The sequence below is a fragment of the Paenibacillus sp. FSL E2-0190 genome (genome assembly GCF_037992965.1).
Lineage (GTDB): Bacteria > Bacillota > Bacilli > Paenibacillales > Paenibacillaceae > Paenibacillus_AQ > Paenibacillus_AQ odorifer.
The window spans coordinates 5,247,610-5,362,952 of record NZ_CP150306.1 but is presented as its reverse complement, the minus strand read 5'-3'; the positions used below and the strand labels follow the sequence as shown (position 1 = coordinate 5,362,952).

Here is a 115,343-nt window from a genome sequence, read left to right as displayed (position 1 = left end):
CGGCGCAAAACATTGATGGCGGCGTACGTTATTTATCTTATCAACTGAAACGCTTTGGCGGAGAGGAAAAGATGGCACTTGCAGCGTACAACGCAGGGCCGGGACGGGTAACAGATCTGGGAGTAACCAATGATCAGGAATTATTGGAGAAACTTAGCCTGCTTCCAAAAGAGACACAATCTTATATCTTTAAAATAGAACGCGCTCGCGCTCAATACGCGGTATAATAAAAAGGATCAAACGGGAAACACCGTTTGATCCTTTTTCGATAATAAGTTCACTCAACGAAGTAAAGGAGACATTTGACATATGCTTTACTGGGATTATGCCGCCGCTACACCGCCCTATGTAGAAGTGGTGCAGACGATGGAACAAATTATGAAGCTGCATTATGCGAACCCTTCCTCTTTGCACCGTGCGGGCAGTGAAGCGGGTAAGCTGATCAGACGGTCGCGTGAAGTATGCGCTGCTGCTTTATCTGTACAACCGCAGGAGATTCTATTTACTTCTGGTGCAACGGAAAGCAATAATTTGGCGATAAAAGGCGCTGCTCTGCAATATCAGACTAGAGGCCGTCATTTGGTAACTACAGAAATAGAGCATCCCTCTGTATATGAGAGTTTCCTGCAATTGCAGCGAATGGGCTGGGAGGTTACTTTTGTAGCACCCGATAGCACTGGCGTTGTTGATCCTGAGCGCGTAGCTGCTGCTGTCCGGCGCGACACAGTGCTTGTTAGTGTGATGCATGTCAATAACGAGATTGGAACGATACAACCGCTTAAAGAGATGGGGAAGCTGATTAAAGCTGTGAATCCGCGAACCTTATTTCATGTAGATGGTGTTCAGGGATATGGTAAACTTGCAGTTGACTTAAAGGAATGGCAGGTGGATCTTTATAGCCTGTCTCCTCATAAGCTTCGAGGCCCACGTGGAGTGGGATTACTGTATATCAAAGAGGGAATTAAGCTATTCCCATTGCTTACAGGGGGCTCTCATGAAGAAGGACAACGCGCTGGAACTGAAAATGTACCTGCGATTGTCGCATCCTCCAAAGCTATCCGCATGAGTGGTGAGCAGCGCGAAACCTTCGTTGCCCAGTTGGTTCCACTCCGAGATCGATTATTACGCTTCTTGCGCACCGTTCCTGAATTTGTTATAAACAGCAGAGAGGATGGAGCTCCCCATATTGTGAATTTCTCTTACCCTGGCATGAAGGGAGAGGTATTCGCCCGCAAGCTAGAGGAACTGGGGATGGCTGTCTCCACCCGTTCGGCCTGCTCCTCACGACTGGCTGAGCCTAGTCGTGTATTATTGTCTATGGGTAAAGATGTCTCCAGTGCTTCAGGTGGGATTCGTATTAGCCTTGGCGACAGTCATACAGATGAGGATGTCGCTGCGCTTGAGCAAGCATTAACCACTGCGGTACAAGCTTTAAAGATTGCTGAAGGAGGAATGAAGTAACAAATGAGCATGATGAACAAGGAATCTGCAGAAGGCAGAGCCCATAGTATAGAATACGCTGATATGCTGCTCCTGCGTTTTGGAGAGTTTACTTTAAAGGGCAAAAATCGTACCCGATTTGAAAAAACCGTACTGCGTCATGTGAAGGAATTGATTAAGCCTTATCCAAACGTAGTTCTGAGCAAGGAATTCGGAAGAATTTACGTGGAACTGAACGGGGAATCTGCGATTGAATTGGTACAAGCACTGAAGAATGTATTTGGCATTGCTTCAGTCAGTCCAGTGAAGGTTTCTAAGTCAGAGCTTGAGGATATTGTAGCGGTCAGCCGTCAATTTTTGGAGATAATCGCGCCTGCTCCGGGCACCAGATTTAAGGTTAATGCTCGGCGGGTATGGAAAGAGTTCCCTTACGGCTCCATTGAGATGAATAAACGGATCGCGACACCACTATTGCAAGGATATCCTGGCCTCACCGTAGACGTTAAATCGCCTGAATTAGAGCTGAGGGTCGAAATTCGTCAGGGACATACTTATATTTTCTGTGAAAATATTGCCGGTGTAGGTGGATTTCCATTAGGCACTAACGGAAAAGCGATGTTATTGCTGTCCGGTGGCATTGATAGTCCTGTAGCAGGCTGGTCATCCATGCGGCGCGGACTTGAAGTGGAGTGCGTGCACTTCTACAGTTATCCTTATACAAGCGAGCTTGCTAGACAAAAAGTTGTGGATCTTGCGCGGGTATTGTCACGTTATGCGGGTGTAATCAAGCTGCATCTGGTACCCTTTACTGAAGTGCAGACTTCCTTTACCGGCATCGGCCAGGATAATCTGATTATTACACTGATGCGGCGGGCAATGCTGAGAATTACTACCCAGCTTGCTGAGCGGGAAGGTGCATTGGCGATTGTAACCGGGGATAGTCTGGGACAAGTCGCTAGCCAGACCTTGCCAAGCATGAACGTGATTGGCCGTGCGACAACCCTCCCCCTTCTGCGTCCGCTGGTAATGATGGACAAAAGTGATATCGTGGACCTGTCGAAGAACATCGGTACCTATGATTTGTCTATCCTTCCTTATGAGGATTGCTGTACTTTATTTGTTCCAAAATCACCTACAACAAATCCGAATTTACGGATTGTGGATAAGATAGAGGCTACGCTTCCGGGATATTCTGAACTTCTGGAAGCGGCGATTGAAGCCACAGAGACCGTGTTAATCACTCCCTATGGAGATGAGAAGCCTAGTGATGTTGTAAGTGTCGAGGCTGGTTTACAGGAAGAATGGTTCTAAAGTAATAAACCAAAAAACTGCCTTGAAGCGTAGTGAAATCTACGTTCTGAGGCAGTTTTTTTGTGGTTTAGACGATTGTGCCCTCCTGAGGCTCTTCTGGTTTTGATTGGCGTTTCCAATGTCCCGCTGCCAAGATACCTATAATGATCACGATTATAAACAGATATTTGAGCAGCGGATGATGATTAAAAAATGGCGCAAGCTGATGTTCATCCGTAATCATACTTGAAGCAGTAAAACCTAAGACAGCAGAACCAATATAAATGATCCATGGATATTTGTTGATTAATTTAATAAAAAGGGTACTTCCCCACACAACGATGGGAACACTGATCAGCAGTCCTATGATAACCAGTGAGATATTATGCTTGGCAGCTCCGGCAATGGCGATCACATTATCAAGGCCCATGGCAGCATCAGCTAAAATGATTGTACCTACAGCGGACCACAAGCTTTGACCTGCCTTGATATCTGTTGAAGTGTTCTCACTGGTTAACAGCTTATAGGCAATCAGAATGAGTAAAATCCCTCCGGCAAGCAGTAACCAGGGGATTTTCAACAGCCATACGACCAGAATCGTTGCGAAGATCCGCAACACTACAGCACCTGCTGTTCCAAATACGATAGCCTTCTTTTGCGTGTCTGACGGTAAATTACGCGCCGCAAGACCGATCACAATGGCATTATCTCCCGCCAAAATAAGATCTAGAAAAATAATGTTGAGCAGCGATAATATAAACTCCCAGATGGATGTATTCAAAGCGAAGTCACTCCCAAGTTTGTTAGATTGAGCTTCAAAATATGCTTAGTTTTGTATACGCAAAAAAAGGAGCCAACATGCGTTCACGCTCAAAAAAAGTTGGACAGGAAGCATAGCTTGTCATTTCCGAACATACAAGTAGTTACATGTGACTCGGGGAGGTAAGTGCGAATGGATTCATTATTGCTCCTTGGTGAAATATTGATGATTAATCTGGTGCTGAGCGGAGATAATGCAATGGTTATTGCAATGGCCAGCAAGGATCTTTCGGCGAAGCACCGAAAGACTGCAGTATGGTGGGGCTCAGCAGGCGCAGTTGTTCTGCGGTGTTTGCTTACTTTTGTTGCGGTATTGCTATTAAAAATCCCTTATATTCAGGCTGGAGGGGGAATGCTGCTGCTATGGATAGCGTTCAAGCTGCTTTTGGAGGAAGAGGAGGATCTCAGAGTAAGGGAATCATCCTCAGTCTGGAAAGCAATCCGAACGATTCTTGTAGCAGACTTCATTATGAGCCTGGATAATGTACTAGCCATTGCAGGAGTAGCTAAAGGAGATTTGGCTTTAATTGTCATCGGGATTGCTCTTAGCATTCCGATAGTAGTGTGGGGAAGCGGCATTATTGTCGGCTGGCTGCACCGGTTTCCAGTGCTCGTATTTATCGGTGCTTATATATTGGCGTTTACAGCAGGGGATATGTTGCTTCAGGATGCAAAATTAGGGACGATGCTCTCCTTTTTGTTCCCTTCCTCACATTCCTATTTGCCCATTGCCTTAGGAATATTAGTTGTCGTTACGGGAGCAATAAAACGCAGAAAAACATCTGCAGGTTAATAAATTGCAATAAAAGGCAATACTAAACGGACATCTCCATAAATTGGAATTGTCCGTTTTTTTTGCGTGATCAGAAGCGCTTATAGACACTGATTAATCACAGGGAGTGATGGCATTTTGTGTATGTTTCGGATAATATATGAGTAAGAATCCTGTCGCTTTCAGGCTATAAGGTGACGAGGAAATGAGGTAGACGTGAAATTGAAGGGATGGGTGAAGGATGTCTTCAAAGAAAGATATACAGCTAGGAATTTTTATTGTTGCTGCTGGCATCGTGATTTTATTAGGTAAGCTGGGCGTCTTCGGATTTTTGGGGCGCGCGCTTTGGCCTCTAGTGATTTTAATTCCAGGAATAGTACTACACATGTTATTTTTCAGCCGTCGTGCTTCGGCCTCGGTATTGGTTCCTGCCGGGATATTAACGGTGTATGGTTTGTTGTTTGGTCTTTGCAATATTTGGGGATGGGGGCTTATGAGAAACTTATGGCCTGTGCTGTTGCTTGGTCTTGCCGTGGGCTTGTATGAATACTCTATCTATGAACCAAGACGGACGGGTGGTCTGTCAGCAATTGCTGTAACATTAGGCTTACTAAGCCTTGCGCTTTGTATTTTCAGCCTTATGGGCACCGGCGCGATCTACCTGATCGGGATTGTATTAATAGCTGTAGGAATTTGGCTGATTACCGGTCGAGGCAGAGCACGTGGCCGGAATAGATGGTATCGAAGCTAATTGCTGTAGGATCTTGTGAAAAAAAACGGAAATTGGTAACTGTTTTTTCATAAAAAGACTTGCTTTTCATGGTACTTTCACTATAATATTAATGTTATGTTGAAGCGTCGGCTTTCTGCCTGGCGCTTCTTTTGTGAGACTGCCGTGACATGCTATGAATTTTAACAGTTTTAATTTGATAAATGAGAGGATTTGGATACAAATCATGCATTCAAGAAAAGATATTCGCAACATTGCGATCATTGCCCACGTTGACCATGGCAAAACAACACTCGTCGATCAGCTCCTTCAACAATCGGGGATCTTCAGCGCCCATGAGCACTTGCAAGAACGTGCTATGGACTCTAATGATATCGAACGGGAACGTGGAATTACAATCCTAGCTAAAAATACAGCAATTACTTATAAAGAGTTTTTAATCAACATTGTGGATACACCTGGACATGCTGACTTTGGTGGCGAAGTAGAACGGATCATGAAAATGGTTGACGGTGTATTGCTGGTTGTTGATGCTTATGAAGGCTGCATGCCGCAAACGAAATTCGTTCTGCGTAAAGCATTGGAACAAAAACTTACACCGATCGTTGTCGTGAACAAGATTGACCGTCCAGCTGCTCGTCCTAAGGAAGTTATTGATGAAGTGCTCGATTTGTTCATCGAACTTGAAGCAAATGACGAACAATTGGAATTCCCTGTTGTTTATGCATCTGCTCTTAATGGTACATCAAGCATGGTTCCTGAGAAACAAGATGAAACGATGCTTTCGCTCTACGAAACCATTGTTGAACATATTCCAGCTCCAACCGAAAGTGTTGAAGAACCGCTTCAATTCCTCGTAACGTTGATGGATTATAACGAATACTTGGGTCGTATTGCGATTGGACGTGTTAACCGCGGTGTGATCAAACAAGGTCAATCTGTAACAGTTATTATGCGTGATGGTAAGAGCAAAACTGCACGTATCGAGAAATTGTTCGGCTTCCAAGGTTTGAAACGTATTGAAACAGAGCAAGCGGGCGCAGGGGATATCGTTGCTATTGCAGGGATCAAGGACATCAACATTGGTGAGACCATTGCTGATCCTGCAAACCCTGAAGCACTTCCGGTTCTGAAGATTGACGAACCAACCATGCAAATGACATTCCTAGTGAATAACAGTCCTTTTGCTGGTAAAGAAGGTAAATGGGTAACTTCCCGTAAACTACGTGAGCGTCTATTTAAAGAACTTGAAACAGACGTGAGTTTGCGTGTGGAAGAAACTGATAGTCCTGATGCATTTATCGTTTCTGGACGCGGTGAGCTTCACCTTGGTATTCTGATCGAGAATATGCGTCGTGAAGGTTATGAAATGCAAGTTTCTAAACCACAAGTAATCATTAAAGAAATCGACGGTGTCAAAATGGAGCCGCTTGAGCGTCTAATGATTGATATTCCAGAAGAGAGCATGGGCTCTGTTATGGAGAGTCTGGGTACTCGTAAAGCCGAAATGGTCAATATGATTAACAACGGTACGGGTCAAGTACGTCTGGAGTTCCTGATTCCTGCACGTGGATTGATTGGTTACAACACTTACTTCTTGACTTTGACACGCGGTTACGGCGTTATGAACCATGCTTTTGACAGCTACGCTCCACTGGTTGCTGGTCAAGTTGGCGGACGTCATCAAGGTGTGCTTGTAGCAAGTGAGACTGGATCAACAACTCAATACGGAATCGTGGGTGTTGAGGATCGTGGTATTCTCTTCTTGGATGCAGGTACAGAAATTTATGAAGGTATGATCGTAGGCGAGCATACCCGTGATAACGATATTATCGTTAACATCTGTAAGGAAAAAGCACTTACCAACATGCGTACCTCAGGAAAAGATGATACTGTAAAAATGAAGACACCACGCACCTTCTCTTTGGAAGGCGCACTTGAATATTTGAACGATGATGAATATTGTGAAATTACACCTAAATCCATTCGTTTGCGTAAAAAGATTCTGAACAAAGGCGAACGCGAACGTGTAGAGAAACAACGTAAAACAGCACAAGCCAACGCGTAAACACATGCTTATGAATAAGACCGCCGGATTATTGCATCCGGCGGCTTTTTTTAATATAAGAAACAAAAAATTCCCCTACTGATGATATAATGTAAACGTATCTTAAATTTGGGAGGAGTGCGGTTATCTATGCAGGTGTGGTTCGCTGAGCATCCAATCGTCGCTTATATTGTTATCTTTATATTGCTTACTTTTGTTTATAATCAAGTCTTTCGTGTGAATCAAAAGTTATCGATTGGCAAGGAAATCATGCTCTACATAATGATGGCGATTGGCTCTGGCATGCTCCTCATTTTCCAACATGATAAGCTTCCGATTATCCAGTGTCTGTTGGTTGCTGTCGGATTAATGCTGATGGTACGGATACGTTATATAGTAGAAGCTCGACAGAAGAGAAAGGCTGCGGCAGCAGCGAAGAGATCGTAATCGCAACTTTTGTACCTTAAGGATCGTCTAATTAATGTAGCAATTCTAATTCTAAATGAAATGAAAAGGACTTTATTCTATTATGAGTACAAGAAACAGCGGTTTACCTCCAAGAGCAAACGGGCAACAACCTACTAATAGAAAACAGCCTGTGAAGGGTGCTTCTAAGAAAAAAACGAAAAAGAAAGTGAAAAAGAGAGGTTTTTTTGGCAGATTAGTTAGAGTATTGTTAACTTTGCTAATTATTGCGATCCTCGGCGTGCTGGGTTATGGCGGTTATCTGTATTGGAAGCTTGAGCATGGCGTATTTAATGCAGGGGTTGAGGGTACGGTTGCTCCAGGGCATTCCGCTTCAGAAAAACCACTGACAATGCTTATACTGGGAACGGATAACAGACCTAAACACGAGTCTTATTTGACTGACGTAATCATGGTTGCAGCACTTAATCCTAAGACTAAATCAGCGACTATTGTTTCGCTTCCTCGTGATACCTACGTGGAGCTAAGTGGCTATAAGAAGACGAAAATTAATGAATTTTATGCTCGCTTCAAGGGTAAGGAGAAATCCTCTGGTCTACTGGCTGAAGATGAGATGAAGACGATGATGGGTAAGTATTTGGATATTGATGTAGATTATACAACGATTCTTGATTTTCAGGGCTTCCGTGATGTAGTGGACGAGCTTGGGGGAGTCGAAGTAAATATTAGTGAAAATATGTGTTATACAGACACTGTGGATGGCACGAATATCAATCTGAAAAAGGGTCCGGCAGAGCTGGATGGAAAAAATGCACTGGACTATGTGCGGTATCGTAAATCCAATTGCAAGCCTAAGACCAACGCATCAGATGATTTTGATCGCAACAAACGCCAGAACGAAGTTCTGAACAGTCTGGTGGATCAGATGCAATCGCTTGGTGGCGTATTAAAAATCGGCAAGGTGCTTGATGCAGTGGACAGTAACATGAAGACAGATATCGAAAATTCGCAAATCAAAGATATGATTGCGACGTATTGGAAGATTTCCAAAGAGAATATCGAATTCAAGCCGGTTACTGGAACGTGGCGAAGTCCATATGTATATATTAATGATGAGGAGTTTGAGGCCGCTAAGAAAAGCTTGCAGGATCGGATTGCAGGAATTTCCACGGGAGCTGATTCGACAGCTGCTGAGACGCCTTGAGGACCTTAATATCTTCCATAGCTAAAATTGAATGCAAGTTTCAGCCTGTGCTATAATATAATAAATCGAATGAATTAACGTCGCATAGGGGGCCAGTACTTATGTCCGAAGCCGTTGCTCAGCTGAATGAAACTTTGCTATCGATGCTGCAATCGGAAACCTTTGTTCTTCTAAACACAGTTGATGCGGAGACAGGCGGTCCTACATCCACAGCTATTTCGTGGCTTTATGCTGTTAGTCCTAGTACTGTGCGTTTGGCTATTGATCATCGTTCAAGACTTGTGAATAATATGAAGGTTAATCCATTAATAACTATAACTGTGTTTGGTGAAGGAACTGTCTATGCCATTAACGGTAGTGCTGCTGTAAGGCAGGACCCGCTAGAAGATGTTCCTTTTAAGATGTGCTGTTTTGATGTTGAAATTCAAGCGGTCCGCAACGCGCTTTTTTACGGCGCGCAGCTGGACTCCGCCCCAAGATATGCGAAAGTTTATGATGGACGTGCCGCTGAGAAGTTGGACGGACAAGTATTTGCTGCCATGAAAAAAGCCTAGTGAAAATATCACTGGGCTTTTTTTGAACTCAAAGAACATCTTTTGTTCTTAATCTCTACTGTGCATTTTTTTGCGGCTTGGTATCCTCTGGCAGCTGTGGCATGATTCGTCCGATAATATCGGCCAGCTCGGATGAGAATCCGGATATCGGATGTCCCTTGGAGATATGGCGGCTCATTTCCGCTAATCTGCTGGAGAGATCCATATCCGCAGTGACAAGCGCCCGTACACTTCTTGGGTCTTTGCGGATGGCTTCCGCTACAGAATATTTGATGCTTCCTACACGTGAACGGCCCAGAGAACCTTCTACATCAAGACCAACTATGGCAACTTTGTTCATGACTACACAGTGTGCGCCATTTACACCGGGAACTCTTTTGGCCAACTGTTCAAAATGATCCTTAAGTGCAATTTCACTTTCTCCATTAACATTGACGGCTTGACCAGCTTTTGAGGTGGCTTTAGGATTAGTCGCACCATCATTGGACAATTGCCGAACCTCATGGTTCCCCGTACCCTTTACAGCATTCGCAGATTGTTTATTCTGAGGAGAGGGTGATGTCTTTTTATTAGCGATACCGCAGCTTGTCAGTAGCAGCAGTACCAGCAACAGACATATTGATTTTCTCATATGTGATTACTCCTTTCAGCCAAAGAATCGTTTCTGTACCATATCTTTTCCCTTGGCGGAAAGAGTTATGTATGATCAATCAAACCAGGCGCTGTGGAGGGGATAATATGAACAAGATATTTGTGCTAGATACCAACGTGCTTTTGCACGACCCCAATTCAATTTTCTCTTTCAAGGAGCATGAGGTGGTTATTCCGGCTGTTGTGCTGGAAGAAATCGACTCCAAGAAGCGCAATGCTGACGAAATCGGTCGGAATGCCCGTACAGTATCCCGATTGCTTGATGGACTCCGGGAACTAGGTCATTTGCATAGTGGTGTGGAACTGGAGCATGGAGGCAAGCTGAAGGTAGAACTTAACCATCGCAGTTTTGTGAAGGTACAGGAAATGTTTGGCGAGGTGTCTAACGACAATCGGATTTTGGCTGTTGCTCTCAATTATTTGAATGAAGAGAATGAGAAGCCCGATCCGCGTCCCGTTGTGCTTGTGAGCAAGGATGTACTGGTTCGTATTAAAGCGGATGTACTTGGAATTACGCCAGAGGATTATTTGTCAGATCGTACTGGAGACTTAAATGAACTATACACTGGTTACCAATCTCTGCAGGTTCATCCCGCATTGATTGATGAATATTACAGTCACCGCTCTCTGACGGTAAAACAGCTTGCGTTGTCGTATCCGTTGTACCCTCATGAATTTGTGATTCTCAAGGATGAGATTGGCACTGGCAAATCAGCTCTTCTCAAAGTGAATAGTGATGCCACACGTCTGGAGCCACTCTATCTGGGCAATGATTCGGTTTGGGGGATTAGCGCCCGTAATGCTCAACAACGAATGGCACTGGAGCTGCTGCTAAATGATGAAATCCCACTCGTAACGATCACGGGTAAGGCTGGGACAGGGAAGACGTTATTGGCGCTTGCAGCCGGACTATTCAAAGTGGAGGATGAACATAAATACAAAAAATTGCTTATCGCCCGTCCGGTCGTTCCTATGGGTAAAGACATTGGGTATTTGCCCGGTGAGAAGGATGAGAAGCTTAGACCCTGGATGCAGCCTATTTATGATAATCTGGAATTCCTGTTCGATACCAAAAAAGCTGGCGATATCGATAAAATCTTAATGGGGTTAGGAAGTATACAGGTAGAAGCCTTAACCTATATTCGCGGCCGTTCAATCCCATCGCAGTTCATTATTATTGATGAGGCGCAGAACCTTTCCCGCCATGAGGTGAAGACCATTGTCTCCAGAGCGGGAGAAGGAAGTAAAGTCATTCTAATGGGCGATCCGGAGCAAATCGATCATCCATATCTGGATGCTGCGAGCAACGGACTGAGCTATATCGTCGAGAAGTTTAAACAGCAAGGGATTAGCGGACATATTACTTTGGAAAAAGGTGAGCGTTCCCGCTTGGCGCAATTGGCCGCGGATCTACTCTAACGGTTCATCAATCCTATTTTCAGCCGGGAGAAGCAAACACTCCCGGCTTTTTCCTGCCCGCCCGGAAACGGCAGAGGAATTTAAAGTTGGTTGTGGTGATTAGAGCCATGGAAAGAAAGTCTGGAACTGTAGAAGCGAAGCGTTCGCCTTTATCCTCGGATTTTAACCGCATGATGCGGTAATTAAATCAGGAAATCTGAGGATAACAGCGATCGGAAGTCCAAAGCTTTCTTGTAATGGCGGTCAGATCACCTTCCTATTTTTAATGCCTCTGGCGTATCACCCATATAATAGAAAGAGAACGGTTTCACAAACTAAAGACAAGCACCGGAGGGTTTGGTAAAATAGGGGAGACCAATCAAAAGGGAAGGTGGGAAATCGTGCTGAAACGCAAAAATTATTGGCTGCTTTTTGCAATTTTACTACTATCGCTGACAAGCCTGTCGCCCAGTATGGAATTGAGTACCAGTAACGATCCACGTCCTATGAAAAGACCACAAAGTCAGTCAACCCATCCCTCTTCCGGAGATGAGGGAACTATAGATAGCTTACACATAAGAGTATCGTTAAATAGCGAAGAATTTAGTGAACTGGAGCTCCTTAGCAACCGTTATACCCTAGAAAGTGGAGTAAATGTTATTTTAAGCAATGTGGATATGGAGGATGCCGATGAGGTATTGAAGCATGATTTAACGATCGGGGACAGCCCGGATATCGTCATGGCAGATGGACGAAGCATTCTGGACTGGGCCACACGTGGATATTTATTGCCGATGGATGTGTATCAGAGCGTTCCGGGGAGTGCACCGTTAACACAGTTGATCCCCTGGATGCAGTGGAATGGATATAATTGGGGAGTCCCGTTAGATATAGATCCTTACGTGCTTGTTTATTCCCCACAACGGCTGGCGGAGCTGGGTTTTAATGCATTACCCAAAAGCCTCGAAGAGTGGAATATCCTGCTTCAGAATGTGCTTAAAGAGCAAGGGAAATATTTACTCGCGATGGATACCCGTAATCCTTATGGATTGTCAGCGGTAATGGAGAGCATGAATAGCAGCTTGTTAGCAGATAACCAAGAAGTGTTGAATTGGACTCAGAACGCCCGCAGTTATTTTTATCTCACCAGCCGCTACAATAAAGATGTCTGGGATATGCTACAAGGAGGTAGTGTCGCCGTTGCTTCATTACCGTTATCCGAGTGGCAGAAGTATGGAAATTCATCCCTTGCTGCTGTACCGGCCCTGACTGCTAATAATGGGGGTGGGTTTGAATCCTGTTACAGTCGATCTTTTGCCCTTCCAGCTCAATCTCAAAGTCCAAAGGAAGCTGTGAATTGGCTGACCTTTATCACCTCAGAGGATGCTCAGCTGGATTGGTTGGAGAATACGGGGAGCTTGCCGGCGCTTGATGTTCTTTATCGTTCGGAGCATGCTTTTAAATACAAGCTTCCTTTCGATGTTGAGCTATTACTGACAGAAGAAACCGCCCCGGAGGATGAGTCACAGGGCGGCTGGAGTAAGGTTGTTGAAGCTGTATCATTACTATTAACGGGGCAGATAGATGCAGAAGGCTACAAAGAATTTCTAAAAGAAGGCCTAAAATGAAATGGAAAGCTTAACATGCAAGACGCCCTCTTGGCTATCTACTGCCGTGGCACGAAGGAAAGATACTATTTTGGCTGGATAAAAGCCTAAGTCAAATTCTTCTTCCAACGTTTTTCTTGTTGTGTCAGGCAATTCAAGACCGTTAAATACAATATGATCGACTTGGAATATAAGGCCGTTGATCGGTTCTTCCTGAATGGTATAGTGACCGGTCAGTGAAAGGGCTAGCGCTCCGCTTTTTCCAGTGGCAGTAATCGATCCGTCATTGAAATGAAAGGCGAAGTCTTTAAACAGCGAATTCTGCGATTGCAAAAATTCATTCAGGTCCTCTTCCTTCAGGTTTAGCTCATAAGTCATTCCCTTTCGAGTCAGTACACCCTCTCGATTCTGAACAAATTGTGGTAGTTTATTCATTGCGGAGGATAACGCCTTGAAATAGGTTTTTACCTCGTGCAGGCCGATATTCTCCCAATATAATGTGAATTCTTTAAGTAGAGTACTCATATTTTCAGGATCGCTGCTATTTTTAATCCCACCCTCAATTTCCTTGTTGAGCGCGTTTACCCGAACTTGCTGTTCCTCCAGAGCCGTGCGCAATCGGGCGAGCTCTTCCGAGTTTCGCTTCGCAGTCTGAAGGGTATTCTTCAAATCCTTATATTGTTCTTCATATTGTGAGAGAATATCGCGGTCATTTCCAATAATAATCTCATAATAATCGAACAGAGCCAGGAATCTGCTGATACTTTTTGCTGAAAAAAACGCGGCCAGAAGATTATCTCTATCCCCCATATAATAAGAACGCACAACTGCACCTGCCCGTTCCTGTTGGTCCGCAATGGCTGTTTTTTTCTGGGTAGCTTGTCTGTTCAGGCTTTCTACCTTTTGTTCAAGCGCTTTTTGTTCGGCTGTAATCTTGATGATTTCACGTTCGATTTCTGCAGAAGACAAGGTCTGTTCAAGTAGTTTACGGGTTTCTTCATTATCTGGTATAGCAGAGTTGAAAAAATCACCGCTAGGATCGGCAGACAAGTACTTCACAGGTTGTAACGGAAACAAAGTACAGCAGAAGAGAATTAGTATGGTTGCAATCATGCGGCTTTGTAAATTGCGGGAGCGCACCACACCACCACCTTTTTTTTGAAATGATATATGTATGTACTAATAATATGTTTAACCCTTCTAAAATAGCATACAAACAAAAAAACGGAAGTGATCCTTATAAGATAAGGACCTCATCCGCTCCAAAAGAGTACTACAATTTATAGTGGAAGACCCATTTGAAAGATCGTCCAATAACTAAATCCGGTGAAAGTCAGAATCATGTATGCCCAGAAGAGAAGAACATAAGTTTTTTCAGTAAATTTCATATAGCCAAGTATTACGAAAAATGCAGTTTGCAAAAAGAAAAGCAAGGCCATTTCTGTTAGACCTCCGGCGAAAGCCATCAATCCAATAGCTAATGTGAAAAAACCTAATACCCGAAACATGCGGTCCAAGAGAGAGTCCCCCTTCCAGTATGTATCTCACGAATATTCCTTCGATTTATTATACCCTCAACATAATTATGTGTAAACGAATTCATTGAAAAAAATGCACTAATCTTCAAAAAATGTGATTTTTATAATTGACCTGAGTGATTAGTGCTTTAAAAAAGAGAATTTATAGTTTTATGCGTATGATGTACGCAGATAATGGAAATACAAATTAGTATCAAATAGATTCTATGAACTCTATGAGAAGCATAGAAATGGAGTAAGCAGCTTTTATCCCTATTCACTACCCGGCAGAACTGCCGGTTATGGAGATGGTTATTTCATGACGTTGTTAGGAGGTTTGGCTTTATGACAGCCGTTAGACAGGACGCTTGGAGTGCAGAAGATGATCTAATATTGGCAGAAGTAACTTTGCGACACATTCGGGAGGGCAGCACACAGCTTGCCGCTTTTGAAGAGGTGGGTGAAAAAATCGGCAGAACTTCGGCCGCTTGCGGATTCCGCTGGAACAGTTGTGTTCGGAAAAGTTATGAAGGTGCCATCGGTATTGCTAAAGGGCAACGTCAAAAGCGTAGCTACCTGAAAAAGCAGCCGTCAGTAAGAGGAGCGCAAGTAGCTGGTCTCATTCTGGGTGATGTCGATGAGGAATTTGGGCGCGGTGAGGGATTAAGTGAAAACACATTATCCATTGATGCGGTCATTCGTTTCTTAAGACAATGGAAGGGTACGATCCAGGAAGCAGGACGTCAGCTGAAAATGCTGGAAAGAGACCTGCGCGAGAAGGAAGATGAATTAACAGAATTACGATCTGAGAATGAGCGGTTGTCTAAAGAGGTTAATCTTGCTCAAAGCGACTACCGGGTAGTCAACGATGATTACAAAGCTTTAATTCAGATTATGGATCGTGCTCGCAGGCTTGCTTTCTTAAATGAAGAAGAAGAAGAAATGAAGACTCGTTTCAAAATGGATGGTAACGGAAATTTAGAACGCATTGAATGAACGATAGGTTAACTAACAATCCCGCAAGTGGTCTGCTTTTTAAGCACCACTTGCGGGGTTTTTGGTATACTTAGAAAAATTGTGCTTAAGATCAGCAGGAGGGTTATATGAAAATTGATATAATTGGTGCAGGTTCACTCGGGCTGCTGCTGGCAGGGAGACTGATCCAAGCCGGAAATGATGTGAGGCTGTGGTGCCGAGGGATAGAACAATGCCAACGATTAGGGCGTGATGGCTTAACGGTTACCTACGAGGATGGACGCGAGCCGATAACAATTTCGGAAGATCAGTTTGTATCCGCGCCAATAGGGGAGTTCGCTGGTGCTTATCTAGAAGAGCCGAGTGATTGGATCGTGGTGACGGTTAAACAGAATACTCTACATAATGATTTGCCTGAATTTCTATCCCTACTTAAGGAAGAGCAAGTACATATGATTTGTTTTCAGAATGGTACAGGACATATGGAGATGTTAGGAGGCTTGTTGCCAAACGCCAATTTATATGTAGCTGTGACTACGGAGGCTGCGAAGCGCAAATCCTTAACTGAGGTCATTCATGCAGGAGCAGGGGAGGTGTGGATAGGAAAATGGAGCTTAGGGGATGGACAAGCTCATAGCATACATAATGATTTAAAAGCGAATAATTTAATAGAAGTTCTCATAATGGCAGGATTCGCAGCCTTTTTGTCGAATGAAGTGGATACCATGATTTACCGGAAGCTCTTGATCAATGCCGTTATTAATCCACTCACGGCGATTTGGCGTATTCCAAATGGGGAGCTGTTGTCTTCAGAGCAACGCCTCCAATTAATGAAGGAAGTTTTTGAAGAAGCAATAATGGTGTATGATTTCTGTGAAATTACTTATGATAAGGATGCTTGGGATAACATCCTTCAGGTGTGCCGGTTAACGTCTGGCAATATTTCATCTATGCTGGCAGATGTACTTGCTTCAAGAACCACAGAAATTCGTTGGATCAATGGAAGTCTTGTAGAAATGGCAGAACGATCTGGAGTGTCGGCACCATTAAATCGCTGGCTCTGCCAATTAGTAGAAGGTATTGGGGTATGATCTCTGGGGAGAGGTGAAGCTATGGGACTGCTGATGGATTCGGTTATTACTTTAAGCGTTATTCCGATTGTGCCGTTTTTGATTGTTTTTTTCATTGGAAAGGGCTTAAAAAAAGATAAAAAGAAAACTTTTATGCTCGCTATGGACGTGACCACATTTTTTTTATTATTGTCGGTCTCCGCATTGTTTAATAACATCTTTAATTCCGGTTTTGGGTTTTACCTTATACTAATTATTGTATTAATATCCGCTGGACTGATTGGCGGAGCTCAAAATCGGATGAAAGGAAAGGTAGATGGGAAGCGGTTATTTCGGGCAGTTTGGAGACTTTCGTTCTTTTTTATGAGCTTCGGATATTTATTATTTATGTTTGTTGGGCTAATTACCTACATATCACAAGCGATGTAACGTTCCACTGCTTCGGTGAAGCGTCAACGTCACAAAAGTTTAAAGTTTTAAAAAAAAAATATTTTCTGAAAACATTGCACTAGATTTTTTTGACCACTGGTTGTATAATCATAAACCATATACCACATTCTATTTAGGGGGAACTGCTAGATGAAGAAGAGTAAAAGTCTATTGCTAATGATTGCATTAGTACTTGTTATCGGCACAGTGCTTGCTGGCTGCGGCGGAAACAATGCAAACAGCGGCAATAAAGGTAACAATGCTAACACTGGTAACACGGCAACTGGTAATGCAGCTACAGAAGAAAAATTGGCTGCTGACCAAACATTGAGAATTAACCTTAGTTCTGAGCCTCCAACATTTGACCCAGGATTGGCTCAAGATAGCCAAGCTCACACTGTCCTGACAACAATGTACGAAGGTCTGACTCGCATGAATGCTGAATCTGGTCAAGCTGAACCAGGTGTTGCTGAAAGCTGGGAAGTTTCCGCTGACGGTCTGGTATATACTTTCAAACTCCGTGATTCACAATGGAGTAATGGCGATCCTGTAACAACAGAAGACTTCGTTCGCGCTTGGAAACGCGTGCTCGATCCTGCTGCTGCATCCGCTGCACCTTACGCTTATCAATTGTACTACATCAAAAATGCTCAAAAGTTCTACAACAAGGAAATTACCGATTTCAGTCAAGTAGGTGTCAAAGCGGTTGATGAGAAAACTCTTGAAGTTACTCTTGAAGCCCCAACTCCTTACTTCCTTGGATTGCTTTCCTTCTACACTTATTACCCTGTACACAAATCCATTGAGAGTAATCCTAAATGGGCAACAAGCAAAGATACTATGATCGTTAACGGTGCTTTCACTCTTACTGAGTGGACTACAGGTCAAACACTTGTTGTAACTAAAAACGATAAATATTGGGATAAAGATTCCATTAAACTTAACAAAATCGACTTCTCCCTTGTAAACAGCGGTGCAACTGAGCTGCTCAGCTACAAGAACGGTGAATACGATCGTGCCGGTGGACCAACTGGTGAAATTCCATCAGAACAAATTCCAATCGTGCAAAAAGAACTTCCTAACGAATTCAGCCGTAAAGGTATTGCTTCCGTATACTACTACGAATTCAATATCACTGAAAAACCTTTCACAAACGCTAAAATCCGTAAGGCTCTTGCAATGTCCATTAACCGTCAAGCTTTGATTGACAATGTAGTACAAGGTGGACAATTCCCAGCCTACGGTTATGTACCTCCGGGTATCGCTGGTGCTGATGGTGAATACCGTACAGCAGTTAAAGATAGCTACTTCACTGAAGATCTAGAACAAGCTAAAACATTGCTTGCTGAAGGTCTGAAAGAAGAAGGTATGGATAAACTGCCTACATTCTCCCTGACTTACAACACAAGTGAAGGTCACAAGAAAATCGCTTTGGCGATTGCTGATATGTGGAAAAACAATCTTGGTATCGACGTACAAACCGTTAACCAAGAGTGGGCTGTATTTATTGAAAACCGTCAAAACCTGAACTACCAAGTTGCTCGTGCTGGTTGGACTGCGGATTACAATGATCCAATGACTTTCCTTGATATGTGGGTAACAGGTGGCGGTAACAATGATACTGGTTACGCTAACCCTGAGTATGACAAATTGATCAGCGAAGCTAAAACAAGCACTGACTTGGCAGTACGTCAAGAAAAGTTTGCTGCAGCTGAGAAATTGCTCATTGAGCAAGATATGGTTCTGATTCCTTTGTACTACTACACTAACAACTCCCTGACTAAAGAGTACCTTAAAGGTGTTACTCTTGACTTTAGTGGTGCAATTGACTTGACTCGCGGATACTTGCTTGAGCACTAAGATATTGCTTTAGTAATTACAACAGAATAGTTAGTTGACTGAAGTTGCAGAATACTTCGGGATATATATGTGGAATTCCATATATATCCCTTTTTTTGTATTCCTGTCTATTTGTTAATTAATGTTATTAATAACATATATAGAAAATAGACAAAAATCCGTTTTTTTCATAAAATCATTATTATGTGTATCAAAAATTGTCGGAGGAGGTGTGATGGGGATGGTTCGTTATGTCGCAAATAAGTTTTTCTATATGTTGGTTTCTCTATTTGTATTGATTTCAGCTACCTTTTTCTTGATGAAAGCTATTCCGGGGGATCCGTTTACTTCTGAAAAGAAGGTACCGCCAGAAATTAAAGCACGTCTGATGGAACAATATGGTCTGGACAAGCCGCTCTCTCATCAGTATTTTAAGTATTTAGGTGATATTATCCAAGGTGACCTAGGTGTCTCAATGAAACGCCTAAATCAAGATGTATCACATTTGATCAGTCAAACCTTTTCAGCGTCGCTGAAGCTGGGACTCGTCGCAATCGTTGTGGCGGTTATTGTCGGAGTATTTCTCGGCATGTTGGCGGCACTCTATCACAGAAAGTTTATTGACAGCGCAGCTATGGTGCTGGCAGTTCTGGGGATTGCGGTTCCGAGCTTTGTAGTCGCGTCATTACTGCAGTATGTATTTGCTTTCAAACTGGGTTGGGTACCGGTTTCAGGTTTTAAAGGGCCGATCTATTATTTCTTACCCGTGGCCGCGCTCTCGGCACAGCCGATCGCCTTTATCGCCCGCTTGACCCGTTCAAGTATGCTTGAAGTTTTGAATGCGGATTATATCAAAACGGCTAAAGCAAAGGGATTGAGCTGGATGGCTATTCTGAGCCGCCATGTACTTCGTAACGGAATTCTACCTGTTGTTACTTATATGGGTCCAATGACAGCTAACATCGTAACTGGTTCGGTTGTTATCGAGCAGATCTTTGGTGTTGGGGGTATTGGTAAACAGTTCGTGGAAGCGATTGGTGTCCGTGACTATACCGTTATTATGGGGATAACCATTTTCTATGGTGTATTACTCATGGTTGCCCGCTTTATTACGGATATTGCTTATGTATTAATTGACCCACGTATGAAATTAAGTGGAGGAAAGGAGGGCTAAATAGTGGCTACTGAAAATAACTTGCTAAATCTAAAACCGGAAGATTTTCAAAAAGTCGGTGTAGATGAAAAAGAAGCCGAAGTTATCCAGCGTGAGAGTCTCTCTGCTTGGAAAGACTCTTGGCAACGGTTGCGTCAAAATAAAATGGCGATGACTGCGCTCGGTATCCTGGGTTTGATTGTACTTGCAGCGATTTTTGCACCTTTTATCTCGAAATATAACTATTATTCTAATGATTTGATGAGCACCAATAAGCCCCCTTCCTCCGATCACTGGTTTGGAACGGATGATCTTGGTCGTGATATCTTTGTTCGTACTTGGTACGGTGCACGGATTTCCTTGATCGTTGGTCTTGCTGCGGCAGCCATCGACTTGTTCATCGGTGTTATCTACGGAGGCATTATGGGCTTCTTCGGTGGCCGTGTAGATAATATTATGAATAAATTCTCTGAAATTTTGTATTCTATTCCTTATTTGCTGGTTGTAATCTTGCTCTTGGTCGTTCTTGAGCCAAGTCTTGGAACAATCATCCTAGCTCTAACCATTACAGGCTGGATTACGATGTCGTGGATTGTGCGTGGAGAAATTATGCAGCTCAAGAATCGTGAATTCGTATTGGCGTCCCGTTCCATGGGTGCTGGTTCTGCGAGACTGTTGTTCAAGCACCTTCTGCCGAATGCGGTTGGTCCGATTATCGTAACCATTACACTGTCTGTACCAAATGCTATCTTTGCTGAGGCCTTCCTAAGCTTCTTGGGTCTTGGTGTACAAGCTCCTGTTGCTTCACTTGGATCGATGATCAATGACTCACTCACCGGCTGGTTGTACTATCCATGGCGCTTCTTATTCCCTGCGATCCTAATCAGCTTAACAATGCTTTCTTTCAACATTTTCGGTGATGGTCTTCGTGACGCGCTTGATCCTAAGCTGAAGAAATAGGAGGAATATGGATGGAACCTATTTTACAAGTCAAAGATTTGCATATTTCCTTTTTTGTTAAGGGCGGAGAAGTACAAGCTGTCCGTGGTATGAATTTTGAAATTGGCAAAGGCGAAACGGTTGCCATCGTCGGCGAGTCCGGCAGCGGTAAGAGTGTAACTGCTCAATCGATTATGCGGTTGATCCCTTCTCCACCTTCTAAAGTGAAAAAGGGAGAGATTATTTTTCAAGGACAGAATCTGCTAGACAAAAGCATGAAAGAAATGGAATCTATTCGCGGTAAAGATATTGGCATGATTTTTCAAGACCCGATGACTTCTCTGAACCCAACCATCAAAGTGGGCAAACAGATCACTGAAGTTTTGATTAAACATCAGAAAATGTCAGCGGCCGAAGCGAAAAAGCAAGGTATGGAGATGTTGAAATTAGTAGGCATCAAAAATGCGGAGGCTCGCTTTAACCAATATCCCCACGAATTCTCAGGCGGTATGCGCCAGCGTGTAATGATCGCAATCGCGTTAGCTTGCCGTCCGGCTTTGCTGATAGCAGATGAGCCTACAACAGCTCTAGATGTAACCATTCAGGCGCAGATCATGGAAGTTATGAGAGAGATGCAGCAAAAACTAGGTACCTCCATTATTCTGATTACACATGATCTGGGCGTAGTTGCTGGCATGTGTGATCGGGTGATTGTAATGTATGCAGGTGAGGTTGTGGAGACCGGAACAAGATGGGAAATCTTTAAAAATCCACAACATCCATACACCAAAGGTCTGCTGCGCTCAATGCCGCGTCTGGACCAAAAGAAAGGCGAGCCGCTTATTCCGATCATCGGCACACCGCCAGATCTGATCAAGCCGCCGATCGGCTGTCCGTTCACTGCTCGTTGCAATGAAGCGATGCATGTGTGCGAACAAATCGATCCCGGCGCCACAGAATTCAGCGAAACGCATATGGCGCGTTGCTGGAATCTGCATTCGATGGCCAAGGAGGTGCAGTACTCTTGAGTAAGAACCTAATAGAGGTAGAAGGTCTTAAGAAATATTTTAATGTAGGTAAAGGTAAGGTTCTTAAGGCTGTTGATAATATTAACTTCACGATCCGTGAGGGCGAGACACTTGGGATGGTAGGTGAGTCCGGTTGTGGTAAGACTACTGCTGGACGTACGATTCTTCGCTTGTATGAGCCAACTGCTGGAAGTGTGAAATATAATGGTACAGACATTTATAAATTGCCTGGAAATCAAATGAAGGCTATGCGCCGTGACATGCAAATGATTTTCCAAGATCCGTACGCATCGCTTAACCCGCGGTTTACGGTTTCTGATATCATTGGCGAGGCACTGGACATTCACGGAATGGCTGGCAGCCGTGCAGAACGTAAGAAACGGATTGAAGAACTGCTGGATATGGTTGGTCTTAACCATGACCATGCAACCCGTTATCCGCATGAATTCTCCGGTGGACAACGTCAACGTATCGGGATTGCCCGTTCGTTAGCGGTTAATCCTAAGTTCATCGTTTGTGATGAGCCGATTTCCGCACTTGACGTATCCATTCAAGCTCAGGTCGTTAACTTGCTTAAAGAACTGCAAGATCGTCTTGGATTGACTTATCTTTTCATCGCGCATGATCTGTCCATGGTTAAACATATCAGTGATCGCGTAGCAGTTATGTACTTGGGTAAAATGGTTGAGTTGGCGGAAAGTGAAGAGCTTTATGCAAATCCTATCCACCCTTATACTAAATCCCTATTGTCGGCTATTCCAGTTCCGGATCCGGAAATTGAAGTCAACAAAAAACGTATTCACTTGCATGATGAGCTTGGCAGCCCTATTTATTCTGCTAACGATAAGACCAATGACAGTGACTTTGAATTAGTAGAAGTATCTAAAGGCCACTTTGTCAGCAAAAAATTCGCATAATTTATACTTAGGTTTTCAAAGGCGGGAGCATTATGCTCTCGCCTCTTGTATGTATTTAGGATATTATTTAATGAATTTATAGTATAATTGAACAGTTGGCTGTACCTGTGTTGCTGATATCAAGACATGTTTTACTTTGACGCGGCTCCTGACTTTGGATACAATCATAGAGAGTTTTTACGAACTTGGATTTACATATAACTGCTTAGTAGAACTGGAGGCACTAGCAAATGAATATTGTAACGGAACCGCTCAAGGGTGGATCTGCACTCTCGCGCGACTATATAGATCATTTTGAAAAGGTTAGTCATTTGTACGGTGGGGATTTCCGCAATAAAGAAAGTAGAAGTAGAAGGGCGGAGTGGCTAGACGGCAGAGAAAGCCTTCGTGCCGACCGGACTCAGATTGCTGAGTGTCTGCGTCAATATAATGAAAAGCATAACTCGCATGATGCGGTGATGGCTTCGCTGGCGCTCTTAGAGCAGCCGGGGACATTAGTGGTGACAGGTGGGCAGCAAAGCGGACTATTTACTGGACCCCTGTTAGTGGTATATAAAGCTGCAACTACTATTATGGCGGCAAAAGAAGCAGCTGAACAACTCGGCCGACCGGTAGTTCCTTTATTCTGGATTGCAGGTGAAGATCATGACTGGGATGAAGTGAATCATACGTATGTACTGAATCGTACGCAGGAGATTACTAAGATTAAGATAGAAAAGTCAGAAGAGAAACGCTCCTCAGTAAGTGATATTCGTGTAGAAGAGGAAAGCTGGCAGCAGGTAGTAGAACAGTTAGACGGTCTGCTTCAGGAAAGCGACTTTAAGCCGCAGATTATGGAATTCATTCGCACTTCTTCTTTTAGAGCAGATAGTATGACGGATGCATTTGCCAAGCTGATGGGTTCATTATTTGGTAAATTTGGTCTAATTCTGCTTGATTCTGCTGATCCCAACTTACGTAAGTTAGAACAGCCATTTTTCACTTCGCTAATTATGCAGAATGATGCACTGGAAACAGCGTATATGAATTCTGCTTCTGATATTGTGGGCGCCGGATATGAGCTTCAGGCTGATGTTACAGCTGGCAATGCCAACCTCTTTTATATTCATGAAGGTACACGGCTTCTGCTTCACAAGAAGGACGGAATCTTTACGGATCGCAAGGGTCAGGTATCCTTTTCCCGTGATGAATTACTTGAGGAGGTGCAGGCACATCCGGAACGCTTTAGCAATAATGTGCTGACACGTCCACTTATGCAGGATTATGTGTTGCCTGTTCTGGCAACGGTGCTGGGTCAAGGTGAGATTGCTTACTGGGCCATTCCGCGTCGTGCGTTTGAGACCATTGGGGGAGAAATGCCGTTAATTATCCCTAGAATGTCTTTTACTGTCGTAGAAGGTACGCTGCACAAGCATATGGATAAATATCAACTTAGCTTTGAGGATGTAAGACAAGGACTGGATCATAAAAGACATGAATGGCTGGCCGCACAGGATGAGCTGGGGATTGAACGTCGTTTTGAAGAAACCAAGACCTCATTCGCCGCCATGTACGAACCGCTGATTGAGCAGCTTGGAACGGTTCAGGCCGGTCTGCTTAAGCTGGGGAATAACAATAAAGAGAAGATTCTAGATCAGATTACTTTTTTACAGGCGAAAGCCCAAGATGCAATGGCAAAACAGAACGAAGCTGCAATCCGGCAATGGGAGCGAATCGAGCTGTCGTTAATGCCACTGGGTAAACTGCAGGAAAGAGTGTACAATATCATGTATTACTTGAACCGGTACGGACTTGCTTGGCTGGATGAGTTAATGACGGTTGAACCGGATTACAGTGGAACACATCGCATCATTTATATGTAATGGAAGTATCGCTTCATAAAACTAAGCTTATGCTTACGAAGTGAGTTTTGTACGAAGCAGATCACTGGAGTTATTTCCCACAAAACTTTTAGGAGGTTTCATAATGAGTTCATCTAAACAAAATAGTATCGTGGCTGATATGTCACTCGCACCGGAAGGGCATTTGAAAATCGACTGGGTTCGCCAGCATATGCCGGTACTGAACCGTATTCGTGAGCAGTTTGAAGCAGAACAGCCATTTAAAGGTCTGAAAGTATCGATCACATTGCATTTGGAAGCTAAAACCGCTTATTTGGCGAAGGTTGTCAAAGCTGGTGGTGCAGATGTAACCATTACAGGTTCGAATCCACTTTCTACACAGGATGATGTTTGTGCAGCGCTTGTGGAGGATGGAATCACAGTATTTGCTAAATACAATCCGTCTCCTGAAGAATTTAAAGCCCTTAATATCAAAGCACTGGAGAGCAAACCGGACTTGATTATTGATGACGGTGGGGATTTTGCTACATTGCTGCATTCGGAGCGTCCTGATCTGATGGAGAATATTCGCGGGGGGGCTGAAGAAACAACTACCGGGATTATTCGTCTAAAAGCTCTGCAAAAGCAAGGCGTATTGAAGTTCCCAATGGTCGCGGTTAATGATGCCTACTGCAAATATTTGTTTGATAACCGTTATGGCACTGGCCAATCGGCATGGGATGGAATTATTCGCACAACCAACCTTATCGTAGCGGGCAAAACAGTAGTTGTTGTCGGTTACGGCTGGTGTGGTAAAGGTGTTGCCATGCGCGCCAAAGGACTTGGAGCAAAAGTGGTTGTCACAGAAGTTGATGCGATTAAAGCCGTTGAAGCACATATGGACGGTTTTGAAGTAATGCCAATGCTGGAAGCAGCTAAGGTTGGTGATTTCTTCGTTACAGTAACTGGTAACCGTTATGTAATTCGCGGTGAACATTATGATGTGATGAAGGATGGAGCAATCATGTGCAACGCGGGCCATTTCGACGTTGAAGTGAATAAGCCTGAGCTGTCGGAAAGATCCGTATCCCAACGTACCGTTCGCAAAAATATCGAAGAGTACCAGCTTCGTGACGGACGTAAATTATATCTGCTTGCTGAAGGTAGACTTGTAAATCTGGGTGCTGCTGATGGTCACCCTGCTGAAATTATGGATACAACCTTTGCACTCCAGGCACTGTCGCTGAAATATGTAAATGATAATTATAAGAGCATTGGCGTAAAAGTTGAAAATGTTCCTTATGAGCTGGATGAGCAAGTAGCACGTTATAAGCTGGAAAGTCTGGGCATTAACATCGATAGCCTCACTCCGGCACAAGTCGATTATTTGGACAGCTGGAATTTGAACGATTAATAACTGAACGCATAACAATAAAGTGTATTAACCAGTGTACCTTGAACTGAAGCAACTTTTTTAACAAAGCCATGCAACGGACAAGATTCCGATTGTATGGCTTTTTTCTGTGGAGAAATGTTTTTCGGGAAACGAGCTATCTGATTTAGGAAAAATTTCCTTGGCCAGAAAAAGGTTTTTGATTTTTAATGGCGAATCTATTATGCTTAAGTGGTGAAAAGTGGGGTAAAGTGGGGATTCAGGGATTAGGGGTGGGAAAAAGGATGTTCATGGGAGAGTATCAACACAGCATTGACGACAAAGGCCGAATCATTATTCCGGCTAAACTCCGTGAATTGCTCGGAACCTCCTTCGTGACGACCCGCGGCCTAGACTCCTGCCTGTTTGTTTATCCCATGGAAGAATGGGCAATCATGGAACAAAAGCTTAAAAGCCTTTCGCTGATGAAATCAGATGCCCGCGCATTTAGCCGCTTTTTTTTCTCAGGTGCAACTGAATGTGTTTGGGATAAGCAGGGAAGGGTAAATCTGCCGGCCAATTTACGGCAGTATGCCAAACTGGACAAAGACTGTGTCATTCTGGGCGTTTCGAACCGGGTGGAAATCTGGAACAAAGAGCTTTGGGAACAGTACTTCGAACAGTCCGAGGAATCGTTCAACGAAATCGCTGAGAAATTGGTGGATTTCAATTTTGATCTATAAAACACAATAACGAATACTGTCCTGGAGGGATGCAGCTTGTTTCACCACATCACGGTGCTTAAGGAAGAAGCGACAGAAGGGCTGCACATCAAAAAAGACGGAATCTATGTAGATTGCACTCTCGGTGGAGCGGGTCACAGCTCACTTATCGCTTCCAAGCTTAGCGGCGAAGGCCGTTTAATCTGTTTGGATCAAGATGATTGGGCTTTGGAGAACGCCAAAGAAAGATTAGCGGAATACGGAGACAAGGTTGTGACTATTAAGACTAACTTCCGTGATCTGGAGAGTGTACTTAAGGATGTGCCCTTTGTGCCACAAACAGATGGTATTCCCCAAGTAGATGGAGTGCTCTTTGATCTTGGCGTATCCTCTCCTCAGTTTGACGAAGGGGAACGAGGCTTTAGTTACAATCATGATGCTCCGCTGGACATGCGCATGGATCAGTCAGCACTTTTGACGGCTGCTGAAATTGTGAATACATGGTCCGAGCAGGAGATTGCCCGTGTTCTTTTCCAATATGGAGAAGAGAAATTCTCGCGGAGAATCGCTAGAAAAATTGTAGACAGAAGAGAAGAAGCTCCTATTGAGACAACAGGAGAATTAGCAGAACTGATCAAGGAAGGTATCCCGGCAGCTGCTCGAAGAACAGGAGGGCATCCCGCTAAACGTAGCTTTCAAGGATTAAGGATTGCTGTGAATGACGAATTGGGTGCTTTTGAAGAAGGGCTACATAGTGCAGTACGTTGCCTTGCACCAGGAGGCAGAGTATCCGTCATCACCTTTCATTCGCTCGAAGACCGAATTTGCAAGCAAATTTTTAGCAGCTATTTAAGCAGATGTACATGCCCGCCTGACTTTCCGTTTTGCGTATGCGGCGCGAAAGGCACGCTTAAGTTAATCAATCGTAAACCGCTTGTGCCTTCTGAAGAAGAGCTTGAGCTTAATACCCGAGCCCGCTCAGCTAAGCTGCGCATTGCAGAAAAATTGTAATTGACGATAAAGGAGAGTCAGAGATGGCCTATACCCGCGGCAATTTAGCAGTTCAGCCCAAAAGAAAAGAAGAGGTAAACCCCCTTTACCGCGAGAAGACAAAAGTAGTTACCAGACGAAGAGTACTTCCGCTGCAAGAGAAACTTTTGTATATGCTGACGCTAGGAGTATGCGTTCTGGTGGCGATCACCCTGATTTCACGTTACGTCCAAATTTATGATTTGAACTTGCAGGCTCAGAAATTAGATCAGGATATTGCAACAGCCAAGAAGCAGATTTCTACGTATCAGATGGAAAAGCAGAATTTAGAGCAGAAAGTCGCCCAAAAAGCACGGGATCTTGGTTATGTGTCCCCGGATGAGAATGCAACAATCTATATTCCGGCAAGCTCAGCAACGACTCCAGGTGATAATTAGTGAGCGATTGGCAAGATCGCAATAAAAAAAGTTGTGAGGTTCGCTTATGCTGAAAAGAATAAAACTTCGCACGCTGTTTATAGGAGGGTGTATTACCCTCTTTTTTCTTGTTTTGATCGTTAGAGTGTTCTGGATTCAAGTTATGCAAGGTGAGGAATGGCAGGAAAAGGCCGCCACACTTTGGGCGCATTCCTCAACTATCAAAGCGGAGCGAGGTACGATTTCTGACCGTAACGGGAGTGTGCTCGCTAGCGATGTCCCTGCTTATACCGTGGTGGTGAATCCTGAAGTGATTCAACAACAAGGCATCGGGGAAGAGGTCATCACAGGATTGCACGAATTGCTCGGCAAACCAGAGGATGAGCTGCGTAAGCTGGTTGAAGCCAAGGACGAAAAGACGGGTGCTTACCTCAAGAACCGTGAGATTCGTAATGAAGGCTGGAAGATTGATCAGGAGCTTGCCGATAAGGTGAAAGAATTTTATGTAGCCCTAGGTAAAGAACATAAAATTCAAGAGACCGGTATTGGGCTTGTTAGAGAGCAGAAACGATATTATCCAAAAGATGAATTAGCTGCACATATCTTAGGTTATACAGATAGGGACGGCAATGCTATCATGGGACTGGAAAAATACTTTGATACGGAGCTTAAGGGTGCCGATGGCAAGCTGCTTTATCAAAGTGACGGTCAAGGGGTAAAATTGCCGGATTCACAAGATACCTATAAGCCAGTAGTAAATGGAAGTAATTTCAAGCTTACAATCGATAGTACGATCCAGCATTATATAGAAGAGGCCATGCAAAAGGCGTATGCGCAATATAAGCCAAAAAGTATGAGTGTCATTGCTGCTGATCCGAACACGATGGAGATTTTGGGATTAGCCAATATGCCTACCTATAATCCAAATGAATTTTGGAAGACCGGGGCCGATGGGGCGGGATTCTATAATCATGCTATTAAATCTAAATACGAGCCTGGTTCCACTTTCAAAATTGTAACGCTTGCCGCCGCAGTAGAAGAGAAGCTTTTTGATCCTGTTGCGACATTTTTGTCCGGGTCCATCCGGATAAAGGGATATAGTAAAGCACTGCATGATATTAATCATGCTGGATGGGGGCAAATCAGTTTTCTTGAAGGTGTGAAACGTTCTAGTAACGTTCTATTCGTTAAGCTATATGAAATGCTCGGACAGGACAAGCTATTACAGTATATCAATGATTTTGGCTTCAATGAGAAAACGGGAATCGATCTGCCAGGAGAAGTAAGCGGGGTAGTTAACCCTAACCTTGGACGTCCTATAGAAATTGCGACACTCGCATATGGACACGGTAAAGTGCTAGTAACCCCACTTCAACAGCTAGTTGCCGTATCTGCTATAGCTAATGGGGGGAAGTTGATGACTCCGTATGTAGTTAAGGAGGTCACAAACCCTAACACTGGTGAGACAAAGGTTACTCAGCCTAGTGTAGTGCGTCAGGTGATTGATGAGGAAAGCGCCAAGAAAACGGGTGAATATTTGGAGCAGGTTGTTGCTGACCAAGTAAAAGGAACAGGCCGCAACGCTTATATTGACGGCTATCGCGTGGCAGGTAAGACAGGAACGGCTATCAAGGTTGAAGGTAAGGATTATGTGAAATCCAAAGTACTTGTCTCCTTTATTGGTTATGCTCCTGTTGATGATCCAAAGATCGCTGTTATTGTCATTATTGACGAACCGAACGTTGAGGTTGGCGGCGGTAAGGCAGCTGCTCCAGTATTTAAAGAGATTGTATCCCAGTCTCTGCAATACATGGGAGTACCTAAGCTGGCGTCTGAGGCTAGTGATAGCAGCAGTAAAAAGCCGGCTAAGACTGAAACAGTCGCACTTCGGACTACACCAGATCTAACAGACAAGACGATGAAGGAAGCAAGAGAAGCACTTTTGGATCAAGGCTTCGATTATGTAGTGGTCGGTGAAGGATCTACTGTAGAGAGTCAATATCCTGAGGCAGGTACTAAGCTTGCTACAGGGCAACGGATCTATTTATTAAGTCCGCAGGGGGCTCAGCCTACCATTCCAGATTTAAAAGGGGAATCCCTGCGTGATGCACTTGAAATTCTAACTCTACTAAAAGTAGAGATTGCGGTAGACGGTGAAGGTTACGTCTCAGAACAGATTGTAGGAACGCAAAATGGCAAGACCTTGGTCACTTTGAAAATGAAGCCATTAAATGATTATGGCGAAGATATTCCCGTGGCCCCGCCTGCTGATGAGGGGACAGATTCCGAGAGCGGAACATAGCTTGTTCTAACCCCTGTTTGTCCCGAATAGTCATGAAGATAAGAGCTCATGTCTATTGTTGAAAGTGGGGGAGAACGGAATGAAGGTTTCCAAAGTCGTAACACGGCGGAGAATGCTGTGGACATTGCTGGGACTGGCAGTGTTATTCGGTTCGCTGGTCGTGCGTCTTGCGTATGTGCAATTATCTCAAGGCGAGGAATTGACTGCGAAGGTAGAAGATTCCTTGCGCCGCAATATTCCTTTTACCGCTAAACGTGGTGAAATTATGGATCGTGAAGGTGTGCCGCTCGTTTCTAATATCACCACACCTACAGTGTATGCAGTACCGGTGCAGGTAAAAGAGAAGCAAAAGACAGCACAGCAATTAGCTCCACTGCTTGGGATGACTGAGGAGAAGCTGATGACATTGCTGTCCAAAAAAGAAATGTCGGTGAAACTTCAGCCCGGCGGCCGCAAAATTACGATGGATCTTGCCGCGAGCATCCGTGATTTGCAGCTGCCGGGCATCGTTGTCGCTGAGGATAGCAAAAGGTATTACCCTTACGGCGATTTAGCCGCGCATATTCTAGGCTTCACAGGTATAGATAACCAGGGCATTACAGGAGTAGAGAGTATATATGACAATCTGCTCAAAGGCATAGCCGGTAATATTTCTTATTTGTCTGATGCAGGTGGAAGACTTATGCCTGGCTCATCTGAGAAATATTCTGCCCCTCAAGACGGACTTAATCTGCAGCTGACGATTGATAAACAGATCCAGTCCATTATGGAACGTGAGCTTGATCAGGCTATGGTGAAATATCAGGCGCAGGGTGCTTGGGCTATAGCTATGAATCCGAAGAATGGTGAGATACTAGCCATGGCTAGCAGACCGGGGTATGAACCAGCATCATACAAGGAATATGATGCGCAGATTTACAACCGGAATCTGCCTATCTGGATGACCTATGAACCTGGTTCAACGTTCAAAATCATCACTCTGGCTGCTGCGCTGCAGGAAGGTAAAGTAGATCTTCAGAACGATCATTTCTATGATCCGGGTTTTATCGAGGTGGCGGGGGCAAAGCTGCGCTGCTGGAAAAAGGGCGGTCATGGTAGTCAAACCTTTCTACAGGTAGTTGAGAACTCTTGTAACCCTGGGTTTGTCGCCTTAGGGCAACGGCTGGGAAAAGAATCACTTTTCAAATATATTAGGGATTTTGGTTTTGGCAGCAAAACGGGAATTGATCTGAATGGGGAAGCTAATGGTATTCTGTTCAAGCTTAATCAAGTAGGTCCGGTAGAGCTTTCGACTACAGCCTTTGGTCAAGGGGTTTCGGTTACGCCTATTCAGCAGATTGCTGCGGTATCCGCGGCTATCAACGGCGGTAATCTCTATAAACCGCATGTAACAAAAGCATGGGTTAATCCGGTTACTGGAGAGACTGTATCAGAGGTGAAGCCAGAGCTTGTGCGGCAGGTCATTTCGGAGGAGACATCCAAGAAGGTGCGGGCAGCACTTGAGAGCGTGGTTGCCAAAGGCACAGGACGGCCGGCTTTTATTGACGGCTATCGTGTAGGTGGCAAGACGGGTACTGCACAGAAGGTTGTAAATGGACGTTATTCTCCAACAGAGCACATTGTTTCTTTTATTGGCTTTGCGCCAGCGGATGATCCTCAGATCGTTGTGTACACTGCCGTGGATAATCCGAAAGGGATTCAATTTGGGGGTGTGGTTGCAGCTCCAATCGTGCAAAATATTTTGGAAGACTCGCTGCACTATATGAAGGTTCCGGAGCGCAGTGATCAGCTTCCCAAAACTTATAAGTATGGCGAAACTCCGATAGTGACCGTACCTGATCTTACCGGAGCAACGGTGCAGGATATCTATGAGGATTTAAATATGAATTTTAATCTTGCACGTTCAGGCACAGGAAATACGGTCATCAATCAAGCTCCTAAGGCTGGGGCCAGAGTAGAACAGGGCTCAACCATCAGGATTTATATGGGAGCATCTAGTGAATAATGATTAAGGTATAAGGTTTCAGCTCGTATCCGAAAATGTAGAGTGAGGGATTACTATGAAAGTTAACGAATTATCTGCTTGTCTTGCTACTTCGCAACTATACGGGGATGGAGATGTGGAGATTACTGATCTTCAGACGGATTCCCGCCGTGTAGGCCCGGGAGATCTATTCATCTGTTTGCCTGGCCACACCGTGGACGGGCACAAATATGCGCCGCAAGCAGTAGCCTCCGGAGCGGCGGCTATTGTATGTGAGCACAAGCTGGAGCTTGATATCCCGCAGATTGTTGTAGATGACTGCCGGTTTGCGATGTCTGTCATGTCGAATGCATTCTTTGGCTCACCTAGCAGCCGGATGAGAATGATCGGGGTGACGGGCACAAACGGCAAAACAACAACGACTTATCTCATTGAGCGGATTATGCAGGATCAGAATATGAAGACAGGTCTGATTGGAACGATTCAAATGCGCTATGACGGCAAAAGCTACCCTATGTCAGGCACAACTCCAGAATCGCTAGATCTGCAGCGTTCCCTTCATGATATGGCTTCCAAAGGTGTGGAATGTTGCGTAATGGAAGTATCCTCTCACGCACTTCAGCAAGGACGTGTGAAGGGTGCGGACTTCCGTACGGCAATTTTTACGAACTTAACCCAAGATCATCTGGATTATCATCATACAATGGAGGAGTATCGGGCGGTTAAAGGGCTCTTTTTCTCCAGATTGGGAAATGTGATCTCTCCGTGGAAGGAAGAACGCAAATATGCGGTGTTGAACGCGGATGATGAAGCCAGTCAATATTTTGCAGCCCAAACTGCGGCGGAAGTGATTACATATGGCATTGATAACAACGCTAATGTCCGAGCTTCGCAAATATCGATCACTGCAAAAGGAACTTTTTTCCATGTAGATACGTTTAAGGGGAAGACGGACATTTCGCTCCGTATGGTTGGTAAGTTCAATGTCTACAATGCACTCGCGGCGATTACAGCTGCTTTATTGGAAGATGTCTCTCTGGCTGATATCAAGACTAGTCTTGAGGCAATCGATGGTGTAGCTGGACGGGTGGAGTCAGTGGACGAAGGTCAGGAATTTGCTGTTATCGTTGACTACGCACATACACCAGACGGGCTAGAGAATGTATTAAAAACGGTCTGCGAATTTGCTACCGGCAAAGTGCTTACAGTATTTGGCTGTGGCGGTGACAGAGACCGGACGAAACGTCCATTAATGGGGAAGATCGCTGCACGATATAGCGACATGGTATTCGTAACTTCTGACAACCCTCGGACGGAGGACCATCAACTAATCTTGAAGGATATAGAAGCAGGACTAGTAGAGGATGGAGTCACCTCTGACCGGTATCATATGATTGTTGATCGCCGAGAAGCTATCGGGAAGGCTATTGAAATGGCAAGCCCTGGCGATGTAGTATTGATTGCGGGGAAAGGTCATGAGACCTATCAACTGATTGGCGGAGTGGTTCATGATTTCGATGACCGCATCGTCGCTAAAGAAGTTATAAGGGGCCGAAACTATTGATTACAAGAACGCTTGAAAATATTGCTGCCATGTGCGCAGGGGAACCTGCTGCTGTCGAAGCTATGAATACAACCCTTACGGGAGTCGTTACCGACTCCCGTAAGATCACACCCGGCTGCCTGTTTGTGCCTCTATCTGGAGACAAATTCGATGGTCACCATTATGCTGCCGCAGCACTGGCTGCTGGTGCGGGTGCAACCTTGTGGCAACGCGATAAAGGACCGGTACCTGAAGGTGGCGGAGTTATTATTGTTGAAGATACACTAGAGGCTCTTCAGAAGTTGTCCGCTGCTTATCTGAAGGAAGTGGCTCCACAGGTTGTCGCTGTTACGGGCAGCAACGGGAAAACAACAACAAAAGATATCATTATGTCTCTGCTTGAAGTGCAGTTCAAAGTGCATAAGACAGCAGGGAATTTCAATAATCATATCGGTCTTCCGCTTACTATTTTATCCATGGCTGAGGATACAGAGATCGCTGTACTTGAAATGGGGATGAGCTCGCGGGGAGAAATTGCTCTGCTGGCTTCTTTGGCTGAACCAGACGTAGCGGTAATTACTAATGTAGGCGAGTCGCATTTACTGCAGCTGGGGTCACGTAAAGAAATAGCCCGCGCCAAGCTGGAGATTGCTGAAGGGCTGAAGCCGGGGGGATTACTGATTTATAATGGTGACGAACCGCTGCTGACTGAGGTAATGCAAGAGTCCACTTTTAAGGCTCCAGAAGGGATGAGAACCTTCCGATTTGGTCTAAATGAGGATAATGATGATTATCCAACAGGGATGATGTCCCATACTGGTGGCATGACGTTCACGTCAAGCCGTCATAAGGAACATGCTTTTACATTACCGCTGCCAGGTCAGCATAACGTTGTTAACGCTCTGGCTGCACTAGCGGTTGCTCGTCATTTTGGGGTTACGGAGCAGAATATGAAGGACGGTCTCAGCAAGCTCAAGTTGACGGGCATGCGGATTGAAGTGATTCGGACTTCCTCCGGACTTACGCTTTTAAACGATGCTTATAATGCCAGCCCTACTTCTATGAAGGCGGCTATAGATGTCCTGCAATCTATGAAATGCAGTGGCAATAAAATCGCTGTGCTCGGGGACATGCTGGAACTTGGGCCGGAGGAAGTAGAATTTCATCAAGAAATAGGCTACTACCTTGACCCTTCATTAACTGATTTTGTATGTACTTACGGACCATTATCCGTTCATATTGCCAAAGCAGCAGAAGAGAAATTCGGCAAAGAGCGCGTAAAAGCTTTTACAGATAAAGCGGAACTAACCGCTGTCCTTCTAGAGAAATGCAGTGCTAAGGATATTGTTCTATTTAAAGGATCAAGAGGAATGAAGCTCGAGGACGTGCTTCAGAGCCTAAATAAAGATATTCAACAGACCTAAATCATTGGAGGGGGTGTACCCATGGATTATCAACTATTGTTATTGACTATTGCTGTTTCCTTTATCCTTGCGGTCATTGCCGCTCCGCTCTTCATTCCGCTTCTGCGCAGGATGAAATTCGGACAGCAGGTGCGAGATGACGGACCGCAAACCCATTTGAAGAAAGCGGGAACGCCGACTATGGGCGGTATCGTGATTATCGTAGCTTTTACCTTGTCTTATCTGAAATTTTCTGTGGTGAATACAGATTTTTACGTACTGCTCGTAGCTACGCTTGGTTTTGGATTGATCGGGTTTTTGGATGACTATATCAAAATTGTATTTAAGCGTTCCTTAGGGCTCACAGCACGTCAAAAGTTATTTGGACAGCTGCTGGTTGGTGCTTTAATGTGCGGTCTTCTGATCTATGCCGGACACAGTACAAGTATCAGCGTTCCAGGTACTGATTTCAGCTTTGATTGGGGTGGCTGGTTCTATTATCCATTCATCATTATTATGATGATGGCAGTGACGAATGCCGTTAACTTTACAGATGGAGTCGATGGACTGTTGTCTGGGGTTAGTGCCATTGCTTTGGCCGCATACGCGGTGGTGGCAATGCAGGCTACGTCTATTGCGGCAGGTGTATGTGCTGCGGCCATGATTGGTGCTGTACTTGGCTTTCTTGTGTTTAATGCCCACCCTGCTAAAGTATTTATGGGGGATACGGGTTCGTTTGGTATTGGTGGCGCGATAGGTGCTATTGCTATTGTCACGAAGAGTGAGCTGCTGTTTCTTATCATTGGCGGTGTTTTTGTAATTGAAATGTTGTCCGTTGTGATTCAAGTCGTTTCATTTAAAACCCGTGGCAAACGTGTATTCAGAATGAGCCCGATTCACCATCATTTTGAGCTTGGTGGCTGGTCGGAGTGGCGTGTGGTAATTTCGTTCTGGGCGGTTAGCTTGGTGTTGGCTGCTGTGGGACTATTTATTAGCAAGGGGTTGTAGAGAATGAAACATCCAGATAAGTATCGTGGTGAAGAAGTTGTGGTTCTTGGGCTTGCTAAAAGCGGTGTCCAGGTGGCTAAAGTGCTGCATGAACGCGGCGCTGTAGTTACGGTGAACGATAAAAAGGAAAGAGATCAAAGTCCCGAAGCTTCCGAATTGGAATCTTTGGGAATTTGTGTTATATGCGGTGGGCATCCGGAAGGTCTTATTCATGAAGGTGTAAGTCTGGTAATCAAGAATCCAGGCATTCCTTATTCTGCGCCTCCTGTACAAAAGGCAATTGAGCTTGGAATTGAAGTGGTCACAGAGGTAGAGGTGGCATATCGACTTTGTGCAGCGCCGATGATCGGGATCACGGGTTCCAATGGTAAGACGACAACGACGACCTGGGTAGGCCATATGCTGGAAGCTGCGGGAATGAACCCTATAGTTGCGGGCAACATTGGTACGCCTCTCTGTCAGGCTGCACAAGAGGCTACCGAGGATAACTGGATGGTAGTTGAGCTTAGCAGCTTTCAACTTAAAGGTACGGAGACCTTCCGGCCTAAGATAGGCTGTCTGCTGAATATTGCAGAGACCCATCTGGATTATCATGGAAGCATGAAAGATTATGTGGATTCCAAAACCAAGCTGTTCGCTAATCAATTAGCTACGGATACAGCAGTGCTGAACTGGGATGATCCTGTCTGCCGAGAACTTGTACCCTATATGAAGGCTTCGATTCTTCCATTCTCCTTGTTTGAGGAGCTGCCTCATGGAGTATTTGTTAGCCCGTCCTACATTACGGGGCAAGATGATGAGCTGAAGCGCCACATTATCTATCGCGAATCTGCGGACAAGGAAACGATAATCGCGGATGTGGATTCCATCGCCCTACCGGGTCGCTTTAATGTGGGGAATGCGCTGGCTGCCTGTGGTATTGCTATTGCCGCTGGAGCTGCCCCCTCTTTATTAAGCGAAGTGCTTTCTTCTTTTCGCGGTGTGGAGCACCGGCTGGAGTATGTAGCTGATAAGGCTGGAGCCGCTTATTATAACAATTCCAAAGCAACGAACTCCAAAGCGACAATTACGGCTTTGACATCGTTTCAGCGGCCGGTGGTATTGATCGCTGGCGGATTAGACCGTGGCTCCGATTATATGGAGCTGCTGCCTGTCCTGAGCGGACGCGTCAAAGCTTTGGTGGCGTTAGGACAAACCAAGGACAAGCTAATAAATGTAGCACAGCTTGCAGGATTAAAGCAGATTATCTCCGTCGATAATGGGGAGAGCGCCGCCGCCGTGCTGCAAGCAGCTGTGCGGGAAGCTTCCGCTCTGGCGGAAGAAGGAGATATCGTTCTCCTGTCTCCTGCATGTGCTAGTTGGGATATGTTTACATCCTATGAAGAGCGCGGGTGTATTTTTAAAGAGGCGGTGCATAACCTTTAAGTAGGGGGGTGGATAAGCCCCTACTACGGATGCAAGAGGTGTGCTCCTGATGAACAAAACTCGTCATGCTCCCGATATTTGGTTGCTGATTCCCATTCTTTCTTTGCTGGTGATCGGCATGGTGATGGTATACAGCGCCGGATCTGTTTTAGGCTTCCGCAATTATGGAGATTCGTTTTACTTTGTAAAGAGGCAGCTTTTGTTTGCAGGACTGGGACTTGTTGCAATGTTTGTTACAGCGAATACAGACTACAAAGTGTTAAAAAAGCTGGCTAAGCCGGCACTGATTGTCTGCTTTATCCTGCTCGTTATGGTGCTTATTCCCGGCATTGGTGTAGTTCGCGGGGGAGCGCGCAGCTGGCTCGGAATCAGCTCCTTCGGGATTCAGCCCTCCGAGTTCATGAAGATGGGGATGATTCTATTTCTGGCGAATTGGCTGGGAAAAGAAGAGTATGATATCACCTCCTTCACTCGTGGCTTACTTCCACCGTTAGCGCTTATCGGATCAGCTTTTGCACTGATTATGCTCCAGCCGGATCTGGGTACAGGTACCGTTATGTTTGGCGCAGCCTTGATGATGGTCTTTACAGCTGGGGCAAGAATGAAACATCTACTCTCACTAGGAGTAGCTGGGGTGGCTGGTTTTGTTGCTTTGGTTGCCGCAGCACCTTACCGGTTGCAGCGGATCACCGCTTTTCTTGATCCTTGGTCCGATCCCCTCGGTGCAGGCTACCAGATTATTCAGTCGCTATACGCGATTGGGCCTGGAGGGCTCGGGGGTCTCGGACTTGGAATGAGCCGGCAGAAGTACAGTTATGTACCTGAGCCGCAGACCGATTTTATTTTTTCTATATTGGCCGAGGAACTGGGGTTTATCGGTGGTTTGGCAGTGTTGATCCTGTTTCTTATTCTAATCTGGCGCGGAATGAAGGTGGCGATGAGTCTGCCTGACCGTTTTGGAAGCTATTTGGCCGTTGGCATCGTCTGTATGGTGGCTGTGCAAGTCATTATTAATATTGGTGTGGTCATTGGTCTGATGCCTGTAACAGGCATTACGCTTCCTCTGATTAGCTATGGAGGTTCTTCGCTTACACTGATGTTAACCTCCCTGGGCATTCTATTGAACTTATCCCGTTATGCGAGGTGAAAGACATGCGTATCGTATTAAGCGGCGGAGGCACGGGTGGTCATATCTATCCCGCAGTCGCTGTTGCTAGACAACTGGAATCAGAAGATAGTGAATCTACCTTCCTGTATATTGGTGGAACGCGTGGCTTAGAGAGCAAGCTTGTTCCCCAAGAGAATATCCCTTTCAAATCTATCGACATCACTGGCTTTCGGCGCAAGCTGTCCATGGACAACGTCAAGACGGTGATGCGTTTTTTAAAGGGCGTTAAGGCTTCCAAAGAAATGTTAAGAGAGTTTAAGCCTGATGTTGTAATTGGTACAGGCGGTTATGTATGTGGTCCAGTCGTTTACGCTGCATCCCGGCTGGGCATCCCAACCTTGATCCATGAGCAAAATGCTATCCCTGGTTTAACAAATCGTTTTCTAAGTCGTTACGCGAGTACAGTGGCCGTAAGCTTTGAAGGGACAGAATCTGCTTTTCCGGGGAGCAAGCACGTAATCTACACAGGTAATCCTCGGGCAACGACCGTTACTACGGCTAGTCCACAACGGGGGTTTGCCTCGCTGGGCATTCCGGATAACAGCACGGTTGTTTTGGTTGTTGGCGGCAGTCAAGGGGCTAAGGCTATTAATAAAGCCATGATTGAAATGGCCCCATTTGTGGGTAAGGGTAATGGTGTTCATTATGTTTACGTTACAGGTGAGCCTTATTTTGAGGATACCCGTGCTGAATTGCGTCAGAAGCTGGGTAGCACACCGAACTGGCTGCATGTCCTACCTTATGTTCACAATATGCCGGAGGTCTTGGCTTGTACCTCCTTAATCGTAAATCGGGCGGGGGCATCCTTTCTCGCTGAGATTACAGCGCTGGGTATTCCTTCTGTACTTATCCCTTCTCCTAATGTGACGAATAATCACCAAGAGGCGAATGCAAGACAGCTGGAACGCGAAGGAGCCGCTGTGGTGCTGCTTGAGAAGGATTTGAATGGTAAGGCGCTTTATGAAGCTGTGCAAGCAATCATTGGAACTGAAGCTGTACGCCAAAAAATGTCCGAGGCTTCCAAACGACTGGGCAAAAGGGATTCTGCTGCCATTGTCACTAACGAACTCCGAAGACTAGCCGGTAAACAGTCTTAAGCCATTAACCTTTGAGAGGTTTTTCCTTATTGGCAGCTCTCTGTCACACACTTGGAGGAACGAACATAGGATAATCCTATAATCGTGACAATCACCCAGGACACTTCCTAACCTGAAAGGTAGTGCAGGATAATCTTGTACATTTCATATGACCTTGTATCGGAAGTGTTTGTGGTGGGTGAGCGGTAATCTCGGAGGTGATACATTGGACAAATTGGTGATTGAGGGTGGAAGTCCCCTGTCAGGCACCATTCGTATCCATGGAGCAAAAAATGCGGCGCTGCCGATTCTAGCGGCAAGCCTGCTGGCCGAAGGAGTTCACTCACTGCATAATGTGCCGAAGCTGCTGGACATCGAGACTATGCTAGACATCTTGGATCGGCTGGGCTGCAGGTGCGTGCATCAAGAGGATACGGTGACGATAGATACGTCAGCCGTGGGGACATCTCATGTACCTGAGGATTTGATGCGGCAGATGAGATCTTCCATTTTTTTAATGGGACCGCTGTTATCCAGATTTGGTGAGGTAACGATCTATCAGCCTGGTGGCTGTGCGATCGGGGAGCGTAAAATCGATCTTCATTTGCAGGGTCTTAAAGCACTGGGGGCGGAGATCGAGGAAAGCAACGGACGAATATCCTGTCGGGGCTCAAAGCTTGTAGGGAGTGATATTCATCTCGACTATCCAAGTGTTGGAGCCACGGAGAATATTATGATGGCTGCCGCCAAGGCAGAGGGGACAACTACGATATCGGGAGCAGCAAGAGAGCCGGAAATACAGGATCTACAGCAATTTTTGAATAGTATGGGTGCTCAGATTATCGGTGCAGGCACGGATACCATTACGATCCAGGGTGTCAAAAACTTATATCCCTGTACGTACGAGGTAATCCCAGACCGGATAGTGGCTGGAACTGTAATGATTGCTGCGGCAGCTACACGTGGGAATGTGACCTTGACACATACGAACGCCGGGCATCTGACTTCGCTTATTCATGTGCTTAAGCGGGCTGGTGTTCAAATCACAGTATGCAATGATATAATTAATGTCAGCTGCATGGGGCGTCCGCGTGCGGTTGAGAGAATTGTAACCTCTCCTTATCCTTCTTTCCCGACGGATCTGCAATCTCAGGTCATGGTGCTGCTGTCGCTCGCCGATGGTTTTAGTGTGATCAAGGAGACGGTGTTTGAGGGACGGTTCAAACATGTGGAAGAAATGGCCCGGATGGGTGCTGACATTTCTATCGATTTGAATCGTGCGTTTATTCGCGGCGTTCAGAGATTGTATGGTGCTACTGTGGAAGCTACTGATTTGCGGGCGGGTGCAGCTCTGGTCATTGCCGGGCTTGCTGCACAAGGGACTACGGTCGTTGAGCAAGCGCATCACATTGACCGTGGTTATGATGGAATAGAGAAGCTGTTTCAGAAGCTTGGCGCGCGTATAAGCCGTAAGGTGCCTGTAACGGATCCACTTGATTTGGCCAATTAAAGCTCCCTGTCTCCTTCCAGATCTCCCAGAGAAGGAGACAGGGCCTTATTACGGAGAATATGAGAATGACTACAACCCGATTACCTCTTCTTAAAGAGGACAAGCCTAAGAAAAAAATGAGCCGTAAGATTACGGCGATCCTGCTGCTGCTGTTCACTGCGCTTCTTGCTGTGATTTTTTTTAGATCGTCTATTAGCCATATTACAGTGATAGATTTTCAAGGTAGTAAGTATTCTACTAGTGAAGAGCTACTCTCACAAAGTGGAATTAAAATAGGTGGGCAATTCTTTGCTGTATCAACGAAAGATGTGGAAGAATCTCTGCTGAAGCTTAAGACGATTAAAGACGTCAGCGTGCAGAAGGATTTCCCCGGGGTGATCACAGTGAAGATTGAGGAGTTTCCAGCGGTAGCCTATGAACTGGAACAGGGAGGCCTCTTGAAGGCAATTCTGTCCAGTGGAGCTGCAGTCCCTGTTAATGAGACAGGAATTGCCGTTGAGAAACCCATATTAACGAACTGGGACCCGGAAGATCCGAATAAGGCTAAGCTTTGTCAAGCATTAGCAAGCATTCCTAATGAATTGACAAGTGATATCTCTGAGATTGTTCCCTCGCCGACCTTGTCTTTTCCAGACCGGATCAAGCTCTATACTAGATCCCGTTTTGAGGTGATTACAGCCATCTCATTGTTAAAGAGCAAGGTGTCCTATTTGAATCAGATTATAGAGACTGAACAGCCTGGACTGATTAAAATGCTAGAAGCCGATTCATATGTTCCCTTTCAGGTTGTAAGCGATGAAGAAGATGTTGCGCAAGAGTAGTGTGGAGGTAAATAGTCCCTACTAATAGAGTTAAAAAAATGCTACAATCGGAGTTACGGGCAATAAGCTATATCCCTCTTTTTTCTTCGATTTTTTTGAGATATAGTACTATATTTGGTTGAAATGACCAATTAGGCCGATATTTCTTGTGATAATTGCTATTTTTACAATAACATATGAGTAACTATTCACATTTGGGGATGTTGGAATATTATTCCGTTCAAAAAATTTGTAGAAAAAAGAGGGAAAGGATTAGGTATGTTGAATATGTACAGAGAAGTTTCCCGGGACCGGGATAAGGTAATGCAATTAATTATGATTATAACAGGAGGTGCCATAGGACTTGAGCAACAATGACATCATTGTTAGTTTGGACATCGGTACATCCAAAGTTCGGGCAATAATTGGGGAAGTTACCAATGGAACCTTTAATATTATTGGCGTTGGATCTGCCGATTCGGAAGGAATACGTAAAGGCGCGATTGTAGATATCGACCAAACTGTGCAATCGATCAAAAGTGCTATAGATCATGCAGAGCAGATGGTGGGTATTCAAATATCAGAGGTTTATGTAGGCATTTCCGGTAATCATATTGGCCTGCAATCCAGCCACGGTGTTGTGGCCGTTCAGAATGAGGATCGTGAAATCGGCGATGATGATATCGATCGCGTAATTAAAGCTGCGGAAGTCATTGCTATGCCTCCGGAGCGTGAAGTGATTGATGTTGTTCCCAAACAATTTATCGTCGATGGTCTTGAAGGAATTCAAGACCCGCGCGGAATGATTGGTGTTCGTCTGGAAGTTGAGGCAACAATCATTACGGGTGCTAAGACGCCAATACATAATCTACTACGCTGTGTTGAGAAATCAGGGCTGAAGGTAAAGGATCTTGTGCTGATGTCTCTTGGAGCTGGTGGATTGGCGCTGTCCAAGGACGAGAAATCGATGGGATCTGTTCTGGTTGATATCGGTGCGGGCTCAACAACAATAGCCATATACGAAGAGGGTTCTCTTAGTGCAACCTCCACGATTCCGATCGGAGGAGAATTCGTAACCAATGATATTGCCTACGGACTTCGGACACTTACTGATCAAGCGGAGAAGGTAAAACTTAAATATGGTTGTGCTTGGATTGACGATGCAGCCTCAGACGTTGTCTTCAAGGTATTGCGCATTGGCAGTAACGTGGAGAAGGAATTTAACCAAGAGGATCTGGCGGCCATTATCGAGCCAAGGGTGCAAGAAATATTCCACCTGATTCGTCAAGAAGTTAAACGGCTTGGTTACAGTGAACTGCCTGGAGGTTATATACTAACAGGTGGGACTGTCTCGATGCCGGGTGTATTGAAGGCTGCTCAGACCGAGCTGGCTGCATCTGTACGCATCGCCGTGCCGGATTATATCGGTGTACGGGACCCTGGGTTTACCGGCGGTGTCGGTATTCTGCATAATGTTGTCCGTAGTTTCCGTGGAAGAAACAGTGGTGGAAGCAGCAACAAAAAGACGGTCAACCGGAGCAAGCAGAACGCCACTCCGAGTCAGGAAACTGTTCAGAAGCCCGGATTTGTGGAGCGTCTAAAAAATATGTTTAGCGAGTTTATATAAGTGTAAGTCCAGATATACTTGGACCGGCCATCCAAGCACATTGAGGGGGAGATGGAACAATATGTTAGAATTTGATTTTGAAATGGAGAGCTTGGCGCAAATAAAAGTCATCGGCGTGGGCGGCGGAGGTAGTAATGCTGTCAACCGGATGATTGAAAACGGCGTTCAGGGTGTAGAATTTATTACGGTTAATACAGACGCCCAAGCGTTGCATATGGCCAAATCGGAGCACAAGCTGCAGATTGGGGACAAGCTGACCCGCGGTTTGGGTGCAGGCGCCAACCCTGAAGTCGGTAAGAAAGCAGCGGAGGAATCCCGTGATCTGATTTCGAATACCCTTAAAGGTGCAGATATGGTATTTGTTACTGCAGGAATGGGTGGCGGTACAGGTACAGGTGCGGCACCAGTTATAGCTGAAATTGCTAGAGAGTGTGGAGCCCTGACTGTGGGTGTAGTGACTCGCCCGTTCACTTTTGAAGGAAGAAAACGTTATAACCAGGCAATGCTTGGAATCGAAGCTTTGAAAGAAAAAGTCGACACACTAATCGTCATTCCAAATGACCGTTTGCTTGAAATTGTTGATAAGAAAACACCGATGTTGGAAGCTTTCCGTGAAGCAGATAATGTTCTCCGGCAGGCTGTTCAAGGTATCTCTGACCTAATTAAGGTTCCTGGTCTGATTAACCTTGACTTTGCGGATGTAAAGACGATCATGACAGAGCGCGGTTCAGCGCTTATGGGTATTGGTATTGCAAATGGTGAGAACCGTGCGTCTGAAGCAGCACGTAAAGCCATCATGAGCCCACTCTTGGAAACGTCTATTGAAGGCGCCCGCGGCGTAATCATGAACATTACGGGAGGATCTAACCTCTCTCTATACGAAGTCAATGAAGCGGCTGAGATTGTTACATCCGCCTCTGATCCTGAAGTGAATATGATCTTTGGTGCGATAATTGATGAAGGCCTGAAGGATGATATCAAAGTAACAGTAATTGCTACTGGCTTTGAACATAAACCATCGCCTGAAGCTCCAGGACGCCGTCCGGTCTCGACGAATAACGAGCCAGCGGCAGCACCGGATAAGAACGCTGCTAATCTGCGTCCGTTCGGGAATCAGAACACGTCAGATCAGTTAGATATTCCGACGTTCCTGCGTAACCGTAATCGTGGCAACAATGACTAATTAAATATTTTTATTAAGAGATATGAGGCACCGTATTCCCCAGCTAATAGAGCTAGGGCAATGCGGTGCTTTTTTTTATGTGAAATGCTGTTCAGTAGGAATAAAACCCTCCCGCGCTATAACTCGACAAAAAAACCTTAAGAATGCCCCCCAAGTTTAGACAGACTTTGAATGCGAGACTTTTTATACTAATCATATCGTCCAAAAAAACAGAGCCTGATCCATTTTGGCTACAGGATAGATTCCGCCATAGTAAGCAGGTGAATGCACTGGTTGTTTATATTGACTTGATATTCGCCGCCAATCTAGTGATCGACGGAATTCTTTTGTGGCTGACAGGCTGGATGGTCAAGCTGAGGATATCATGGTGGCGCTTAGTCCTCTCAGCTCTGGTTGGTGCGCTGTATGTGGTGATGATGTTTGTGCCGGAGTTGTCTTTCATGTATACCTTCCTCATTAAGTTTGGCTTGTCGGTGGTTATGCTATGGATTGCCTTTGGTTTTGGGAGTCTGCAAAGCTACCTTCGCACTATGGGAGCTTTTTATATTATCAATTTCGCAGCGGCTGGTGGGATTGTAGGTATTCACTATTTGCTGCAGAGCTCCGGTGATATTTGGAATGGTATTATGTTCACTGCTTCAGGAGGGCATGCTTACCGCCTAAAGATTGGCTTTTGGTTTGTAATTGCAGTATTTCCCCTGGTGTTAATCTGCTTCAAGGCAGTGCACTCCTCACGAATCAGAAGGGAGCAGCTTGAAACCTATATCGGTGAGGTGGTAGTAGAAATTGATGGAGTGACTGTTTCCTGTCCCGGCCTGCTAGACACAGGTAACCGGCTTTGTGATCCTTTGACCCGCATACCGGTGATGGTTATGGAATCTTCGCTTTGGGAGGGACATCTGCCTGAAACATGGAAAGGTAGACTCACTCAGGACGGAGCGGACAAACTTTTACTAGAAACGGACGGGCAGTCGTTTGCTTGGCAGGACAGGATGCGACTGGTGCCTTACAGGGGAGTTAACCGGGGGGCATCATTTATGCTCGCACTGAAGCCTGATCAGGTGACGATAAAGCTTGGTGAAGATATCTTTTATTGTAAAAGAGTCTTGATTGGGCTGGATGGTGGGACATTGTCGGGGGATGGAGCCTATCGGGCTGTAATACATCCTGATTTGACTCAAAAAGAGAGCGCTACTGTTGCAGCACTGCCTTCCTAATCTTTAAAGCTAGCTGAACCAAACTTCTGATGGCTGAAAGCGGGATTTGAAAGCTTCACACGCGAACCGTGCACTTCTTGGAGGAGGAACAAATAATGGTCAAATGGAAAATTGCTCTGCAGCTGCAATATTACCGCATGCTGTTTCTACTAGGGCTGAAGAGTCAGGAAATCTATTATATTGGCGGGAGTGAGGCACTTCCTCCACCGCTGACACGGGAAGAAGAAGAATATCTGCTTCAGCGGCTGTCTAGCGGCGATGCAGCTGTTCGTGCGATGTTGATTGAGCGCAATCTTCGCTTGGTAGTATATATCGCTCGTAAATTTGAGAATACCGGCATCAATATCGAGGATCTGGTTTCGATTGGCGCTATTGGCTTAATTAAGGCTGTGAACACTTTTGATCCTGAGAAAAAAATAAAACTGGCTACTTATGCATCCCGCTGCATAGAGAATGAAATCTTGATGTATCTGCGGCGGAACAGCAAGACACGGAGTGAGGTTTCTTTTGATGAGCCGCTTAATATTGACTGGGATGGCAATGAATTATTGCTTTCTGACGTATTAGGAACGGAAAATGATACCATTTATCGGAACATAGAAGAACAGGTTGATCGCAAGCTGCTGCAAAAGGCACTGGAAAAGCTGAGTGACCGGGAAAGACTCATTATGGAGCTGAGATTTGGCCTGCGCGGAGGCGAAGAAAAGACACAAAAAGATGTGGCTGATCTGCTTGGCATCTCCCAATCTTATATTTCGCGGCTGGAGAAAAGAATTATCAAGCGGCTGCGCAAGGAGTTTAACAAGATGGTGTAAGGTGAAATTAGCAAGGAATAAAATGGCGAGCCCGGGAGATAATGTACAGTAATGTTTCTCCTTGGGAGGTAAATCATCATGACCCGTAATAAAGTCGAGATTTGCGGTGTGGATACTGCTAAGCTGCCTGTTCTAACGAATGTGGAAATGCGGCAACTGTTCACTTCGCTGCAGCAGCAGGGCGAGCGATCCGCCAGAGAGAAATTGGTAAACGGTAATCTTAGACTTGTTCTAAGCGTTATCCAGAGGTTCAATAATAGGGGAGAATTTGTTGACGATTTGTTCCAGGTGGGTTGCATCGGTCTGATGAAAGCCATCGATAATTTCGATTTATCACAAAACGTTAAATTCTCCACATATGCAGTTCCGATGATTATCGGTGAGATTCGGCGTTACCTGCGTGATAACAACCCGATTCGGGTATCACGTTCTCTCAGAGATATCGCCTACAAGGCGCTCCAGGTACGCGATAGTCTGACCAATCAGAACTCGCGGGAACCGACGATATTCGAAATATCAGAAGCGCTGGGTGTGCCGAAGGAAGATGTTGTTTTTGCTCTTGATGCCATTCAGGATCCAGTGTCCTTATTCGAGCCGATCTATCATGACGGCGGCGATCCTATTTATGTAATGGACCAGATTAGCGACGATAAGAATAAGGATGTGTCGTGGATCGAAGAAATTGCATTACGTGAAGCGATGCGTAAGTTAGGACAAAGGGAGAAACGAATTTTATCCATGCGGTTTTTCGAAGGGAAAACACAGATGGAGGTCGCAGATGAGATTGGCATTTCACAGGCACAGGTCTCACGTCTTGAGAAATCTGCGATTCAGCAAATGCAAAAACACGTGAAATCTTAGAGCAGTAGCCATGAGGAGATATTCCAGAATCCGAGTTAAGGATTTTGGACTGTCTCCTCTTTTTAATGCATGTTGACAAGCTTCCGGATCATATATTGGACTATAGGTCGGATTGTACAGGGGTGGTGAGATGAACGAGGATTATCAAGGGTCTGCCAAAAAAATGAAAATTTCTGATTTTCAGACGAAGGATGTTATCAACATTGTAGATGGCAAGCGGTTGGGGCAGATTAGTGATCTGGAGCTTGATTTGCGCCGTGGTGTCATTGATGCCATCGTTATACCCGGATACACTCGGTTTATGGGATTGTTCGGAGGCGGGACAGATCTGATTATTCCATGGCGGAATATAGTCAAGATCGGGTCCGATGTTGTGCTCGTGAAGATTGAAGAGTCGCGGATGTCTCCGGGACAGGAAGAGCGTGAAACGATGTATCTGGAACGGGGAGATCGCAGCGAACGGCGCACTTATTAATTAGGTGCGTTTTTTGTTTTTTTATTTAAGAATTTAGGGGATCTGGCTTAACCATCACTTTGTACGGGTATTTACATGTGGTACACTAAGGCGGAGGTGAGGAAATGGAACCGTTTGTGCAGGGGAATGAAATGCTTATGCTGCTCCATCTGGAGCCTTGGCGAGTGGAGCATAACGAAATTACAGCGGGGTTTACTGGTAGACAGGGAGGGGCTAGCAAGGCGCCCTATGACAGCCTGAATTGTGCGTTTCACGTTGGGGATGCTCCTGAAGATGTCCTGAGCAATCGGAGAGCGCTTGCCGAAGCTCTTGATTTCAAGCCGGAAGCATGGACCTGTGGAGAACAAACTCATGGGTCAGAGATAGCTGTAGTAAGGGAAGTAGACCGTGGGCGGGGACAACAGGACAGAGCATCGGCATTTCAAGCTACGGATGGTCTGCTGACGGATGTGCCTGGGGTTTTGTTGACTTCTTTTTATGCGGATTGTGTGCCCCTTTATTTTTATGATCCCGTGCGTAGAGTCGTCGGTCTTGCGCATGCAGGCTGGAAAGGAACGGTGGCTCAGATTGCCGCAGCCATGGTGAGTAAGCTGCAAACGGTATACGGCAGCCATCCACATGATATTGTGGCAGCGATCGGTCCATCCATTGGCGACTGCTGTTATGAGGTGGATGATTATGTGATGGAGCATGTTCGGCAGCTGGAGGGCAGCTTGAATGAGGGGATAGAAACTTTCGATGCTGTGGAGCTTTACAGAGCCTCAGAGACTGATCAGAGTAAATACTTGCTAAACTTGAAAGAAATGAATCGACGCATTATGATAAAAGCAGGAATATTGCCGACTCATATCGAATGTACAACATGGTGTACAAGCTGTAATCGTGATTTGTTTTTTTCTTATCGCAAAGAAAACGGTATTACAGGCAGAATGACGAGCTGGATCGGAATAAAGGAGAGTTGAAAGTTGTCTTTAACACTGCAGGAGAGAATTGCTGAGGTAGAGGAACGTGTAGCACGTGCCTGCGCGGCAAGCGGCCGGGATCGTAATGACGTCAAGGTAATTGCAGTGACGAAATATGTTTCTCTGGAAATGGTATCCTCCGTATTGGAGGCAGGCCTAGAGCATGTTGCTGAGAGTCGCTGGCAGGATGCTGAGCACAAATGGAAGGTTTTAGGGGACAAAGGGACATGGCATTTTATCGGGCATTTGCAAACCAATAAGGTTAAAGACGTTATTGGCAAATTTCAATATATACACTCTTTGGACCGGATGTCTCTGGCGCAAGAATTACACAAAAAGGCGCTTGCTGCTGATCAGGATGTGAATGTGTTTCTTCAAGTGAATATCTCTGGAGAAGATACGAAGTTTGGTCTGTCACCTGAGGCAGTACCTGGATTTTTACGTGAAATCGCTAGTTTGGACCGCGTTAAGGTAATTGGACTTATGACGATGGCACCTTTAGAAGGTGATCCGGAGCTTACCCGTCCTGTATTTCGCGGACTTCGTGAGCTGCGCGATGAGCTTAATCAACTTGCTTTGACACCTGAGCCGATTACGGAGCTGTCCATGGGAATGTCGAATGATTTTGAAGTGGCGATACAGGAAGGAGCCACCTGGGTACGCCTGGGTACGGTGTTAGTAGGCCATTAGGAGGGATCGTGATGAGCGTTATGAACCGATTTATGAGTTTTTTGGGCTTGCAGGAGGAAGAGGAAGTTGTGGAGCGGGAGCAAATCCACGAAGAGGATGAGTATGAGCCGGCCCCTGTAGAAACCCGCAAAAATCAGAGGGGCAACGTTGTCAGTATCCATTCGCAAAAAAATGTCAAGGTTGTATTATATGAACCACGTTCATATGATGAGGCACAGGAGATTGCTGATCATCTCCGTTCGCATCGGACGGTAGTAATTAACCTGCAGCGTGTTCGCAATGATCAAGCAATGCGAATTATTGATTTTCTCAGCGGAACTGTTTATGCCCTTGGGGGAGGAATCTCTAAAATTGGGGGCAATATATTTATGTGCACTCCAGATACTGTTGAAATTCAAGGCTCCATTACAGAAATCCTAGGTGACGATCAAGACTATAACAGAATGAGGTGAATGGGCTTTGCTTCAAATTGATTACATTATCGATATTTTGTTTAACATTTATTTTTACATGATTATTTTCTATGTGCTAATGTCCTGGTTACCCAACGTTCGTGATAACTTCATTGGAGAACTGCTAAGCAAACTCGTAGAGCCGTATTTAACACCTTTCAGACGGTTTATTCCACCGCTCTTCGGTACACTTGATATCTCTCCAATTATTGCATTACTTGTCTTGGAATTCGCGGCAGGCGGACTTAAATCTATCCTGCATTTGATTTTTTAGGCAATTGTGATGAAGAACGAAGTTTACGGGCATTTTCATCCCGATGAACGTCAATTTGTGGACAAGGCCTTCGAATGGGTTACCAACGCTGGAGAATATCATGAGACTAAATTAACTGAATTTCTCGATCCCCGCCAAGGTTTTATTCTGCAAACTTTAGTTAACCGCCATCCTGATGTGATTGTTAAATGGGAAGGGGGACATCCTGAGGCAGAGCGGAAGCGAGCGCTTGTCGCTCCTGATTATCGTGACCTGGATCAGGAAGACATGGAGCTGAAGGTGCTTGCAATAACCTCAGGGGAGCAGAAGTTTCTGGCTCTGGAGCACGGGGACTACATGGGTTCTATTCTGGGGCTGGGCGTTAAACGAGGCAAAATCGGTGATATTCATGTTCTGGACGATGGTTGTCATGTTGTAGTCGCTGCTGATATTGCAGATTATTTAGCTATGAATTTAACTGGAGTGCACCGGATACAGGTAAGTACGGAAGTATTACCCCTTTCCGCCTTGTGTAATAGTGAGGTTAAGCTGGAATTGATGGATTTGACTGTAGCATCCCTGCGATTGGATGGCATTGCCGCAGATGTAACACGGCTTAGCCGAAGCAAAATTCTTGCTCCCATCAAGGCTGGACGCGTTCGGGTAAACTGGAAAGTGGAGGAAGACCCATCCTGCGGTCTTAAGGATGGTGACATGGTATCTATTCAAGGCTTTGGTCGCTTCAAGGTTCTAGAGGTCGGCAGTTTGACGAAAAAGGGCCGATACCGTGTTCAGATTGGTAAATTTGTGTGAATCCCTTGCAGGAATACGGTCTTACTTGTCGAAATTGATTATTTCGAGGGAATCAAACATTTTTTAAGCTGGACGCCGATACTTTTAAGAAGAGGCGGACCATGAATGGCAGGCGGAACACAGGAACACCTTCTGCCTTTACTTGAAGTACAGTCTTTCTTCTTTGTCTGCCGCTTAGTTGCGATTTAGAGATAAAGAAGGTCCGAAATTTCTAGGAGGTGCACAGCATGCCATTAACACCGCTCGATATACATAACAAGGAGTTTTCTCGGAGACTTCGCGGTTATGATGAGGACGAGGTCAACGAATTTCTGGATCAAGTGATCAAGGATTACGAAAGTGTCATCCGTGAGAACAAGGAACTGCAGAATCAGCTTTTGTCTATTCAAGAGCGTCTGGATCATTTTGTGAATATTGAAGAAAGTTTATCGAAGACGATCTTAGTCGCTCAGGAAGCGGCGGATGATGTGAAGAACAACTCCAAGAAGGAATCCCAGCTCATTATCAAGGAAGCGGAGAAAAACGCCGATCGGATTATTAACGAAGCGTTATCCAAATCCCGTAAGGTTGCTATTGAGACTGAAGAATTGCGCAAGCAAGCTTCGATCTATCGCACTCGTTTCCGGACATTAGTGGAGGCTCAGCTGGAGCTGTTATCACAGGATGACTGGAATGCCTTAGAGAGTCGTGAGGCGAGCGAGAATGTAGCTTTCAAGGATGATGTTCTTCATCGCATCTAAAGGTTTCAGACGATAATTGGCTAAATAGAGGGAGCTATTCCCTCTATTTTTATTTTCCGATAAAATAGACCATAATAAAGTGAACTCCATGCGCAAGTACGCTCATAATAGCTAGATTGGGCGAATGGTTGTTGACATTTAGATTCAAAAAGTCTATAAATAGAACATATCTGTATAATGTTTATATGTATTCGATGACGGGACAAGTACGACAAGGTAACGTTCTCCAGAGAGTCGGCGATTGCTGCGAGCCGATTGTTCGAACCCTGCCGGAAGATCTTCCCCTAGAAGTTAAGCTGAAGCGTTGATCGTGCGTAAGCCTAACCGTCTGCCGGACGTTACACCGGACCTGTGCACAAGATTTACGCGCAGGACTGAGATTGTGCTGAATACACTCCCCTTAAGGATGTGCTCATGCGCAGAATTAGGGTGGTATCGCGAGCGTCGTCTCGCCCCTTTGGGGGTGGGATGACGCTTATTTTGTTGTTCCGGGGCGGCTATCCCCCTAAATCCCCCTTTCTAAGGGGGACCCCAAGGGCTGCTGCCCTCTGGACACCCGCAAAGTAAAGCCTCGTGTAAACTAGGTACGGTGGTGGAAACGAACGGATTCATGTGGCTGAAGGAGCGGCCCTTCTTAGGCTCCCCTGGCGGGTTCGCCTGCGCGGCCTATACGGCAAGAGCGGTGAGCGACCAGCTGCGCAAGGTCGCCCATGGCGCCCCGAGCGATTGCTGCCCTACGGGATCGCAGCTCGGGAGCCCGGGCAAGAGCGGTGAGCGACCAGCTGCGCAAGGTCGCGTATGGCGCCCCGAGCGATTGCTGCCCTGCGGGATCGCAGCTCGGGTGCCAGGGCAAGAGCGGTGCGACCAGCTGCGCAAGGTCGCGTATGGCGCCCCGAGCGATTGCTGCCCTGCGGGATCGCGGCTCGGGAGCCCGGGCAAGAGCGGTGCGCGACCAGCTGCGCAAGGTCGCCCATGGCGCCCCGAGCGATTGCTGCCCTACGGGATCGCAGCTCGGGAGCCCGGGCAAGAGCGGTGAGCGACCAGCTGCGCAAGGTCGCGTATGGCGCCCCGAGCGATTGCTGCCCTGCGGGAACGCGGCTCGGGAGCCAGGGCAAGAGCGGTGAGCGACCAGCTGCGCAAGGTCGCCCATTGGCGCCCCGAGCGATTGCTGCCCTGCGGGATCGCAGCTCGGGAGCCAGGGCAAGAGCGGTGCGACCAGCTGCGCAAGGTCGCGTATGGCGCCCTGAGCGATTGCTGCCCTACGGGAACGCGGCTCGGGAGCCAGGGCAAGAGCGGTGAGCGACCAGCTGCGCAAGGTCGCCCAAAGATCGAAAAGAGCTTTATAGACTAATCCATGAAAGGATTGACCATCACATGCAAAAAGTAGATGTCAGAGAAAAGGCGCGGGCAAGAGATGTCCGCATATTAAAGAAATGGAGCGACGAAAATACGTTCCGCAAGTCCATGGAGAACCGTGAGGGACGTCCAAATTATGTATTCTATGAAGGTCCGCCTACAGCAAACGGTGCGCCGCATATCGGACACGTGCTGGGACGGGTAATCAAGGATTTCATCGGTCGTTACCAGACGATGAAAGGTTACCGCGTGGTACGTAAAGCGGGCTGGGATACACACGGTCTGCCAGTAGAACTAGGCGTACAAAAGAAGCTTGGCATCTCCGGCAAACAAGAGATCGAGGAATATGGCGTAGAAAAATTCATCCAGGAATGTAAAGACAGCGTCTTCGGTTATGAGAAGCAATGGCGTGAATTTACAGAAGCAATTGGATACTGGACGGATTTAGATAATCCTTACGTAACCTTGGATAACACCTATATCGAAAGTGTATGGAACATCTTGGCTACAGTGCATGAGAACGGGTTGCTTTACCGCGGACACCGTGTTAGCCCGTATTGCCCGAGCTGCCAGACTACACTAAGCTCACATGAAGTTGCTCAAGGCTACAAAACCGTTAAGGATCTCAGTGCGACCGCGAAGTTCAAGCTGGATGACAGCGGAGACTACGTATTGGCTTGGACGACAACACCTTGGACCTTGCCAGCCCATATGGCGCTAGCTATGAACCCGGACATGGATTATGTACGTGTGCAACAAGAAGATGGTGTGTACATCGTTGCTAAAAACTTGGTCGAAGAAGTAATGAAAGGTGAGCACACAGTCCTTTCTACACATAAAGGTTCCGAGTTTATCGGTAAAACTTACGCACCTCCATTCGGATATATTAAGGCAGAGAAAAGCAATGTTATCGTAGGCGCTTCTTTCGTTACAGATTCCAGTGGTACAGGGATCGTACACATGGCACCAGCACATGGTGAAGATGACTACAAGACTTGCCGTGAGAATGGCATCAGCTTCGTAAATGTGGTTGATAATTCCGGTAAGTATACGGATGTAGTCTCTGATTTTGCGGGACGTTTTGTTAAGGATTGCGATCTGGATATCATTAAGGTTTTGTCTGAAAAAGGATTGCTTTACGGTAAAGAGAAATACGAGCACAGCTATCCGTTCTGCTGGCGTTGTGATACACCACTTTTGTATTACGCAACAGACAGCTGGTTCATCAACACTACAGCGATCAAAGATCAGCTGATTGCTAACAACAACAGTGTGGCTTGGTACCCTGAGCATGTACGTGAAGGCCGTTTCGGGAAGTTCTTGGATGAACTGGTTGACTGGAATATCAGCCGTAACCGTTATTGGGGTACACCCCTCAATGTCTGGGTATGTCAAGAAACGGGCAAAGAGTTTGCACCACACAGCATTGAAGAGCTAAGAGCGATGGCGATTGGTGAGGTTCCTGAAGATATCGAACTGCATAAACCATTCGTGGATAAGATCAAGCTGCGCAGTCCGTTTAGCGAAGGTGCAGAGATGGTTCGTACATCGGAAGTGATCGACGTATGGTTCGATAGTGGCTCGATGCCTTTTGCACAAAGCCATTATCCGTTTGAGAACGAGGATAAGCTGGATGATCAGTATCCGGCAGATATGATCTGTGAAGGGATCGACCAGACCCGTGGATGGTTCTACAGCTTGCTTGCAGTATCCACCTTGTTCAAGGGTAAAGCTCCATATAAAGCAGTTATTGCTCACGGTCATATCCTCGATGAGAATGGTCAAAAAATGTCTAAATCCAAGGGCAATGTTATTGATCCTTGGGAAATCATGAACGATTACGGCACGGATGCATTCCGTTGGGCTATTTTGTCCGACAGTGCACCGTGGAATAATAAACGTTTCTCGCGTGGTCTTGTAGGTGAGACGAAATCTAAAGTAGTGGATACGCTGGTAAATACACATGCCTTCTTGACGCTGTATGCGGGCATTGATGGTTACGATCCAGCCGATCATCCTTTTAAAGTATCAAAACATAAGCTGGACCGCTGGATTCTGTCCCGTCTGAACAGCTTGATTCTTTTGGTGGATAAAGGGCTTGCGGTAAATGACTTCGTGAATACGTCTAGAGCTATTGAGAACTTTGTGGATGAGTTGAGTAACTGGTATATCCGTCGTTCCCGTGACCGTTTCTGGGGGAGTGGCCTAGGTGAAGATAAACTGGATGCTTACCGTACATTGACTCATGTGCTTTTGGCGACAGCAACTTTGATGGCTCCATTTACACCGATGTTGTCCGAAGATATCTTCACGAACCTTGGCGGCGGAGAAAGTGTGCATTTGGCAGACTTCCCGGTTGCTGACGAGAACTTGATCGATAAAGAGCTGGAAGAGGATATGGAAAGTGCAAGACAGATCGTTGAGTTGGCGCGTAACGTACGTAACGAAACAGGCATTAAGAATCGTCAACCGCTGTCCGAGCTGATCGTTTCGATGAACCGTGACTTCCATTTGGCTGAGTATGAAGAGATCATCAAAGATGAGATCAACATCAAGAACATCGTGCTGGAGAACAGTGACAGCGGATTTGTTGATTTCACACTCAAGCTGAATCTTAAGGTAGCCGGTAAAAAATACGGTAAAAATGTAGGCTTCCTGCAAGGCTTCCTGAAAAGCCTCGACAGTGATTCTACCCGCAAAGCGGTACAGGACGGTAAAATTGCAATTGCGACACCTGAAGGTGAAGAGCTTGTAATCACTTCTGAAGAGCTGCTTGTTGAAAAACAAGCCAAAGCAGGTTTCGCCGCAGCTTCCGGATATGGAGTTACGGTTGCGCTCAATACCGAAATCACGCCTGAGCTTGAACAAGAAGGCTGGGTTCGTGAGATCATTCGTGCGGTTCAAGATTACCGTAAACGTCTGGATCTGCCGATCGAGAAACGGATCGCACTCACTTTGAAGTTAGACGATGAGCTAAAAGCAGCTGTTACAGCATTTGACAATGTATTGCGAGACAATGTTCTTGTGACTACGGTTGATTTTGATGGAGAACATGCTTTTGAGACGGTAGAAGTCGGTGACAAATCCATCGGTATCCATATCGAAGCATAATTCTGCATTACCTGTCCCAAAACAGCATATACTAGCGGCATAAGTGTAAACGGAGATCTTCCGTTTATGCGGGAAATATAGTCTTTATATTTCGGCGCAAAACTAACGAGTCCCGAGCTTAAGGAGATGAATTCTCTTTGGCCGGGCTCGTTTACTTTGTAGCGAAGGAAAGACATATGAGAGGAGCCGTAGCTGTGGAGGGAAATAAGAGGAGAATCTCCATTAAGACATCCGGCAATAAGAATAACCCAGACAAGGAAAGGGAGAATAAGGCTTTTCCTGAAGTTAATCCTGAGTATCTAACAGCAGATCCGCGTAATCCCGAGGATATTTCGCTGGAAGAAAAAATGAATACGATGTACCGTTTGACCTTTGAGTGGGCTCATATTTTGGAAAAATCCCGAATTTATCAATATACGGATCTGCTATATTCACCTTGGCGGTTGATTTGGAGAAATATTTTATTTGGAGCAGCTCGGGGAGTTGGGATTGCACTGGGTTTTACTTTTTTTGCGGCAACGATTATTTATATCCTTCAGGGACTAGGCGCGCTCAATCTACCGATCATTGGTGATTATATTGCGGATATTGTGCGGATCGTACAACGTCAGCTAGAATTCAAATAGCCATCGAAACGTTAAGATTAAAAACAGCGAACCATTCCTCAAAACTGGAACAGTACGCTGTTTAAATATTTTTGTGTAGGGGACATCTGTGTTTAGTCTTCGTCGAGAGGATCTAGGCTATGGGTTGCCTCGTCACTGTCCAAATAACGCTGGTAGCTCCGTCCAGGCACTACAATTAGATTGTTGCCCGTGATATCAGTGGCGATAAAGTTCTCCCAAGGCTCTACGCAGCCTTCCAGCTCATCGGCTTCAATCTCCATATCATTATAAGAATCAATATTGTTGCCCTCCGCCATGGCGGGAGAATTCGAGGTACCCCAGCTTTCAACAATCTGCCAGGCATCCTCACCGTCAAAACCGTTTTGATCGTCGCGTTCATCCAGACTGGTTCGTCCAAAAGGTGGAGATAACAGCTCCTCTTCTACTGGTCGAGTGAAAGGTGCGTTTTGCCGCGGGTTGTGCTCTTTACAATAAAGTGTGGAAGGGATGGCAGATAAACGTTCAAAAGGGATCGGCTCACCACTAGCCTTGCATATCCCATAGGTGCCATTATCCATAGCGGATAAAGCAGCTTCAATATCGTCCAGCTCATGCTCGTCCCGCTCTAACAGTGAAATGTCCATGGAGCGATTATACAAATCGGTGGCTGCATCTCCTGGATGGTTGTCATTCTCGGAAAGTTCACCGGAGCCATCCCGCATGGATTCATCTAAGCCGTAATGTTCATTATTCTGAAGCCTGTGCTGAATCGTATCCCGATCTTTTTCCAATCGTGCGCGTAGCTCTGAGAGCTGCTGTACTGTCAGGTGCGTCATAATGAGAAAGCTCCTTTCTGTACCTTTTATAAGAATCATTCCGACTTGCCGGATAACACCGGATGGTTCTCTGTTAGGTTGACCGGAGAGCAGGGATTTTAGCGCTGGAAAATAGTCCCCAAGATTGAACTTAGCGGATGTCCCGCAATAGACGATTCTTTAAGGGCTGTGCTACAATATACAAGTCTTTAAACAGTATTCGTACCGCATTTAGCGGGAAAAATAAGAACGGAGTGACAACTTCTGTGGTGTACTATTTGATTGCTCTTATTGTATTTTTGGTGGATCAAGGGACAAAGTATCTCATTGCTACACGTCTGGAGATCGGAGAACAGATTTCTGTTATCGGAGATTTTTTCCTGATTACCTCTCATCGCAATCGCGGGGCTGCTTTTGGGATTCTCGAAGGTCAGCAATGGTTCTTCTTTCTAGTTACGGTTGTAGTGGTTAGTGGTATCGTTTGGTATTTGAACAAGACTAGACACTCGCGGAAGCTGTTATCTGTTGCCCTAGGGCTTGTACTGGGTGGAGCTATCGGTAACTTCCTGGACCGGATAATCAATGGTGAGGTTGTTGATTTCCTTCTGTTCAATTTTGGGAGCTATAGCTTCCCGATTTTTAACGTGGCGGATTCTTGTATTGTCATTGGGGTTGGATTGATTCTTCTGGATTCTTTTCGTGACCTTAAGAATGGCGAAGAAATTACGGAAATAAAAGAAGTAAAAGAAGCAAAGGAAGTAAGAGAAGGGAATGAATGATTTGAATAAAGACGTCAATCACCAAGCGGCATCTACGAGCGAAGAAGAGAGGGACGTCACGGAATGGACCGTTTCGGCAGAGAACGCGCGGGAGCGAATCGATAAATATATTACGGAATCATGGGAAGAAGAAATTTCCCGTTCTCAGGTGCAGCTGTGGATCAGCGGTGGTAACGTTACGGTTAATGGCAAGCCAGTGAAAGCCAACTATAAGTTATCGGAAGGCGACGTGGTTAGCGTTGTTGTCCCTGAAGCAGAAGTAACGGATTTGATCGCGGAGAACATTCCTCTTGAAGTTGTATATGAAGACAGCGATGTCATTGTGATTAATAAACCCCGGGGCATGGTTGTGCACCCAGCTGCGGGACATCCGTCAGGCACCTTAGTAAATGCGCTGATGTATCACTGTAAGGATCTGTCCGGCATTAACGGTGAGATTCGTCCAGGTATTGTACATCGGATCGATAAGGATACCTCTGGTCTTATCATGGTGGCTAAGAATGATGCCAGTCATGCCTCGCTTGCCGCACAGCTTAAAGAGCATAGTGTTACGCGCCGATATATTGCAGTCGTACACGGCAACTTGTCGCATGATAAGGGCACTGTTGATGCACCGATTGGCAGAGATCCACATGATCGCAAGCTATACACAGTAACCGAAAAGAACAGCAAGAAATCCGTAACCCATTTTACAGTAATGGAACGTTTCGGAGATTGTACACTGCTGGAGCTGCAGCTGGAGACTGGCCGCACGCATCAAATCAGGGTACATATGAAGTTCATTGGCCATCCACTTGTAGGTGATCCGATATATGGACGCAGCAAGGGCACTACGATGAATGGACAAGCGTTGCATGCGGCGGTGCTTGGATTTGTTCATCCTACCACAGGTGAATATAAAGAATTCAGCAGACCTATTCCAGAGGATATGGAAGAAGTGCTGTTCACACTACGCAGCAGATAAGTACAAATGAAGTGATAATTAGTCTATGGTATTGAACACTACTTTACGGCATATTTAAAAACATAAGGATAAAGAAAGGGTAATGCCTTATTCTTTATCCTTATTTTTATAATGAAACGGATATCCGGAAACATACGCCATCCAAGGGACGGCGAAGCCGTTTCTTTTAAAAGTAGAATAGATATTCAGGAGATGAGATGACAGTATGAGTATTGAACAATACCAAGATAGCTTCATTCAGACTAATTTTGCAGACCGCATCGGCGGTGCCAATTATGGCAAAGACACTTCGATTTATAAATTCGAGAAAATCAAACGTGCTAAAGCATCCGCAAAACAGGATTTTCCTAACATTGAACTAATTGATATGGGCGTAGGCGAGCCGGATGAGATGGCTGATGCGGGTATCGTAGCTAAGCTTGCTGAAGAAGCAGCGAAGGAAGAAAACCGCGGATATGCGGACAATGGAATTGCCGAATTCAAGACTGCTGCTGCTGAATATTTGCGGGAAGTTTTCCGGGTGGAAGGAATTGATCCAGACACGGAGGTAGTTCACTCCATCGGATCGAAGCCTGCGCTGGCTATGTTGCCATCTTGTTTCATCAATCCAGGTGATATCACGATTATGACCGTGCCGGGTTATCCAGTCTTGGGTACACATACTAAATATTTGGGTGGACAAGTATTTACAGTGGAGCTGAAGAAGGAGAACAAATTCCTTCCAGATCTGAATGAAATTCCGGAAGACATTGCTCGTAAAGCTAAGCTTCTTTATCTAAACTATCCAAACAATCCAACGGGCGCTAGTGCCACTCCTGAGTTTTTTGCTGAGGTCGTTGCATGGGCGAAAAAATACGATGTAGTGGTTATTCATGACGCACCTTACGCTGCCTTGACCTATGACGGTTTGAAGCCACTTAGCTTCCTCTCCGTTCCAGGTGCAAAGGATGTGGGTGTGGAGCTGCATTCTCTTTCTAAGTCTTACAATATGACGGGCTGGAGAATTGGTTTTGTGGCTGGTAATCCGCTAGTGGTTAAAGCCTTCAGCGATGTGAAGGATAATAACGATTCCGGCCAATTTATCGCGATTCAAAAAGCAGCAGCTTATGGTCTTGCTCATCCGGAGATTACTGAAGCGATTGCAGATAAATACTCCCGTCGTCACAACCTGCTGGTTGATGCACTGAATAGCCTCGGCTTTAAAGCTGAGAAGCCAAAAGGCTCCTTCTTCCTGTATGTCGCTGCACCTAAGGGAATCAAAGACGGCCGTCGCTTTGAATCCGGTGAAGATTTCTCCCAATTCCTCATTCGTGAGAAGCTGATCTCCACTGTGCCTTGGGACGATGCAGGTCCGTTTGTTCGTTTCTCCGTTACCTTTATTGCTAAAGGTGAAGAGGAAGAGAGACGTGTCATCTCTGAAATTCAAAGACGTCTTAGTGATGTGGAATTTGAGTTTTAAGCATTGTTATTGAATTAATGAGGCTGTCCCAAAAGTAGTGAATTCTACTTGGGGGCAGCTTCTTTTTTATGGAATAGGAAATGTTGTAGATGTTACTGTGCCCTATGACTATATGCCACGTGTTGTGTATTACTGCTATGTTTGATTTTCGTACAGCTTGCAGTAGATGATTTGTGGTAGCTGTGACGGTGGAATTTGTGCAGTGAACTTGTGTGGCGGGCTTGTGTGGTGAGCGATATGCGTTCTGTGTTTGTGCGAAGTAAAGAGTGGATTTTAAACTAATTAGGGAAAAACTCCCTGAAATTAGCCGATATTCGCTCTAAATGTACGAAATCAGGGAAAAACTCCCTAATAACAAGTCCGATGAACAGAAATCACTGAATTTCAGGGAGAAATTCCTTAATTACTATATAAGTACCTCACCGATTGCATCATTTTCAGCATTACTAGGTGCGCCTTTTGAATCATTTGGACATTAAGTAGTGTTAAGAACATAAACGAGGCTGTCCAAAAAGCCATGAAACGGCAACTTGGGACCAGCCTCGTTTTTTATGCAGATATACTGAGTACCGCCTCCCCCTTGTTGTTAATAGAAGTAAGGAAGAGAAGTGCAAAAGTTTAGGCAGAGAAAGTTGACATGAGGGGGTTGTTCTGTCATAATTCTTGTTAAATGAATAGCGCCTTTAATTCAGTCCTGTGAGGCTGGCAAGGTAACGTGAATCGAGGTTCGCGACTCTTAGAAAGGTATCCGTGTGTAAATACGGAACTGTCTTTTTATGCGCGCGGCCGTCATCTTCCTCATCTGCGGATTTCACTCCTTGCCTGTTATAGGCAAGGAGTTTTTTGATTTCCGGGAACTTGAATAGGCGAACAAGCTGGAGGGTGACAAGATTATGGTTACTGAGAAAAATGTCATTATGGATGAAACGGCGATCCGCCGGGCCTTATCGCGTATTGCTCATGAGATTTTGGAGAAGAACAAAGGTATCGAGAATTGTCTGCTGGTCGGCATTCGGACACGAGGTGTGTATCTGGCACAACGTATCGCTGAGCGCATCAAGGAGATTGAAGGCGTCGAGATTCCATACGGTGAGCTGGATATCACACATTACCGGGATGACCGTGAAGTGGAAGGCAGTGAAGCAGTAGTGAAGAGCAACGTCGTTATTACTTCAGGAAGTGCTGGCATTCATGATCAGAAAGTCATTTTGTTCGATGATGTACTTTACACCGGACGCACCATCCGCGCGGCGATGGACGCTTTGATGGATTGCGGACGCCCACGAATGATTCAACTGGCAGTACTGGCTGACCGCGGACACCGCGAGCTGCCGATCCGGCCGGACTACATCGGTAAGAATGTACCTACCTCAAAGCACGAGCAGATTGAAGTGGCGCTGAAGGAATACGACGGCAAAGATGAGGTCTACATTATTTCAAACCGGGAGGAACGATAACATCATGACACTTACCAAGGTAAAGGAACGTAGTCTGCTGGGAATCAAAGAGCTTGACCGGTCGGAAATTATCCAACTGCTTGACAGAACAGCATTTTGGGACAATCAAAGTGAAAAGCTAACGCCCATCTTGAACTCCCATTTTATTTCTAACATGTTTTTTGAGAACAGCACACGCACACGCTTCTCTTTCGAGATGGCAGAGAAACGACTAGGTGCGCAAGTACTTAATTTTACGGCTGCAGCTTCTAGTGTAGAAAAAGGGGAGTCGATCTACGATACAGTGCGCACACTGGAATCGATGGGGATCGATGCCGGAGTTGTGCGTTTGAAGCCTGCAGGTGTGCTGCAGCAGTTAGCTGAGAAGGTGTCCATACCGCTTATCAATGCGGGCGACGGCAACAATGAACATCCTACGCAGGCGCTGCTTGATTTATACACCATGACCAAAACCTTTGGGGAACTAAAGGGCCTGACAGTCTCCATCATTGGGGACATTATGCATAGCCGCGTAGCGCGCTCTAATCTCTGGGGGCTTACGAAAATGGGAGCCAAGGTGCAGTTCTGCGCACCGGATAATATGAAGGCTCCTGAGCTTATGGAGTATGCGCCTTACGTAACTATGGAAGAAGCTCTTAAAGCGGATGTAGTAATGATGCTTCGAGTACAGCTTGAGCGCCATACTTCCGGCATTAAGCTGTCTGCTGAAGATTACCGTAGCCACTATGGTCTAACAGAAGAGCGGGCAGCTAAGCTGGCCAAAGACACAATCATTATGCATCCAGCTCCGGTTAACCGGAATCTAGAGATTGATGATGCAGTAGTTGAGTGCAGTCAATCGCGGATTTTCCCGCAAATGTCTAATGGCGTACCGGTCCGGATGGCGGTTCTCGAAAGAGCTTTACTATAAGCTTACAGAATGCTAACGTATAGAGACTAATAAATATACACAAATATGAATTTTTATTATATAATAACGAGAGGGCCCGCAGCTGTGATCTGAGGGTAAAGGTAGAATCATGACAGTGATTATTAGAAACGCCAGCGTATTGAATAAGGAAGGCTTGCTTGAGCGCAAACACATCGAACTTCAGGAGGGTGTGATCTCGGCTATAATCGACGGAAATGAAGCTATCGGAGAAGCCACGGAGATCATTGATGCTGAAGGTAAGCTGCTCATTCCGGGACTCATTGATATGCATGTGCACTTGCGTGAACCGGGATTTGAACACAAGGAAACAGTGGAAACCGGAAGTCGCTCAGCTGCTAAAGGCGGATTTACAACCATTGCATGTATGCCAAATACTCGTCCGGTGACAGATAGCCCGGAGATCGTGCAATTTGTGAAAGACAAGGCGCGTGAAGCAGGACTAGTTAAAGTGCTTCCTTATGCAGCCATTACGAAAAATGAGCTCGGACGTGAGTTGACGGATTTTGCGGCGCTCAAAGAAGCTGGAGCTATTGGTTATACAGACGACGGTGTGGGCGTACAAAGTGCTCAAATGATGAAAGATGCAATGAACATCGCAGCATCGCTCGATATGCCAGTCATTGCCCACTGCGAAGATAATTCACTGGTTGAAGGCTGCTGTGTAGCTGAAGGTGAGTTCGCTAAGAAGCATGGCCTCAAAGGAATTCCGAATGAGTCAGAAGCGATCCATGTTGGACGCGATATTTTGCTGGCAGAAGCGACAGGCGTTCATTACCATGTATGCCATGTCAGTACTGAACAGTCGGTGCGGCTGATTCGCCAAGCAAAAGAGATCGGCATTAAAGTAACTGCTGAGGTATGTCCGCATCACTTGCTTCTTGCTGAAGACGATATTCCAGGCCTGGATGCCAATTGGAAAATGAACCCACCGCTGCGCTCCCGCCGCGATGTTGAAGCGTGTATCGAAGGGTTGCTTGATGGCACACTAGATATGATTGTTACAGATCATGCGCCACATAGTGAAGAAGAGAAGGCGAAGGGAATGCAGCTGGCACCTTTTGGTATCGTTGGATTCGAGACAGCTTTCCCACTCTTATACACAGCGTTTGTAGAAACCGGAAAATGGGATTTATCCTTACTAGTACAAAGAATGACTGCCGATCCTGCACGGGTATTCAGATTGAACACCGGGGTTATGGAGATCGGAGCTCCTGCAGATTTGACACTGATCGATCTGGAGCAGGAAAAAGAAGTAGATCCAAGTTCCTTCGCAAGCAAAGGACGTAACACTCCTTTTGGCGGCTGGAAGCTTAAGGGTTGGCCAGTAAAAACTTGGGTGGACGGCAAAGCCGTATGGACTGAGAAAAACTAGCGGACTGGTGAGGCGAAATTGCTGATCTTTACAGATCAGCAATTTGAGCGCGTACACTCCGGAAGGCATGCAAGGCATACGTATTAGACTACAGAACATGAAGGAGTGGAAGGGAATGCAGGCGAGATTGCTGCTTCAAGACGGAACTTTATTTACAGGTACCGCATTTGGCGCTGAAGGTGAAAAGACAGGCGAGGTTGTTTTTAACACAGGAATTACAGGATATCAAGAGGTGCTGTCTGACCCTTCATATTGCGGACAAATCGTTACCATGACGTACCCATTGATCGGGAACTACGGGATTACGCGGGATGATTTCGAATCTGTTCGACCTTTCGTACACGGTTTTGTAGTGCGTCGTCATGAAGAAGTTCCAAGTAACTGGCGCGCAGAATACAGTGTGGACGACCTGCTGAAAGAATATGATATTCCTGGAATCAGCGAGATTGATACCCGGATGTTGACGCGGATTATTCGCCACTACGGAACAATGAAGGCGATCCTGACTACCTCTAACAAACGTGTAGAGGAATTGATGGAAATGATGGGCGACACCTCAATTGAAGAATTGCGCAATCAGGTAGCTCGCACATCTACTCCAAGCATGTACAATAGCCCAGGAACTAAAGAACGCATCGTGCTTGTAGATTACGGTGCGAAGGCTGGTATCTTGCGCGAGTTAAACAATCGCGGTTGTGACGTTGTAGTTGTACCTCATGACGTAACCGCTGATGAGATTCGTCGCCTCAATCCAGATGGTATCCAGCTGTCCAACGGCCCTGGGGACCCGAAAGACGTCCCACACGCAGTGAAGACGATCTCGGAATTGCTTGGTGAATACCCAATCTTCGGCATCTGCTTAGGTCACCAGCTGTTTGCACTGGCTTGTGGCGCGGATACAGAGAAGCTGAAATTCGGGCACCGTGGCGGTAACCATCCGGTTAAAGAATTGGAGAGCGGACGTTGCTTCATTACTTCTCAGAACCATGGCTACACAGTGAATGAAGATTCTGTGAAGAGCACGGATCTAGAAGTTACTCACATTAATAATAATGATAAGACCGTTGAAGGACTTAAACATACCCGTTACCCTGCATTTTCAGTACAGTACCATCCAGAAGCAGCACCGGGACCTCATGACAGCAGCTATTTATTCGATCGTTTCTTACAGATGATCGCTGATCATAAAGCTAACACACCTGTAAGCTCGCGCCAGGCGCAGCTTGCGGCAAACGCCAGAATCACGGCGCCAAAACCTACAGTAAAACAGCTTGAAGCCGTGAAAGGAGCTCTATAACATGCCTAAGAATGAAAAGCTTAAAAAAATATTAGTAATTGGTTCTGGACCGATTGTTATCGGGCAAGCCGCAGAATTTGACTACGCCGGAACTCAGGCCTGTCAGGCCCTGAAAGAAGAAGGCGTTGAAGTTGTACTGATCAACAGTAACCCAGCGACTATCATGACTGACACCAATATGGCTGATAAAGTTTATATCGAACCGATTACCCTTGAATTCGTAACTGGCATCATCCGCCAGGAGCGCCCGGATGGCTTGTTGCCAACTTTGGGAGGACAGACAGGTCTTAATATGGCTGTAGAATTGGCTCGTGCAGGAGTACTAGAACAAGAGAATGTTAAGCTTCTAGGTACCCAGCTTGAATCCATTGAAAAAGCAGAGGATCGCGATTTGTTCCGCGATTTGATGCGCGAATTGGAACAGCCTGTACCAGAGAGCACTATTATTACCACAGTAGATGAAGCGATGAAATTCGCTGAGGAAATTGGTTTCCCACTGATTGTACGCCCAGCCTATACGCTTGGCGGCACCGGCGGCGGGATCTGCGACAACGAAGAAGAGCTGCTTGAGACTGTCAAAGCAGGTATTCGTTATAGTCCAATTGGACAATGTTTGGTGGAGAAAAGTATTGCCGGCATGAAGGAAGTTGAATACGAGGTTATGCGTGATGCGAATGACAACTGTATCGTTGTCTGCAACATGGAGAACTTCGACCCGGTAGGTGTGCATACGGGTGACAGTATCGTTGTGGCACCTAGCCAAACGTTATCCGATCGTGAATATCAGATGCTGCGCAGCGCTTCACTCAAAATCATTCGTGCGCTGAATATCGAGGGTGGCTGCAACGTGCAGTTCGCACTGGATCCGCAAAGCTATCAATATTATGTAATCGAAGTAAATCCACGTGTCAGCCGCTCTTCGGCTTTGGCTTCGAAAGCAACTGGTTATCCGATTGCCAAAATGGCTGCCAAAATCGCACTTGGTTACACACTCGATGAAATCGTCAATCCAGTTACTGGACAGACCTATGCTTGCTTCGAGCCTACACTTGACTATATCGTAAGCAAAATCCCACGCTGGCCGTTCGACAAGTTCATTCATGCGAACCGTAAGCTGGGCACACAAATGAAAGCAACTGGAGAAGTTATGGCCATCGGTCGTACCTTTGAAGAGTCCATTCATAAAGCAATTCGTTCCCTGGAAATTGGTGTACACCGTTTCCGTCTGCCGGGCGCTGAGGATCTGGAAGAAAGCGTCCTGCGTGAACGTCTGGCAAAACCTGATGATGAGCGGTTGTTCTTGATCGCTGAAGCTTTCCGCCGCGGATTTGGCTTGCAAGAGATTCAAGACATTACTAACGTAGACTGGTGGTTCCTGTCCAAAATCGAGGGACTGATCAACTTTGAAGAGGTCATCCGTGGGGATGAAAGCTTATCAGAAGAAACCTTGTATCAAGCTAAACGCAGAGGTTTTACAGACCGTGCGATTGCTGAGATACGTGCAGAAGGACAAGCGAACGGTAAATACACCAAAGAAGCTGATGTACGCGCGCTTCGTTTAGAGCGAGGATTAACGCCTGTATTCAAAATGGTAGATACCTGTGCAGCTGAGTTCGAAGCTTCTACACCTTACTACTACTCTACTTATGAGACTGAAAATGAGGTCATTCATTCCGATAAACAAAAGGTTATCGTGCTTGGATCGGGTCCAATCCGGATCGGCCAAGGGATTGAGTTCGATTACTCCACTGTGCATGCAGTATGGGCGATTCAGAAGGCAGGTTATGAAGCAGTTATTATCAATAATAACCCTGAGACTGTATCTACGGATTTTAATACTTCGGACCGGTTGTATTTCGAACCGTTATTCTTTGAAGATGTAATGAACGTAATTGCGCAAGAGAATCCGATTGGGGTTATCGTACAGTTCGGAGGCCAAACAGCCATTAACCTTGCTGCACCACTAAGTGCGGCTGGCGTTAAGATTCTCGGAACTAGCCTAGACAGTATTGACGAAGCTGAAGACCGGAAGAAATTCGAAGCTTTGTTGGCTCGTCTGGATATTGCCCAACCAAAAGGAAAGACGGTTATCAACGTAGATCAAGCAGTAGAAACTGCACAATCACTTGGATATCCGGTGCTGGTACGTCCTTCCTATGTACTTGGTGGACGCGCAATGGAAATTGTATATAATGATGCGGAATTGCTTAGCTACATGGTAGAAGCGGTTAAGGTGAATCCGGAGCATCCGGTATTGATTGACCGTTACATGTTAGGTAAAGAGGTTGAGGTAGACGCAATTTGTGACGGTGAGACGGTAGTTATTCCAGGGATCATGGAGCATGTTGAGCGTGCAGGTGTTCACTCCGGTGACTCCATCGCTGTATATCCTCCGCAATATCTAGATGAAGGTCTGAAAGCAAAAATTGCTGAGATCACAATCAAGATTGCTAAGGAATTGAAAACGATTGGTCTGGTCAACATCCAGTTCGTTATCTATCAGAATGAAGTGTACGTAATTGAAGTAAATCCACGTTCATCGCGTACGGTTCCATTCTTGAGTAAAGTAACTGGAATTCCAATGGCGCATCTGGCAACCAAAATCATTCTCGGCGGCAAGCTGAAAGATGACGGTTATACAGAAGGTCTATGGCCGGAAAGTGATTATGTATCGGTTAAAGTGCCGGTGTTCTCTTTTGCCAAGCTGCGTAGAGTAGAACCAACGCTCGGACCTGAAATGAAATCGACGGGTGAAGTTATGGGCCGCGATAAATTGTATGCAAAAGCTTTGTATAAAGGTCTAATCGGAGCAGGAATGAAAATTCCAGCAACCGGTGCTATCATCGTTACAGTGGCAGATAAAGATAAAGCAGAAGCTGTAGAGCTTATGAAAGGCTTCCACTCGCTGGGTTACAAGATCATTGCTACCGGAGGCACCGCTCAAGCGCTTGAAGAAGCAGGTCTCAACGTAATGAACGTAAACAAGCTGGATGAAGGTGCGCCGAACATTCTCGACTTGATTCGTGGTGGGCAAGCCAACTTCGTCTTTAATACACTGACTAAAGGGAAAACACCAGAGCGTGATGGATTCCGTATCCGTCGTGAAGCGGTTGAGAATGGCGTCGTATGTATGACATCACTCGATACAGTAACGGCACTGCTCAGAATGCTGCAGACGATCAACTTCTCGTCACAGTCCATGCCTGCTTTTGTCGGTCAATTAAACTAATCTCATAAAGATGTATAGGGCGGTTTGCGTTTACGCAGACCGTTCCGCTATGCCTAGGGGCTAATAAATGAAGAGTGTGGATTTAAGTCTGCACTGGATGGGAGAACGGTTATGGGACAGGGAGATGCAAAGTGGAATGAAATGGCGAATCGCTTGATGATCGCCTTGGATTACCCTGATGTTGCAGGGGCAAGAACCTTGATTGACAAGCTGGAAGGGATTCCTTGTTATATGAAAGTGGGAATGCAGCTTTTTTATGCAGCCGGACCGGAATTCATTAATGAACTGAAATCTCGGGGGTATTCTGTATTTGCAGATGTCAAAATGCATGATATTCCTAACACGGTAAAAGGCGGGGCAGAAAGCCTTACGAACCTCGGTGTGGATATGTTTAACGTACATGCCGCAGGAGGCTCAGCGATGATGGCTGCAGCCCGGGAAGGCGCTGCTTCAGTAGTTAATGCGAATGCTGCGCTTAAAATGCCTTTGATTATTGCAGTTACACAGCTGACCAGCACGAGCCAAGAAGTGATGAATAACGAAATTGGAATCGCAGGAGACGTAGCAGATACTGTAGTCAGATACGCTAAGCTGGCAGCCGCTGCAGGTCTGGATGGAGTGGTGGCTTCACCGCAAGAGTCTTCAGCGATCGCAGAGGCTTGTGGGCCCGCATTTTGTACAGTTACACCTGGTATCCGGCCAGCAGGTGCATCCCTAGGTGACCAGTCCCGGGTGATGACGCCGGGCAAAGCCATTCAGCAAGGCAGCCACTTTCTGGTGGTGGGCCGTCCTGTTACAACTGCGGCTGATCCACGTCAAGCAGCACTAAATATTATTGAGGAGATGACCCTAGCATGAGTACATTAAATAGAAGTGAACAAGTAGCAAGTTATCTGCTTACGATAGGAGCAGTGGCACTGCGTCCGCAGGAGCCTTTTACCTGGACCTCTGGTATTAAATCCCCGATCTATTGCGATAACCGTCTGACTATGGCTTACCCAGAGGTACGTAACTATATTGCTGATGCCTTCGCTGAGCTTATTAAAAGCCAGTATCCAGACGCAGAGGTGATCGCAGGTACAGCAACCGCAGGCATTCCTCACGCAGCTTGGGTAGCTGATAAACTTAATCTGCCAATGGCTTATATCCGCGATAAAGCTAAAGGTCACGGCAAGCAGAACCAGATCGAAGGACTGATTAAGCCGGGGCAAAAGGTAGTCGTTATCGAAGACCTGATCTCCACTGGCGGAAGCTCCATCAAAGCAGCTCAAGCTGTGCAAGAAGCAGGCGCAGAAGCGTTGGCTGTATTGGCAATCTTCAGCTACGAGCTGGACCGTGCGGTGGAGGCTTTTGCCGCAGCTGAAATGCCATTACAAAGCTTATCCAACTATAGCACATTGATTGATGTGGCTCTTACACAAGGCAAGATCGCAGCTACAGATGTGGAACTGCTGAAATCTTGGAGAAAAGATCCTTCCGCATTTGGCGTTTAAACTAAATATCTGATTATAGTTTGGACGGGCCTCTCACTTTTTGGTGGGAGGCTTTTCTTTTTAACTACATTGAGTGTAATAAAAAGGAAAGCGTAAAGCGCACTCAGCTGTGTAGTTGCATGAAGTATGCTGCTATTTATTGCAAAAAGATGCAATGATCCAGCCGCGGCAGGTGTAGATTCTGACACTCTGGATTCTGAAACTCTGCTGTTATGCGCTAACGCTCTATGCTCTGGCTCTGAACACTCTGATACTCTGCTGCTATGCGCTGTAGCTCTACGCTCTGAACGCTCTGACACCCGGGGATGCTATCGCAATGTCGTCTCAAACGCCGAATAGTTGCAGTTTGTGCACTTAAACTAATCTTCCTTAGAGGATCTGGCGATATAGTTGCACTTTGTGCAATTACATCCGCCAGAAATCCGCCGAAAGCACCTAATAACGTTTTTTAACTGCACATAGTGCAATTAAAAGGAGAAGCACAACACACTCCGCTTTAATAGTTGCACAAAGTGCAATTATCCTGTCGTAGAAGAGGCGATTTGTGCCGGTCACAGGAAAGGTGCAGGTTAGTTAGTAGGTTAGTTAGTAGGGAAGACGAATGCTGTATTGGTAAAAGGAAAAGTAGAGTGGAGAGTCGGGTTTTTGTGTTTGTATTTACATTCACTTACATTTACAATCAATTTCTGACACTTGGCTGACCTGCGCTCTGTCGTTCTGGTATATTGCGTTCTGTTGCTCTGGAATATTGCGTCTCTGACACTCGGGATTCTGAAACTCTGCTGCTATGCGCTATCGCTCTATGATCTGGCTCTGAACACTCTGATACTCTGAAACTCTGCTGTTATGCGCTGTCGCTCTACGCTCTGAACGCTCTGACACCCGGGGATGCTATCGCAATGTCGTCACACACGCCGAATAGTTGCAGTTTCTGCACTTAAACTAACCTTCCTTAGAGGATCTGGCGATATAGTTGCACTTTGTGCAATTAAATCAGCCAGAAATCCGCTGAAAGCACCTAATAACGTTTTTTAACTGCACATAGTGCAATTAAAAGGTGAAGCACAACACACTCAGCTGTAATAGTTGCACAAAGTGCAATTATCCTGTCGCAGAAGGGCATTTCAGTATCCTCAGGGAACTCGCGGAACATTTTTTATAGAAATAATATGAAGAAATCGTAGCATAACTTTAAACAGCCTGTAACTTCCCCTCCTGAATAAAGCTATATACTGTTACTAGAATTATGGGTAATTATTCATAAGGTGGATGGATTGAGTATTTTATGGGAGGGTTCAAGAATGAATCATATAAATAATAATAGAAGGCTATGGCGGCGCTGGTTAAGCTTTGGAATATGTGCAGCACTCCTATTGCCTTTAATTTCTGAAAGCAGGCACACAGCTTGGGCGGAGGCTTCTAAGTCATCTACAGAACAGCGCGTGTTACGTATTGGCAGCCTCTGGTCTGGAGAGGACGATTCTTCTTTTCGTCAGCAGTTTACAGATATGTATGAATTGCAGCATCCTGAAATCAAACTTGAGATTATTCCAGCCATCAATATGAATGAGCTTCGTTTTGACAGCACCTATCCAGAGGTTAACCCAGATAATCTGGAGAATATCCGAGCAATTATGGGCGGTGCAGAGCCAGTTGATGTAATCGTCGGTGATAGTACATTGGTGAAGAGTTTGGTGGAACATAATCTGGTGCAACCGCTGGAGCCGCTTATCGCACGAGATCAATATGATTTAAGCAATATGGCGCCTACGATGCTAAGTGGAGTTCGTGAGCTGGGTGGAGGAAGTCTTTACGCGTTAGCGCCGACTTTTATGTCGAGTGCGTTATATTTTAACAAAGGTATTTTTGATGCTGCTGGTGTAGGTTATCCGACAGATGGAATGACTTGGGATGAAGTGTTCGCGCTGGCCGAAAAGGTGACCAAGAAATCGACAAATAAAGATAAGCGTATATATGGCTTTTCGATGAACCGTTATATGAGCGATCCTTTCTGGGATATGCAGACCTATGTCTCACCGCTGGAGCTTGCTATGTATGACAACAAGGGACATAAGATGGAGGTAAACCAAACACAGTGGAGTCAAGCTTGGACGACCTACAGCCAATTGGTGAAAAAGCAAATTACACCTGGGTTAAACGGTATGGATTTTATAGAAACAGAACGGAGTACCTATAGTCCTGTCCAAGGGGATCTCTTCCTTACCGGAAAAGCTGCAATGGTAATTGGAGAATACGATTATCTTAATGAGCTTGCAGGTGTGAGCCGCAATGCAGCAAAAATTAAAAATTATAATCCTGTCGATTGGGGTTTCGTTACCGTACCTACTTTTAAGGAGAAACCAGGAGTGGCTGTAGGTACTTGGGTAGGTAATATGATGGCTATCAACACTATGGCTGCTAATAAGGAAGATGCGTGGGATTTGATCAAATTCGTCAACAGTAATGAAGTAGCTAAAATTAAAGCCCATACCCGCGGGGAACTAACTTCCCGTAAGGATTACATTACCACGAAAGTACCTTCAGTAAATCTGGAGTCCTTCTATACGCTCAAACCATTACCAGCCAATGATCCTTTGATGAACGTCCTACAAACACAGAAGCCTGGAATTAGCCGTGTTAATGATGTTGGGCGCCAACTGTTCACAGAAGTTTATCAGGGCAAGAGAACGGTCGAGAGTGCACTTAAAGCTTGGGAGAAGCAAGGGAATACGATGCTGGGTACGCTCGAAAAAGATCCCACATATTATTTTGACTCCATAGGGGATTGAGTTTTGGAATATGTAGCAGCCACCGGATTTCCGGTGGCTTATTTTGTGGAACTTGGGCATGATAAGTTCAGAGCAGCGTAAGATTAATTTGCGAAAAGGAGAAGAGGGCATCATGAATTGGATATACTTCGCGAAACTGTTCAGAACGAGATTTCAAGCAGGCTGTTTGGCAAAAAGACTGGAGCAAGATGGCTGGATTTATGGCTATCATGACCCAAGTTTTGTGGAGATTTATCGATCCCGCAAAGGAAGATATGGGGTTAGATTTTTGCCTTGAGAACTTTTACAAATTCATCCTTGACGTAGACCCATTTTGTACTGTATATTATTTATTGTCGCTGTTTGAATATTATTTCTGACGCGGGGTGGAGCAGCCCGGTAGCTCGTCGGGCTCATAACCCGAAGGTCGCAGGTTCAAATCCTGCCCCCGCAACCAATTTTATTACAACAGCAATTGTACATTCGGATATTTTTAGATCCGGGCCCTTAGCTCAGTTGGTTAGAGCGGTCGGCTCATAACCGATTGGTCGGGGGTTCGAGTCCCTCAGGGCCCACTTATCAAAAACCCTTACTTTGTAAGGGTTTTTTGCTGTCTGTAGGTTCCCTTGTAAGTAGAAGTGGATGAGTTGGAAAAGCGACAAAATAGAAAATGATCACATTTTGGTCACGGCGTTATTAGATCCTCTGGTTTTATCACAGATCATCTGGAAAACGGTAAAAAGTATGTATTCTGTGGAATTGCCCTACTCTTGTAGAGGAAAGGGGACAGTCATGACATATAGACTATTAAGTAGCAAGCACCATACGCCGTAGATTTTGATTGAATTAAAAGCATGTCCAATACGCTGAAATTGATAATTTCTTTGAACAGGTTAATGCTGAATTTTGATAAGAAGCAATAAAGGATGCCGCATGTTCGCTCGGCATCCTTTATTGAAGATGGAATACTAACTTAACAGCCTTTTAATTTATCATCAGAAGTTGATTAATAGCTTATTGATTATCCCCAAACCAGATGTTCTCAGTACCGGTCCGCGTGTCTGTCCATACGCTCACTAGACGGCCTGTTTGGGGGACGATGGCATTACCGATGTAGTCCCCAATTAGGGGGATGCCGGTGACGTCAAAGGAAGTTGTTGTTATCCGGGTGTTTGTATACGTCATACCGCCATCTCTAGATGTTGCTAGATAAACATCAAGGTTGAGGGGGTTGACTCGATTAGTGTAATAGGTAACGAATATTGCACCATCCGCAGGGGATACGGTGATGGCTGGGAAAAAGTTTTGGGAGCCCACCGGACTACCTGTAATGGATATTGGTGCCCCCCAATCCACACCAAAATTGGTGGAAGTGGCAAGAAAAATATCGGAATAACCTTCTCGAAAATCTTGCCATACAGCATAGACATTCCCTCGCGTCGTCGGTGCATTAGAAATATCTGCTGCGAGGGAAGGGTATGTCAGACATCTAAATGTATATCCCGGCAATGGATCTGGTGGGACTACAACGCTGGCGACCATGGTTTCAGGAGTAAAAATGACCCCACCGTCTGAGGATGTGCGAATTTTAAGATCAGTATTACCGGGAGGCTGATTGATCCATCCCACGATAACAATCCCATTTAATGTAATTGCTATACCGGGGAATTCTTCGAATTCTTCGACCGAAGACAGCAGGGAGGGACTGGAATAGGTACTACCGTTATCTAGGGAACGATTGAAGAATATCGTATTTCCCGGTATGAATTGTGTGTTGTAATCATGCGTATAACCAGTATATACATTTCCAAAAAAGGGACTTGATCCAGCTTTGTCGGTGACAACGACCACCTGATCATCATTTACAAACTGCCCAAACCCTTGATTCACGATGACTGGAGGTCCGAATGAAGAGGCATTGTCGGCAGATGTATAGGAAACGATCGACCCGCTGAGACCGTCTGAATCGAAGGCGTGGGCTAATACTACGAAAGTGGTCGGGAAAATATAATCAATATGTGGTGCTTCGATGCCTGCAAATCCTGTCGGTAACGGCAATAACGTTGTTGTCCAAGTGGCACCTGCGTCAATAGATTTGTATAAACCTATATTAGGAGGGCCTAATCGAAGATCTACAGCTACGGCAACCATAACTGAAGGATTAAGCCAATTTACCGCGATGGTGGGCTCAAACTGAACGCTTGCGCTCGGCGAAATTTGAATATTAGCCATGCTAAGCTCCTTTCGTCAGAGAGTTTTCGGTACTTATGGGTTCAGCTGAGCTATGAAAGTAAGTTCGGATTGCAGCACTCTTTGATGGGGAATGACGTTTCCTGACGAATCCGTTCCGAACACCGTGATAATCGTGTCTGCCGGTGCGTTTCCAGTTACGAGAAATTGGACTTCATAAGCTGAATTGCCTGCGATATTAAAACCGAGAAACTGGCTGGTGTTAGCATTAACATTTAATGAGTTGGAGTAGACTAAACCTTTACTAACCAAGGTATTCCATACGTAAACGTGATAGACTACGTTAGATGAAAAACTAAGGTTGTCATTATCGATATTAATGAGCACGTTGGATGCTGGGGTAGTCCCTGTGTTCGTAATGATGCCTGTTGTTGTTGCCATGAGCTTCACCTCTTTATTAGTTTGCTATATATATATGAATTGAGATTCATTGTGTTTGGACAAGGGAATCAGAAAAATCGCGGAAATGAATACTGAGAGGTCTAATTAGGTGGGGAAATACAAATAAAATTTCAGCATGATCTGAAGTAACTTGATTATAAGTTGAACAGCAATTGACGATTTTTACGACTTCTCTGCCACTGCTGATCTTGTAAGGCGCATGCAGGTAACTATTCGCTATCAGCAGGAGAATTTTAAGAATTTTAAATAGAAGGTCTGACATTTATTTTAAATAAATGTTATAATTATTAAATCAGTGTGTAGAGATATTGGTCTTTTTTATTGGGCCAAAAATATATGTCTCATGATACGTCTGCCATCTGAAATATATTCACGGAGATGACAAACATGCATGGAGACACAAGAATGCCCAGAAACGGAAAAGAAGGTATACTATTTTTACTCATTATTTCAATCATTTCAGTTAACACTATTGCCCCTATTATTGTGGGGTTGGAACGCGGCTTCAGTAAGGAAGTGTATATAGATACACTAAAGGTTATTCCATTTATGTGGATGATCGTAGTTTTATCCGTAAGATTAGTTGCAGGACCGATTGTTGGAAAAGTGATGCCGAAATTCATGGGACAAACCGATGGATTTAATGCAAGGATTCTGTTGAATACTTTATTGAATGTCACAGTGTTATCTATTTTACTATCAATTATCGGCACATGGGTTGGGACGAAACAAATAAGCCTGGATCCACTTAAAAACTTCCTTCACATCTGGCCGAGAAACTTTGGAATAGCATTTTGGATTGAACTGTTGGTTGCGCAGCCGATCGCAAGATTTGCGATGAAAACATTACACGCAAGACAGGATCGTAAAACAGAAAGTGTAAATGCGTAACTAGCTAGAGTGTAGTAGACTAATAAGAAATTCAAGGAGCGTCCATGGTGGGCGTTCCTTTTTTGCAGCAATCGGAAGTATCGAGAGAGACCCTGTGTTCCTTTGAAATTTGATTCCATAACAATTACGTGAACGATGCTTCTCCTGTCGGACACAGCTGACCCTTAAAGCGGTTTTTTTCCACATTTGCAATTCTAACGGACTCCATAGTCGCTATTGGCATAAAAAGTACCGCATGTGAGCCTCTTTCTAGGCATTAGCGTCCATGGAGTCCGAAACCATGCTCTTAAGGCTGAAAATCAGCAAATAGCGATATCTGGGTCCGATAGCTCGAGGTGGAGGAGGTTAGTTCGTTTATTCGTTAGCTCGTTAGTGCCGTGCTCCTCACAGATTTAGTTGCAGAAATTATAATGAGAAGCAGCTTTTAAAGGAACAATCAGTAGTCTCACCTCTACAACCAGCATATCTAGTATGCGAGTTCATAAACCATTCAGTAAAGCACAAAACGGCACTGCTCCAAACCATGAAATGGTTTTGAAGCAGCGCCGTTTTTGTTAACAGCCAGCTAAATTGTCCAATGGAGAGCAGGGTGACCGAAACGTTGTCCCTAATTTCTTCCGATTGCAGTCCCGATCGCAGTCCAACCGCAGTCTCGATCACAGTCCCGATCGCAGTCCCGATCGAGTCCCGATCGCAGTCCTGATCGCAGTCCCGATCACAGTCCCGATCGCAGTCCCGATCGCAGTCCCGATCGCAGTTCTGATTGCAGTCCCGATCGCAGTCCCGATCGCAGTCCCAACCGCTATCCCTGGGTTTCCACCAGCATTCCTAAAGTTTCATGCTGTTCCACAGCTGCTGGAATGCCCCGGATTCGACCTCGAAGAATACCGGTGCTTGACCGTAGCGAACAAGTCTTTGACCGAACAGCGTCAGCTCTACTCGGGCGTTGTCTTCCAGCTGCAAATAGATGATCTTGCGGTCTTCGCTGTCGTAGATGCCTTGCTCGATCAGCGGCTCTGCTGCCAGCGGTTTGGCAGCTTGGAGGGCTGTCAGGAAGCCATCAAGCGCCTCGCTATTGGCGATTGGCGCCTGCTGCTGGAGGCCGTTGTTCCAACTGTTGAAGCTTTCCCATTGAGCTGAAGTAACTCGGCCTTCAAGATTCAGCTTGCCGAACAGGTCGGCGCCGCTGTTTATGGTGATGCCGTTCGTGTGCTCATACAGTTCGGCGAATACCTCGCCGTTGATTTCCGAATAGGACATAATCAGAAAGCTGGAGTCATAGCCCTTCACGGAATAGAGATCCGTTTCGCCGATGTTCGAGGCTAACTCAATATATTCGTCGCTACCGCTCCATTCGTTGATGCCGCCTGTAGTGCGTCCCAACTTATCACCGCGCAGAGCAGCAGCATCGGCAGCGTCAATGCGAGTCGCTGACTGTGTATAAATATTATTTTTATACACGACCAAGGCGATCATATCTGCCTTCACGCCAGACTCCTTATCTGGCAGTTTCAGCTTGGGAATGACAATGCTGCCGGATGTAGCTGTGCCTGAATTGCCAGCATTACTTGCTTCCGGAGTTACCTGGGTAACCTGCCCCGGGGAGCTCTGACTGTTCAACTGCTGCCATATACTAGGCCCAGCCAGACCTATTCCTGCGGCGAGCACGACACTTGCCGCGATATAAACGGTTTTGCGCGGACGCTTCCGCTCCTGCCGCTGCTCTATTTTATTGAACAATTCTTTTTTCATCTCTTCACCTGGTTTCATCGAATCCACCGCTTTCTTATATGTTGTTCGAAACTGATCTTCCTTCACTGTGGTTCCGCTCCTTCCAGCTCCAGTTTTAACAGTTGCCGTCCCCGCTGAAGTCTCATCTTCACGGCAGACTGACTAATCTGCAGAATCTTGCTGATCTCCTGGATGGGATAGTCCTCGTAATAATAAAGATGGATTACGGTTTTATACTTCATAGGCATCGCCATAACTAACTGCAGCAGAGCCCAATCCTCGGGGCTGTCTGCCGCAATTGGCTCAGCGCTCTCCAGCTTAACCTCGCGCTTGCGCCAGCCTCTGCCCAGTAGTGTTTTACAATGGTTGGTGATTACCCGGATCAGCCATGCCTTCTGATGTTCGGCATCTTTGAACTCCGGCGCTTTTTCTATTAGCTTGATGAAGGTATCCTGAGTGGCTTCTTCGGCATCTTGCCGGTTGCCTAGATGGACCAAAGCGATCCGGAACAGCATATCTGCGTAGATTTCGTAACTCTTCATCACATGATTTCCCGGCCGGGTCATGGATCGCTGCATGATACTGTGCCCCCCTTTACCTATAACACCATTTAGGACGGCATTAGGTCACATTTTGTTCCTGAGAAAATTCCTTTGTGTTTGAGCGTAAAGAATACCTATTCATAAATTATCTCCAGAGGCTTACGGACTCAGAAGTCGTTATTTGCATATTTATAGGCTTTTGAGCAGGTTCGCGGACTCCAGTGACGCTATTCCTTAAAAAGGAGGTCTTATATGATGTTTTTCATGCCAATAAAGGCTATGGGGTCCGCTACACTTTGAAATGGAGTGTTATACCGCGCATAAGATCAACTGTGTCCGATAGCTGCTAAGAACCACGCCAATGTTATCTGTAGTCAGTGGACCTAATGTATAAAAAGGGGCTTCGTTACAAGTTTCAAGTTGCTTATCCATACTCTCTTTAGTCAAGTGCATCGGCGCATGTCCTGGACCCTCTACCATCACCTGTCTACGCAAATGATGTTTACCTATTTAGAGCAGGGAAGATCAAAAAAACACGTTTGCCCAAGCAGCCAAGTGCTGACTGCTGGACAAACGCGTCTTTTTTATAGGGCAACTCCTTCACGGGAGATTCTCCTCGATATGTTTATATGTATAGCTAGGATCATTACCTTTAACAGGAGCCCTGCTGTATTGAAAGATCCTTCCGTTTTCTTTTCGATAAAAGTATCTTGCGTAGGGTTCGTCTGCAAAAATCACCGTGGTACTTACGAGGGGAGCTTTGGCAATCTGGGTGTATACTTTATCAAAATCTTCTTTCTTATAATTTCTCGTCTCTACTAGATAATGAATGACTTCTCTGTTCATATGATTTTGGAAGGAGTGAAGGGCTAAGGATGTTATCCCATAGATTAAAAGGATTAGAACGATGAAGATTAGTTTTGTTTTTTTCTTCATTAATTCCCTCCATATAAATAATTTGTATATAGTATAAGATAATATACTGAGACTGGTATGTCATTCATAGATATATGACGCAGGAGAAGAGAAAATACTGGAGCTGGAGCAGCAAATTAAGATGCTGGAGGACCAGGTAAGTCCAAGGCTGCCGGGGTGGAAATCTTATGGTTTTTAATATGGGGTTTTGTCGGTATATTCATTATTCTAGTTCTTATTGGTGATACAGTTTGTATTTGCATAACAGATTATACAAAAAGGCAGCAAATAACAATAGTAATCCAGGCATAAGCGAACGAAGAATTGCCGGGACATACTATATTTGCTGCCTTTTAACTTATGAAGAATAATGATTCTCTTTTAGTCCTCTTTGGGTTCTTGCAATAAAATGGAGAAGGTCCCCGTTTCGTGATCCACCTCAATCGTCTCAATGCCCACGAAATCCGGGATTTCGGGGTGTACTGCATCTACATTATAATCCGGATGAGTCAGTAATAATTCAATTACTTTAATGGCTTCCATGTCGTTCCCCCTCACGAGAAATTCCACCATAAATGAATATGCAGAGCACTATTGCAACTAAGCTTATTATCTCCGTGATCCGTTGCGAATATGTGTCAGTCGTTCTTCGTTTCTTCCCATCACGGCCAATAATTGCCCTTGGAACACACGTCTTTGGATCTGATCAATCCGCTGTAAGGCCAGCTCGGCAGGAACTTGAAATTCTGCTGCGAGATAGGAGATGGCATCCTCTCGTTGCTCAGGCAATGTCATGCGGGAGATCATGGAGTAAGGCATCGCCGCATACAAGATAAACCGCTCGGATTCATCCTCCTGTGCCCGCGTGAAATGCTCTGGCATCAAGGTCTGATTATCACTGCCATGGCGAAGGAGGTGACACAGTTCATGAAGAAACTCTAGCCGTTGAAGATTGGCTGGAAGGCGGTTGTCGATAAACAGGCTGTACATCCCTGCAGACGCTTCAATGCTCTTGCTTCTCACATCCAAATAATGAACCCAGATATTAAGCCGCTCTGCAATATACGATATTGAAATTTGTGAAGGCTGATGAAGATTTAATCGCTTGTATAAATCCTCCGTCCATTTCTCAAGCACAGTCATTTGATAATATGATTTCATGTTCTCCAACTTATTCACCTCGTTTAAAATCACTAATAAATCACTAATGGGATCGTATGTTCGCATAAATGCGCAAAAGAAAAGCCCGAAGGGCTATGTAGAGTAAAAAAAGTCTAAGGATACACAGGAACATTCGTTCTCATGTATCCTTAGCATAAAGCAATTACACACTAATATCAAGTGTTTTTCCCAAATTAGGAGCAACGCTTTTGCCCAGCATTTCCACCATGGTTTGGCTCTGGGTTTCAGCCTGATTCTTGGCAATATTCATGACCTGTATCCCAACATTTTGAGCTAAGGATGCTTGGCTCATTGCCATTGATAATGCAGCTATATCCATATTGCACCTCCTTTGTGTATATCCTGTTTATCGACTGTCCACCTTCAATTCATTAGGTGATTGGCATTTGTTTGCCAATTCGCCCAAACGGCTTATCTCCTTTTTACATATCTTGTGCTGTAGTCATTAATCATTAGGAGGAATTGAAAATGGGAATGGAACATGGTTGTGGTTGTAACGTAGGTCCGGTAGTAAGTCCAGCATCAGTAGGTCCGGTGTGTAGTCCTTGGACTTCAACAGGAGCAATTCTGGTACTTTTCATCTTGCTGGTTATCATCACTAAAGCTTGCTTATTCTAAGTTAGCTGATGTGCAGTGTAGCCCCATCTGGCGAATGCCAGGTGGGGCTATTCTATTGCCTGGGGCTGGTCAGACAGACCGTTATTTAAACATAAATTCTACCCGGGTTCCGTCTGCATAATCCTCCAGCTGATTGCCAACCCAGCTTCCTGCCCCGCGGTTATCGCTTGGCGTTATGTATTCAATGTCGGCACCAACGCCGCCTTCCTTACACATAGCCATTGGCCATTCATCCCGGTCATATCCCTTTTTAGTGGGGATCCCTTTTAAGGACTCTTTACGGTTCTCTTCAGCCTGCTCTCGGTTAATCGTACATGTGGCGGATTCACCTTTCGCAATGGCATCCTGAATATGTTTGGCGGTCTCAGGATAGCGGTCTGATGGGAAGGTTAGCTGAACAACACTCGAATCGGATGGAGACGAGGGGTCTGTAGGCTCTCCGTTTTGTTCAAACCAGTAACTAGCCAAAGCAAGTAATGCAACAATGATGAGACTGGAGATCCATTTTTTTACTTTCAATTCTGCTCCTCCTTTTTTGGCACTTAAAATAGTATATCTTATATCATAATTCAGTGCGATTTAATATAATTAGGTAAAATAAAGGAGGGCGGAACTGGATATGGAGTACATAATTACCATTGAGGATCAGACGCTTATTACGGCTGCCGAAGATATAATTACCAGGCGTTATGAATGGGGACGGCACCATGTGGGTGCAGCGCTTCGTACTAAAACAGGAGAGATTTTTACAGCGGTACATGTGGAAGCCAGCATGGGGAGGATTACAGTCTGTGCAGAGGCGATGGTGATTGGCAAAGCGATATCCGAAGGTTATAAGGAATTTGATACGATTGTTGCGGTAAGGCATTCTGACCCAGACAGCGAGGAAAAAGAGATTAAAGTAGTCTCTCCCTGCGGCATGTGCCGAGAGTTAATTGCGGATTATGGAATAGACTGCAAGATAATTGTATCGGAGGATGACCGATTAGCTAAATATGAAATCACTGAACTATTGCCTTTAAGGTACACGAGATAAGAATAAAAGTAATGAGGAGCCGCGGAGCTCCTTTTTTTGTTGAGCCGTGAATTTATTCAGCAGTTCCTTATATCGTCCCAACTTATTTTACAACTTCATGTCCATTCGCTGAGTTCATGTCATTATTGTCCCCATACTATAACTTAAAAAGATTTAAAAGGATGGTGAGAATAGATGGAGCAGCGGATTATTCGTCAGATGGTTGATTCAGCATCAAGGTTCGTGGGCGATGTGCAATGGCAGATGGCTTTTCGCAGATTACAAATGGCTCCGGCGGATTCGGGGCTGTCGTCCTCGGCTCAGCTATTGCTGAATACCCTCTATTACTTGCAGGGAAAGGGTGTGATAAGCGGCCAACATGATTATTTGGAAAGTGCAGACGAGCTCATGGAGAAGCTTAAAAATACCAGCGGGCAATATGCTGCGCTGCATGGCTACGAGCTGGGCGCAATCAATAATCAGTCACAGGCTCTAATTGACAATCAACGGAATTGGGTCGTCAGCAGTGCGATACGCTGGTCTAGGGCCGGCGGGATCGTAACGATGTGTTATCACGCTGCATTACCGGGGACAGCGCCAACTTGGGGGAATGTAAATACGAGCCTAAGCAATGCTGATTTTGATAAATATATAACCCCAGGTACCACCCAGTATAATGCTCTGTTAGCTGATCTGGATAAGATAGCCTTGTCGCTGAAAAAGCTTAATGACGCAGGGGTTCCTGTACTTTGGCGGCCGTATCATGAAATGAATGGTGGATGGTTTTGGTGGGGGCAAAAGAGCAATTACGCTGCATTGTGGAGCCTTATGTTCGATCGTTTTACCAATTATCATAAGCTGCATAATTTATTGTGGGTTTGGAGTCCAAATGCAAAAAATCAGTGGTGTGATGAGCCGGCAGAGTACTATCCGGGCAGTGATAAGGTAGATGTGCTGGCGCTCGACATTTATGACGCGGATTTCAAGATTAGTCATTATGATAATTTATGGGATCTGGGTCGTGGCAAGCTGATTGCGATTGGTGAGAATGGAGAGCTTCCGTCTGCTGAACTGTTGTCCAAAACACAGCCCAAATGGTCTTATCAGCTGACCTGGGGGAAACTCCTCTATGAGAAGAATACCGATGCTGTGATAAAAGCTTTTATGAACGATAAAATGGTATTCACACGAGAGGAGTATGCTGCTGAGGCCGCCGCTTTCGCTGCTATCGGGGATAGTGTGCTGGAGAGTGGACTATGTGGCCAATATTACAATAACATGACGCTCAGCGGCACGCCTGCACTGTTGCGAACGGATGCCAATATTAACTTTTCATGGAGACAAGGTTCGCCTGATCCTGCCATTCGTGTAGATGCATTCTCTGTGCGGTGGAGTGGGAAGCTGACGGCTGCTTTTAGCGAGGTGTATACCATTTATTCCTACTCTGATGATGGGATACGGGTATGGATTGATGGCGGGCTAGTCATTGATAGTTGGGTGAATCAGAGCGGCCAGGAACGAAAAGGGAGCATAAACCTGATTGCAGGTAAGCCGTATGAAATAAAGGTGGAGTATTATGAGAATGCGGGCGACGCCCGGGTTGTTTTGCAGTGGGAGAGTCCGAGCCAGATCAAGGGGGTTATCCCAGCGGGGGCATTTTATCTTCCTTAAAAAAGAGTACTTCAAGTGTGCAAGCGCAAGCAAAAAGCCCCGGTTTTCCGGGGCCTTTTTACGTATGAACGTCTTAAATTTGCTCGCGGTAGCTAATGTTGTTGGCGATCTTCTCGTCACGAACGGCTTTGCGCAGAACATCTTTGACGGTTTGGGCATCATGGATTTTTCGGAAAAGAAGCTGAGGCGCTGAGGCATCATCAGAAAATACAGTTAATGATCCAATGCCAAGCATCCGGTCCATGATAGACTGTTTTACGGATAAATCGCGTACGCGCAGCAATTCGATTTCTTCAACATTTTTACCGATAAGTCCGGTCTTTACCATAATACGCTGACTTGTAATGGTATATGAAGTTGTGTTAAGTCCTACGATTCCTTTGAGTCGATCCGAGATGCCGGCAGGTTTGCCTTTCCAGAGCACGACTTCTTGGATGACATGATTATCTACTGCGGGTCGATGAGCGGTTACTGGAGCAGTGCCGTCAAGGCTGGTTCCACATTCTCCACAAAATTTAGCGCCCTGCTTGTATTCCGCTCCACAGGTGGTGCAATAAGGCATAAATACTCTCCTTTCCTGATCACAATTAAAATAATTATAACATAACAGTCATTTTACATATATTTCATTTGCGCTTTACACAAACCGACATTATCCTGTTAAGTGGAGGGATAAATAATGAAAAAAGCTTTACTAATAGGAATGCTGATGATGACTGTCATCCTTAGCGCCTGCAGCAATAATTCAACTTCATCGGCACCTGCCACGGAGGAAGAAGTGCAGGAGACCGTGCAAAACTTCTACAATGAAATGTCTAAACTTGAAGAGTCAGGAAAAACTTCTTTAGCGGAGTTCAACGAAGCCATTGCGGGTTATTCAGCAGGAGAACTCACGGACAAGCAGTTGGAGAAGAAAATTAAGCAATTCCAGAGTACCGCAACTGATTTATCGAATCAAGCCGAGAAAGTAAAAATTTCCTCCAGCTTGCCTGAAGACATTCGTAAGTTGCTCGAAGAGTCTAAAGTTGCCTTTGAAAGTGCTTATTCTTTAAAAGAAGAGGCCTCTCAAGGTGCTGATTCCGCAAACGTTACGGCTGAGCAATTTAATGAATTGAATCAGAACGCTGATGTAGCGATGTTATTCGGTATTTCCAAGCTTAACGAGGCAAGAGAAGCAACAGGACTTATAGACTCCGAAGGTCAGGCTACCTCAGAGTCTGGGGACGTTGTTCAAGAATAAATCAAATCAGGCGCTGCGCAGTTTATCTGTCAGCGTCTTTTTGCTGCGAATTTTAGCTTGAATAGATATACATTATTATACATCTTCTAGATAAAATAGAGCCTCCGAAAAAGGTATCTTTTTCCTGATTATTGATTAATATGCGAAGATGCGGATATAATACAAACATACGTTCGTGTTCAGAGGAATAGATATATAATTAAGGAGGGGTTACCATGGGCAAAAAGCTGGAGAAAAACGGGCTGTGGGAAAGCAGCCGCATGATGCTGCCGGAGCATAAGATACGAATTATAAGAGATGAACGGGAAACGCTGCGCCGCATCAAGCCTATTCTGGATGAGCAGAAGCTGGAGGAGATTGAATGTACACTGGCTTTGTCGTTGCGGAGTCATGCACGAGTGACAGTTATTCTTTTTGACCCTTTTGAAAATACGATGTTAAGTGGTTTTGTGACTTCCATTCACACCCACTCGCGTGAGTTTAAGCTGCAGTGGGCGGAGGAATGGAAGTGGATCGATGTGGATGATATTGTCGAGGTCTACATCGTTTAATGCTGAGAACCGTTGCCTTCGCTTTTTTCATAAGCGATTAAGGTAACGGTAGGATTACCAGTCAGATGTGCAATGGAAGCTTCAGCATTCCGAATAATTTCCAGTGCTTCTTCCTGTTCACTAAGGGCTGCAACTTTATAGCTATCGCTATGAATATCCATATGTCTCCCACCTTTCGTTAAATATTTTGTCCTTTTTTGTGGAAATCATCCTAAAGGGGACAGGGGTACAGGCAAATAGGGCAGCGGCATCATTGAATATACCAAAGGGGTGATTCTATGCTGACTTTGGAGCAATTGAGGGAAAAATCCGCGGCGCGTCTGGTCGGGCTTCATCCTGTCTTGGCGGCAGGTGCGAATGTTTTGATTCAGCAAAGCCATGCGAGAGGAGTCCCTATCGTTATTACTCAGGGTCTACGGACCATTGCTGAGCAAAATGCTTTGTATGCGCAGGGTAGAAGCAAACCAGGACCGATAGTTACCAACGCTAAAGGCGGTACCAGCTATCATAATTATGGTCTTGCGTTTGATTTTGCGCTTTTGCTGCCGAATGGCACTAGCCTTTCTTGGGATATCAATCGTGATGGTGATAAGGATAAGACAGCAGATTGGCAAGAGGTTGTACAGGAGGCTAAGCGGCTTGGTTTAGAATGGGGCGGAGACTGGACCTCTTTTAAAGATTATTCACATCTGCAAATGACTTTCGGTTTAACTATAGATCAACTTCGGGCAGGTAAACGTCCAACGACGGACCAAGCCAAAGAGGCTTTAAAAAAGATTACCGGAGGGGATGATCAGGTGAACAAAGACGTTACAGTGACCATTAACCTAAACGGCCGCAAGCTTACCGATGGCGTTCTCGACACCGGAACAACCTATGTACCCATACGTGCGCTGGCTGAGGCGCTTGGAGCAAAGGTTACTTATGATGCTGTGACTAAGACAGTTAATGTAGTAAAAGAGTAAAACCACCATGCATAGACAGTGCCGTCCAAGGAGAAATTATCAGTGATAACTAACCTTAAAGGGAGGCATAACACTGTGAACAAGCTGATAACAAGCCTTGCATGCGGTACTGTATTATCAATGAGTCTAATGGGAGCTAGCTATGCATCAAATGCCGTGGGATCAGCAGCATTGGGCGGTATCCCAGCCGCGAATACCGGGATGGATGGGACTGCGGAACACACTCGGATGATGAACACGGAAGGCAATCTAATGAACGGCACCACGGGAACGCTGAATCAGCATGAGAGCATTATGAAAGATAAGATCCGCATCGATGATAATTACAGACCTAACAACTACAACACCAATAACTACAATGACACCCGAAATAACTACAGAACCAACAGCACTGTCAACCCGGCAACCAACACCACACAGACCGGCAAATACCGTGCAACTAGTACAACAACGAATGCTGCAACTAACAAAGGATCTAACTGGGGCTGGCTCGGTCTGCTTGGACTTTTGGGTCTTGCCGGAATGAGAAGCAGAAGTGACGAGCGTAGATAATCCACGTCTATAATAACCCGTGTCGGTTCTGGCTGAACGGGTTATTTTTATTGTGAATAAATTTTTTTCGAAAAAGGATTGCGCGTTATCGATATTCATGATATTATATTTCTTGTCGCGTTATATGTGAACAACGTATGAAGCTTCAACACATAATATGCCGGGGTGGCGGAACAGGCAGACGCACAGGACTTAAAATCCTGCGGTACGTGAGTACCGTACGGGTTCGACCCCCGTCCTCGGCATCATAGTGAAAACCTTGAGAAATCAAGGTTTTTTTGTTTTTCTTGAGTAAAACTTCCGTCAAAAACTAAAGGTTCTGTGTGTCTTGGAATCACATCCAAGCTCACAGAATCAGGTTGATAACACTCCTTTTCAGTGCTTGTCTAATCACAAGCTCTGGAGGGAGTTTTTTAATATGTAAGATTTCATGAACCGCCGTATATCAAACGGTACGCACAGTGGTATGAGAGATCCGAGCCCATTGATTACTGTCGAATAACATCTTAATTTGTTGTATTATTGATTAATCTAGTTTTCAAGAACCAAGGAGGGTTAAAGTTTGCTTACACTGAGAAGAGCCGACCCGGGTCAAAGTAAAAAGCTCAGTCTTACATCGCTGCTTACGGGCTTGGTTACGCTGGTGGTTCTACTAACCTCAAGCATCCTTCTGATTGGCTCTTACGAGTCCAAAAAACAGTCCTTGATGGAGACTACACTCCATCTGAATTACTACAACGCTGACCGAATGACCAAAACAATGGATTCCTTATTTCAGTCCATGCGCAGCAGTTTGGAATACAGTGCTGACACACTCTCCGATGACGAAACCTCAACGCCGAAGCAAGTGGATGATAATTTGGAACTGATGCGCAATAGTAGCAATTACTTCAATTCTATCGCCGTGCTCGATGCCGACGGGCTGATCCGCAATGTAGTACCGGCTAGTTTGGGGTCAGTAGGAAACCATATTACTTCTAAGGTCGGTTTGGAAGCTCTGGCGTTAAAAAAACCTTACATATCCTCCCCCTACATGACCCAAACCACCAATAGACTAATCGTTTTTATGAGTCAGCCGATTTTTAGCAAGAATGGTACATATCGCGGTATTTTGAGCGGCACATTTTATCTGCAGGAGAACAATATTTTGTCTATGATTTTTGGCGACAATAACGTGGACGATTCTGGCTCCTATTATTATATTGTGGATTCCAGCGGGCATCTGTTGTACCACCCGGATAAGCAGCTCATTGGGGAGGATGTCAGCAATAACAAGGTTGTGCAGAAACTCATGAATGGGGAGAGTGGGGAACAGCAAGTGCGTAACACCCGTGACGTTGAAATGCTTGCCGGATACTCCAGCGTTCCAGCCAACGGATGGGGAATTGTGGTCGTTTCGCCGATTAGTGTCATCCATCATCAACTGATGGGGCACCTTCGGACCATTCTCTGGTATTCGTTGTTTCCGTTCATTATCCTCCTGATGGGCGTCATTCTCGTAGCACGCAAGCTGGCCCGGCCTTTTGTGTACCTGGCAAATCTGGTGAGCAGGATGGGCAAGGAAAAGATTGAATTGCCAGAAGCGAAGCCGCAATGGAGCCGAGAGGCAGATCTGCTGACCAAGGCTGTGTTGCTTGCCATGACGGATATTCAGAAGCAGACGGATCAACTGACCCAAGAGGCTACGACGGATGCTCTGACCGGTTTAATGAACCGGAGATCGTTAGAGTATACGATGAGTCAGTGGATTGACTCAGGACAACCGTTTTCGCTCATTGTACTGGATGTAGACAAATTCAAACTCGTGAACGACACTTACGGTCATCTCATCGGCGACGAAGTGCTGAAACATGTAGCCAAAGTTATAGTTACCTCGGTTCGTCCAGACGATGTTTGCTACCGCTACGGCGGTGAAGAGTTCATCATCTTGCTAGCCCACACAAGACCTGAGGAAGCTTTCATCATAGCTGAAAGAGTCCGGCGGGCAATGGAACAAAGCAGGGGGCCAATCGAGACACAGGTTACAATCTCTCTAGGAATCGCCCATTATCCTTTTCATACATTGGAGCGGGAGGGGCTGCTGGAGAAGGCGGATCAGGCGTTATACTTGGCCAAGAGCAGGGGAAGAAACCAGACGATGGTCGCTGATGTTTGAAACAATGGCTACGCAGACCTGTCATGTGTGGGCTGACCGAATGCTGCACATCAGCACGGGTGGCACGAAGCCAGCGGGCAGCAAAGGACGAAAGTGTAACCTTCCAAGCTGAACAAGGAAAATGTTATTCGCTATTATGAATGTTCGGAGCGGAAACAGTATTTCATCTTTGATGAAATACTGTTTTTTGTGCGGATGTTAATTATGTTCAACACGTTGCAATAATTCCTTTAAAGCCTTCATCTGCCGGCCTTGAAGTTCTCCCTCTACAATCGAATTCCGTATAGATTCTATATCCTGAGCCTTCACTTTACCCCCATGATGGAAACGATTGAATGCTTGATAATCTAGCGGCAGCATATCTTGTTCCATTTTGAGATGTATTTTTGCTGTCATGCGTGGCCCCATCACAAAACTCATAATCTTACCGATTAGACCATGCTTGGGCAGGGATGCTATTTCACCCTGAGCACGGCAAGCGAGCTGCCAAAGATCTTTATTTGCAATAACGGCTGAGAATTTAGGCCAACCTACTATATCACAAGCAGCGTATACAGGAAAACCTATACTAGAGTAAATATTGAACATCGCCGGACTTACTTGACCACAGCGTGAGACCCCAGAGTTATTGTACAGTGCGCTAAATTGTTTGGCAGCTGATTTATTATTGTTCTCGACCTGGAAACCGACCTTGTTCGCCGGATGTTTGTAACAGACAATGGCTTGGTTAATGAGTTTGGGGTCTGTTGGTGCATGCACAGGCAAATCAGCCTTGGATTGATGACTTAACGTACCCAGTATTCCTCTTAACAGCTGGTCTTCCGGAATTCTCATGTACTGAATGTAATGTTCACGAATCCCGCTTCCAAACGCACTCATAATCACCGTAGTTTTAGAATTACGAACGACATCTCCCAATTTGGATAACGTAGCTACGCCTTCTGGTGAACGGCTCACATTTCCGTCCAATGTAATAATAATAAATTGATACTGCTGAGGTTCTATTTCTTCTATATCTTCTATGACATTAAAGTTGCTAAAATCTTTCAATGTAGCATCGTCATAGCAATATAGTTTCTGAGGAGGAGCGAAGTCTGCTTTTCGTCCTTTTCGTACAAGAAAGGTAACATCGGTGCCTGATAAGTGTAGATGGTAACCTACAGAGAAACCTACTGCTCCTGCACCTACTATAAGAATGTTTGTTTTATCTGAAGTGATTGTCATTGTTAGTTCATCTCCTTGTATTATATAAAAATAGATTTTGGCTTATTAATTCCTCATTAAGTGGACATGTGTTGATTTAATGTCGTGTTGTCAGTATAATCTATACGTCTGAACAATCACAATAATCAATACCTTTGTAAATGTTATGAAGTAAACAGATTACATCTATTATGTTGAAAGGATAGAACAGGAGGAGCATATGGTTGGAACCAAGAATAACAGAAGAACTAAATATACGATTAATCTCATTAAAGAGAGCTTCCTGGTTTTATTAGAAACTAAAAAGTTACCTCAAATAACGGTCACTGAAATATGTAACTACGCTGATATCAACCGTGGCACCTTTTATTTGCACTACAAAGATCCTTTTGAATTATTTGAAGTGATGCAGAATGAATTTAATAAAGAATTGGTGGAAGCATTACAAGAAGGAGGCAGTCCTTGCACATCTGAAGAATCCATGGTCAAACTGTTAAACATTATTCAAGATAAGAAAACCATGTATCAGCTTCTAATTTCAGAGAGTGGAAAAAGTGAATTTTTAACACGAGTTTTACTTGAACAAAATTGGAACGAACCCTTTCTAAGGGACTATTCTTTCACTTACAAGGTTTATGGATCTATTGGTGTCATTAATCAGTGGCTCGAGTCAAACGGGGGAGAAAGTCCGCAAACCATTGCCAATATAATTTATTCTTTGGGTCATCAGAACAAATAGTTTGAAAAATACACACTAAGAGTGGCATTTTAGGAAGCTATATAATAATTACTGCAATAATGTACTATTTATCAACAACTTTAAGCTGTAATATTATCGTTACATTATCGGACCAGCATAAATCCTGTACAAAAAATGAGTATACGTAGAGGGGAATTATGTGATCTATAGGAGCGTGTTACTATTTCAAAATTCGTCGAAATTGGTTACCCAATTTATGAAGGAATGCCTATTTTTCCAGGATTACCAGAAGTGAAATTAGATCCTAGAGAGCGCTTGATTAAAGGAGATGAATGGAACGGAAGTGTGTTAAGCATTTATCTTCATGCTGGTACCCATGTCGATGCACCATGGCATCATTTGAATAACGGTAAGGGGATAGATGCTGTTCCTATAGAAGACTTCATCTACAGAAGCCCACTATTAATTGACTGCCCGCTTGGCCCAAACGGCTTTATCACAATCGACATGCTTGAGGAATATGAAGAACTTAATGAAGCGGATATTCTAATCTTCAACACGAGCTATTGGAAACACAGAGATACGGATTTCGAAAAATACGCCAATAATTTTCCTGCTGTCTCTTCGGAAGCTGCCGAATACATCCGGACGAAGCTCCCAAACTGCAAAGCAGTAGCTATTGATACCTTGAGCATTGAAAATTTGGCAGAAGCAAAAAGAAACGGCTATTTTGTCCATCATGCCTTTTTAGATCATGAGAAATATAAAGAGCCGACAATGCTCATTTATGAAGATATTAACCCAGCTCCATTAGTTGGCAAAAAACTCATTTCTGCCTTCGCAGCACCACTTCGTATTAAAGACCATGATGCTTCTATCATTAATGTAATTGTTGAAATAGAAGATTAAAGGCTATTCAGTAATAGTTGTTTCGCCTGTGATTATATCTGCAACATCATCTCGGACTGTTCCTGTACCGTAGGGGTTCTATCCCCGTCTTATCATCCTTGACCAGAAGATCGCATGACTCTCATGAAATATTGAGGTCATGCGATTTTTTTATTTTAAAAATCAGAGCATTACAGATCGTCGCTGCCGAAGATAATTTGGAGTTGAATTCTGAATAAATTAATAGTTGACAAGGAACCTATCATACCGTTCCTAAAATCAGTGAGCAAGGGGATTTGAGACAAGGATTTGCCCAAATTGCCAGTGCGCCGTTGGAGGGAATCATCAATGCTGCTGATGTCGTCGCCTTCGTCCTAATTGTAGGGGGAGCTTTTAGAATTATTCTGCAGACGGGGGCGATTGACCGGGCACTGATGGCTTTAGCCGGAAGACTCAAAAGTGATTCCGATAGCCATGGTGATTTTCAGCGGTATTCCAAAATGATATTCTAAACCGCCAACACTTCATCAAGGAGAACGATGGGATAGAAGTAAGTTTCTCGAATCGGGATAAATTAATTATTGGCGGCTTCATCTATACCTTGGGGCTTATTGTCTGGGGAATACTGAGCAAAGGCTGGTATATGACTGAGATCGGAGCGCTTTTCTTTGCACTTGGTATTTTTTCAGGGATTGTCACCCGGATGAGTCAAAAGGAAATTGCCGAGAATTTTGTTAAAGGTTGCGGAGAATTTATCTACGTGTGAGTTGTAATTCATCTTGTCAGCGTTTGTAACGATTTTTGGCACAAGTATCTTAGTCCTGATGGTCAAGAAACCCTTGATTTATCAGGGCTTTTTTAATGGTTTTCCTTGAGTATTATTAAAGATACTCTAAATGGCTAAAACTGATTTTAGGTTCAAAAGCTCGTGGATCAATTGTTGGCACAAATCGTAGTGTGGAGGTACAACTACGAAAAATACATAATCTTAATCAAACGGATTTTGCTAATAAAATCGGTGTTTCTCAAGGCAGCCTTAGTGATTTGGAATCTGGAAAAGGTAAGCCGGCAATAGAGACGGTTTTCTCAATTTGCTCTGAGTTCGGTTGTTCTTATGAATGGCTTTTAACCGGGAAGGAGCATTCAACTATTGGTGAATTAAGTGGTACAGTAGTGGAGTTATTGCAGACTGTTAAGGGGCTTAACTCTAGAGAACAGCTAGAACTGTGACAGATCGCAAAAATTAAGCGTGATTTACTGTAAAGATGATCAAGCGGAAATAAAAACGTAAAATTGAAATTTTGACGTAGTTTTACATCTTCACATCCAGATGTCGAAGCAGCAAATGGAAGCGGTATATTGTTACCTGACCTATACATGGAATACCACATGAAGCAGACCAGATTGCCCGCCGCCATAATAAGTGAACACTGCGTTGCCGCCAGTATTCAGTTGGGGCAGGACTTCGCTCAACGTTCCCCCCATCTCTGTTTCATGCTTCATAGAATCGCCCTTGAAACCGTCAGTTTGGCTAATTGTATTATTTTTTACGTATGAGGCAACAAAATCAGTGAGCTCTGCTACTGTTGGATCGTTCAACATTTGCCGCAGAAAGGCATCAAACGGAATGGATTGACCGTCACAAGCATAATTACTCAATCGCGCAGCTTCCCGTCAACTTGAGCCATGATTAGTGAATCCGCACCATGTTATGCGGAGGGCCCCCTGCCTATTGATAATAAGGGACGGAATCCGCTAAATAATCATGCCCTGTCTTGACACCGGACTGGAGCAGCCATATGGTACAAGTGACAAGAACATACAAACATAGGGAGATACATGCTCAAGAAGGGGGAACTATGAATACATTCACAGCCTATGGCCGTAAGATCCGGCAGCAGATCGCCGGCAGGTATTACCGGATATCCATCAAACAGAGGATTCTGTTTTCGTTCATCGTGCTGATTACGCTGTCCATCGGTGCAATGGGCAGCTTCTCGTATTGGATTGCCGCGCAGGAGATCGAGGATAATGCCTACGCCGGCAGCCGGGAGACCGTAAGCAAGACGGCACAGCTGCTGGATTCCCGCCTGAATGATGTGGCGCTGTCTGTGCAGTCCCTGATGCTGAGCGATGCGTACCGCAAGATGATGCTCGATGTGTTCAGCCATGATGTGTCGAATTACTATGTCCATCTGTCGGATCTGCAATATGTGCTCTCCCAGGTAACGTTCAATCAGCCGATCATCGAAAACGTGCTGATCGTTACCCCGATTGGCGATTTCTATTCCACTACGCAGATCCGGGCGCAGGACAACTCGTTCTACGGCTCGGAATTATATGATCTGAGCAAGGAGCGGCCGGGCGGCTACTGGGCCAAAGGACATTATGACCGGTTGTTCACGGGCAGCCAGCGGGTGGTCTCCTTCGTAGTCCGGGGGATTTATGAATACCCTTACACGCCGATCAGCAATGTATTTATTGTGGTCAATATCAGGGAGAGCCGGATAGATGAGCTGCTGAATACAGGCGGAGAACAAGCAGGGAGAAATTATTATCTGGTGAGCGGGGAAGGAGAGGCGGTGGTGGAGTCCCGCTGGCCGTTCCGGGGCAGGTTCCCCTGGAAGCCGGTGCTTGCCGAAGCCGGGAAAGCGGCCGATCCGCAGGACCACTACTACAGCTATGGCGGCAAGAAGTATCTGGTTAATTATACAAGCTCAGCGGTATCACCCGACTGGATCATCTCCGGCATGCAGTCGCGGGACCAGCTGCTGGGCAAGCTGCAGCGGGTGCAGCGCATTACCCTCTATGTCATCGTTGTTTTCCTGCTGGCCACCTGGCTGATCTCCAACCAGCTGACATCTGTGCTGCTGAAGCCCCTGTTCAAGCTGCGGCGGCTGATGCGCAGAGTCGAAGAGAACCAGCTCAGCGTGGTGTATGAGAGCCGTTATGAGGACGAGGTTGCCCAGGTGGGCTTTCAGTTCAACCGGATGATGTCAGAGATTAAGACGCTGATCGCGGATGTGAAGACCAAGGAGGAGGACAAGCGGCATGCAGAGATCCGCGCGCTTACGGCCCAGATGGAGCCGCACTTTCTGTACAATACACTCAATACCATCTATTGCAAATCGGTCATGGGGGAGAATGACGATGTAAATGAGATGATCCTGTCGTTGTCGCAGATGTTCCAGATCGGGCTCAGCGGCGGCAAGGATCTGATTACCCTTGCGGATGAGCTGTCCCACGTGCGGCAGTATTTCGCTATTCAGCAGAAATGCTATGAAGGTCTGTTCGAATACACGGTGACGGTAGAGGATGAGGCACTGCTTACCTGTCTGATGCCCAAGATTATCCTGCAGCCGGTAGTGGAGAACAGCATCCAGCATGGATTCAGCGACCGGACTATAGGAGGCAGGATAGACATCACGGTCAGCCGGGAGCAGGGGCTGCTGCATATTTGCATTACCGACAATGGACGGGGACTTGATGCTGTACGGGTCAAGCAGGGGATGGTCAGGGCTCCGCAGTCGAGGAAAGGTTATGCCCTGTTCAACATCAGGCACCGGCTGGCGCTGTATTACGGGGACGAAGCCCGTATGGATGTGGGCGGCGAACCAAGTAAGGGATCATGGACGGATCTGTGGATTCCCTCAGAAGAGGAGAGATGAAGGATGGACCGGAAGCTGGAGCTGGAAAAGTTCAAATTATGTGTAATCGACGATATTAAAAGTGTGGTGGAGATGGTCTCGAGCAAGCCGCCATGGCAGGAGCACGGTATTGAGGTAGTCGGTACAGCGCTGGACGGTGAAGCGGGGCTGCAGATTATCCGCGAGACCCGGCCGGACATTGTGCTGACTGATATCCGGATGCCAAGAATGGACGGTCTGCAGATGACCCGGGCGATTCTGGAGGAACTGCCGGACTGCAAGATTATTATCCTCAGCGCCTACTCGGAGTTTTCTTATGCCCAGGAAGCCATCCGACTAGGGGCGCTTGATTTCGTCAAGAAGCCCTTTTCCCTGGACGAGATTGTGCAGGCTGTGCTGAAGGCCAGGGAGTTGTGCCGGGAGGAGCGTCAGGAGACCACCAGACTTGCTGTGATGGAGGCAAAAATTAGAGAAAGTCTACCTATTCTCCGCCAGGAATATCTCATCTTCCTGCTGCACCACCAGACGACAGAATCGGATGCACATTCTCGTTGGGCCTATCTCGATATCCCTCTGGACCAGCATGATTTCTTCGTGTTTGTCGCCGAAATCGATCATTTCACGGAGAAGCTGAGCGGCCAGCCTGTGCAGGAGGTCGAGCTGCTGCGGTTCAGCCTGCATAATATTCTCGAAGAGACGATTTCCGCCTGGACCCGCGGCGTCATTATCCGGGAGGCGACAGACCGGTACGTCTGCATCATGAACGGCTCGGACCCGGATACGGCGGCGCTGGTTACGGAGACCTGCTGCACGAATGTAAGCCGATTCTCCAGGCATACGCTTTCCATTGGCGTGGGGCTGGGCGTAGCGGCGATTCAGGAGCTGGGCACAGCGTACAGGCAGGCGATTAGCGCGCTGGGTTATCATTTCTACACCGGAGGAAACGGGGTCTACATTTACAGCAATGTCGAGAATAAACCGCTCGCACTTCACAGCTACTCCGCCGCCGTTGAGCAGGAGTTACTGTTCGCCCTGCGTTCCGGCAATTCTGCCAAAAGCCTGCAGATGCTCGATCAACTATTCGCGGAGCTGCTGGACAGCGGGCTTTTGCCTGAGCCGCGTTATGTGGAAAGCGTCGGCTATGAGCTGGGCTACAGGATCTGCCGGGTCCTGCTGGAGCAGTTCCCCTACGGGCAGGTGGAGCCGCTGGAGCACAGGATTGCCGTCTTGAAGAACCGGGTGCATCCTTCCCTGCAGGATATCCGGGACCTGCTGTCCGGGCTGTGCCGGGAGGCCTGTGCGCTGGTTACGGAGGCCCGTTCCCTGGAGTCCACGCGGATTATCCGCCAGGCCGCCGCTTATATCGATAGCCATCTGGATACGGGGCTGTCGCTGGAGCAGGTGGCGAAGCAGATTAACCTCAGCCAGGGGTATTTCTCCAACCTGTTCAAGAAGGTGCAGGGGATTTCGTTTCAGCAGTATGTGATGCACGAGAAGATGGAGAAGGCTAAGGCGATGCTGATCAGCGGCCGGCAGGTTCAGGAGATCGCCCAGGATCTCGGGTATGAGCACAGGCGCTATTTCAGCGAGGTGTTCAAGAAATATACCGGAATGACCCCGTCCGAGTTCAAACTGCATTATCTTGGAAAAGAATAAAAATGCGCAGGGGAGGCATGTCCGCAGGGCGGAGGTGGCCTCCCTTCACTGTATAAAGCTCCTGCAGAAATCTGCCCTTAAAGTGGGCTTACCCGCCTTATCCGGATGCGCCAATCCGTCTATAATCAGGTTGTAAGCGAATACAACAGGGATATATAAGGGGGAACTACCAATGATGAAGCGTATGCTAATAACATCTCTGAGCCTGGTCCTGGCACTTGGCCTGACAGCCTGCGGCAACGGTAACGGTGGCAATGCTGCAGAAGGTAAGGGAGACGGGAAGACAGGCGGCTCGGGGGACAAGACCAAAATCAGCTACTGGACCGGCGACCGTCACGATGCGGATTTCGTGAAGGACAAGGTAGCCGAGTTCAACGCAACCAATACTGACGGGATTGAGGTGGAGCTGGTCGTCAAGGGCGACGACTTCGATACCGCACTCGATCTGTCCTTCCAGACCTCCGATGCGCCGGATGTAATCCGGGTGAAGGAGAATACCATCCAGACCTTCTACAAAAAAGGCTTTCTCGCTCCCATTGACGAGTTCCTCACCGATGAGCTGAAGACGAAATTCCCGGTCATGCCGGATCTGAATGAATTTGACGGCAAGCGTTACAGTCTGCCGAATTATGGAACAACCATGCGTCTAGTATACAACAAGGATCTGTTCGCCAAAGCAGGCGTTGAGCATCCGCCAGCTACCCTGCAGGAGCTGGTGGATACCGCCAAAAAATTGACGGAAGCCGGTAAAGCGGACGGCGCTTACGGCTTCGCCCAGAACTTCAAAAGCCCCGGAAGCGCGTTTGCGCGTTCGGCGCGGGTGATTGCGGAGATGAGCGGCTACGGCGGTTTCGGGTATGATTTCAAGACGGCCCGCTACGATTTCAGCGGCTTCGAGTCGATCATCAATGCCTTTAAGCAGATCCGGGACAACGGCAGCATGCTGCCGGGTGTGGAATCGCTGGATATTGATCCGCTGCGGGCGCAGTTTGCAGAGGGCAAAATCGGAATGTATATGTCCTACTCCTCGGAGCCGGGCGTCTACAAGAATCAGTTCCCGGCCAAGATTGACTGGGCAGCCGCTCCGGTTCCGACCATCGACGGCACCGTGAAGGGGGCTTCGGGCTTCCTCGGGGGCCAGTGGCTGGCGCTGAGCTCGAAGTCGGAGCACAAAGGAGCAGCCTGGAAGTTCATGGAGTTCATGTACGGCGATCAGGTGCTGACGGATTATCAGGAAAAAGGCTTTGGCATCTCCATGGTTCCATCCGTCAGCGCAGTAGCCAAGACACCGGATGTGAACGGCATTGAAGGCTTCCTGCCGAACAAGCACGATGGAGTGTGGCCGGTCTATCCGTCTGTAGCACCGGAAGGGATGAAATCGGATGACGCCTTCTTCAAGTATATGCTGAACGGCGGCGATCTGAAGGCAATTATCGCCGATCTGAACAAACGCTATAACACTGCACTGGACAGCGTGATTGCGAATGATGGCGTGAAGGCCGAGCCGGATGCCGGCTTTGACCCCGCCGCATTGGGCGGCAAGTTCGCCAAGTAGATGGAAGGTCAGGGATAGAGATATAGGCCAAAGCAGAGGGATGAGGAAGCAGCTTTCCCATCCCTCTGCTCTGGCCGCAAGGGAGAGGAGCCGGAAGAAACCAGATGAACAAAACAAAACAAGCCTTATTTTCATACAGCTTTATCTTTCCAAGTGCCTTGCTCACGTTGGTCCTCGGGATTTATCCGATTGCCTGGGCGTTCCGCTATATGTTCTATGATTACAAAGGGTTCGGAACGGCCCGGTTTACCGGGCTGGCCAATTTCAGCCGCATCCTGAAGGATACCCAGTTCTGGGATTCGGTGGTGAACACGTTTGTCTATGCAGGCGGCAAGCTGCTGATCACTATTCCGCTGGCTCTGCTGCTGGCCTCCATATTGAATCGGGGGCTGCGGGGCAGACAGCTGCTGCGGGGGATTTTCTTCATGCCGACCGTCATCAGTACCGCCGTAATGGCCGTAGTCTTCTTCACGATCTTTAACTCGTATAACGGGATTCTCAACCAGTTCCTGATCCGTTCGGGCCTTTCCGATTCCGGTGTGGACTGGCTGGGGCCGAAATATGCCATGCTCACCGTCATTTTGGTTGCGGCTTGGGGGGCGGTCGGCAATTACATGCTGCTCTTCCTCGCCGGTCTGCAGAATATCCCGGAGGATGTTTATGAAGCCTCTTCCCTGGACGGAGCAGGCAGACTCCAGCAGTTCCGCTATGTCACCCTGCCGATGCTCGGGCCTGTCATGCAGATGGTCATTATGCTGGCGATCATTACAGCTTTGAAGGGATACGAGAGCATTATGGTGCTGACCGAAGGCGGTCCTGTAGGCAAGACAGAGGTGATGTTCCTGTATTTGTACAAATTATTTTTCCCTGTCGGCGGAGGCAGCGCGGCGGTCCAGGTCCAAGAGTTCGGATACGGCAGTGCGGTCGCCTTCGTGTCTGCGGTCATCGTCGGGATCATATCGCTCATTTATTTCTACGCATCCAGACGTATGAATCAGACCGATTGAGGAGAGAGGCTATTATGAGAATAAGAACCATACTGGGCAATATCATCCTGTGGATTTTTTTGCTGGCATTTGCTTTTATCACCCTGATTCCGGTTGTTATCACCATTCTCGGCTCCTTCAAGACAAATGCCGAACTGACTGCGGGAGCCACCTTCCTGCCGGATAGCTGGCATTTCTCGAACTATGCCGAAGCCTGGGCACAGGCGAATTTCTCCAGATATACGCTGAACAGCCTGATTGTCTCTCTGGCGGCGGTGGTTGGCACGCTGCTGGTATCATCCATGGCGGCTTATGTGGTGGACCGGATGGATTTTGCAGGCAAGAAACTGTATATCGGCCTGCAATCCTTCACTATGTTCGTGGCAGTAGGGGCGGTCGTGCTGCGTCCGCAGTTTGATCTGATGGTCAAGCTTCATCTGCACAGCAGCCTGTGGGGGGTCATATTGATTCTGATCTCCGCCCATGCTTCGATCTTCTTCATTCTGTCCAGCTTCATGAAGGGGATTCCCCGTGAGCTGGATGAGGCGGCGCTGATGGACGGCAGCTCCCCCGGCCGCACCTTCTGGCGGATTATTCTGCCGCTGCTCGGACCCGGACTCGGCGTAGGTGCGCTGTTCACCTTCCGCGGCGCGTGGAATGAATATCTGCTGCCACTCGTGTTCACGATGACGAAGCCGGAGCTGCAGACGCTGACTGTCGGGCTGGCGAACCTGAAATACGGGATTTCGGCCGCTTCCCAGACCCACTATATGATGGCAGGCGCCTGCTTGTCCATTCTGCCGATTCTCGTAGCCTATCTGTTCGCCAACAAATCCTTTATGCAGATGACAGCCGGTTCCCTCAAAGGGTAGCGGTCCGGCCCTGCGCAACCCATATTCCATATTTGACATTCAAGGAGGTACACCCCATGACTCAACACGCTCCGGCAATTCTGCAATCTGCCCCGTTCATCCGGCGGTATCCGGGCAATCCTGTGCTGGATGCAACGAAGGTTCCTTACCCCACCGCACTGGTATTCAATGCCGGTGTAACGAAATTTAACGGCAAGTATGTGATGATCTTCCGTAATGATTACGGCTCACTGGTAGATCAGACGCTTGAGCCGCACCACACCACGGATCTCGGCATTGCTTACAGTGACGACGGGCTGAGCTGGACCGCCGGCCCGAAGCCAGTGTTCAAAATTCATGACGAGGAAATTATCCGCGCCTACGACCCGCGCCTGACCGTGATCGGCGGCCGTTGTTATATGTGTTTTGCCGTGGATACGCACCATGGCATCCGCGGCGGAATTGCCGTTACCGATGATCTGGAGCACTTCGAGGTGCTCAGCCTGTCTACACCGGACCTGCGCAATATGGTACTGTTTCCCGAGTTGATCGGCGGCAAGTATGTCCGGCTGGAGCGTCCCTTCACGGTATACAGCCGCGGCGGCCGGGACCGCTTCGATGCCTGGATCTCCGAGTCGCCGGACCTGAAGCATTGGGGCAACTCCAGCCTACTGCTCGCCGTCGAGCAGGTGCCGTTTGCCAATGACAAGGTTGGCCCGGCCGCACCTCCGGTCCGGACGGATAAGGGCTGGCTGACCACCTTCCATGCGGTGGATGTGGACCCGGCCAGAGGCAAGCAAGGTTGGGAGGACACCTGGAAGAAGCGCTATACCGCCGGAATTATGCTGCTGGATCTGGAGGACCCCCGCAAGGTGATCGGCATGAGCAGGCAACCGCTGCTGGCACCGGAGACAGACTATGAGATTGGCGGGGGCTTCCGCAATCATGTGATTTTTCCGGGAGGGATGATTCTGGAGGATGACGGCGAGGTCAAGATCTATTACGGCTCTGCGGATACGGTGGAATGTCTGGCAACGGCCCATGTGGACGATCTGCTCCGGCTCTGTCTGGAGCCGGAGCATAGATAAGATTGGAAGCAGGCTGAGGGCGGAAATGCGGAGTAACAGTAGGGCCATGTGCCATGATTGGAGCGGCTTGCGCGGAGATTGTGCATGAAGTGCAACAATGCTAAATCAATAGCAGTGACCGTGGGGAGATTGTGCATAAAATGCAACAATACAGCTCAGTAGTAGCGACCAACGCAGAAATCCTGCAAAAGGTGAACAAAACCGGGGCTGTATTTTAAAAGGAAACTTTGCTGATGCAGAAAAGGTTAGTATTACTCTGCCACTTCCGAAGCTGAACAGGAATATGTCGACTTTATGAAAAGAGTAATAGAGCATCACTGGTGAAATCATTATTCACTGATGACAGAGTATTTTCTGAAGATATGAAAGAGGTGTTTATTTATGCTAAAAAGGTTAAAACTATTAAGTTTAATTGTTTGTATGCTCGCCAGTCTTTTAGCTGTCGTTCCTTTGACAGCAAGAGCGGCGGGCACAATTGTAAGCTATCCATTACCGTCGATCTATACCACGACCAGTCAATACACGGTAACAGCAGACTCTACAAATATACCGGTAATCGACACTTCGGCGGTATTTGTAAACTATAATTATTGTAATTTCTCTTTTTCAGGTACTACTACAATCACAATAACAGCAAGCGAGACAATCAATACCTATAATATTTCTCCCAAAGCTTTGGGAATCACTGCAACAAAGAGCGGAAATACACTTACATTTACACTTTCATCACCAACATATCTTATAGTTAAAATCAATAACCTGAAAGATCTGGTTATTGCGGCAGATGCTCTTGAAACCAATGTTCCGGCTTCATCCGGTACAGGTATATACAATGTTAAAACCGGGTACGGTGCCGACAGTACCGGTGCCGCTATGGCTACAACTGCAATACAAAACGCCATAAATGCGGCTAACGCAGCAGGTGGCGGTATAGTATACGTTCCAGCCGGTGTTTATAAGTGCGGAAACCTTGTTTTAAAAAGCAATGTTTCGGTTTATCTGGAGGGTGGTTCTGTTATAAGGGGTTCAGGAAATCCAAGCGATTACACTACCCATTTTCATAAGAATTCTCTGGGTAAGGATGGAACATGGTTTATTTATACTGAAACAAATGCAAACAATATTAAGATATACGGCAGGGGGACTATTGACGGCAATGGCCATTATATGAGAAATACAAACAATTATTTGAACAATATTCTTGTACCCTTGCAGTGCAGCAACTTCACGGTTGACGGCATAACAATAAGAGACAGCGGTGGCTGGGCTACAATAGTTACAAGATCTAATAACGTAACATTCCAGAATACAAAGCACTTCAACAACAATGAACTTGATTATGAAAATGATGCAATCGACATTCAAGAGAGCCAGAATGTACTCATAAAGCACACTGTAGCAGTATCGGAGGATGACACATACTCATTTAAGACATGGGATGTAGAAACTACGGATATAGCTGCAAACTGGCCTGGAAGTCCTGAAAGCCAGTCAAATGTAGTTGTGGATGATGCTTTGGCTTGGAGCAGATGTGGAGCATTTAAGGTTGGAGATGGAGTGAAACAGCTTCAGGATGGCATAGTTGTTAAAAACTCTTATGTATACCGGTGCTGGCGTGCTTTAGCAGTAGGTCATCTTTATGGAACTCCAGCAGCACAAAACATCATATTTGACAATATAGATGTAGAAGGCTTCTGGCCAAGATCCGGTGTTCACTCCAGATGGTTTGATCTTTCTGCGAAAACCGGTCCGATAAAAAATGTGGTCTATAATAATATAAATTTACGCGCTTTAGGTGAAGTTTCAATAATGAAGGGTTGGAGTGACACATCTACTGTCTCCGGAGTTACATTAAACAATGTTCGCGTCGGTGGAGTTGCGGCAACTACATTGGCAGAATTGAAAATAACAGATACTAACAGCTATGCTGCAGCTCCAAAATTCAACACATTGAAATTTGAAGCGGAAGGCTATAACCTTAGTTCAGGTGTTATTTCCTATGAGGCAAGCACTGATGGTGGGCTGGATGTTGGTGGAGGGAGTAATGGCGACTATATAGCATTTAAAAATGTAGATTTTGGTAGTACAGCTAAAACAAGTATTGATTTGAAGGTTGCATCCGCTAATTCCGGCGGAAGAATAGAATTCCACTTGGACAGTCCTACGGGCACTATGCTGGGTTATTGGACAGCAGAAAGCACAGGCGGATGGCAGACATGGTCAGTCAAGAATATCCCGCTTAATGCCGGGACCGCTGTAGGGACCCATACCGTATATGTAACTTTTGTTAAGTCAGATTCAACCACAGTTGCAAATTTAACCTGGTTCCAGTTCAAATAGAATGGAAACGGTTTGATTTAATTGCAATAAGATGGATCTAGCTATTATTGTGGCAGAATCGCCGAATTGAGGCCTTTTTAATGCCAAGATGAAATATAACTCACACTACGCTGCTGTGATCATCGGTTTGGCCCGGGGGATCCTCGTCGTTGCAGAGAACGGGATGATTATCGATACCATTTTGAATGGCCTGGCTACTATGCTTAAGGGTTTGCCGAATTACTTGTTCACCACCATCATGCTGGTCGTGCATAATATTATTACGTTCTTGGTTCCTTCTTCATCAGGAGAGGCGGCCTTGACGATGCCTGTGCTTGCACCATTAGGCGATCTTGTGGGTGCTAACCGCGAAGCGGTAGTAACCGCATACCAATTTGGAAATGGATTAACGAATCTCATTTCGCCAACAGGTGGTGTGCTGCTGGCAGGTTTGGCCATCGCCCGGATCAATTTTGGACAATGGTTAAAGGTAATACTCAAGCTGTTTCCGATTCTTTGGCTGGTGGCGGCAATCTTTGCTGCAGTTTCCTCAGCTGTGGGCATGTAGTGGATAACATATTGCAAAGCCATGCGGGATTTCCCGCAGAAGATAATCAAAATCCCAAGGTCATACTGACCTTGGGATTTTTGACTCTACATATTGATCCTATTCCCCTCACATCACACTCTCCTCGTTGTTGTATATTTCCTCCTGATTTGTGGCCACAAATAATGTATGCTAAGAATTTAATCCGTTATTTACCTATCCGTCAGTTTCTGCCGTTCCAAACAGCAGAATACAAACTGTTCAGAAGATAACGCTTCCACGTATGATGTATTCATAACCAGCTGAGTGCTTCATCCGATACTAGTATCACAAATGAGGGAATTTAAGGTGAGAGAATATACGATTGTTAATATTTTATATACCCGCAAGAGTCCTGTGCGCATGAGTGAGCTGATTGCCGAAGTGGGGTTGTCCGAACGGACTCTCCGTGACGTGATCCGTGCACTCGACAAAACAGGAGAGGCGAATGGTTTCGGTATCCGTATGATCCGCGGCCAGGGTTATCTACTGGAGATTGGCGATGAAGCCAAATTCAGTAGCTACCAGGAAAAAGGAATGCTGCAGCTGGATCAGGTGGATCTCGATAATAAGCAATCACGCCAGCAGTATTTACTATTCTATCTCTTGCAGAACGATAACTATCAGTCTATGGATAACATGGCGGAAGAAATCGGCGTTAGCCGTTCTACTATTATTTCCGATCTGAAGGAAGTAGAGCAGCGACTTGCCGCTTTCCGGCTTAGCTTGAAACGTCGGGCTCATTATGGCATGAAAATCGAGGGGGAAGAGCAAGACTTCCGTAAAGCCTTTTCTTACTTTATCTTGCAATCGGGTCATACGCTGCAGCATACGGAGGATTTTCATGCTTTTAGTCAGGACTTTGATGCTGAGCAGCTTAAGGGATTTCTACTGCAAATCCTCAAGGAAAAAGAACTGAAGATCTCGGATGTGTTTCTGGATAATATCTTGACCCATCTGTTCATTCTTCTTTACCGGGTTTCCAAGCACAATTTCATTGTGGCTGGACAAGCCTTGCAGGGAACACCTGAGCCGCTGTATCAGGATATTGCCGGGAGTATTGCAGATTTCATCTCCTCTCAATACCAGATTAAGCTTCCGGCGGATGAGATTGATTATTTGGCGCTGCACATTTCTGGCAAGACCATTATGGAACGGATGTCGGAAGAGACCAAATCACATCTGCGGGAGGGAATCACGGCTATTCTGGAGCGCTTGGACCGCGAGTTCCTTACTGGATTCACGCAAGATCAAGAGCTGCGCGAAGCACTGCTATTGCATATGTTCCCGCTGCTGAACCGGTTGTATTACAATCTTCAGCTCGGCAACCCATTGGTGGAGGATGTTTACAGCCAGTATGCCAATGTGTTCGTCATTTCCTTCCGCTTCGCTGAGATTGTAGAGGAGCAGTACGGGTTTCGGATGTCGCGCGATGAGGCAGGGTATGTCGCGTTGCATTTTGCCACCCATCTGGAACGGATGCAGCAGCGCAATCTGGAGAAGTTCAAGCGGATTGCCGTGATCTGCTCGACGGGAGGGGGCAGTGCCCAGTTAATCCGGCTGAAGCTGGAAGCGGTATTCCCTAAAGCGTCGGTGATCACAGCCTCCATCACGGAGGTGGAGAAGATCAGCAGCAAGCCTGTGGATCTGATCCTCTCTACTGTGCCGCTGGCAACAGAGATTAAGGAAAAACCGGTGATCCATATCAAACAGCTGCTGGATGATCAAGAGATTCAGCGGATCAAAGAAATATTGTCTTTGCAGATTAATCGCACAGAACCATCCTACAAGCTGATGGATTTCAAGGATTTGTTCCGCAGGGAGCTGTTTCATCTGTCTGGTTCGGACGAAGATTACATGGAGCTGTTAAAGCAGCGCTGCCGGGAGATCGTGGGCAATCATTATGCAGCTGACGATTTTCCCGAACAAGTGCTGCTCAGAGAGCAGAAATTCACCACCATTTACAAAAATGGGGTGGCCGGCCCGCATCCGATGCGGATGAGCGCGATCCGCGACTGTATCAGTGTAACCGTGTTGAAGAAACCGCTGATCTATGAGGGTAAGCCGGTCCAGTTGATTTTTCTGATCAATCTGGGTCCGGGGCAGTTATTCCTGCACAAAGAGATCAGCAAGCTGCTACTGGTTCTAATGGAGAAGGAAGACAGCCGTAACCGGCTGCTAAACACGAATAGTTATGAGCAATTTATGAATGAGATAGAGAACCTACTATAAATAAAATGACGATACGGAGTGGAGAACCCATGGATTATGAACAAACGATTATGCAGATTATTGCCAGCAGCGGAGAGGCAAGAAGCCTTAGCCTAAAAGCGGTAAGAACCGCGCGCGCCGGAAACCTGGAAGAAGCGGGCGAGATGATTAAGAACGCCAAGACCAGCTTGACCAAAGCACATAAAGTACAAACGGGGCTGATCCAGGCTGAAGGCCGGGGCGAAAAGACAGAAATTACGCTGCTGATGATTCACGCGCAGGATCATTTGATGAATGCCCTGACGGTTAGAGAACTGGCTGTGGAACTGATCGAAGAAATCAAAGAACGCAAAGCGCTCGAACTAGAATTGAAAGGATCGGTGAACTAAGATGAAAAAAATATTGCTCGCCTGTGCAGGCGGATTCTCGACAAGTATGCTGGTGGAACGGATGAAAGAATCGGCACGGACACAAGGGGTTGAAGTGGTTATTGATGCGGTGGCGGAGAGTGACATCGCCGATCAAAAGCCTTTTGACATCATTATGCTTGGACCACAAATGGGACATGCCGAAGGCGATCTGGCCGCAGAATATCCGAACATTCCAGTAACTACGATCGATATGATGGACTATGGCATGATGGATGGGGACAAGGTGCTGGCTACAGCACTTGAACTGATGGAGAAGGGGGCTTAAGTCATGGCAGGCGGCGCAGAATGGAGAGCCAAGATCCAGAAAGTCAGCACGAAAATCCAAAAAAATACCTATATCAGCGCTATTTCCAACGGTCTGATGGCCTTGATGCCAATTTTGATTCTGGGCGCTATTTTTTCCCTGATTAATGCACTCAAGCTTGATCCTTATCAGAATTTCCTGGAAAGCACTGGACTCAAAACTTATACTTCGATTCCGGCAACTGTAACCACCGATTTGATCGCACTCTACGCGGTGTTCTCCATCGCTTACAATTTCGCTACCCAACATAAGCAGCAAGGCTTTTCGGCAGGGATTTTGGCGCTGATGAGTTTCTTGCTAGTTACACCAAAAGGACTGCTGGATGACGGTGTGACCAAAGCATTTGGTTACTCCTGGTTGGGCGCCAAAGGATTGTTCGTGGCAATCATCCTGGCACTGCTGGTAGGTAAGATCTATACCTTTGTATTGGAAAAGAAATTCTATATCAAAATGCCGAAGGGTGTTCCGCCCACGGTTGAGAAATCTTTTGCCGCGCTTACGCCTGGTTTTATCGTAGCGGTTCTGATGCTGGTGCTGACGGCGATTTTCGCCGCAACGAAATATGGCAATATGCACGAGTTTGTCTTCTCGATTATCCAGCTGCCACTGACTAGTCTGGGGGGTACCTGGTGGGCGATGCTGATCTGCATCTTCGTAATTCACCTGCTGTGGTTCTTTGGAGTTCACGGCACCTTGGTAGTCTATTCCGTTGTCGGCCCGATTTGGGTGGCTTTGGGACTTGAGAATCTGGACGCTTACCAAAGAGGTGTGGAAGGTACGCATATCATTGGTTCACCGTTCTTCCCGGTTTATGTACTGATCGGTGGTGCGGGGGCAACGTTAGGTCTCATTATTGCGATGTTGTTCGCCAAATCTACACGTTATAAGACACTTGGTAAACTGGCAATTATTCCAAGTCTGATCGGTGTCAATGAGCCGGTGATTTTCGGGATGCCATTGGTGCTGAATGTTCGGTTTATGATTCCGTTTATCCTGACTCCGCTGGTGAGTAGTGGTCTGGCGATTCTTCTGACGACGCTGGGTATCCTTCCTGTGCTGCACGGGATTCAGGTGCCGCTGGGCATTCCGGTGCTGGTTAATGGCTGGATGAACGGGGGCTGGCGCGTAAGTGCGTTCCAGCTGGTTATGATTGGTGCAAGCTTCATGATCTACTATCCATTCTTTAAAAAAGCCGATGCCGAAGCGCTGGAGCAAGAACAGCAGGCTGAAGCTAAGGCGGCAGCAACCGCTGCCACCCATTAATAAAAGGAGGCTCAACCGATGACTTATCCATTTCCGGAAAACTTCCTGTGGGGCGGTGCGGTAGCCGCCAATCAGGTCGAAGGCGCCTATAATGAGGGCGGGAAGGGTTTGTCCACTGCTGATGTAGTCAAATATTGTCCTCCTAAGGAACGGCAGAGCCTGGAACAGCTATTGTCCATGTCCGGCCCACAGCTAGAAGAGGCCATACAGGATGATAATCAGGGGAATTACCCCAAACGCAGAGGGATTGATTTCTACCACCGCTACAAAGAAGATATCGCCTTGTTCGCTGAGATGGGTTTTAAGGTATTCCGTATGTCCATCTCCTGGCCACGTATTTATCCGAATGGCGATGAGCAGGTACCTAACGAGGCAGGATTGCGTTTCTACGACGATGTTTTTGATGAGTTGCGCAAATATAATATCGAGCCGCTGGTCACCATTTCCCATTATGAAATGCCGGTGCACCTAGTCACCAAATACAACGGCTGGGAATCCAGAGAACTGGTTGAACTGTTCGTCCGTTATGCGGAGACTGTGTTCACCCGTTACCGGGATAAGGTGAAGTATTGGCTGACTTTCAACGAAATCAACTGTACGCTCAAAGCGCCGTTTCTGGGCGCAGGGATTATTCTGGATGGCAAGTCAAATGAGAAGCAGATTGCTTTTCAGGCTTTGCATCACCAGTTCGTAGCCAGTGCGCTTGCGATTAAGCGGGGCCGGGAGATCAATCCGCAGTTCCAGATCGGCTGCATGCTGGCCCGCAAGCTGCTCTACCCATATTCCTGTCATCCCGGTGATGTGCTGAAAGCACAAGCTGAGAACCAAATGGCAATGTTCTGCTCCGATGTTCAGGTTAGAGGCTATTATCCTTCTTATATCCGCCGGCATTTGGAGCAGCATGGAGTGACAATAACCATGTTGCCGGGAGACGAAGCTTTGCTGCGGGACAATCTTGTGGATTTTCTTTCCTTTAGTTATTACATGTCCTCAGTAGTCAGTGTAGATGAGAATATCACGGCCACCACGGAAGGTAACCTGTCCTCAGGGCTGAAAAATCCCTTCCTGAAAACTTCCGATTGGGGCTGGCAGATCGATCCAAAGGGGCTGCGGTTTGTGCTCAAGGAGATGCATGACCGCTACCAGCTTCCTTTGTTCGTAGTAGAGAATGGTCTGGGTGCTGCAGATGTGCTCGAACTGGATGGCACGATCCGTGATCCATACCGGATAGAGTATCTGGCACAGCATATTGAGCAGATGGCGGAAGCCATTGCCGATGGCGTGGAGCTGATGGGCTACACCAGCTGGGGCTGTATTGATCTGATCTCGGCTTCCACCTCAGAGATGCGCAAGCGGTACGGCTTCATTTATGTTGATCAGGATGATGCAGGCAATGGAACGCTGCTGCGTCTGCGTAAGGACAGCTTTTACTGGTACAAAAAGGTCATAACCTCTAACGGTGCAGATTTAAGCTATTAGTGCGGGGTTATAGTTCTTGTTCATTTTTTACGAAAACCTTGAGAAATCAAGGTTTTTTTGTTTTTTTAATAGGGAATAGAGATCGTGTGTGCTTCTTCTTATAACGAAGTTTTATCAGGGAAGGCATTACAAGACAAGGCGATCTCGATTGCCCAAACGTACATGTACTTTCGTACATTACCAACATGTAGGTTAAATCTTTATAATAGAGGAGAAGGAGGGTCAGCCAAGTGAAAGAAAAAAAAGCCGGACTATTGTTCATCGATGAATTGTTTGCGTCCAGATTGCCGCTTTTGATCTGGGTATCCATTGTATATATTGGCACTATGTTGCTGCAGTTTCTTAAGGACCCTCAAATATTATCCAGTTCGATATTTACAGGCTTATTCACGGTCCATATTTTGCTGCACTGGAACTCCTATCGAATCACTAATAAGCAATTTTGGTTTTATTTTTCGGCACAAGCAATTTTAATTTATCTTTGTGCAATTTTGATGCCGCAGGGGTACCAAGCAGTGTTGATGGGATTGCTTCCGGTCCTGATTGCCCAAAGCCTTGGTTTTTCATTTCGGATAAAAAGAATCGTCTTCGTTGCCCTTATTAGTATAATTTTGTTTTTTGATTCATCGCTTACCGTGGGCGATACCGATGAATTGATTGTATTTATGCCATTATTTGTTCTGATGCTTGTGATCGTTTTAGCGTATACATTATTGTTTTTTCAACAGGTTCGCGAGCGTCTCAGAATTCAGAATTTTTTGCATGATCTAAAAGAGGCCCATAAAAAGGTAGAGGAGCTGACACTGGCCAATGAACGCCAACGAATGGCTCGGGATCTGCATGATACGTTGGCGCAGGGAGTGGCTGGATTAATTATGCAGCTCGAAGCCGCGGATGCCCATATGACCAAGGGTAACACAGAGCGTTCTCAAGAAATTGTCAGACAGTCTATGAAGCAGGCTCGCACAACCTTAGCCGAAGCTCGTAGAGCAATTGACAATTTGCGGGCGAAATCAGCTTCAGAGATTGATTTTAGGGAAGCGGTCGATTATGAAACACAGCATTTCGGTGAAGCTACAGGTATCGTTGTAACCATGGATTTTAAGCTTACCAGACGGTTGTCTAGAGTAATGATGGAACATAGTTTACACATTATAAAAGAAGGTCTGACCAATATCGCCCGTCATGCCCGGGCTGACAAGGTGTGGATTACCCTGTCCGATCAAAATGAGCGGCTTTTTATAGAAATCAGAGACAATGGTTTGGGATTTAACACAGACGCCATCGGCAAGGATGCCGGACACTACGGTTTACTCGGGATTCAGGAGCGGGTAAGGCTGATTGGAGGAGAATTGAAGGTGCGCAGCAGTTCGGCTGGAACAAGCATTCAGGTTGAGACATCATTTAGTGAGGGAGACCCTACATGACGCAAGTGAAAATTCTGATCGTAGATGATCATTTTGTTGTTCGGGAAGGCTTGAAGCTGATCCTGGAGACGGATGAACAGTTTCAAATTGTTGGAGAAGCGGTAAATGGGCAGGAAGCTATAACCCTTATAGATGAAGTGCGACCGGACGTGATCCTGATGGATTTGAATATGCCGGTCATGAGCGGACTGGAAGCCATGAAGGTATTGAGGGAGAAGAACAACTCCGTTCCAGTTATTATTTTGACGACTTACAACGAAGATGAATTAATGATTAATGGACTGGCCTTGGGTGCGAGAGGTTACTTATTAAAGGATACGAACCGGGAAAATTTGTTCAGGAATATTGAATCGGCGATAAGAGGAGAAACCTTGCTCTCAGCAGAAATCATGGAGAGAGTGATTTCTGCTCGCGAGCAGCAGAAGGCTTCGGCTCCGATTCATAAAGAAGTATCCTTGTTATCCGATAAAGAAACTCAAATTCTGCAAAGTGTAGCGCAGGGCTTCAAAAGTAAAGAAATCGCCTTTGATTTGGGAATCTCAGAACGTACTGTAAAAGCTCATCTGACGAATGTTTACAACAAGCTAGGGGTAGATTCGCGATCGCAGGCAGTGGCGGCCGCTTTGGAACGGGGGATTTTACATATGTAATTTTGAACATGCGAAAGAAATCTTTCGCATGTTTTTTTTGCGGACTAATGGGCTGCCCGAAAGGGCAGAGCGTGTCCGCCCCTTTGGACGATGTTAGCAAGACTTCTCTTCTATAAGATAAAGGCATAGAGAAAAACATTAGTATAGAGGAGACGATACTGAAATGGCCAAATTATTGTACCGGCTTGGGTTCTGGTCGGCGAGCAACCGCATTAAAGTCATTCTAGGAAGCATTGCCATCCTGCTGATCTCGGCAATCGTAGCTCTTTCGATGGGGCCTAAGCTTCATGAGGGAACTACTATCCCTGGACTGGAGTCCATAAAAACGATGGAACAGATGTATCAGGAATTTCCCTCCATGGTGGATAACAGCGGCAAAATTCAGTTGGTGATGAAATCACTAACGGATGAAACCTTATCCTCAGAAATAACTAAGCAATTAATTGGTGCACAGTTAGAGGAAGTGGCTAAGGATCCGGCGGTCACAGCAGTAGTAAGTCCTTATGACAATCATTCGGTAAGTGCAGATGGCAAAATTGGCTATGCCACCATCTCATACAATACTCCAGGTAGTGATGTTACAGAAACATCAAAGGAACGTGTGCTTGATGTGGCAGGTATTTTGCGTGATGCCGGCTTACAAGCTGAATTAACTGGCTCTGGTTATGTGAAAATGGAGATCGGCGGCGTTACAGAAGGGATAGGGGTGCTCATTGCGCTTCTTGTTCTCACCGTTGCTTTTGGATCCGTTCTGACGGGGATCTTACCGATTCTTACGGCAGTCATTGGTCTTGGTACCGGCGTGATGTTGATCATCATCGGCTCGAATTTCTTCGACACCCCTTCTTTTGCTCTATCCCTGGCCAGCATGATTGGTCTGGCAGTGGGGATCGATTACGCGTTGTTTATTATCTCAAGATATCGGCAACAGCTTGCCGAAGGTTATGAGAGAAAAGAAGCAATTGCGATTGCGAACGGCACGGCAGGGAGTGCGGTTGTCTTTGCAGGCATAACGGTTATTATCGGTCTTGCGGGAATGTCGGTGATTGGTATTCCTTTTCTTACCGCAATGGGTTTAGCCGCTGCGCTTTGCATTTTCGTGGCTGTTCTCATCGCTATTTTTATGGTTCCTGCTATCCTCGAAGCGATGGGAGGCTTGATCAAAGCCAAATCGAAAAAAAGATCCAAAGGTTCAACCCGCAACAAAAAGAACGAGACTCGAGGTAATTTATGGGGGAGTTTTGTTACCGGGCGCCCATGGTTGGCTGTGATCCTTGGTGTAGCATTGCTGGGCACTATTGCAATACCTTTCTTCAACATGGAGACAGGCACCATGGATGATGCGCAAAAA

Annotated in this window: 107 protein-coding genes, 3 tRNA genes, 1 pseudogene and 1 other annotated feature (2 of these 112 only partly in view); of the genes and pseudogenes, 92 read left to right on the top strand and 19 right to left on the bottom strand. The window is 46.0% G+C overall.

Annotation, left to right across the window (positions count from 1 at the left end; translation table 11 throughout):
- From NST25_RS23640 to thiI, 3 genes are all read left to right on the top strand, one after another.
- A protein-coding gene (locus NST25_RS23640) for a lytic transglycosylase domain-containing protein (protein ID WP_038572880.1) crosses the window boundary here: on the top strand, positions 1-227 show its 3' end. The gene continues 478 nt to the left of window position 1, outside the view; 227 of the gene's 705 nt are visible here — the last part of the coding sequence; its start codon lies beyond the left edge, outside the window; it ends in the stop codon at positions 225-227.
- Between the two features lie 82 nt (positions 228-309).
- Positions 310-1,461, top strand: coding sequence for a cysteine desulfurase family protein (locus NST25_RS23635; RefSeq protein WP_340392603.1), 1,152 nt, complete (start codon positions 310-312; stop codon positions 1,459-1,461).
- A gap of 9 nt (positions 1,462-1,470) precedes the next feature.
- Positions 1,471-2,751: a tRNA uracil 4-sulfurtransferase ThiI gene (thiI, locus tag NST25_RS23630; RefSeq protein ID WP_248549392.1), complete on the top strand. Its 1,281-nt coding sequence runs from the start codon at positions 1,471-1,473 to the stop codon at positions 2,749-2,751.
- Positions 2,752-2,818: 67 nt separating this feature from the next.
- On the opposite strand, the gene NST25_RS23625 is transcribed toward thiI, so the two are convergent.
- On the bottom strand, positions 2,819-3,511 hold the full coding sequence (locus tag NST25_RS23625) for a TerC family protein (RefSeq protein ID WP_076141834.1): 693 nt from the start codon (positions 3,509-3,511) through the stop codon (positions 2,819-2,821).
- Positions 3,512-3,682: 171 nt separating this feature from the next.
- Between NST25_RS23625 and NST25_RS23620 the strand changes: the two genes are divergently transcribed.
- From NST25_RS23620 to NST25_RS23595, 6 genes are all read left to right on the top strand, one after another.
- Positions 3,683-4,342 carry a TerC family protein gene (locus tag NST25_RS23620; RefSeq protein WP_076136549.1) on the top strand — a complete coding sequence of 220 codons (660 nt, stop codon included), beginning with the start codon at positions 3,683-3,685 and terminating at the stop codon, positions 4,340-4,342.
- A 220-nt stretch (positions 4,343-4,562) separates the two neighbouring features.
- The gene (locus NST25_RS23615) at positions 4,563-5,072 is read left to right on the top strand and encodes a hypothetical protein (protein ID WP_076129027.1); all 510 of its coding nucleotides are present in this window, start codon (positions 4,563-4,565) and stop codon (positions 5,070-5,072) included.
- Positions 5,073-5,277: 205 nt separating this feature from the next.
- Positions 5,278-7,119, top strand: a complete 1,842-nt coding sequence (gene typA, locus NST25_RS23610; protein WP_076129029.1) for a translational GTPase TypA — start codon at positions 5,278-5,280, stop codon at positions 7,117-7,119.
- Positions 7,120-7,248: 129 nt separating this feature from the next.
- A complete protein-coding gene (locus NST25_RS23605; protein WP_036683721.1) occupies positions 7,249-7,545 on the top strand; it encodes a YlaH-like family protein in 297 nt (98 codons plus the stop codon).
- An 82-nt stretch (positions 7,546-7,627) separates the two neighbouring features.
- Complete coding sequence (locus NST25_RS23600; protein WP_076129031.1) at positions 7,628-8,728, top strand: LCP family protein; 1,101 nt, start codon at positions 7,628-7,630, stop codon at positions 8,726-8,728.
- A 101-nt stretch (positions 8,729-8,829) separates the two neighbouring features.
- Positions 8,830-9,282, top strand: coding sequence for a pyridoxamine 5'-phosphate oxidase family protein (locus tag NST25_RS23595; RefSeq protein WP_076129033.1), 453 nt, complete (start codon positions 8,830-8,832; stop codon positions 9,280-9,282).
- 55 nt (positions 9,283-9,337) lie between these two features.
- Here the strand turns inward: NST25_RS23595 and NST25_RS23590 are convergent, their stop codons facing one another.
- Positions 9,338-9,913: a YhcN/YlaJ family sporulation lipoprotein gene (locus tag NST25_RS23590; RefSeq protein WP_076129034.1), complete on the bottom strand. Its 576-nt coding sequence runs from the start codon at positions 9,911-9,913 to the stop codon at positions 9,338-9,340.
- A 107-nt stretch (positions 9,914-10,020) separates the two neighbouring features.
- Here NST25_RS23590 and NST25_RS23585 point away from each other — a divergent pair, with 107 nt between their 5' ends.
- A complete protein-coding gene (locus NST25_RS23585; protein WP_036683710.1) occupies positions 10,021-11,352 on the top strand; it encodes a PhoH family protein in 1,332 nt (443 codons plus the stop codon).
- Between the two features lie 380 nt (positions 11,353-11,732).
- Entirely contained in the window at positions 11,733-12,959 is a 1,227-nt protein-coding gene (locus NST25_RS23580) for an extracellular solute-binding protein (protein ID WP_076302465.1), read from the top strand.
- On the opposite strand, the gene NST25_RS23575 is transcribed toward NST25_RS23580, so the two are convergent.
- Both NST25_RS23575 and NST25_RS23570 read right to left on the bottom strand, forming a co-directional pair.
- A complete protein-coding gene (locus tag NST25_RS23575; RefSeq protein ID WP_340392601.1) occupies positions 12,951-14,078 on the bottom strand; it encodes a hypothetical protein in 1,128 nt (375 codons plus the stop codon). The genes NST25_RS23580 and NST25_RS23575 overlap by 9 nt on opposite strands.
- A gap of 140 nt (positions 14,079-14,218) precedes the next feature.
- Positions 14,219-14,455, bottom strand: coding sequence for a DUF2626 family protein (locus tag NST25_RS23570; protein WP_036683705.1), 237 nt, complete (start codon positions 14,453-14,455; stop codon positions 14,219-14,221).
- A 345-nt stretch (positions 14,456-14,800) separates the two neighbouring features.
- On the opposite strand from NST25_RS23570, the gene NST25_RS23565 reads away from it, so the two are divergent.
- The 37 genes from NST25_RS23565 to NST25_RS23385 all read left to right on the top strand — a co-directional run bounded on the left by NST25_RS23565 (position 14,801) and on the right by NST25_RS23385 (position 57,525).
- Entirely contained in the window at positions 14,801-15,451 is a 651-nt protein-coding gene (locus tag NST25_RS23565; protein ID WP_036683702.1) for an RsfA family transcriptional regulator, read from the top strand.
- Between the two features lie 107 nt (positions 15,452-15,558).
- The gene (locus NST25_RS23560) at positions 15,559-16,521 is read left to right on the top strand and encodes a 2-dehydropantoate 2-reductase (RefSeq protein WP_076129038.1); all 963 of its coding nucleotides are present in this window, start codon (positions 15,559-15,561) and stop codon (positions 16,519-16,521) included.
- A 21-nt stretch (positions 16,522-16,542) separates the two neighbouring features.
- Entirely contained in the window at positions 16,543-16,929 is a 387-nt protein-coding gene (locus tag NST25_RS23555; RefSeq protein ID WP_076129040.1) for a DUF3397 domain-containing protein, read from the top strand.
- Between the two features lie 150 nt (positions 16,930-17,079).
- Positions 17,080-18,789 carry a peptide ABC transporter substrate-binding protein gene (locus NST25_RS23550; protein WP_076129042.1) on the top strand — a complete coding sequence of 570 codons (1,710 nt, stop codon included), beginning with the start codon at positions 17,080-17,082 and terminating at the stop codon, positions 18,787-18,789.
- A gap of 220 nt (positions 18,790-19,009) precedes the next feature.
- The gene (locus NST25_RS23545) at positions 19,010-19,942 is read left to right on the top strand and encodes an ABC transporter permease (RefSeq protein ID WP_036683691.1); all 933 of its coding nucleotides are present in this window, start codon (positions 19,010-19,012) and stop codon (positions 19,940-19,942) included.
- A gap of 3 nt (positions 19,943-19,945) precedes the next feature.
- Positions 19,946-20,881, top strand: coding sequence for an ABC transporter permease (locus tag NST25_RS23540; RefSeq protein ID WP_036683689.1), 936 nt, complete (start codon positions 19,946-19,948; stop codon positions 20,879-20,881).
- A gap of 11 nt (positions 20,882-20,892) precedes the next feature.
- Positions 20,893-21,888 (top strand): ABC transporter ATP-binding protein, encoded by a 996-nt coding sequence (locus tag NST25_RS23535; protein ID WP_036683686.1) that lies wholly within the window; start codon positions 20,893-20,895, stop codon positions 21,886-21,888.
- Positions 21,885-22,805 (top strand): ATP-binding cassette domain-containing protein, encoded by a 921-nt coding sequence (locus tag NST25_RS23530; protein WP_036683682.1) that lies wholly within the window; start codon positions 21,885-21,887, stop codon positions 22,803-22,805. The genes NST25_RS23535 and NST25_RS23530 overlap by 4 nt, the downstream gene beginning before the upstream one ends.
- 230 nt (positions 22,806-23,035) lie before the next feature.
- Positions 23,036-24,667, top strand: coding sequence for a bacillithiol biosynthesis cysteine-adding enzyme BshC (bshC, locus tag NST25_RS23525; RefSeq protein ID WP_076129044.1), 1,632 nt, complete (start codon positions 23,036-23,038; stop codon positions 24,665-24,667).
- 100 nt (positions 24,668-24,767) lie between these two features.
- On the top strand, positions 24,768-26,039 hold the full coding sequence (locus tag NST25_RS23520) for an adenosylhomocysteinase (protein ID WP_170914265.1): 1,272 nt from the start codon (positions 24,768-24,770) through the stop codon (positions 26,037-26,039).
- A 263-nt stretch (positions 26,040-26,302) separates the two neighbouring features.
- On the top strand, positions 26,303-26,740 hold the full coding sequence (gene mraZ, locus NST25_RS23515) for a division/cell wall cluster transcriptional repressor MraZ (RefSeq protein ID WP_036683674.1): 438 nt from the start codon (positions 26,303-26,305) through the stop codon (positions 26,738-26,740).
- Positions 26,741-26,776: 36 nt separating this feature from the next.
- Positions 26,777-27,730, top strand: a complete 954-nt coding sequence (rsmH, locus tag NST25_RS23510) for a 16S rRNA (cytosine(1402)-N(4))-methyltransferase RsmH (RefSeq protein ID WP_036683671.1) — start codon at positions 26,777-26,779, stop codon at positions 27,728-27,730.
- Positions 27,731-27,753: 23 nt separating this feature from the next.
- The gene (locus NST25_RS23505; protein WP_036683668.1) at positions 27,754-28,146 is read left to right on the top strand and encodes a septum formation initiator family protein; all 393 of its coding nucleotides are present in this window, start codon (positions 27,754-27,756) and stop codon (positions 28,144-28,146) included.
- A 46-nt stretch (positions 28,147-28,192) separates the two neighbouring features.
- Positions 28,193-30,427, top strand: coding sequence for a penicillin-binding transpeptidase domain-containing protein (locus NST25_RS23500; RefSeq protein ID WP_076129051.1), 2,235 nt, complete (start codon positions 28,193-28,195; stop codon positions 30,425-30,427).
- A 79-nt stretch (positions 30,428-30,506) separates the two neighbouring features.
- Positions 30,507-32,432 carry a stage V sporulation protein D gene (locus NST25_RS23495; protein WP_076129053.1) on the top strand — a complete coding sequence of 642 codons (1,926 nt, stop codon included), beginning with the start codon at positions 30,507-30,509 and terminating at the stop codon, positions 32,430-32,432.
- A 55-nt stretch (positions 32,433-32,487) separates the two neighbouring features.
- Positions 32,488-33,975, top strand: a complete 1,488-nt coding sequence (locus NST25_RS23490) for a UDP-N-acetylmuramoyl-L-alanyl-D-glutamate--2,6-diaminopimelate ligase (protein WP_340392597.1) — start codon at positions 32,488-32,490, stop codon at positions 33,973-33,975.
- A complete protein-coding gene (murF, locus tag NST25_RS23485; RefSeq protein ID WP_340392595.1) occupies positions 33,972-35,378 on the top strand; it encodes a UDP-N-acetylmuramoyl-tripeptide--D-alanyl-D-alanine ligase in 1,407 nt (468 codons plus the stop codon). The genes NST25_RS23490 and murF overlap by 4 nt, the downstream gene beginning before the upstream one ends.
- 21 nt (positions 35,379-35,399) lie before the next feature.
- The gene (mraY, locus tag NST25_RS23480; protein WP_036683653.1) at positions 35,400-36,365 is read left to right on the top strand and encodes a phospho-N-acetylmuramoyl-pentapeptide-transferase; all 966 of its coding nucleotides are present in this window, start codon (positions 35,400-35,402) and stop codon (positions 36,363-36,365) included.
- A gap of 3 nt (positions 36,366-36,368) precedes the next feature.
- Positions 36,369-37,790, top strand: coding sequence for a UDP-N-acetylmuramoyl-L-alanine--D-glutamate ligase (murD, locus tag NST25_RS23475; RefSeq protein ID WP_076302468.1), 1,422 nt, complete (start codon positions 36,369-36,371; stop codon positions 37,788-37,790).
- A 49-nt stretch (positions 37,791-37,839) separates the two neighbouring features.
- On the top strand, positions 37,840-38,937 hold the full coding sequence (spoVE, locus tag NST25_RS23470) for a stage V sporulation protein E (RefSeq protein ID WP_036683647.1): 1,098 nt from the start codon (positions 37,840-37,842) through the stop codon (positions 38,935-38,937).
- 5 nt (positions 38,938-38,942) lie between these two features.
- Positions 38,943-40,055, top strand: coding sequence for an undecaprenyldiphospho-muramoylpentapeptide beta-N-acetylglucosaminyltransferase (murG, locus tag NST25_RS23465; RefSeq protein WP_076136524.1), 1,113 nt, complete (start codon positions 38,943-38,945; stop codon positions 40,053-40,055).
- Between the two features lie 205 nt (positions 40,056-40,260).
- The gene (gene murA / locus NST25_RS23460) at positions 40,261-41,544 is read left to right on the top strand and encodes a UDP-N-acetylglucosamine 1-carboxyvinyltransferase (RefSeq protein ID WP_036683642.1); all 1,284 of its coding nucleotides are present in this window, start codon (positions 40,261-40,263) and stop codon (positions 41,542-41,544) included.
- Positions 41,545-41,609: 65 nt separating this feature from the next.
- The gene (locus NST25_RS23455) at positions 41,610-42,365 is read left to right on the top strand and encodes an FtsQ-type POTRA domain-containing protein (protein WP_076192056.1); all 756 of its coding nucleotides are present in this window, start codon (positions 41,610-41,612) and stop codon (positions 42,363-42,365) included.
- A 343-nt stretch (positions 42,366-42,708) separates the two neighbouring features.
- Positions 42,709-43,971 (top strand): cell division protein FtsA, encoded by a 1,263-nt coding sequence (ftsA, locus tag NST25_RS23450; RefSeq protein WP_076136520.1) that lies wholly within the window; start codon positions 42,709-42,711, stop codon positions 43,969-43,971.
- Between the two features lie 61 nt (positions 43,972-44,032).
- A complete protein-coding gene (gene ftsZ / locus NST25_RS23445; RefSeq protein WP_076129065.1) occupies positions 44,033-45,154 on the top strand; it encodes a cell division protein FtsZ in 1,122 nt (373 codons plus the stop codon).
- A 269-nt stretch (positions 45,155-45,423) separates the two neighbouring features.
- Positions 45,424-46,371, top strand: coding sequence for a sigma-E processing peptidase SpoIIGA (gene spoIIGA / locus NST25_RS23440; RefSeq protein ID WP_076129086.1), 948 nt, complete (start codon positions 45,424-45,426; stop codon positions 46,369-46,371).
- Between the two features lie 92 nt (positions 46,372-46,463).
- Complete coding sequence (gene sigE / locus NST25_RS23435; RefSeq protein WP_036683937.1) at positions 46,464-47,186, top strand: RNA polymerase sporulation sigma factor SigE; 723 nt, start codon at positions 46,464-46,466, stop codon at positions 47,184-47,186.
- 78 nt (positions 47,187-47,264) lie between these two features.
- Positions 47,265-48,047, top strand: a complete 783-nt coding sequence (gene sigG / locus NST25_RS23430) for an RNA polymerase sporulation sigma factor SigG (protein ID WP_036683631.1) — start codon at positions 47,265-47,267, stop codon at positions 48,045-48,047.
- 130 nt (positions 48,048-48,177) lie between these two features.
- Positions 48,178-48,522, top strand: coding sequence for a YlmC/YmxH family sporulation protein (locus NST25_RS23425; RefSeq protein WP_036683628.1), 345 nt, complete (start codon positions 48,178-48,180; stop codon positions 48,520-48,522).
- Positions 48,523-48,626: 104 nt separating this feature from the next.
- Complete coding sequence (pgeF, locus tag NST25_RS23420) at positions 48,627-49,484, top strand: peptidoglycan editing factor PgeF (RefSeq protein WP_076306393.1); 858 nt, start codon at positions 48,627-48,629, stop codon at positions 49,482-49,484.
- A gap of 3 nt (positions 49,485-49,487) precedes the next feature.
- Complete coding sequence (locus NST25_RS23415; RefSeq protein ID WP_340392593.1) at positions 49,488-50,174, top strand: YggS family pyridoxal phosphate-dependent enzyme; 687 nt, start codon at positions 49,488-49,490, stop codon at positions 50,172-50,174.
- A gap of 11 nt (positions 50,175-50,185) precedes the next feature.
- Positions 50,186-50,626: a cell division protein SepF gene (gene sepF, locus NST25_RS23410; protein ID WP_036683619.1), complete on the top strand. Its 441-nt coding sequence runs from the start codon at positions 50,186-50,188 to the stop codon at positions 50,624-50,626.
- Between the two features lie 7 nt (positions 50,627-50,633).
- Positions 50,634-50,900 carry a YggT family protein gene (locus tag NST25_RS23405; RefSeq protein ID WP_036683616.1) on the top strand — a complete coding sequence of 89 codons (267 nt, stop codon included), beginning with the start codon at positions 50,634-50,636 and terminating at the stop codon, positions 50,898-50,900.
- A 9-nt stretch (positions 50,901-50,909) separates the two neighbouring features.
- Positions 50,910-51,692, top strand: coding sequence for a YlmH/Sll1252 family protein (locus tag NST25_RS23400; protein WP_340392591.1), 783 nt, complete (start codon positions 50,910-50,912; stop codon positions 51,690-51,692).
- A gap of 227 nt (positions 51,693-51,919) precedes the next feature.
- Positions 51,920-52,432, top strand: coding sequence for a DivIVA domain-containing protein (locus NST25_RS23395; protein WP_051491297.1), 513 nt, complete (start codon positions 51,920-51,922; stop codon positions 52,430-52,432).
- Positions 52,433-52,617: 185 nt separating this feature from the next.
- Positions 52,618-52,892: a binding site (T-box leader), on the top strand.
- A 914-nt stretch (positions 52,893-53,806) separates the two neighbouring features.
- Complete coding sequence (ileS, locus tag NST25_RS23390) at positions 53,807-56,899, top strand: isoleucine--tRNA ligase (protein WP_340392589.1); 3,093 nt, start codon at positions 53,807-53,809, stop codon at positions 56,897-56,899.
- A gap of 329 nt (positions 56,900-57,228) precedes the next feature.
- Positions 57,229-57,525: a DUF5665 domain-containing protein gene (locus NST25_RS23385; RefSeq protein WP_340394460.1), complete on the top strand. Its 297-nt coding sequence runs from the start codon at positions 57,229-57,231 to the stop codon at positions 57,523-57,525.
- Positions 57,526-57,617: 92 nt separating this feature from the next.
- Here NST25_RS23385 and NST25_RS23380 read toward each other — a convergent pair whose 3' ends face one another.
- Positions 57,618-58,340, bottom strand: a complete 723-nt coding sequence (locus NST25_RS23380; RefSeq protein WP_076098553.1) for a TraR/DksA C4-type zinc finger protein — start codon at positions 58,338-58,340, stop codon at positions 57,618-57,620.
- A 245-nt stretch (positions 58,341-58,585) separates the two neighbouring features.
- Between NST25_RS23380 and lspA the strand changes: the two genes are divergently transcribed.
- The 14 genes from lspA (at position 58,586) to NST25_RS23310 (ending at position 74,643) form a co-directional block, all read left to right on the top strand.
- Complete coding sequence (gene lspA / locus NST25_RS23375) at positions 58,586-59,098, top strand: signal peptidase II (RefSeq protein WP_036683603.1); 513 nt, start codon at positions 58,586-58,588, stop codon at positions 59,096-59,098.
- A complete protein-coding gene (locus tag NST25_RS23370) occupies positions 59,091-60,062 on the top strand; it encodes an RluA family pseudouridine synthase (protein ID WP_076192046.1) in 972 nt (323 codons plus the stop codon). The genes lspA and NST25_RS23370 overlap by 8 nt, the downstream gene beginning before the upstream one ends.
- 205 nt (positions 60,063-60,267) lie before the next feature.
- The gene (locus tag NST25_RS23365; RefSeq protein ID WP_076098555.1) at positions 60,268-61,521 is read left to right on the top strand and encodes an LL-diaminopimelate aminotransferase; all 1,254 of its coding nucleotides are present in this window, start codon (positions 60,268-60,270) and stop codon (positions 61,519-61,521) included.
- Positions 61,522-62,414: 893 nt separating this feature from the next.
- On the top strand, positions 62,415-62,978 hold the full coding sequence (gene pyrR / locus NST25_RS23360; protein WP_036683379.1) for a bifunctional pyr operon transcriptional regulator/uracil phosphoribosyltransferase PyrR: 564 nt from the start codon (positions 62,415-62,417) through the stop codon (positions 62,976-62,978).
- A gap of 4 nt (positions 62,979-62,982) precedes the next feature.
- A complete protein-coding gene (locus NST25_RS23355; protein ID WP_036683376.1) occupies positions 62,983-63,888 on the top strand; it encodes an aspartate carbamoyltransferase catalytic subunit in 906 nt (301 codons plus the stop codon).
- A gap of 109 nt (positions 63,889-63,997) precedes the next feature.
- Complete coding sequence (locus NST25_RS23350; protein WP_076128828.1) at positions 63,998-65,281, top strand: dihydroorotase; 1,284 nt, start codon at positions 63,998-64,000, stop codon at positions 65,279-65,281.
- 115 nt (positions 65,282-65,396) lie between these two features.
- Entirely contained in the window at positions 65,397-66,578 is a 1,182-nt protein-coding gene (gene carA, locus NST25_RS23345; protein ID WP_051491286.1) for a glutamine-hydrolyzing carbamoyl-phosphate synthase small subunit, read from the top strand.
- A gap of 1 nt (position 66,579) precedes the next feature.
- Positions 66,580-69,807, top strand: a complete 3,228-nt coding sequence (gene carB, locus NST25_RS23340; protein WP_076185242.1) for a carbamoyl-phosphate synthase large subunit — start codon at positions 66,580-66,582, stop codon at positions 69,805-69,807.
- A 111-nt stretch (positions 69,808-69,918) separates the two neighbouring features.
- Positions 69,919-70,665 (top strand): orotidine-5'-phosphate decarboxylase, encoded by a 747-nt coding sequence (gene pyrF / locus NST25_RS23335; protein ID WP_076146022.1) that lies wholly within the window; start codon positions 69,919-69,921, stop codon positions 70,663-70,665.
- Positions 70,662-71,300 carry an orotate phosphoribosyltransferase gene (gene pyrE, locus NST25_RS23330; RefSeq protein ID WP_076279282.1) on the top strand — a complete coding sequence of 213 codons (639 nt, stop codon included), beginning with the start codon at positions 70,662-70,664 and terminating at the stop codon, positions 71,298-71,300. Before pyrF ends, pyrE begins: the two co-directional genes overlap by 4 nt.
- Before the next feature lie 1,301 nt (positions 71,301-72,601).
- Positions 72,602-74,089 carry an extracellular solute-binding protein gene (locus NST25_RS23325; protein WP_340392587.1) on the top strand — a complete coding sequence of 496 codons (1,488 nt, stop codon included), beginning with the start codon at positions 72,602-72,604 and terminating at the stop codon, positions 74,087-74,089.
- Between the two features lie 112 nt (positions 74,090-74,201).
- On the top strand, positions 74,202-74,366 hold the full coding sequence (locus NST25_RS23320; RefSeq protein ID WP_167347621.1) for a hypothetical protein: 165 nt from the start codon (positions 74,202-74,204) through the stop codon (positions 74,364-74,366).
- A gap of 82 nt (positions 74,367-74,448) precedes the next feature.
- Positions 74,449-74,525 (top strand) — tRNA-Met (locus tag NST25_RS23315).
- Positions 74,526-74,569: 44 nt separating this feature from the next.
- Positions 74,570-74,643: transfer RNA gene (locus tag NST25_RS23310), tRNA-Ile, on the top strand.
- Positions 74,644-75,082: 439 nt separating this feature from the next.
- Here NST25_RS23310 and NST25_RS23305 read toward each other — a convergent pair.
- Together NST25_RS23305 and NST25_RS23300 are read right to left on the bottom strand one after the other, a co-directional pair.
- Positions 75,083-76,300: a sialidase family protein gene (locus tag NST25_RS23305; protein ID WP_076128840.1), complete on the bottom strand. Its 1,218-nt coding sequence runs from the start codon at positions 76,298-76,300 to the stop codon at positions 75,083-75,085.
- Between the two features lie 33 nt (positions 76,301-76,333).
- The gene (locus NST25_RS23300) at positions 76,334-76,699 is read right to left on the bottom strand and encodes a hypothetical protein (protein WP_076128842.1); all 366 of its coding nucleotides are present in this window, start codon (positions 76,697-76,699) and stop codon (positions 76,334-76,336) included.
- A gap of 408 nt (positions 76,700-77,107) precedes the next feature.
- Between NST25_RS23300 and NST25_RS23295 the strand changes: the two genes are divergently transcribed.
- Positions 77,108-77,611: a hypothetical protein gene (locus tag NST25_RS23295; RefSeq protein ID WP_340392585.1), complete on the top strand. Its 504-nt coding sequence runs from the start codon at positions 77,108-77,110 to the stop codon at positions 77,609-77,611.
- 828 nt (positions 77,612-78,439) lie between these two features.
- Here NST25_RS23295 and NST25_RS23290 read toward each other — a convergent pair.
- The 7 genes and pseudogenes from NST25_RS23290 to NST25_RS23260 all read right to left on the bottom strand — a co-directional run bounded on the left by NST25_RS23290 (position 78,440) and on the right by NST25_RS23260 (position 82,300).
- Complete coding sequence (locus tag NST25_RS23290) at positions 78,440-79,429, bottom strand: hypothetical protein (RefSeq protein ID WP_340392584.1); 990 nt, start codon at positions 79,427-79,429, stop codon at positions 78,440-78,442.
- Complete coding sequence (locus NST25_RS23285) at positions 79,426-79,920, bottom strand: sigma-70 family RNA polymerase sigma factor (protein ID WP_076136658.1); 495 nt, start codon at positions 79,918-79,920, stop codon at positions 79,426-79,428. The genes NST25_RS23290 and NST25_RS23285 overlap by 4 nt, the downstream gene beginning before the upstream one ends.
- 330 nt (positions 79,921-80,250) lie before the next feature.
- Positions 80,251-80,370, bottom strand: a pseudogene (locus tag NST25_RS23280) (phosphomethylpyrimidine synthase ThiC); the annotation flags it as partial.
- A gap of 114 nt (positions 80,371-80,484) precedes the next feature.
- The gene (locus NST25_RS23275) at positions 80,485-80,820 is read right to left on the bottom strand and encodes a DUF3139 domain-containing protein (RefSeq protein ID WP_076279280.1); all 336 of its coding nucleotides are present in this window, start codon (positions 80,818-80,820) and stop codon (positions 80,485-80,487) included.
- Between the two features lie 360 nt (positions 80,821-81,180).
- Entirely contained in the window at positions 81,181-81,342 is a 162-nt protein-coding gene (locus tag NST25_RS23270) for a hypothetical protein (RefSeq protein WP_155288176.1), read from the bottom strand.
- Positions 81,343-81,408: 66 nt separating this feature from the next.
- Positions 81,409-81,960: an ImmA/IrrE family metallo-endopeptidase gene (locus NST25_RS23265; protein ID WP_036683410.1), complete on the bottom strand. Its 552-nt coding sequence runs from the start codon at positions 81,958-81,960 to the stop codon at positions 81,409-81,411.
- 163 nt (positions 81,961-82,123) lie between these two features.
- Positions 82,124-82,300 carry a YjfB family protein gene (locus NST25_RS23260; protein WP_076098563.1) on the bottom strand — a complete coding sequence of 59 codons (177 nt, stop codon included), beginning with the start codon at positions 82,298-82,300 and terminating at the stop codon, positions 82,124-82,126.
- 149 nt (positions 82,301-82,449) lie between these two features.
- Between NST25_RS23260 and NST25_RS23255 the strand changes: the two genes are divergently transcribed.
- The gene (locus NST25_RS23255; protein WP_155288175.1) at positions 82,450-82,599 is read left to right on the top strand and encodes a hypothetical protein; all 150 of its coding nucleotides are present in this window, start codon (positions 82,450-82,452) and stop codon (positions 82,597-82,599) included.
- A gap of 81 nt (positions 82,600-82,680) precedes the next feature.
- On the opposite strand, the gene NST25_RS23250 is transcribed toward NST25_RS23255, so the two are convergent.
- Complete coding sequence (locus tag NST25_RS23250) at positions 82,681-83,118, bottom strand: NucA/NucB deoxyribonuclease domain-containing protein (protein ID WP_076128851.1); 438 nt, start codon at positions 83,116-83,118, stop codon at positions 82,681-82,683.
- Between the two features lie 100 nt (positions 83,119-83,218).
- Here NST25_RS23250 and NST25_RS23245 point away from each other — a divergent pair, with 100 nt between their 5' ends.
- On the top strand, positions 83,219-83,635 hold the full coding sequence (locus tag NST25_RS23245; RefSeq protein ID WP_038572821.1) for a cytidine deaminase: 417 nt from the start codon (positions 83,219-83,221) through the stop codon (positions 83,633-83,635).
- Between the two features lie 174 nt (positions 83,636-83,809).
- The gene (locus NST25_RS23240; RefSeq protein ID WP_076279279.1) at positions 83,810-85,285 is read left to right on the top strand and encodes a glycosyl hydrolase; all 1,476 of its coding nucleotides are present in this window, start codon (positions 83,810-83,812) and stop codon (positions 85,283-85,285) included.
- 73 nt (positions 85,286-85,358) lie between these two features.
- Here NST25_RS23240 and NST25_RS23235 read toward each other — a convergent pair whose 3' ends face one another.
- On the bottom strand, positions 85,359-85,847 hold the full coding sequence (locus tag NST25_RS23235; protein WP_076128858.1) for a PH domain-containing protein: 489 nt from the start codon (positions 85,845-85,847) through the stop codon (positions 85,359-85,361).
- Between the two features lie 117 nt (positions 85,848-85,964).
- Between NST25_RS23235 and NST25_RS23230 the strand changes: the two genes are divergently transcribed.
- The gene (locus NST25_RS23230) at positions 85,965-86,525 is read left to right on the top strand and encodes a hypothetical protein (protein WP_076128860.1); all 561 of its coding nucleotides are present in this window, start codon (positions 85,965-85,967) and stop codon (positions 86,523-86,525) included.
- Between the two features lie 215 nt (positions 86,526-86,740).
- Entirely contained in the window at positions 86,741-87,076 is a 336-nt protein-coding gene (locus tag NST25_RS23225) for a YolD-like family protein (RefSeq protein WP_340392581.1), read from the top strand.
- Here NST25_RS23225 and NST25_RS23220 read toward each other — a convergent pair.
- The gene (locus NST25_RS23220; protein WP_169744799.1) at positions 87,073-87,237 is read right to left on the bottom strand and encodes a hypothetical protein; all 165 of its coding nucleotides are present in this window, start codon (positions 87,235-87,237) and stop codon (positions 87,073-87,075) included. The genes NST25_RS23225 and NST25_RS23220 overlap by 4 nt on opposite strands.
- A gap of 117 nt (positions 87,238-87,354) precedes the next feature.
- Between NST25_RS23220 and NST25_RS23215 the strand changes: the two genes are divergently transcribed.
- From NST25_RS23215 to NST25_RS23200, 4 genes are all read left to right on the top strand, one after another.
- Entirely contained in the window at positions 87,355-88,041 is a 687-nt protein-coding gene (locus NST25_RS23215; protein WP_076220018.1) for a M15 family metallopeptidase, read from the top strand.
- Positions 88,042-88,116: 75 nt separating this feature from the next.
- Positions 88,117-88,593 carry a WGxxGxxG-CTERM domain-containing protein gene (locus NST25_RS23210; RefSeq protein WP_076136668.1) on the top strand — a complete coding sequence of 159 codons (477 nt, stop codon included), beginning with the start codon at positions 88,117-88,119 and terminating at the stop codon, positions 88,591-88,593.
- Positions 88,594-88,752: 159 nt separating this feature from the next.
- Positions 88,753-88,838, top strand: a tRNA-Leu gene (locus tag NST25_RS23205).
- Between the two features lie 317 nt (positions 88,839-89,155).
- Entirely contained in the window at positions 89,156-90,748 is a 1,593-nt protein-coding gene (locus NST25_RS23200) for a sensor domain-containing diguanylate cyclase (protein WP_340392579.1), read from the top strand.
- A 198-nt stretch (positions 90,749-90,946) separates the two neighbouring features.
- Here the strand turns inward: NST25_RS23200 and NST25_RS23195 are convergent, their stop codons facing one another.
- Positions 90,947-91,972 carry a 2-dehydropantoate 2-reductase N-terminal domain-containing protein gene (locus NST25_RS23195; protein ID WP_340392577.1) on the bottom strand — a complete coding sequence of 342 codons (1,026 nt, stop codon included), beginning with the start codon at positions 91,970-91,972 and terminating at the stop codon, positions 90,947-90,949.
- A 199-nt stretch (positions 91,973-92,171) separates the two neighbouring features.
- Between NST25_RS23195 and NST25_RS23190 the strand changes: the two genes are divergently transcribed.
- The 4 genes from NST25_RS23190 to NST25_RS23175 all read left to right on the top strand — a co-directional run bounded on the left by NST25_RS23190 (position 92,172) and on the right by NST25_RS23175 (position 94,305).
- The gene (locus NST25_RS23190) at positions 92,172-92,690 is read left to right on the top strand and encodes a TetR/AcrR family transcriptional regulator (protein WP_076128868.1); all 519 of its coding nucleotides are present in this window, start codon (positions 92,172-92,174) and stop codon (positions 92,688-92,690) included.
- A 183-nt stretch (positions 92,691-92,873) separates the two neighbouring features.
- Complete coding sequence (locus NST25_RS23185) at positions 92,874-93,560, top strand: cyclase family protein (RefSeq protein WP_076310155.1); 687 nt, start codon at positions 92,874-92,876, stop codon at positions 93,558-93,560.
- Positions 93,561-93,835: 275 nt separating this feature from the next.
- A complete protein-coding gene (locus tag NST25_RS23180) occupies positions 93,836-94,051 on the top strand; it encodes a hypothetical protein (protein ID WP_076128872.1) in 216 nt (71 codons plus the stop codon).
- Positions 94,045-94,305, top strand: a complete 261-nt coding sequence (locus tag NST25_RS23175; RefSeq protein ID WP_340394455.1) for a hypothetical protein — start codon at positions 94,045-94,047, stop codon at positions 94,303-94,305. Before NST25_RS23180 ends, NST25_RS23175 begins: the two co-directional genes overlap by 7 nt.
- 605 nt (positions 94,306-94,910) lie before the next feature.
- Here the strand turns inward: NST25_RS23175 and NST25_RS23170 are convergent.
- Positions 94,911-95,198 carry a hypothetical protein gene (locus tag NST25_RS23170; RefSeq protein ID WP_036683320.1) on the bottom strand — a complete coding sequence of 96 codons (288 nt, stop codon included), beginning with the start codon at positions 95,196-95,198 and terminating at the stop codon, positions 94,911-94,913.
- Between the two features lie 200 nt (positions 95,199-95,398).
- Here NST25_RS23170 and NST25_RS23165 point away from each other — a divergent pair, with 200 nt between their 5' ends.
- The 16 genes from NST25_RS23165 to NST25_RS23090 all read left to right on the top strand — a co-directional run.
- On the top strand, positions 95,399-97,207 hold the full coding sequence (locus NST25_RS23165; RefSeq protein ID WP_340392575.1) for a sensor histidine kinase: 1,809 nt from the start codon (positions 95,399-95,401) through the stop codon (positions 97,205-97,207).
- Positions 97,208-97,210: 3 nt separating this feature from the next.
- Positions 97,211-98,842: a response regulator gene (locus NST25_RS23160; RefSeq protein WP_340392574.1), complete on the top strand. Its 1,632-nt coding sequence runs from the start codon at positions 97,211-97,213 to the stop codon at positions 98,840-98,842.
- Between the two features lie 172 nt (positions 98,843-99,014).
- The gene (locus NST25_RS23155; protein WP_036683312.1) at positions 99,015-100,397 is read left to right on the top strand and encodes an extracellular solute-binding protein; all 1,383 of its coding nucleotides are present in this window, start codon (positions 99,015-99,017) and stop codon (positions 100,395-100,397) included.
- 104 nt (positions 100,398-100,501) lie between these two features.
- Positions 100,502-101,404, top strand: a complete 903-nt coding sequence (locus NST25_RS23150; protein ID WP_036683309.1) for a sugar ABC transporter permease — start codon at positions 100,502-100,504, stop codon at positions 101,402-101,404.
- Positions 101,405-101,418: 14 nt separating this feature from the next.
- Positions 101,419-102,255 (top strand): carbohydrate ABC transporter permease, encoded by an 837-nt coding sequence (locus tag NST25_RS23145; protein WP_036683306.1) that lies wholly within the window; start codon positions 101,419-101,421, stop codon positions 102,253-102,255.
- 56 nt (positions 102,256-102,311) lie between these two features.
- A complete protein-coding gene (locus NST25_RS23140) occupies positions 102,312-103,322 on the top strand; it encodes a glycoside hydrolase family 130 protein (RefSeq protein WP_143763897.1) in 1,011 nt (336 codons plus the stop codon).
- Positions 103,323-103,703: 381 nt separating this feature from the next.
- A complete protein-coding gene (locus NST25_RS23135) occupies positions 103,704-105,662 on the top strand; it encodes a carbohydrate-binding protein (protein ID WP_076279257.1) in 1,959 nt (652 codons plus the stop codon).
- An 88-nt stretch (positions 105,663-105,750) separates the two neighbouring features.
- Complete coding sequence (locus NST25_RS23130) at positions 105,751-106,209, top strand: hypothetical protein (protein ID WP_340392571.1); 459 nt, start codon at positions 105,751-105,753, stop codon at positions 106,207-106,209.
- 327 nt (positions 106,210-106,536) lie between these two features.
- A complete protein-coding gene (locus NST25_RS23125) occupies positions 106,537-108,459 on the top strand; it encodes a BglG family transcription antiterminator (protein ID WP_340010953.1) in 1,923 nt (640 codons plus the stop codon).
- Positions 108,460-108,488: 29 nt separating this feature from the next.
- Entirely contained in the window at positions 108,489-108,827 is a 339-nt protein-coding gene (locus NST25_RS23120; protein ID WP_038572728.1) for a PTS lactose/cellobiose transporter subunit IIA, read from the top strand.
- 1 nt (position 108,828) lies between these two features.
- Positions 108,829-109,134, top strand: a complete 306-nt coding sequence (locus NST25_RS23115) for a PTS sugar transporter subunit IIB (protein ID WP_036683292.1) — start codon at positions 108,829-108,831, stop codon at positions 109,132-109,134.
- A 3-nt stretch (positions 109,135-109,137) separates the two neighbouring features.
- On the top strand, positions 109,138-110,436 hold the full coding sequence (locus NST25_RS23110) for a PTS transporter subunit EIIC (RefSeq protein WP_076128887.1): 1,299 nt from the start codon (positions 109,138-109,140) through the stop codon (positions 110,434-110,436).
- 18 nt (positions 110,437-110,454) lie between these two features.
- Entirely contained in the window at positions 110,455-111,915 is a 1,461-nt protein-coding gene (gene ascB, locus NST25_RS23105) for a 6-phospho-beta-glucosidase (protein WP_076279256.1), read from the top strand.
- Positions 111,916-112,145: 230 nt separating this feature from the next.
- Positions 112,146-113,342 (top strand): sensor histidine kinase, encoded by a 1,197-nt coding sequence (locus tag NST25_RS23100; RefSeq protein WP_076279255.1) that lies wholly within the window; start codon positions 112,146-112,148, stop codon positions 113,340-113,342.
- A complete protein-coding gene (locus NST25_RS23095; RefSeq protein ID WP_076218827.1) occupies positions 113,339-113,992 on the top strand; it encodes a response regulator transcription factor in 654 nt (217 codons plus the stop codon). Before NST25_RS23100 ends, NST25_RS23095 begins: the two co-directional genes overlap by 4 nt.
- 163 nt (positions 113,993-114,155) lie before the next feature.
- Positions 114,156-115,343: the 5' portion of an MMPL family transporter gene (locus NST25_RS23090; protein ID WP_340392567.1), read on the top strand. Its footprint extends 1,035 nt past the window's final position; 1,188 of the gene's 2,223 nt are visible here — the first part of the coding sequence; it begins with the start codon at positions 114,156-114,158; its stop codon lies off the right edge, out of view.

Excerpts from the sequence above, each read along its gene's own strand:
- NST25_RS23635 (WP_340392603.1), top strand. The coding sequence starts at position 310 with ATGCTTTACTGGGATTATGCCGCCGCTACACCGCCCTATGTAGAAGTG.
- NST25_RS23095 (WP_076218827.1), top strand. The coding sequence starts at position 113,339 with ATGACGCAAGTGAAAATTCTGATCGTAGATGATCATTTTGTTGTTCGG.
- NST25_RS23145 (WP_036683306.1), top strand. The coding sequence starts at position 101,419 with ATGAGAATAAGAACCATACTGGGCAATATCATCCTGTGGATTTTTTTG.
- NST25_RS23325 (WP_340392587.1), top strand. The coding sequence starts at position 72,602 with ATGAATCATATAAATAATAATAGAAGGCTATGGCGGCGCTGGTTAAGC.
- NST25_RS23320 (WP_167347621.1), top strand. The coding sequence starts at position 74,202 with ATGAATTGGATATACTTCGCGAAACTGTTCAGAACGAGATTTCAAGCA.
- sepF (WP_036683619.1), top strand. The coding sequence starts at position 50,186 with ATGAGCGTTATGAACCGATTTATGAGTTTTTTGGGCTTGCAGGAGGAA.
- NST25_RS23565 (WP_036683702.1), top strand. The coding sequence starts at position 14,801 with ATGACAGCCGTTAGACAGGACGCTTGGAGTGCAGAAGATGATCTAATA.
- NST25_RS23585 (WP_036683710.1), top strand. The coding sequence starts at position 10,021 with ATGAACAAGATATTTGTGCTAGATACCAACGTGCTTTTGCACGACCCC.
- NST25_RS23215 (WP_076220018.1), top strand. The coding sequence starts at position 87,355 with ATGCTGACTTTGGAGCAATTGAGGGAAAAATCCGCGGCGCGTCTGGTC.
- NST25_RS23140 (WP_143763897.1), top strand. The coding sequence starts at position 102,312 with ATGACTCAACACGCTCCGGCAATTCTGCAATCTGCCCCGTTCATCCGG.
- NST25_RS23555 (WP_076129040.1), top strand. The coding sequence starts at position 16,543 with ATGGGACTGCTGATGGATTCGGTTATTACTTTAAGCGTTATTCCGATT.
- NST25_RS23455 (WP_076192056.1), top strand. The coding sequence starts at position 41,610 with ATGACTACAACCCGATTACCTCTTCTTAAAGAGGACAAGCCTAAGAAA.
- NST25_RS23120 (WP_038572728.1), top strand. The coding sequence starts at position 108,489 with ATGGATTATGAACAAACGATTATGCAGATTATTGCCAGCAGCGGAGAG.
- bshC (WP_076129044.1), top strand. The coding sequence starts at position 23,036 with ATGAATATTGTAACGGAACCGCTCAAGGGTGGATCTGCACTCTCGCGC.
- NST25_RS23150 (WP_036683309.1), top strand. The coding sequence starts at position 100,502 with ATGAACAAAACAAAACAAGCCTTATTTTCATACAGCTTTATCTTTCCA.
- NST25_RS23550 (WP_076129042.1), top strand. The coding sequence starts at position 17,080 with ATGAAGAAGAGTAAAAGTCTATTGCTAATGATTGCATTAGTACTTGTT.
- NST25_RS23490 (WP_340392597.1), top strand. The coding sequence starts at position 32,488 with ATGAAAGTTAACGAATTATCTGCTTGTCTTGCTACTTCGCAACTATAC.
- NST25_RS23135 (WP_076279257.1), top strand. The coding sequence starts at position 103,704 with ATGCTAAAAAGGTTAAAACTATTAAGTTTAATTGTTTGTATGCTCGCC.
- NST25_RS23265 (WP_036683410.1), bottom strand. The coding sequence starts at position 81,960 with ATGAAATCATATTATCAAATGACTGTGCTTGAGAAATGGACGGAGGAT.
- typA (WP_076129029.1), top strand. The coding sequence starts at position 5,278 with ATGCATTCAAGAAAAGATATTCGCAACATTGCGATCATTGCCCACGTT.
- NST25_RS23305 (WP_076128840.1), bottom strand. The coding sequence starts at position 76,300 with ATGGCTAATATTCAAATTTCGCCGAGCGCAAGCGTTCAGTTTGAGCCC.
- NST25_RS23220 (WP_169744799.1), bottom strand. The coding sequence starts at position 87,237 with ATGGATATTCATAGCGATAGCTATAAAGTTGCAGCCCTTAGTGAACAG.
- NST25_RS23600 (WP_076129031.1), top strand. The coding sequence starts at position 7,628 with ATGAGTACAAGAAACAGCGGTTTACCTCCAAGAGCAAACGGGCAACAA.
- NST25_RS23155 (WP_036683312.1), top strand. The coding sequence starts at position 99,015 with ATGATGAAGCGTATGCTAATAACATCTCTGAGCCTGGTCCTGGCACTT.
- NST25_RS23255 (WP_155288175.1), top strand. The coding sequence starts at position 82,450 with ATGGGAATGGAACATGGTTGTGGTTGTAACGTAGGTCCGGTAGTAAGT.
- NST25_RS23195 (WP_340392577.1), bottom strand. The coding sequence starts at position 91,972 with ATGACAATCACTTCAGATAAAACAAACATTCTTATAGTAGGTGCAGGA.
- NST25_RS23225 (WP_340392581.1), top strand. The coding sequence starts at position 86,741 with ATGGGCAAAAAGCTGGAGAAAAACGGGCTGTGGGAAAGCAGCCGCATG.
- NST25_RS23350 (WP_076128828.1), top strand. The coding sequence starts at position 63,998 with ATGACAGTGATTATTAGAAACGCCAGCGTATTGAATAAGGAAGGCTTG.
- NST25_RS23595 (WP_076129033.1), top strand. The coding sequence starts at position 8,830 with ATGTCCGAAGCCGTTGCTCAGCTGAATGAAACTTTGCTATCGATGCTG.
- murD (WP_076302468.1), top strand. The coding sequence starts at position 36,369 with ATGAAACATCCAGATAAGTATCGTGGTGAAGAAGTTGTGGTTCTTGGG.
- NST25_RS23130 (WP_340392571.1), top strand. The coding sequence starts at position 105,751 with ATGAAATATAACTCACACTACGCTGCTGTGATCATCGGTTTGGCCCGG.
- murG (WP_076136524.1), top strand. The coding sequence starts at position 38,943 with ATGCGTATCGTATTAAGCGGCGGAGGCACGGGTGGTCATATCTATCCC.
- pyrF (WP_076146022.1), top strand. The coding sequence starts at position 69,919 with ATGGGACAGGGAGATGCAAAGTGGAATGAAATGGCGAATCGCTTGATG.
- NST25_RS23235 (WP_076128858.1), bottom strand. The coding sequence starts at position 85,847 with ATGCCTTATTGCACCACCTGTGGAGCGGAATACAAGCAGGGCGCTAAA.
- NST25_RS23110 (WP_076128887.1), top strand. The coding sequence starts at position 109,138 with ATGGCAGGCGGCGCAGAATGGAGAGCCAAGATCCAGAAAGTCAGCACG.
- NST25_RS23160 (WP_340392574.1), top strand. The coding sequence starts at position 97,211 with ATGGACCGGAAGCTGGAGCTGGAAAAGTTCAAATTATGTGTAATCGAC.
- carB (WP_076185242.1), top strand. The coding sequence starts at position 66,580 with ATGCCTAAGAATGAAAAGCTTAAAAAAATATTAGTAATTGGTTCTGGA.
- NST25_RS23300 (WP_076128842.1), bottom strand. The coding sequence starts at position 76,699 with ATGGCAACAACAACAGGCATCATTACGAACACAGGGACTACCCCAGCA.
- NST25_RS23590 (WP_076129034.1), bottom strand. The coding sequence starts at position 9,913 with ATGAGAAAATCAATATGTCTGTTGCTGGTACTGCTGCTACTGACAAGC.
- spoVE (WP_036683647.1), top strand. The coding sequence starts at position 37,840 with ATGAACAAAACTCGTCATGCTCCCGATATTTGGTTGCTGATTCCCATT.
- ileS (WP_340392589.1), top strand. The coding sequence starts at position 53,807 with ATGCAAAAAGTAGATGTCAGAGAAAAGGCGCGGGCAAGAGATGTCCGC.
- NST25_RS23245 (WP_038572821.1), top strand. The coding sequence starts at position 83,219 with ATGGAGTACATAATTACCATTGAGGATCAGACGCTTATTACGGCTGCC.
- NST25_RS23230 (WP_076128860.1), top strand. The coding sequence starts at position 85,965 with ATGAAAAAAGCTTTACTAATAGGAATGCTGATGATGACTGTCATCCTT.
- ascB (WP_076279256.1), top strand. The coding sequence starts at position 110,455 with ATGACTTATCCATTTCCGGAAAACTTCCTGTGGGGCGGTGCGGTAGCC.
- NST25_RS23355 (WP_036683376.1), top strand. The coding sequence starts at position 62,983 with ATGACACTTACCAAGGTAAAGGAACGTAGTCTGCTGGGAATCAAAGAG.
- NST25_RS23165 (WP_340392575.1), top strand. The coding sequence starts at position 95,399 with ATGAATACATTCACAGCCTATGGCCGTAAGATCCGGCAGCAGATCGCC.
- NST25_RS23500 (WP_076129051.1), top strand. The coding sequence starts at position 28,193 with ATGCTGAAAAGAATAAAACTTCGCACGCTGTTTATAGGAGGGTGTATT.
- ftsZ (WP_076129065.1), top strand. The coding sequence starts at position 44,033 with ATGTTAGAATTTGATTTTGAAATGGAGAGCTTGGCGCAAATAAAAGTC.
- mraY (WP_036683653.1), top strand. The coding sequence starts at position 35,400 with ATGGATTATCAACTATTGTTATTGACTATTGCTGTTTCCTTTATCCTT.
- NST25_RS23275 (WP_076279280.1), bottom strand. The coding sequence starts at position 80,820 with ATGAAGAAAAAAACAAAACTAATCTTCATCGTTCTAATCCTTTTAATC.
- pyrE (WP_076279282.1), top strand. The coding sequence starts at position 70,662 with ATGAGTACATTAAATAGAAGTGAACAAGTAGCAAGTTATCTGCTTACG.
- pgeF (WP_076306393.1), top strand. The coding sequence starts at position 48,627 with ATGGAACCGTTTGTGCAGGGGAATGAAATGCTTATGCTGCTCCATCTG.
- carA (WP_051491286.1), top strand. The coding sequence starts at position 65,397 with ATGCAGGCGAGATTGCTGCTTCAAGACGGAACTTTATTTACAGGTACC.
- NST25_RS23400 (WP_340392591.1), top strand. The coding sequence starts at position 50,910 with ATGAAGAACGAAGTTTACGGGCATTTTCATCCCGATGAACGTCAATTT.
- NST25_RS23240 (WP_076279279.1), top strand. The coding sequence starts at position 83,810 with ATGGAGCAGCGGATTATTCGTCAGATGGTTGATTCAGCATCAAGGTTC.
- NST25_RS23285 (WP_076136658.1), bottom strand. The coding sequence starts at position 79,920 with ATGCAGCGATCCATGACCCGGCCGGGAAATCATGTGATGAAGAGTTAC.
- NST25_RS23380 (WP_076098553.1), bottom strand. The coding sequence starts at position 58,340 with ATGACGCACCTGACAGTACAGCAGCTCTCAGAGCTACGCGCACGATTG.
- NST25_RS23545 (WP_036683691.1), top strand. The coding sequence starts at position 19,010 with ATGGTTCGTTATGTCGCAAATAAGTTTTTCTATATGTTGGTTTCTCTA.
- NST25_RS23620 (WP_076136549.1), top strand. The coding sequence starts at position 3,683 with ATGGATTCATTATTGCTCCTTGGTGAAATATTGATGATTAATCTGGTG.
- NST25_RS23605 (WP_036683721.1), top strand. The coding sequence starts at position 7,249 with ATGCAGGTGTGGTTCGCTGAGCATCCAATCGTCGCTTATATTGTTATC.
- NST25_RS23535 (WP_036683686.1), top strand. The coding sequence starts at position 20,893 with ATGGAACCTATTTTACAAGTCAAAGATTTGCATATTTCCTTTTTTGTT.
- NST25_RS23395 (WP_051491297.1), top strand. The coding sequence starts at position 51,920 with ATGCCATTAACACCGCTCGATATACATAACAAGGAGTTTTCTCGGAGA.
- NST25_RS23505 (WP_036683668.1), top strand. The coding sequence starts at position 27,754 with ATGGCCTATACCCGCGGCAATTTAGCAGTTCAGCCCAAAAGAAAAGAA.
- NST25_RS23295 (WP_340392585.1), top strand. The coding sequence starts at position 77,108 with ATGCATGGAGACACAAGAATGCCCAGAAACGGAAAAGAAGGTATACTA.
- NST25_RS23365 (WP_076098555.1), top strand. The coding sequence starts at position 60,268 with ATGAGTATTGAACAATACCAAGATAGCTTCATTCAGACTAATTTTGCA.
- NST25_RS23260 (WP_076098563.1), bottom strand. The coding sequence starts at position 82,300 with ATGGATATAGCTGCATTATCAATGGCAATGAGCCAAGCATCCTTAGCT.
- NST25_RS23190 (WP_076128868.1), top strand. The coding sequence starts at position 92,172 with ATGGTTGGAACCAAGAATAACAGAAGAACTAAATATACGATTAATCTC.
- NST25_RS23370 (WP_076192046.1), top strand. The coding sequence starts at position 59,091 with ATGAATGATTTGAATAAAGACGTCAATCACCAAGCGGCATCTACGAGC.
- thiI (WP_248549392.1), top strand. The coding sequence starts at position 1,471 with ATGATGAACAAGGAATCTGCAGAAGGCAGAGCCCATAGTATAGAATAC.
- NST25_RS23270 (WP_155288176.1), bottom strand. The coding sequence starts at position 81,342 with ATGGAAGCCATTAAAGTAATTGAATTATTACTGACTCATCCGGATTAT.
- NST25_RS23560 (WP_076129038.1), top strand. The coding sequence starts at position 15,559 with ATGAAAATTGATATAATTGGTGCAGGTTCACTCGGGCTGCTGCTGGCA.
- NST25_RS23425 (WP_036683628.1), top strand. The coding sequence starts at position 48,178 with ATGAACGAGGATTATCAAGGGTCTGCCAAAAAAATGAAAATTTCTGAT.
- NST25_RS23115 (WP_036683292.1), top strand. The coding sequence starts at position 108,829 with ATGAAAAAAATATTGCTCGCCTGTGCAGGCGGATTCTCGACAAGTATG.
- pyrR (WP_036683379.1), top strand. The coding sequence starts at position 62,415 with ATGGTTACTGAGAAAAATGTCATTATGGATGAAACGGCGATCCGCCGG.
- NST25_RS23495 (WP_076129053.1), top strand. The coding sequence starts at position 30,507 with ATGAAGGTTTCCAAAGTCGTAACACGGCGGAGAATGCTGTGGACATTG.
- sigG (WP_036683631.1), top strand. The coding sequence starts at position 47,265 with ATGACCCGTAATAAAGTCGAGATTTGCGGTGTGGATACTGCTAAGCTG.
- mraZ (WP_036683674.1), top strand. The coding sequence starts at position 26,303 with ATGTTCATGGGAGAGTATCAACACAGCATTGACGACAAAGGCCGAATC.
- NST25_RS23615 (WP_076129027.1), top strand. The coding sequence starts at position 4,563 with ATGTCTTCAAAGAAAGATATACAGCTAGGAATTTTTATTGTTGCTGCT.